This window comes from Pseudomonas sp. F2, assembly GCF_057174385.1.
In genome coordinates this window covers 5,671,089-5,785,812 of the sequence record NZ_CM169904.1, presented here as the reverse complement: position 1 = coordinate 5,785,812, position 114,724 = coordinate 5,671,089, and the positions used below count along the sequence as shown (strand labels likewise).

104 protein-coding genes and 1 pseudogene (2 of these 105 only partly in view) are annotated in these 114,724 nt (G+C 60.1%); 40 read left to right on the top strand and 65 right to left on the bottom strand.

Annotated elements, in window-relative coordinates:
• Positions 1-144 carry the final stretch of a LexA family protein gene (locus tag AC193Q_RS25970; protein WP_483878968.1) on the top strand. 588 nt of this gene lie to the left of the window's left edge, so 144 of the gene's 732 nt are visible here — the last part of the coding sequence; the start codon falls outside the window, past its left edge; the stop codon is at positions 142-144.
• 4 nt (positions 145-148) lie between these two features.
• Here the strand turns inward: AC193Q_RS25970 and AC193Q_RS25965 are convergent, their stop codons facing one another.
• Positions 149-1,078, bottom strand: a complete 930-nt coding sequence (locus tag AC193Q_RS25965) for a DUF2971 domain-containing protein (RefSeq protein ID WP_483878967.1) — start codon at positions 1,076-1,078, stop codon at positions 149-151.
• Positions 1,079-1,390: 312 nt separating this feature from the next.
• On the opposite strand from AC193Q_RS25965, the gene AC193Q_RS25960 reads away from it, so the two are divergent.
• From AC193Q_RS25960 to AC193Q_RS25935, 6 genes are all read left to right on the top strand, one after another.
• On the top strand, positions 1,391-1,981 hold the full coding sequence (locus AC193Q_RS25960) for a hypothetical protein (RefSeq protein WP_483878966.1): 591 nt from the start codon (positions 1,391-1,393) through the stop codon (positions 1,979-1,981).
• Positions 1,982-1,991: 10 nt separating this feature from the next.
• A complete protein-coding gene (locus AC193Q_RS25955; protein ID WP_483878965.1) occupies positions 1,992-2,276 on the top strand; it encodes a phage antirepressor KilAC domain-containing protein in 285 nt (94 codons plus the stop codon).
• A 158-nt stretch (positions 2,277-2,434) separates the two neighbouring features.
• Positions 2,435-2,752 carry a pyocin activator PrtN family protein gene (locus AC193Q_RS25950; protein WP_483878964.1) on the top strand — a complete coding sequence of 106 codons (318 nt, stop codon included), beginning with the start codon at positions 2,435-2,437 and terminating at the stop codon, positions 2,750-2,752.
• Between the two features lie 57 nt (positions 2,753-2,809).
• Positions 2,810-3,277 (top strand): hypothetical protein, encoded by a 468-nt coding sequence (locus AC193Q_RS25945; RefSeq protein WP_483878963.1) that lies wholly within the window; start codon positions 2,810-2,812, stop codon positions 3,275-3,277.
• Positions 3,274-3,888, top strand: a complete 615-nt coding sequence (locus AC193Q_RS25940; protein WP_483878962.1) for a hypothetical protein — start codon at positions 3,274-3,276, stop codon at positions 3,886-3,888. The genes AC193Q_RS25945 and AC193Q_RS25940 overlap by 4 nt, the downstream gene beginning before the upstream one ends.
• 201 nt (positions 3,889-4,089) lie before the next feature.
• Positions 4,090-5,325, top strand: a complete 1,236-nt coding sequence (locus tag AC193Q_RS25935; protein ID WP_483878961.1) for an Arm DNA-binding domain-containing protein — start codon at positions 4,090-4,092, stop codon at positions 5,323-5,325.
• Between the two features lie 9 nt (positions 5,326-5,334).
• Here the strand turns inward: AC193Q_RS25935 and AC193Q_RS25930 are convergent, their stop codons facing one another.
• Positions 5,335-5,988 carry a hypothetical protein gene (locus AC193Q_RS25930; protein WP_483878960.1) on the bottom strand — a complete coding sequence of 218 codons (654 nt, stop codon included), beginning with the start codon at positions 5,986-5,988 and terminating at the stop codon, positions 5,335-5,337.
• A 39-nt stretch (positions 5,989-6,027) separates the two neighbouring features.
• Positions 6,028-6,657, bottom strand: coding sequence for a hypothetical protein (locus AC193Q_RS25925; RefSeq protein ID WP_483878959.1), 630 nt, complete (start codon positions 6,655-6,657; stop codon positions 6,028-6,030).
• Between the two features lie 139 nt (positions 6,658-6,796).
• Here AC193Q_RS25925 and mutS point away from each other — a divergent pair, with 139 nt between their 5' ends.
• Positions 6,797-9,367, top strand: a complete 2,571-nt coding sequence (mutS, locus tag AC193Q_RS25920) for a DNA mismatch repair protein MutS (RefSeq protein ID WP_483879649.1) — start codon at positions 6,797-6,799, stop codon at positions 9,365-9,367.
• Positions 9,368-9,530: 163 nt separating this feature from the next.
• Entirely contained in the window at positions 9,531-9,854 is a 324-nt protein-coding gene (gene fdxA / locus AC193Q_RS25915) for a ferredoxin FdxA (protein ID WP_003222178.1), read from the top strand.
• Positions 9,855-10,432: 578 nt separating this feature from the next.
• Here the strand turns inward: fdxA and rpoS are convergent.
• The 8 genes from rpoS to AC193Q_RS25875 form a co-directional block, all read right to left on the bottom strand.
• Entirely contained in the window at positions 10,433-11,443 is a 1,011-nt protein-coding gene (gene rpoS, locus AC193Q_RS25910; RefSeq protein WP_016985073.1) for an RNA polymerase sigma factor RpoS, read from the bottom strand.
• A gap of 105 nt (positions 11,444-11,548) precedes the next feature.
• The gene (locus AC193Q_RS25905; RefSeq protein ID WP_121184031.1) at positions 11,549-12,430 is read right to left on the bottom strand and encodes a peptidoglycan DD-metalloendopeptidase family protein; all 882 of its coding nucleotides are present in this window, start codon (positions 12,428-12,430) and stop codon (positions 11,549-11,551) included.
• 212 nt (positions 12,431-12,642) lie between these two features.
• Positions 12,643-13,278 carry a protein-L-isoaspartate(D-aspartate) O-methyltransferase gene (locus AC193Q_RS25900; RefSeq protein WP_169841266.1) on the bottom strand — a complete coding sequence of 212 codons (636 nt, stop codon included), beginning with the start codon at positions 13,276-13,278 and terminating at the stop codon, positions 12,643-12,645.
• A 41-nt stretch (positions 13,279-13,319) separates the two neighbouring features.
• Positions 13,320-14,069, bottom strand: coding sequence for a 5'/3'-nucleotidase SurE (gene surE / locus AC193Q_RS25895; protein ID WP_041072306.1), 750 nt, complete (start codon positions 14,067-14,069; stop codon positions 13,320-13,322).
• Complete coding sequence (truD, locus tag AC193Q_RS25890) at positions 14,057-15,115, bottom strand: tRNA pseudouridine(13) synthase TruD (RefSeq protein WP_047291903.1); 1,059 nt, start codon at positions 15,113-15,115, stop codon at positions 14,057-14,059. The genes surE and truD overlap by 13 nt, the downstream gene beginning before the upstream one ends.
• Entirely contained in the window at positions 15,112-15,585 is a 474-nt protein-coding gene (gene ispF / locus AC193Q_RS25885) for a 2-C-methyl-D-erythritol 2,4-cyclodiphosphate synthase (protein WP_027611044.1), read from the bottom strand. Before ispF ends, truD begins: the two co-directional genes overlap by 4 nt.
• 44 nt (positions 15,586-15,629) lie before the next feature.
• A complete protein-coding gene (gene fghA, locus AC193Q_RS25880) occupies positions 15,630-16,475 on the bottom strand; it encodes an S-formylglutathione hydrolase (protein WP_095667386.1) in 846 nt (281 codons plus the stop codon).
• 67 nt (positions 16,476-16,542) lie between these two features.
• Positions 16,543-17,655 (bottom strand): S-(hydroxymethyl)glutathione dehydrogenase/class III alcohol dehydrogenase, encoded by a 1,113-nt coding sequence (locus AC193Q_RS25875; protein ID WP_027611042.1) that lies wholly within the window; start codon positions 17,653-17,655, stop codon positions 16,543-16,545.
• Positions 17,656-17,771: 116 nt separating this feature from the next.
• Between AC193Q_RS25875 and AC193Q_RS25870 the strand changes: the two genes are divergently transcribed.
• On the top strand, positions 17,772-18,668 hold the full coding sequence (locus tag AC193Q_RS25870) for a LysR substrate-binding domain-containing protein (protein ID WP_047291896.1): 897 nt from the start codon (positions 17,772-17,774) through the stop codon (positions 18,666-18,668).
• An 88-nt stretch (positions 18,669-18,756) separates the two neighbouring features.
• Here the strand turns inward: AC193Q_RS25870 and ispD are convergent, their stop codons facing one another.
• From ispD to rpsB, 23 genes are all read right to left on the bottom strand, one after another.
• Positions 18,757-19,464 (bottom strand): 2-C-methyl-D-erythritol 4-phosphate cytidylyltransferase, encoded by a 708-nt coding sequence (ispD, locus tag AC193Q_RS25865; RefSeq protein WP_121184029.1) that lies wholly within the window; start codon positions 19,462-19,464, stop codon positions 18,757-18,759.
• Positions 19,461-19,739 carry a cell division protein FtsB gene (gene ftsB / locus AC193Q_RS25860; protein WP_007964293.1) on the bottom strand — a complete coding sequence of 93 codons (279 nt, stop codon included), beginning with the start codon at positions 19,737-19,739 and terminating at the stop codon, positions 19,461-19,463. Before ftsB ends, ispD begins: the two co-directional genes overlap by 4 nt.
• A gap of 171 nt (positions 19,740-19,910) precedes the next feature.
• Positions 19,911-21,200: a phosphopyruvate hydratase gene (gene eno, locus AC193Q_RS25855; protein WP_041072316.1), complete on the bottom strand. Its 1,290-nt coding sequence runs from the start codon at positions 21,198-21,200 to the stop codon at positions 19,911-19,913.
• Between the two features lie 156 nt (positions 21,201-21,356).
• Entirely contained in the window at positions 21,357-22,202 is an 846-nt protein-coding gene (kdsA, locus tag AC193Q_RS25850) for a 3-deoxy-8-phosphooctulonate synthase (protein WP_007954807.1), read from the bottom strand.
• Positions 22,203-22,206: 4 nt separating this feature from the next.
• Positions 22,207-23,838: a CTP synthase gene (locus AC193Q_RS25845; protein WP_003222153.1), complete on the bottom strand. Its 1,632-nt coding sequence runs from the start codon at positions 23,836-23,838 to the stop codon at positions 22,207-22,209.
• A gap of 274 nt (positions 23,839-24,112) precedes the next feature.
• On the bottom strand, positions 24,113-25,441 hold the full coding sequence (gene tilS, locus AC193Q_RS25840; protein WP_121184026.1) for a tRNA lysidine(34) synthetase TilS: 1,329 nt from the start codon (positions 25,439-25,441) through the stop codon (positions 24,113-24,115).
• A 124-nt stretch (positions 25,442-25,565) separates the two neighbouring features.
• The gene (locus AC193Q_RS25835) at positions 25,566-26,513 is read right to left on the bottom strand and encodes an acetyl-CoA carboxylase carboxyltransferase subunit alpha (protein WP_041072320.1); all 948 of its coding nucleotides are present in this window, start codon (positions 26,511-26,513) and stop codon (positions 25,566-25,568) included.
• 139 nt (positions 26,514-26,652) lie between these two features.
• A complete protein-coding gene (gene dnaE / locus AC193Q_RS25830; RefSeq protein ID WP_095667391.1) occupies positions 26,653-30,174 on the bottom strand; it encodes a DNA polymerase III subunit alpha in 3,522 nt (1,173 codons plus the stop codon).
• Between the two features lie 76 nt (positions 30,175-30,250).
• Positions 30,251-30,877: a ribonuclease HII gene (rnhB, locus tag AC193Q_RS25825; RefSeq protein ID WP_041072324.1), complete on the bottom strand. Its 627-nt coding sequence runs from the start codon at positions 30,875-30,877 to the stop codon at positions 30,251-30,253.
• A gap of 8 nt (positions 30,878-30,885) precedes the next feature.
• Positions 30,886-32,016 (bottom strand): lipid-A-disaccharide synthase, encoded by a 1,131-nt coding sequence (gene lpxB, locus AC193Q_RS25820; protein ID WP_121184024.1) that lies wholly within the window; start codon positions 32,014-32,016, stop codon positions 30,886-30,888.
• 2 nt (positions 32,017-32,018) lie between these two features.
• Positions 32,019-32,795 carry an acyl-ACP--UDP-N-acetylglucosamine O-acyltransferase gene (gene lpxA, locus AC193Q_RS25815; RefSeq protein ID WP_047291883.1) on the bottom strand — a complete coding sequence of 259 codons (777 nt, stop codon included), beginning with the start codon at positions 32,793-32,795 and terminating at the stop codon, positions 32,019-32,021.
• Entirely contained in the window at positions 32,792-33,232 is a 441-nt protein-coding gene (gene fabZ / locus AC193Q_RS25810) for a 3-hydroxyacyl-ACP dehydratase FabZ (protein WP_003222142.1), read from the bottom strand. Before fabZ ends, lpxA begins: the two co-directional genes overlap by 4 nt.
• A 106-nt stretch (positions 33,233-33,338) precedes the next feature.
• Positions 33,339-34,394: a UDP-3-O-(3-hydroxymyristoyl)glucosamine N-acyltransferase gene (gene lpxD, locus AC193Q_RS25805; protein WP_047291880.1), complete on the bottom strand. Its 1,056-nt coding sequence runs from the start codon at positions 34,392-34,394 to the stop codon at positions 33,339-33,341.
• Between the two features lie 3 nt (positions 34,395-34,397).
• Positions 34,398-34,901 (bottom strand): OmpH/Skp family outer membrane protein, encoded by a 504-nt coding sequence (locus tag AC193Q_RS25800; RefSeq protein WP_003222140.1) that lies wholly within the window; start codon positions 34,899-34,901, stop codon positions 34,398-34,400.
• A gap of 45 nt (positions 34,902-34,946) precedes the next feature.
• On the bottom strand, positions 34,947-37,334 hold the full coding sequence (gene bamA, locus AC193Q_RS25795) for an outer membrane protein assembly factor BamA (RefSeq protein WP_047291877.1): 2,388 nt from the start codon (positions 37,332-37,334) through the stop codon (positions 34,947-34,949).
• A gap of 74 nt (positions 37,335-37,408) precedes the next feature.
• On the bottom strand, positions 37,409-38,761 hold the full coding sequence (gene rseP, locus AC193Q_RS25790) for a sigma E protease regulator RseP (protein WP_047291874.1): 1,353 nt from the start codon (positions 38,759-38,761) through the stop codon (positions 37,409-37,411).
• A 54-nt stretch (positions 38,762-38,815) separates the two neighbouring features.
• Positions 38,816-40,006: a 1-deoxy-D-xylulose-5-phosphate reductoisomerase gene (gene ispC / locus AC193Q_RS25785; RefSeq protein WP_121184022.1), complete on the bottom strand. Its 1,191-nt coding sequence runs from the start codon at positions 40,004-40,006 to the stop codon at positions 38,816-38,818.
• A complete protein-coding gene (locus tag AC193Q_RS25780) occupies positions 40,003-40,809 on the bottom strand; it encodes a phosphatidate cytidylyltransferase (RefSeq protein WP_007964272.1) in 807 nt (268 codons plus the stop codon). Before AC193Q_RS25780 ends, ispC begins: the two co-directional genes overlap by 4 nt.
• Entirely contained in the window at positions 40,809-41,564 is a 756-nt protein-coding gene (gene uppS, locus AC193Q_RS25775; RefSeq protein ID WP_041072340.1) for a polyprenyl diphosphate synthase, read from the bottom strand. The genes AC193Q_RS25780 and uppS overlap by 1 nt, the downstream gene beginning before the upstream one ends.
• A 13-nt stretch (positions 41,565-41,577) precedes the next feature.
• Positions 41,578-42,135 carry a ribosome recycling factor gene (gene frr, locus AC193Q_RS25770; protein ID WP_047291868.1) on the bottom strand — a complete coding sequence of 186 codons (558 nt, stop codon included), beginning with the start codon at positions 42,133-42,135 and terminating at the stop codon, positions 41,578-41,580.
• Complete coding sequence (pyrH, locus tag AC193Q_RS25765; RefSeq protein WP_003222124.1) at positions 42,132-42,875, bottom strand: UMP kinase; 744 nt, start codon at positions 42,873-42,875, stop codon at positions 42,132-42,134. Before pyrH ends, frr begins: the two co-directional genes overlap by 4 nt.
• Before the next feature lie 212 nt (positions 42,876-43,087).
• Positions 43,088-43,951, bottom strand: coding sequence for a translation elongation factor Ts (tsf, locus tag AC193Q_RS25760; protein WP_025110889.1), 864 nt, complete (start codon positions 43,949-43,951; stop codon positions 43,088-43,090).
• 203 nt (positions 43,952-44,154) lie between these two features.
• Positions 44,155-44,892: a 30S ribosomal protein S2 gene (rpsB, locus tag AC193Q_RS25755; RefSeq protein WP_003222119.1), complete on the bottom strand. Its 738-nt coding sequence runs from the start codon at positions 44,890-44,892 to the stop codon at positions 44,155-44,157.
• A 373-nt stretch (positions 44,893-45,265) separates the two neighbouring features.
• Between rpsB and map the strand changes: the two genes are divergently transcribed.
• From map to AC193Q_RS25735, 4 genes are all read left to right on the top strand, one after another.
• A complete protein-coding gene (gene map, locus AC193Q_RS25750; RefSeq protein ID WP_047291865.1) occupies positions 45,266-46,048 on the top strand; it encodes a type I methionyl aminopeptidase in 783 nt (260 codons plus the stop codon).
• 41 nt (positions 46,049-46,089) lie between these two features.
• Positions 46,090-48,792 (top strand): [protein-PII] uridylyltransferase, encoded by a 2,703-nt coding sequence (locus AC193Q_RS25745; RefSeq protein WP_047291863.1) that lies wholly within the window; start codon positions 46,090-46,092, stop codon positions 48,790-48,792.
• 208 nt (positions 48,793-49,000) lie between these two features.
• A complete protein-coding gene (gene dapC / locus AC193Q_RS25740; protein ID WP_121184020.1) occupies positions 49,001-50,200 on the top strand; it encodes a succinyldiaminopimelate transaminase in 1,200 nt (399 codons plus the stop codon).
• Positions 50,201-50,461: 261 nt separating this feature from the next.
• Positions 50,462-51,109, top strand: coding sequence for a zinc metalloprotease (locus tag AC193Q_RS25735; protein WP_121184018.1), 648 nt, complete (start codon positions 50,462-50,464; stop codon positions 51,107-51,109).
• 21 nt (positions 51,110-51,130) lie between these two features.
• Here AC193Q_RS25735 and AC193Q_RS25730 read toward each other — a convergent pair whose 3' ends face one another.
• Positions 51,131-52,762 carry a Na+/H+ antiporter gene (locus tag AC193Q_RS25730; protein WP_041072355.1) on the bottom strand — a complete coding sequence of 544 codons (1,632 nt, stop codon included), beginning with the start codon at positions 52,760-52,762 and terminating at the stop codon, positions 51,131-51,133.
• A gap of 293 nt (positions 52,763-53,055) precedes the next feature.
• Between AC193Q_RS25730 and AC193Q_RS25725 the strand changes: the two genes are divergently transcribed.
• The 4 genes from AC193Q_RS25725 (at position 53,056) to AC193Q_RS25710 (ending at position 56,247) form a co-directional block, all read left to right on the top strand.
• The gene (locus tag AC193Q_RS25725) at positions 53,056-53,418 is read left to right on the top strand and encodes an ArsC family reductase (RefSeq protein WP_041072357.1); all 363 of its coding nucleotides are present in this window, start codon (positions 53,056-53,058) and stop codon (positions 53,416-53,418) included.
• A 32-nt stretch (positions 53,419-53,450) separates the two neighbouring features.
• Positions 53,451-54,485 (top strand): 2,3,4,5-tetrahydropyridine-2,6-dicarboxylate N-succinyltransferase, encoded by a 1,035-nt coding sequence (gene dapD / locus AC193Q_RS25720; RefSeq protein ID WP_007954762.1) that lies wholly within the window; start codon positions 53,451-53,453, stop codon positions 54,483-54,485.
• Positions 54,486-54,634: 149 nt separating this feature from the next.
• A complete protein-coding gene (locus AC193Q_RS25715; RefSeq protein WP_121183904.1) occupies positions 54,635-55,840 on the top strand; it encodes a cysteine desulfurase in 1,206 nt (401 codons plus the stop codon).
• Complete coding sequence (locus tag AC193Q_RS25710) at positions 55,837-56,247, top strand: SufE family protein (RefSeq protein WP_121183902.1); 411 nt, start codon at positions 55,837-55,839, stop codon at positions 56,245-56,247. Before AC193Q_RS25715 ends, AC193Q_RS25710 begins: the two co-directional genes overlap by 4 nt.
• A 131-nt stretch (positions 56,248-56,378) precedes the next feature.
• Here AC193Q_RS25710 and tcdA read toward each other — a convergent pair whose 3' ends face one another.
• A complete protein-coding gene (tcdA, locus tag AC193Q_RS25705) occupies positions 56,379-57,197 on the bottom strand; it encodes a tRNA cyclic N6-threonylcarbamoyladenosine(37) synthase TcdA (RefSeq protein ID WP_003222099.1) in 819 nt (272 codons plus the stop codon).
• Between the two features lie 382 nt (positions 57,198-57,579).
• Between tcdA and AC193Q_RS25700 the strand changes: the two genes are divergently transcribed.
• From AC193Q_RS25700 to AC193Q_RS25685, 4 genes are all read left to right on the top strand, one after another.
• On the top strand, positions 57,580-60,171 hold the full coding sequence (locus AC193Q_RS25700; RefSeq protein WP_108181812.1) for a glycosyltransferase: 2,592 nt from the start codon (positions 57,580-57,582) through the stop codon (positions 60,169-60,171).
• Between the two features lie 216 nt (positions 60,172-60,387).
• Positions 60,388-61,539 carry a succinyl-diaminopimelate desuccinylase gene (gene dapE, locus AC193Q_RS25695; RefSeq protein WP_041072365.1) on the top strand — a complete coding sequence of 384 codons (1,152 nt, stop codon included), beginning with the start codon at positions 60,388-60,390 and terminating at the stop codon, positions 61,537-61,539.
• Entirely contained in the window at positions 61,539-62,348 is an 810-nt protein-coding gene (locus AC193Q_RS25690; RefSeq protein ID WP_121183900.1) for a putative RNA methyltransferase, read from the top strand. The genes dapE and AC193Q_RS25690 overlap by 1 nt, the downstream gene beginning before the upstream one ends.
• Positions 62,349-62,423: 75 nt before the next feature.
• Positions 62,424-62,801, top strand: a complete 378-nt coding sequence (locus tag AC193Q_RS25685) for a hypothetical protein (RefSeq protein ID WP_007964251.1) — start codon at positions 62,424-62,426, stop codon at positions 62,799-62,801.
• 93 nt (positions 62,802-62,894) lie between these two features.
• Here AC193Q_RS25685 and AC193Q_RS25680 read toward each other — a convergent pair whose 3' ends face one another.
• Positions 62,895-63,104, bottom strand: coding sequence for a cold shock domain-containing protein (locus AC193Q_RS25680; protein WP_047291846.1), 210 nt, complete (start codon positions 63,102-63,104; stop codon positions 62,895-62,897).
• Positions 63,105-63,341: 237 nt separating this feature from the next.
• On the opposite strand from AC193Q_RS25680, the gene plsB reads away from it, so the two are divergent.
• From plsB to AC193Q_RS25665, 3 genes are all read left to right on the top strand, one after another.
• The gene (plsB, locus tag AC193Q_RS25675) at positions 63,342-65,843 is read left to right on the top strand and encodes a glycerol-3-phosphate 1-O-acyltransferase PlsB (protein WP_121183898.1); all 2,502 of its coding nucleotides are present in this window, start codon (positions 63,342-63,344) and stop codon (positions 65,841-65,843) included.
• Between the two features lie 119 nt (positions 65,844-65,962).
• Positions 65,963-66,361, top strand: coding sequence for a YbaY family lipoprotein (locus AC193Q_RS25670; RefSeq protein WP_047291842.1), 399 nt, complete (start codon positions 65,963-65,965; stop codon positions 66,359-66,361).
• 21 nt (positions 66,362-66,382) lie between these two features.
• Complete coding sequence (locus AC193Q_RS25665; protein WP_047291840.1) at positions 66,383-67,072, top strand: DUF4197 domain-containing protein; 690 nt, start codon at positions 66,383-66,385, stop codon at positions 67,070-67,072.
• 63 nt (positions 67,073-67,135) lie between these two features.
• Here the strand turns inward: AC193Q_RS25665 and AC193Q_RS25660 are convergent.
• From AC193Q_RS25660 to AC193Q_RS25650, 3 genes and pseudogenes are all read right to left on the bottom strand, one after another.
• A pseudogene (locus tag AC193Q_RS25660) lies at positions 67,136-67,306 on the bottom strand (DUF6124 family protein); the annotation flags it as partial.
• Positions 67,307-68,183: 877 nt separating this feature from the next.
• Positions 68,184-71,252 (bottom strand): efflux RND transporter permease subunit, encoded by a 3,069-nt coding sequence (locus tag AC193Q_RS25655; RefSeq protein ID WP_121183896.1) that lies wholly within the window; start codon positions 71,250-71,252, stop codon positions 68,184-68,186.
• Positions 71,253-71,258: 6 nt separating this feature from the next.
• Complete coding sequence (locus AC193Q_RS25650) at positions 71,259-72,359, bottom strand: efflux RND transporter periplasmic adaptor subunit (RefSeq protein ID WP_047292822.1); 1,101 nt, start codon at positions 72,357-72,359, stop codon at positions 71,259-71,261.
• Between the two features lie 94 nt (positions 72,360-72,453).
• Here AC193Q_RS25650 and AC193Q_RS25645 point away from each other — a divergent pair, with 94 nt between their 5' ends.
• Complete coding sequence (locus AC193Q_RS25645) at positions 72,454-73,089, top strand: TetR/AcrR family transcriptional regulator (RefSeq protein WP_041063295.1); 636 nt, start codon at positions 72,454-72,456, stop codon at positions 73,087-73,089.
• A gap of 129 nt (positions 73,090-73,218) precedes the next feature.
• On the opposite strand, the gene AC193Q_RS25640 is transcribed toward AC193Q_RS25645, so the two are convergent.
• Positions 73,219-74,001 carry a class I SAM-dependent methyltransferase gene (locus AC193Q_RS25640; RefSeq protein WP_483878958.1) on the bottom strand — a complete coding sequence of 261 codons (783 nt, stop codon included), beginning with the start codon at positions 73,999-74,001 and terminating at the stop codon, positions 73,219-73,221.
• A 93-nt stretch (positions 74,002-74,094) separates the two neighbouring features.
• Between AC193Q_RS25640 and AC193Q_RS25635 the strand changes: the two genes are divergently transcribed.
• On the top strand, positions 74,095-74,715 hold the full coding sequence (locus tag AC193Q_RS25635; RefSeq protein ID WP_047293047.1) for a hypothetical protein: 621 nt from the start codon (positions 74,095-74,097) through the stop codon (positions 74,713-74,715).
• Positions 74,716-74,719: 4 nt separating this feature from the next.
• On the opposite strand, the gene AC193Q_RS25630 is transcribed toward AC193Q_RS25635, so the two are convergent.
• From AC193Q_RS25630 to ppc, 7 genes are all read right to left on the bottom strand, one after another.
• Positions 74,720-75,412 carry an extensin-like domain-containing protein gene (locus tag AC193Q_RS25630; protein ID WP_483878957.1) on the bottom strand — a complete coding sequence of 231 codons (693 nt, stop codon included), beginning with the start codon at positions 75,410-75,412 and terminating at the stop codon, positions 74,720-74,722.
• A 2-nt stretch (positions 75,413-75,414) separates the two neighbouring features.
• The gene (locus AC193Q_RS25625; RefSeq protein ID WP_483878956.1) at positions 75,415-76,251 is read right to left on the bottom strand and encodes an isocitrate lyase/PEP mutase family protein; all 837 of its coding nucleotides are present in this window, start codon (positions 76,249-76,251) and stop codon (positions 75,415-75,417) included.
• A gap of 33 nt (positions 76,252-76,284) precedes the next feature.
• On the bottom strand, positions 76,285-77,145 hold the full coding sequence (locus tag AC193Q_RS25620) for a DUF72 domain-containing protein (RefSeq protein WP_047292812.1): 861 nt from the start codon (positions 77,143-77,145) through the stop codon (positions 76,285-76,287).
• Positions 77,145-77,453 (bottom strand): hypothetical protein, encoded by a 309-nt coding sequence (locus tag AC193Q_RS25615; protein ID WP_003222071.1) that lies wholly within the window; start codon positions 77,451-77,453, stop codon positions 77,145-77,147. Before AC193Q_RS25615 ends, AC193Q_RS25620 begins: the two co-directional genes overlap by 1 nt.
• A 285-nt stretch (positions 77,454-77,738) precedes the next feature.
• On the bottom strand, positions 77,739-78,413 hold the full coding sequence (gene tsaB, locus AC193Q_RS25610) for a tRNA (adenosine(37)-N6)-threonylcarbamoyltransferase complex dimerization subunit type 1 TsaB (RefSeq protein ID WP_483878955.1): 675 nt from the start codon (positions 78,411-78,413) through the stop codon (positions 77,739-77,741).
• Between the two features lie 93 nt (positions 78,414-78,506).
• Positions 78,507-79,154: an adenylate kinase gene (gene adk / locus AC193Q_RS25605; RefSeq protein ID WP_025112233.1), complete on the bottom strand. Its 648-nt coding sequence runs from the start codon at positions 79,152-79,154 to the stop codon at positions 78,507-78,509.
• A 290-nt stretch (positions 79,155-79,444) separates the two neighbouring features.
• A complete protein-coding gene (gene ppc / locus AC193Q_RS25600) occupies positions 79,445-82,075 on the bottom strand; it encodes a phosphoenolpyruvate carboxylase (RefSeq protein WP_483878954.1) in 2,631 nt (876 codons plus the stop codon).
• A gap of 210 nt (positions 82,076-82,285) precedes the next feature.
• On the opposite strand from ppc, the gene AC193Q_RS25595 reads away from it, so the two are divergent.
• From AC193Q_RS25595 to lptF, 3 genes are all read left to right on the top strand, one after another.
• Positions 82,286-82,630: a hypothetical protein gene (locus AC193Q_RS25595; protein WP_003222064.1), complete on the top strand. Its 345-nt coding sequence runs from the start codon at positions 82,286-82,288 to the stop codon at positions 82,628-82,630.
• 366 nt (positions 82,631-82,996) lie between these two features.
• The gene (locus tag AC193Q_RS25590; protein WP_483878953.1) at positions 82,997-83,401 is read left to right on the top strand and encodes a DUF4398 domain-containing protein; all 405 of its coding nucleotides are present in this window, start codon (positions 82,997-82,999) and stop codon (positions 83,399-83,401) included.
• A 56-nt stretch (positions 83,402-83,457) separates the two neighbouring features.
• Entirely contained in the window at positions 83,458-84,246 is a 789-nt protein-coding gene (gene lptF, locus AC193Q_RS25585) for a lipotoxin F family OmpA-related lipoprotein LptF (RefSeq protein ID WP_047292806.1), read from the top strand.
• A 138-nt stretch (positions 84,247-84,384) separates the two neighbouring features.
• On the opposite strand, the gene AC193Q_RS25580 is transcribed toward lptF, so the two are convergent.
• The 15 genes from AC193Q_RS25580 to AC193Q_RS25510 form a co-directional block, all read right to left on the bottom strand.
• On the bottom strand, positions 84,385-84,714 hold the full coding sequence (locus AC193Q_RS25580) for a PA3694 family proteiin (protein WP_007964217.1): 330 nt from the start codon (positions 84,712-84,714) through the stop codon (positions 84,385-84,387).
• Entirely contained in the window at positions 84,711-85,616 is a 906-nt protein-coding gene (locus AC193Q_RS25575) for an alpha/beta hydrolase (protein ID WP_047292804.1), read from the bottom strand. Before AC193Q_RS25575 ends, AC193Q_RS25580 begins: the two co-directional genes overlap by 4 nt.
• Positions 85,617-85,778: 162 nt before the next feature.
• The gene (locus tag AC193Q_RS25570; protein WP_095667407.1) at positions 85,779-87,056 is read right to left on the bottom strand and encodes a flavohemoglobin expression-modulating QEGLA motif protein; all 1,278 of its coding nucleotides are present in this window, start codon (positions 87,054-87,056) and stop codon (positions 85,779-85,781) included.
• Positions 87,057-87,080: 24 nt separating this feature from the next.
• Positions 87,081-87,638: a hypothetical protein gene (locus AC193Q_RS25565; RefSeq protein ID WP_047292800.1), complete on the bottom strand. Its 558-nt coding sequence runs from the start codon at positions 87,636-87,638 to the stop codon at positions 87,081-87,083.
• Between the two features lie 146 nt (positions 87,639-87,784).
• A complete protein-coding gene (locus AC193Q_RS25560) occupies positions 87,785-88,498 on the bottom strand; it encodes a TetR/AcrR family transcriptional regulator (protein ID WP_007964212.1) in 714 nt (237 codons plus the stop codon).
• 105 nt (positions 88,499-88,603) lie between these two features.
• Positions 88,604-90,106: a lysine--tRNA ligase gene (gene lysS / locus AC193Q_RS25555; protein ID WP_041063265.1), complete on the bottom strand. Its 1,503-nt coding sequence runs from the start codon at positions 90,104-90,106 to the stop codon at positions 88,604-88,606.
• Between the two features lie 112 nt (positions 90,107-90,218).
• Positions 90,219-91,314, bottom strand: a protein-coding gene (prfB, locus tag AC193Q_RS25550; protein WP_096795805.1) for a peptide chain release factor 2 whose coding sequence is annotated in 2 segments (ribosomal slippage) — positions 90,219-91,241 and positions 91,243-91,314 — 1,095 coding nt in all. Because the reading frame shifts where the segments join, the coding sequence is not laid out codon by codon here.
• Between the two features lie 202 nt (positions 91,315-91,516).
• Entirely contained in the window at positions 91,517-92,518 is a 1,002-nt protein-coding gene (locus AC193Q_RS25545; RefSeq protein WP_047292797.1) for a response regulator, read from the bottom strand.
• 48 nt (positions 92,519-92,566) lie between these two features.
• Complete coding sequence (gene cheB / locus AC193Q_RS25540) at positions 92,567-93,577, bottom strand: chemotaxis response regulator protein-glutamate methylesterase (protein WP_121183879.1); 1,011 nt, start codon at positions 93,575-93,577, stop codon at positions 92,567-92,569.
• Positions 93,574-95,871 (bottom strand): response regulator, encoded by a 2,298-nt coding sequence (locus tag AC193Q_RS25535; protein WP_483878952.1) that lies wholly within the window; start codon positions 95,869-95,871, stop codon positions 93,574-93,576. Before AC193Q_RS25535 ends, cheB begins: the two co-directional genes overlap by 4 nt.
• Positions 95,868-96,563 carry a chemotaxis protein CheW gene (locus AC193Q_RS25530; RefSeq protein ID WP_121183875.1) on the bottom strand — a complete coding sequence of 232 codons (696 nt, stop codon included), beginning with the start codon at positions 96,561-96,563 and terminating at the stop codon, positions 95,868-95,870. The genes AC193Q_RS25535 and AC193Q_RS25530 overlap by 4 nt, the downstream gene beginning before the upstream one ends.
• Positions 96,560-97,837, bottom strand: a complete 1,278-nt coding sequence (locus tag AC193Q_RS25525; RefSeq protein ID WP_121183873.1) for a CheR family methyltransferase — start codon at positions 97,835-97,837, stop codon at positions 96,560-96,562. The genes AC193Q_RS25530 and AC193Q_RS25525 overlap by 4 nt, the downstream gene beginning before the upstream one ends.
• A complete protein-coding gene (locus AC193Q_RS25520) occupies positions 97,834-98,352 on the bottom strand; it encodes a chemotaxis protein CheW (protein ID WP_121183871.1) in 519 nt (172 codons plus the stop codon). The genes AC193Q_RS25525 and AC193Q_RS25520 overlap by 4 nt, the downstream gene beginning before the upstream one ends.
• Positions 98,352-99,974, bottom strand: a complete 1,623-nt coding sequence (locus tag AC193Q_RS25515) for a methyl-accepting chemotaxis protein (protein WP_041063242.1) — start codon at positions 99,972-99,974, stop codon at positions 98,352-98,354. The genes AC193Q_RS25520 and AC193Q_RS25515 overlap by 1 nt, the downstream gene beginning before the upstream one ends.
• A 352-nt stretch (positions 99,975-100,326) precedes the next feature.
• Positions 100,327-101,049 (bottom strand): tellurite resistance TerB family protein, encoded by a 723-nt coding sequence (locus tag AC193Q_RS25510; protein WP_047292787.1) that lies wholly within the window; start codon positions 101,047-101,049, stop codon positions 100,327-100,329.
• A gap of 177 nt (positions 101,050-101,226) precedes the next feature.
• On the opposite strand from AC193Q_RS25510, the gene AC193Q_RS25505 reads away from it, so the two are divergent.
• The 8 genes from AC193Q_RS25505 to AC193Q_RS25470 all read left to right on the top strand — a co-directional run bounded on the left by AC193Q_RS25505 (position 101,227) and on the right by AC193Q_RS25470 (position 111,171).
• Complete coding sequence (locus AC193Q_RS25505) at positions 101,227-102,141, top strand: LysR family transcriptional regulator (RefSeq protein WP_007954670.1); 915 nt, start codon at positions 101,227-101,229, stop codon at positions 102,139-102,141.
• 130 nt (positions 102,142-102,271) lie between these two features.
• Positions 102,272-103,729 (top strand): gamma-aminobutyraldehyde dehydrogenase, encoded by a 1,458-nt coding sequence (locus AC193Q_RS25500; protein ID WP_121183869.1) that lies wholly within the window; start codon positions 102,272-102,274, stop codon positions 103,727-103,729.
• An 83-nt stretch (positions 103,730-103,812) separates the two neighbouring features.
• Complete coding sequence (gene ydcS, locus AC193Q_RS25495; RefSeq protein WP_095667415.1) at positions 103,813-104,964, top strand: putative ABC transporter substrate-binding protein YdcS; 1,152 nt, start codon at positions 103,813-103,815, stop codon at positions 104,962-104,964.
• A 146-nt stretch (positions 104,965-105,110) separates the two neighbouring features.
• Positions 105,111-106,148: an ABC transporter ATP-binding protein gene (locus AC193Q_RS25490; RefSeq protein ID WP_121183867.1), complete on the top strand. Its 1,038-nt coding sequence runs from the start codon at positions 105,111-105,113 to the stop codon at positions 106,146-106,148.
• A 1-nt stretch (position 106,149) separates the two neighbouring features.
• Positions 106,150-107,085: an ABC transporter permease gene (locus AC193Q_RS25485; RefSeq protein WP_047292778.1), complete on the top strand. Its 936-nt coding sequence runs from the start codon at positions 106,150-106,152 to the stop codon at positions 107,083-107,085.
• Positions 107,075-107,884 (top strand): ABC transporter permease, encoded by an 810-nt coding sequence (locus AC193Q_RS25480; RefSeq protein ID WP_007967757.1) that lies wholly within the window; start codon positions 107,075-107,077, stop codon positions 107,882-107,884. The genes AC193Q_RS25485 and AC193Q_RS25480 overlap by 11 nt, the downstream gene beginning before the upstream one ends.
• Before the next feature lie 164 nt (positions 107,885-108,048).
• A complete protein-coding gene (locus AC193Q_RS25475) occupies positions 108,049-109,473 on the top strand; it encodes a gamma-aminobutyraldehyde dehydrogenase (RefSeq protein WP_121183865.1) in 1,425 nt (474 codons plus the stop codon).
• 213 nt (positions 109,474-109,686) lie between these two features.
• Positions 109,687-111,171, top strand: coding sequence for an APC family permease (locus tag AC193Q_RS25470; RefSeq protein ID WP_121183863.1), 1,485 nt, complete (start codon positions 109,687-109,689; stop codon positions 111,169-111,171).
• A 58-nt stretch (positions 111,172-111,229) separates the two neighbouring features.
• Here AC193Q_RS25470 and AC193Q_RS25465 read toward each other — a convergent pair whose 3' ends face one another.
• Entirely contained in the window at positions 111,230-111,787 is a 558-nt protein-coding gene (locus AC193Q_RS25465) for a hypothetical protein (RefSeq protein ID WP_007967760.1), read from the bottom strand.
• A 440-nt stretch (positions 111,788-112,227) separates the two neighbouring features.
• Between AC193Q_RS25465 and AC193Q_RS25460 the strand changes: the two genes are divergently transcribed.
• Entirely contained in the window at positions 112,228-112,740 is a 513-nt protein-coding gene (locus AC193Q_RS25460; RefSeq protein ID WP_121183860.1) for a BRO-N domain-containing protein, read from the top strand.
• A gap of 149 nt (positions 112,741-112,889) precedes the next feature.
• Here AC193Q_RS25460 and AC193Q_RS25455 read toward each other — a convergent pair whose 3' ends face one another.
• Positions 112,890-113,075 (bottom strand): hypothetical protein, encoded by a 186-nt coding sequence (locus AC193Q_RS25455; protein ID WP_041063212.1) that lies wholly within the window; start codon positions 113,073-113,075, stop codon positions 112,890-112,892.
• Positions 113,076-113,468: 393 nt separating this feature from the next.
• Here AC193Q_RS25455 and AC193Q_RS25450 point away from each other — a divergent pair, with 393 nt between their 5' ends.
• Positions 113,469-114,724: the 5' portion of a glucan biosynthesis protein D gene (locus AC193Q_RS25450; protein WP_121183858.1), read on the top strand. Its footprint extends 373 nt past the window's final position; 1,256 of the gene's 1,629 nt are visible here — the first part of the coding sequence; the start codon lies at positions 113,469-113,471; its stop codon lies off the right edge, out of view.

Sequence of the window (114,724 nt, the reverse complement as noted above, 5' to 3'; positions counted from 1 at the left end):
ACTAATGAGGCCACATTCAAAGTTCTAGTAGAAGATGCGGGACGACAATTTTTAAAGCCTATCAACCCGCAGTATCCAATAATTGAAATCACAGAGGAGACGCATATTTGCGGAAAAGTTGTCGGCTCCTTTATTCCCGAGTAAAAATTCAAGAAAATCTTAATGGAGTTGATGATGGTGTAATCTCACACTCCACACCCAGTTTATCCAACATTCTTTGCAGGCCAGCTTTTCGCAACTGAAAATCACCAGATGGACCTATGATAATTTCGCGAATACTGTTTCTGTTGAATTTAACAGGCACGTAGGGAAAGATCACCCCGTTACGTTCCCTGAAATTGACGTCACTTTCCTTATAATCATAGTCTTCGTGAAGCTTGAATTTTTTGGATGACAGCACTAGCCGACGCTCTACCTCGTGCTTAAAGCCTTCGAACTTGTAAGCTCCACATAAAAAAACAATCTCATTAAAAATCCTCTCCAGTTGCTTCAATGGGCCAAGCGGATGGGATTCTTCAATGATTTCATCTAAAATCGTTTTATTCGACTTCTCCTTTTCTTGAGCAGATCCATAAGCTCCCGCCCTCATTCCTCTAGTAATTGCCTTGACAATTACATCTTTAGACAGAATTTTTTCCAATCGAGCGTTGAAATCTCCCGACTCATATAATACGCCTTCAAACTTCAAAGCGTACTTCATCGATACTTCAAGCTTCTCGGACGGATCAAAAAAAGAATCTTCGTCAAAGCCGATACAATAACCTTGGTTTTTTTCGCAATAGCTAAACCAATGAGAAATACTGTCCCGATCTGTGGCGAACGAGACAACGTATGTATCTCTACCAAGTATATTAGGCTCAATAAACTCGCGAAGAGTTTTGTAAAAACCTATGAGCACATCCTTATAGGGATCCTCTATTGTTTCAATCTTATTGTCGATAAAGGCTAGTGCCGCAGTATATCCATAGACATGCTCCTTATGATCATTCAGAAATGCAATGTCAGTCGCCCAAAATTGACTGTGGGTCAACATTCCGATCAACGAAGAAGCAGAGGTATAGTGGTAGATTTTTTTCATAGGGCTCCCGTCAGCATCGCCCAATAATAGCAATCTGTGTTCTTGAATTGCAGAAAAACCAAAATCAACCTAAGGTTGACTTTTAGCAACCATTGGTTGATATTTGCCTCACTCTTCCACCACAGAGCGAGGCAACACCATGCACACCACAGCAACCCTGCACGTCCACCCGGCGGCTGCCAACCCCTTCCAAATCTTTGAGATCCGGCGCCTAGCCCGCGAGTGCGGCTGCGCGTTTGCCATCAGCAAACCGAAGCTGACAGCACGCACCACTCCTGCCCCGGTCAATCCGAACGGCGGAGGGCACGCAGCATGATCAAGTACAAAATCGACAACCGTACCCTGCAGTTGCTCAATGCTCAGGTCAATCTGACCGAGACCTTCAACCACGTCCTGCGGACTGCACCTAGGCGCGAGTGCCTGGCGTTTCGCCTCAAGGTTGAGCGTGGCATCTCGGAAAGCACCTTCGTCGTGGAGCTGGGCAGCGAGCGCCACACGCTGACCCTGCCGAACGAAAAGAAGATGCATCTCAAGCTGGCCGACTTCATCGAAGAGATCGCCAACGGCCCGTTCGATGCGAGCAATACCAGCGACCTGCTGCACCGCCCCCACGCCAGCCGCGAATATGGCCGCTTTGAAGTCTCGGACAAGCAGCGAGTGTTTGAGCTGGTGCGCACCGGCGGCGTGCTGAACCTCGATATGGGTTTCGACTACCCGCTAATCGTCGCGCTTCATCGCACTCATTCTCGATCAGGTGTCACCACCATCCTGAGCATCGGTAACAAAAGCCCGCACACCCGTTGCTTCACCGTGTACGGCAGCGATGTCGAGATCTACGGAAAAGTCAGCGAGTCCATCAACCACCTTGCTGCAGCGGCAACACCAGCTGCGCACGCGGCATGAGGGGCACACCATGGAACGCACCCTCGCCCAAGCCGCAACCCACCTCGGCCTGACCCGCCCGAAGCTCATCGCACGCATGCGTGAAAAAGGTCTGCTCAACGATCGGAACCTACCGGCCTACCCCAACCGTGACCGCGACTACCTGCGGATCAAGGATGGCCACTGGTATCACGATCAGCTCGGCATGCAATACAGCCAATCGACCCGGATCAAGCAGCCCGGAATTCGCTGGTTGGCCGACCAGCTGGGGATCGATCTACCCGCCATCCCGGCAGACAACCGTGACGTGGCCTAGGGAATACGCCCGCCAGATCATCGCCATGAGGACACGAGAGGAGCGCAACGCCGCGCTTCTCGAAGTGCCCGAACATCTGCGCGAGCTGACCAGAACGCATTGCCTGAACGCCTGGAACCACCCGGCCAGAAAACAACGCAAGGAGGCCCAACAAAGCCATGAGTAACACAGCACAAAACCCGCTGCGCCTGCACCCGGCGCCGGAATCAGCCACTGTCGAATTGCTTTACCGCATTTTCGGTGACGTCCTGATCCCGCTCGACAAAGTGCGCGAGCAGTATTTCCGCAACCTCAACGAGCAATCGTTCGTAGCCGAGATCAGCAGCGGCCGCATCCAGCTCCCCATCACCACGCTGGACACCAGCCGCAAGGCACCGAAGTACGCACACATCCGGCACATCGCTTCCCTGATCGACATCCGCGCCTACAAGGCCGACGAAGACATGCAGCGGCAGCAGGACGACGCCAACGAGTAACACCCAAAACCGAACGGCTGCCACCACCAGCCGAAGACTTCACCAGGAGCACACCACATGACTGCAGTTCAAATCTACGCGCTGATAGCGATCGTCCTAATGGTCGCCGGCGTTTACTGGCTCGCCTACCGGCACGGCTTCAACAGCGGCCGAGCCGAGGGACATTCAGAGGGCTACAGCGAAGGCTATGACGTTGGCGGCTGTGTTGGGTATCGAGACGGCCAAGCGATCCAGAGCGCTGATAGCGCGGAAGAAATCCGCAACTTGCAGCACAACCTTGATCAGGCGCACGACCAACGCAAGAAACTCTACGCCCACTATGAGCGCGCCTTGGCTGCCTCAAAACTTGGCGAACAGGAACGACTGACCCTATTGGAAATCGCCGAGAAACTCCGGATTGCATCTGAAACGTTCAGCGCCTTTCGCACCGGCAAAAAGCTGGAACGCGATACCAGCGTCCTCCGTGACCAGGCGCTAGCCATGGCTGCTCTGCTGGAACCGGCCGAGCAGGAGAACGCCGCATGAGCGAAATCCGTCCCCAATCCAGCACCCACCGCAACCCGGCTAACGCCCCATCAGCGATTGATGCACCAACGCGCACTCAAATTTCGGAGGAAAGCGGTATGCATATGGACCAGCACGACACCCAAACCACGACCGCTTTGCTTCGCAAAGAAACCAGCGTCGACACAACAGAAACAAACAGTCTCTGCTGCGCAGCAGCAGGCATTATTGCTCCTTCCAGCAGCTCCACCGAGGCACTTATACCCCACGAAAAGCTGCGCGAGGCAGCGACCCCCAATGCCACGCTAAACGCTCAGAATCGCCCGCCCGCGCAGCTTGCACAGGGGTATAAGCACCCCGCTTGCGTGTCCGAACACTCCGCGAAAATTGCAGCCAACAAGGTGCAGATCGATGAGCGTGCCGAGTTTGAGAAAGAGTTCCCAGTGCCCGAAGGACTGCAGTACTGCACACAGCGAGGCACGTACATCACCACACCAGGCGCGAAGACATCCGACTCATTCGCCCGTGAGCATTACGCGTACCGGGCCGGCTTCGCCGCGTGGAGCCGTAGAGCATGGAAGCATGCCGCGCTCGTTACTCAGCAAGAAGGGGCGTGCCCATGCAGCCTCTGACATTCGTCCTGCGCTTGATGCTGCGGGAGACACAATCATGAGCCTCCCTCGCTGGGTAATGATCAACCGAGCCTCTGAACTCACCGGATATAGCGAAGACGCAATTCGCCACAAGGTTAAAAACGGTACGTGGGCTCAAGGCAGGGTCTGGCGCAAGACGCCAGACGGCCGAATCGCAATCAACATGACGGAGTATGACAAGTGGGCCGAGAGCGCACCGCAGCAAGCGGCCTAGAGGCAGAGCTGGCCAAACACAAAGGGATTGAAATACACGGCGGAAGCATTCGCGTCGTGTTCATGTGGCGGCGCATTCGCTGCCGCGAGACCCTTGGCCTGCCTGTAACCAAGGCCAACATCAAGCACGCCGCCCTACTCAGGGCGGCAATTCTTCACGAGATTAAGACGGGACATTTTGAATACGGTCGTCACTTCCCAAACTCAAAGAACGCGACCAATTACACCGCCGTAAAAGATGAGCGGATCGGGGCGTTGATGGAGCGTTACAAACCGCTGAAGGCCGTCGACATAACTCCGATGACCGAAGAAAAATACGGCTACGCATTGGATATCTGCGCAGATCTGCTCGGCTCGGAACGCCTCGCAGGCATTTTGTTACCCGAGGACATCCAGCGACTAAGGACTCAACTGATCGCCACCAGGGCGCCGTCGACGGCGAACCATTACTTGGCTACTTTCGCCGGCTTCCTAGTGTGGTGTGAAGACAACAGATATTGCCGTGAGGGGTTGTCAGCGGCTTGCGTCCGTTTCGCAATGATCGGACGTGAACCAGATCCCCTGACGAAGGCAGAGTTCGACCAGTTGATAAATAAGGGCTGTTTACACGTTCAGGACTCGGCTGCAATCACACTCGCCGTTTACACAGGCCTGCGGCCCGGGGAGCTGTGCGGGCTCGCGGTGGAGGATATTGACCTAGTGTCAGGCCAACTAAACATAACCCGAGCCATCACTGCGGATGGCACATTCAAAGTTCCGAAAACTGGTAAACCACGCACCGTGTTTTTGATGCCACCAGCCTTGGACGCGTGCAAAACTCTTATCGGTCTCGTTGCCAGTCATCAGCCACGTACAATCAAGATCTATATGAATCGGCATGAGAGCCGGCTGGAAACGGTAACGCCACTGCTGTCACCCACCACGCAGGCTAGAAAAAAAATCATCAACGCCTGGTACGTTCCAACGTCATGGAATACCAAATGGGCCGCTATACAGAAACGCTCGGAGATACGTCCGCGTCGCCCCTATCAGACCAGACATACATATGCATGCTGGTGCCTGACTGCGCGTGGCAATTTGGCGTTCATTGCGAAACAGATGGGACACAAAGACTTCACTATGCTCGTGGACGTCTATGCGAAATGGATGGACGATGAGTCGCCTACTGAGCTCCAACATATCTGGAGTAATCTATCAGCATAAAAAAAGCGCTCAATGCGCTTTTTTTATTTCACTACTATCGTGGTGCTTAGCTTTCTTTTTAACTCGATTCTTTCGAGTATCTCCAGCAAGCGCGCCCGTAAATTCAGTCTCATGACCGCCTTTCATGTACGTTGCAAAAAGCGCTTTTGACTTGGCGTTATACAAGGCCATTCGCTCAATGCCCGCCTTAAATTCAGCAGAGACCGTGTCTTTCAATTTCCCGGTGCTAGGTTGGTAAACCATAAATCCCGAACCGTTCTGCGCCATGATGAAAACAGCGTCATTTTGAATAGGGATCACGCTGGACTGAACCTTGCTTTCAGAGACTGACTTCGAAGATCCGGCCTTGATCTTAGGAGTGGTTCTGTTTTTTTTGCGTCTCGCGCCGTCAGTATTTTTTTCAACGATGCGGCCAGAATCCTCACGCTTTGCTGCCGCCGAACCGGTATGACCACCGTTCATTTTGGATGACGTTTTCTCTTTTTTTACGCGAGCAACACCTTCCTTTTTTACAATCTTGCCGGACTCATCTCTTTTGACTCGCCCAGCAAAACGGCGAACAGGCTCCGCCACGCCAAATACAATAGCTTTGTCGTTAGAGACCGCCAATTCCTTGGTCTCTTTCTGCGTCTCACCGCTTGTCATTTTTGATAACTTGGCCAAAGGAACCTCCGTTTGACGCACCAAAGCATGAAATTGAAACTACGCCACTTCGGCTAGCTGGTCAAAGGAAGCCTCTCGTAGGTCCTTGACAAGGAGCGCATGCCTCGGCGCCACCTGACGCTCCTCTCGCTTTCTATCAGACTCAACCAAGCCATAGCCAAGAGCTTTATAGGTGGTGACTAATATGGGATTCGGCTGTGAGACGGTCACTGTCTTGCATTTCGAAAATACCGCGAACAATTCCGCTTGCCGCAGGGCCAGGAATAGGAAGTTACGCTTCAATGGATGATTTTTGTCGGGGCTCGCTTCAACATAACGAATGTTGATGCTAACTCTTCCACGGGAAATAGAAGCAGTCATCAGCCCGCAGAGAATCTCTCTGCAATAGAAAGCCACGTCCAATCGCCTAGGCTTCTTTCTAAATTTGTGAAGGATGGTCCTCCAATCCCAAGCTACTAGCCGAGAAGGATGCGCATGCCATGCTTCGGACTCCTTGAGTTGAGGCTCTAGAATAGTCGTCAGAAAGAGGGGCTCGGGCAAATCCTCATTTATCATCGCCGCTATGATAGGAAAAAGGGCTTCTGCATGATCAATGTATTTTTGACGAAACTGATTTCCGGCCAATGGCGTCGCTCCCTGTGAACGGCCCATTATCACTTGATTGCGCATGCACCTCAAAAAATCTTCATACTGAGGCCAATGACACACTCTCGGGCAGCATGATTGGGTAGGCAACAGCAATTCGAAATGCCCCATTTATGCCCCAGCAATTTTTCACGATAAAGCTAAGCTATTGATGAATAAAGCAATTTCAGACTTGTCCTCCCACACCCCGATGATGCAGCAGTACTGGCGCCTGAAGAATCAGCACCCGGATCAGCTGATGTTCTATCGCATGGGCGACTTCTACGAGATCTTCTATGAAGACGCGAAGAAGGCTGCCAAGTTGCTCGACATCACTCTGACCGCGCGCGGTCAGTCGGCGGGCCAGGCGATTCCGATGTGTGGAATTCCCTATCACGCGGCGGAAGGTTACCTGGCGAAACTGGTCAAGCTCGGCGAGTCGGTGGTGATCTGCGAGCAGGTCGGCGACCCCGCCACCAGCAAGGGCCCGGTGGAACGTCAGGTGGTGCGCATCATCACCCCGGGCACGGTCAGCGATGAGGCGTTGCTGGATGAACGGCGCGACAACCTGATCGCAGCGGTACTGGGCGATGAGCGTCTGTTCGGTCTGGCGGTGCTGGACATCACCAGCGGCAACTTCACCGTGCTGGAGATCAAAGGCTGGGAAAACCTGCTGGCGGAACTGGAGCGGGTCAACCCGGTGGAACTGCTGATTCCGGACGACTGGCCAAAAGACCTGCCGGCGGAAAAACGCCGTGGTGTGCGTCGTCGCGCGCCGTGGGATTTCGAGCGTGATTCGGCGCTGAAAAGTCTCTGCCAGCAGTTCTCCACGCAAGACCTGAAAGGCTTCGGTTGCGAAACCCTGACCCTGGCCATCGGTGCCGCCGGTTGCCTGCTGGCCTACGCCAAGGAAACCCAGCGCACCGCCCTGCCCCATCTGCGCAGCCTGCGTCATGAGCGTCTGGACGACACCGTGGTACTCGACGGCGCGAGCCGCCGCAATCTAGAACTCGATACCAACCTGGCCGGCGGGCGCGACAACACGTTGCAATCGGTGGTCGATCGTTGCCAGACCGCGATGGGCAGCCGCCTGCTGACTCGTTGGCTGAACCGTCCACTGCGCGATTTGACCGTGCTGCTGGCGCGGCAGACCTCGATCACTTGTCTGCTCGATGGCTATCGTTTCGAAAAGCTGCAGCCGCAGCTCAAGGAAATCGGCGACATCGAGCGGATTCTGGCGCGGATCGGCCTGCGCAATGCGCGACCTCGTGACCTCGCGCGCCTGCGCGACGCGCTCGGTGCCCTGCCGCAACTGCAAGTGGCAATGACCGACCTGGAAGCGCCGCACCTGCAACGCCTGGCCACCACCACCAGCACCTACCCGGAACTGGCGGCGCTGCTGGAAAAAGCCATCATCGACAACCCGCCCGCGGTGATCCGCGATGGCGGCGTGCTGAAGACCGGTTACGACAGCGAACTCGACGAATTGCAATCGCTGAGCGAAAACGCCGGGCAGTTCCTGATCGACCTCGAAGCCCGGGAAAAGGCCCGCACCGGCCTGGCTAACCTGAAAGTCGGTTACAACCGCATTCACGGTTACTTCATCGAACTGCCGAGCAAGCAGGCAGAATCCGCGCCGGCCGATTACATCCGTCGCCAGACTCTCAAAGGCGCCGAGCGCTTCATCACGCCGGAACTGAAAGCATTCGAAGACAAGGCGCTGTCGGCCAAGAGCCGTGCCTTGGCCCGCGAGAAAATGCTCTACGAGGCGCTGCTGGAAGATCTGATCAGCCAGTTGCCGCCGTTGCAGGACACCGCTGCTGCACTGGCCGAGCTGGACGTGCTGAGCAACCTTGCCGAGCGTGCGCTGAACCTTGACCTGAACTGCCCGCGTTTCGTCAGCGAGCCGTGCATGCGTATCACCCAGGGGCGTCACCCGGTGGTTGAGCAGGTGCTGACCACGCCGTTTGTGGCCAACGACCTGAGCCTGGATGACAACACCCGGATGCTGGTGATCACCGGGCCGAACATGGGCGGTAAATCCACCTACATGCGCCAAACCGCATTGATCGTGCTGCTGGCGCATATCGGCAGCTTCGTCCCGGCGGCCAGTTGCGAGTTGTCGCTGGTGGACCGGATCTTCACCCGGATCGGCTCCAGCGACGACCTGGCCGGCGGCCGTTCGACCTTCATGGTCGAGATGAGCGAAACCGCCAACATCCTGCACAACGCCACCGAACGCAGTCTGGTGTTGATGGACGAAGTCGGTCGCGGTACCAGCACCTTTGACGGTCTGTCGCTGGCATGGGCCGCTGCCGAACGCTTGGCACATCTGCGCGCCTATACTTTATTTGCCACACACTATTTCGAACTGACCGTGTTGCCGGAAGCCGAGCCGCTGGTGGCCAACGTGCACCTCAACGCGACCGAGCACAACGAGCGCATCGTGTTCCTGCACCACGTCTTGCCGGGACCTGCCAGCCAAAGCTACGGCCTGGCCGTGGCGCAACTGGCCGGCGTACCGAGCGAAGTCATCGTGCGTGCCCGTGAGCATCTGAGCCGACTGGAAGACACCGCATTGCCGCACGAAGCGCCGAAACCTGCCATCAAAGGCAAACCGGCGGCCCCGCAGCAAAGCGACATGTTTGCCAGCCTGCCGCATCCGGTACTGGATGAGTTGGCGAAAGTGGATCTCGATGACCTGACCCCGCGTCGAGCACTCGAATTGTTATATGCACTTAAGAACCGGATCTAAGCAGCAAAGAACCGGATATAACGCAAACGGCTTCAAGCTGTTAGAATCTCGCGCGGTTCGGGATGCTGCCGGTTAATAGCCTGGCTGGCAGACATCGCTCCCGAACCTGGCGACCCCAACCGTGAAGGGGCTACGCTGCCGCCGCCTGAGGAGAAAATTAGAAATGACCTTCGTCGTCACCGACAACTGCATCAAGTGCAAGTACACCGACTGCGTAGAAGTCTGTCCGGTGGACTGCTTTTACGAAGGCCCGAACTTCCTGGTGATTCACCCGGACGAGTGCATCGACTGCGCCCTGTGCGAGCCGGAATGCCCGGCCGTCGCGATTTTCTCTGAGGACGAAGTTCCGGAGGATATGCAGGAGTTCATTCAGCTGAACGTTGAATTGGCCGAAATCTGGCCGAACATCACCGAGAAGAAAGAATCGCTGCCGGACGCCGAAGAGTGGGATGGCGTCAAAGGCAAGATCAAAGACCTCGAACGCTGATCTGTCGCGCGTTACGAAAAGGCCCCTTGCGGGCCTTTTTGCTTTTGCGGGTTTTACTTTTCTACAGGCAAAAAAAGGGGCGGTTTGACCCGCCCACATTTTTTCCCTATTCCCTGTATTCCTTTTCATCGTCCTGATGAATCGCGTCCTGCGATGTCCGTTCCCCTCTTCCTTGAAGGGCGTGTCTGTCCGTCGACACAGTGCTGATATTAGAGAGTTCCCTGCCGAGAGCAATCGGCCTTTAAGGCTGGAAAGTACTGAAATAAGTCCTTCACATTAAAAAATAAGTATATGAATCAGTAGGTTATGTTTATTGTCGGGAAGCAATCGACGTCTGCCGTCCTGCAAAAATAGGGAACGCTTACGAAAGAGTAAGCCAAGGCTTACGCCGCGAGACTACAAATCCCAGCCCTTTCCTCTGTATCTGTAGGAACTGCCGAAGGCCGCGATCTTTTGATCTGGCTTTAAAGATCAAAATCAAAAGATCGCAGCCTTCGGCAGCTCCTACAGGGAGAGATTTCAGGCAATAAAAAAGCCCCGAACCATTCGGGGCTTTTATGGATGGTTCTCAGAGGCGCTTACTGAAACAGCGACTCGCTCGACAGGCCATTCTTCTCAAGGATTTCACGAAGGCGCTTGAGGCCCTCTACCTGGATCTGCCGCACCCGTTCGCGGGTCAGGCCGATTTCCAGGCCGACATCCTCCAGCGTACTGCTCTCATGGCCGCGCAGGCCAAAGCGGCGAACGACCACCTCACGCTGCTTGTCGGTCAGTTCCGAGAGCCATTGATCAATGCTCTGCGACAGGTCGTCATCCTGCAGCAGTTCGCATGGATCGGTCGGACGGTCATCCGTCAGGGTGTCCAGCAGGGTTTTATCCGAATCCGGACCCAGCGAGACATCGACCGAAGAAACCCGCTCGTTCAGGCCGAGCATGCGCTTGACCTCGCCCACCGGTTTTTCCAGCAGGTTGGCGATTTCTTCGGGTGAAGGTTCGTGATCGAGCTTTTGCGTCAGCTCGCGTGCCGCCCGCAGGTACACGTTGAGCTCCTTGACCACATGGATCGGCAGCCGGATGGTCCGGGTCTGATTCATGATCGCACGCTCGATGGTCTGACGAATCCACCAGGTGGCGTAGGTCGAGAAGCGGAAACCGCGCTCGGGATCGAACTTTTCCACCGCGCGGATCAAGCCGAGGTTGCCCTCTTCGATCAGATCCAGCAGCGACAGCCCCCGATTGACATAACGCCGGGCAATCTTCACGACCAGCCGCAGGTTACTTTCAATCATGCGCTTGCGCCCGGCAGGGTCGCCACTTTGCGACAGACGCGCAAAATGAACTTCTTCCTCCGGGGAGAGCAGTGGTGAAAAGCCGATTTCGTTGAGATACAGCTGCGTGGCATCGAGTGCCCGAGTGTAGTCGATGTACTTGTGTTGTTTAAGTGAAGCGGAGTGTTTGGATTTGGAACGAACGGAAGGTGGAGCAGCCCCTTCATCATTCGACATCGAAGATTCCGAATCGATGCCGGCCTCCATAAGGAGAACCTCATCGTCGATGTCAAACTCCGGCACTTCTTTACTGAGAGCCATTGTTATAGTCCTTTGGTGAGTTCGACCCCAAGCTCAAGCGACGCCTTTATCCTTGGCAGCGCTGGAGCCTGTCCCCTCTACGCGACGGAACAGGCTGGCCTCAAATCAACGTCTGGGCAGGAACTGCAGCGGATCTACAGGTTTACCTTGTCGGCGAATCTCAAAATGCAGTTTCACCCGGTCTGTACCCGTTGACCCCATTTCGGCAATTGTCTGTCCGACCTTGACCTGCTGCCCCTCCCGTACCAACAGCCTGCGGTTATGTCCGTAGGCACTGACGTAGGTTTCGCTGTGTTTGATGATGACTAATTCGCCGTAGCCCCTTAAGCCACTCCCGGCGTAAACCACCGTCCCATCAGACGCAGCTAAAACAGGCTGTCCCAAATCTCCGGCGATATCAATTCCTTTATTCAAACTACCGTTTGAAGAGAATTTTCCAATCAGAATGCCATTAGATGGCCATCCCCAGCCGGTCGGGGCTGGCCCCGGTGGAGGCAGCGGAGCCGGGGCCGGTTTGCTCGCGACGGACGGTGCAGCCCCCGCAGAACCGGAGCCGGAACCGGTCACGGTAGTGGTCGTCGTGCCATTCGCCTGACGCCGGATTACCGTGGTTTTACTCGACGAAGACGGCGAAGAGCTGCTGTTGCTGACCACGGCCGTCGGCGTTGAGCCGGTGCGGCCGTCAAAGCGAATTGTCTGACCCGGGTGGATCGTATACGGCGTAGGAATATTGTTCCGGGCCGCGAGGGCTTTGTAGTCCCAGCCGTAGCGAAAAGCGATGGAAAACAGCGTATCACCCGGACGGACTACATACTGCCCGGTCGTTACCACGGGACGTTGAGCCGCCGCACTGTTGCGATCGACCACCCGCACGTTGCTCGATTTGGTGCTGGAGCAACCGACCAGCAAGGTGCTCAATACAAGGCCAGTCACCAGGCGCTGAAAGCTCGTGTTACCCATACGCTGCGCAATGACTGTGAGACTCACCCGCCGCTCCCTTTGTGGTGGCTTAAATATGTGGAATGCCGAATCGCGGCAAGTAGTGTCGCAAGTATAACGGGCCGAATGGGCTTTACCGTTAAAGATGCGAAAACGCTTCACGCACACGTTTGCCTTTGGGCAATTCGTAGCGTTTAAACCTTCGCTGCCGGTGTAAGACACAGGCCAACGCAAGGAATTCAGCGCGCGCAAATAAATGCTCAGGCCAACGGGCCATTGAGCAATGGCACGAAGCGCACCGCCCCCAGCACGTGACGGGAAAAACCGTGTTCTTCACGCACGATCAGCATCAGTTGCTGCACTTCTCCGGAGCCGACCGGAATCACCATCCGCCCGCCCGGTGCCAGCTGATCGAGCAACGCCTGCGGCACGTCGGTCGCAACGGCGGTGACGATGATGCCGTTGTACGGCGCCAACGCCGGCCAGCCTTCCCAGCCATCGCCCCAGCGGAACACCACGTTGCGCAAGTTCAGCTCGACCAGACGTTCCTTGGCCCGGTCCTGCAGGACCTTGATTCGCTCGACCGAGAACACCCGCTCAACCAGTTGCGACAGCACCGCCGTCTGATAGCCCGAACCGGTACCGATTTCCAGCACCTTGTCCAAAGGCCCGGCCTCCAGCAGCAGCTCGCTCATGCGCGCCACCATATAAGGCTGGGAGATTGTCTGGTTGTGGCCAATCGGCAGCGCGGTATCTTCATAGGCACGGTGCGCCAGCGCTTCATCGACAAACAGATGACGCGGCGTACGGCGGATCACTTCCAGCACCTTGGCGTTGGACAGGCCTTCTTCATAGAGGCGCTGGATCAGACGTTCGCGCGTACGCTGCGACGTCATGCCGATGCCGCTGCGCATTCTGTCTTCGTGTTCACGAGCCATTAGCGCAGTCCCTCCAGCCAGCCGTCGAGATGCCTGAAGGCATCATTGAAGGTGCGATCGAGCTGCAGCGGGGTAATGGAAACGTAGCCCTGCATCACTGCATGAAAGTCGGTACCTGGCCCGCCGTCTTCGGCATCGCCGGCAGCGGCAATCCAGTAACCGGCCTTGCCACGCGGGTCGACCACTTTCATGGGGGCTGCGGCGCGGGCGCGATGGCCCAGACGGGTCAGTTGAATGCCACGAATATGGTCGATCGGCAGATTGGGAATGTTCACGTTCAGCACCGTGCGCGGTGGAAGGTCCAGCCCGGCATGGGCCTCGACCAGTTTGCGCGCGAAATGTGCGGCTGTCGCCAGGTTGTCCACCTGGCGCGAACACAGCGAAAACGCAAACGAAGGGCGCTCGAGAAAGCGCCCTTCGAGGGCGGCGGCCACCGTGCCGGAATACAGCACGTCATCGCCCAGATTGGCACCGAGATTGATCCCGGAAACCACCATGTCCGGTTCACGCTCCAGCAGGCCGTTGAGGCCCAGATGCACGCAGTCGGTCGGTGTTCCGTTGAGGCTGATGAAACCATTGGCCAGGTATTGCGGGTGCAGCGGACGGTCGAGCGTCAGCGAACTGCTGGCGCCGCTTTTGTCCTGCTCCGGGGCGATAACCACGCATTCGGTGTAATCCGCCAGCGCAGCATAAAGCGCGGCGAGACCGGGTGCGGTTACCCCATCGTCGTTAGAAATCAGAATACGCATGGGCTGTCCGTCTGCCCCACCGGCACCAGATCAACGAGTTCGCGCACCAATACGGTGGCGAAGCATCCGGCCGGGAGGACGAATTCCAGTTGCAGAATGTCAGGCTGGGGATAATGCCACGACAACCCGCCAATGGGCAGCCGCAGGATGCGACGTTCGTGGCTCATTCCGGCATTGATCAGCCAATCGCGCAGATCCGCCTCGCGAGCAGCAATCCCCTGCTCCAGATCATGGACAGCGCCGGTGGCCGGTGAGTCACCTTCGCCCCACTGCGGGCCGGTCGGGTGCAGGTCGAGAATCGCCAGGCGCGGATCGCTGCATTCGGCCTCACCGGCCGGGAAAAAACTGCGGCTGTCGGTGAACGCCAGCAGATCGCCGACTTGCGCCTGCTGCCAGGTGCCATCGGCCACCCGCGCCGCCAGCACTTGATTGAACAGAAAACTGCGCGCCGTCGACAGCAATCGCGAGCGCACATTGCGTTGCTCCGGCAACGCCTTGCGCGCCGCCCACGCACGCGCATCGACGACGTTGCCGCCATCATGGCCGAAACGCTGGGCACCAAAATAATTGGGAATGCCTTGCCTGGCGATCAGTTGCAGACGCTGCTCGATTGCGTCCTTGTCGCCGGCGAACTGGGTCAGGCGCAAGGTGAAGCCGTTGGCCGAATGCGCGCCGCGCTGCAGCTTGCGTTTGTGGCGCGTGGTCTTGAGGATCTTCAGCGTGTCGTTTTCCGCCGCCGACAGATCCGGATCAGCCTTGCCCGGCAGTTGCACGCTGAACCACTGACGGGTCAGCGCCTGACGATCCTTGAGCCCGGCATAACTGACGGTGCGCAACGGCACACCGGCGGCCTTGGCAATCCGCCGCGCTGCCTCTTCGGTGTTCAAACCGCGTTTTTCCACCCAGATCCACAGGTGTTCGCCATCACCGCTGAAAGGGATGTCGAGCACCTCATCGACCTGAAAATCTTCGGCGATGGCTTTCAGAACCGCAGTGCCGAGGGGTTCGCCATAGGCGCGCGGGCCGAGCAGTTGCAGTTCGTTCATGCGCGCAGCAACAAGGCAACGGAATGCACGGCGATGCCTTCTTCGCGACCGACAAAGCCGAGCTTTTCAGTGGTGGTAGCTTTCACGTTCACTTGATCCAGTTCAACTTGAAGATCGGCGGCGATCAACGCACGCATCGCTTCGATATGCGGGGCCATTTTCGGTGCCTGGGCGACGATGGTGTTGTCGACGTTGCCGACTTTCCAGCCCTTGGCGTGGATCAGCGCGACCACATGACGCAGCAGCACGCGGCTGTCGGCGCCCTTGAATTGCGGGTCGGTGTCCGGAAAGTGTTTGCCGATATCACCCAGCGCGGCCGCGCCGAGCAAGGCATCGCTCAAGGCGTGCAGCAGGACGTCACCGTCGGAGTGAGCGAGCAGCCCGAAGCCGTGTGCAATGCGCACGCCGCCCAGAGTAATGAAATCGCCTTCAGCGAAACGGTGCACATCGTAGCCGTGGCCAATACGCATAAAAAAAACGCCCCGATTTTTGTCAGGGCGTGATTCTACCTGCATTAACCGCGCAGGGCGCGTGCGTGATGCTGCAAGTGGTCATCTATGAAGCTTGAGATGAAGAAATAGCTGTGGTCGTAGCCCGGTTGCAGGCGCAACGTCAGCGGATGACCCGCTTGTTTTGCCGCTTGTTGCAGGGCTTCGGGCTTGAGCTGGTTTTCGAGGAAGTCGTCGCGATCACCCTGATCGACCAGTAACGGCAGTTTTTCGCCGGCCTCGGCAATCAGCGCGCAGGCATCCCATTCTTTCCACTTCGAACGGTCTTCGCCCAGATAGCGCGAGAACGCCTTCTGTCCCCACGGGCAATCCATCGGATTGTTGATCGGCGAAAACGCCGACACCGACTGGTAACGCCCCGGATTGCGCAGCGCACAAACCAAAGCGCCGTGGCCGCCCATTGAATGGCCGCTGATGCTGCGTTTGTCCGACGCCGGGAAATGCGCTTCAACCAATGAAGGCAATTCCTGCACGACATAGTCATGCATCCGATAGTGCCGCGCCCATGGTTCCTGCGTGGCATTCAGGTAGAACCCGGCGCCGAGGCCGAAATCCCAGGCGCCATCCGGATCACCCGGGACATCCGGGCCGCGCGGACTGGTGTCCGGTGCGACGATGATCAGGCCAAGTTCGGCGGCCATGCGCATCGCGCCGGCCTTTTGCATGAAGTTCTCGTCGGTGCAGGTCAGACCGGACAGCCAGTAAAGCACCGGCAACTTACCGCCCTGTTCCGCTTGCGGCGGCAGGTACACGGCAAACACCATGTCGCAACCAAGCACATCGGAACGGTGGCGATAGCGCTTGTGCCAGCCGCCGAAACTTTTCTGACAGGAGATGTTTTCCAGACTCATGTAAAGACTCCTACGCGGCCCCGGCTACAAACCTTTCAAGGTTCTATAGCCGGGACGTCGCGATTGATCAGAAATGAATGACGGTGCGGATGCTCTTGCCTTCGTGCATCAGGTCGAAGGCCTTGTTGATGTCTTCCAGACCCATGGTGTGGGTAATGAAGGTATCCAGCGGGATCTCGCCGCTTTGCGCCATGTCGACATAGCTTGGCAACTCGGTACGGCCACGCACGCCGCCAAACGCCGAACCGCGCCAGACGCGCCCGGTCACCAATTGGAAAGGACGGGTCGAAATTTCCTGACCGGCACCGGCCACGCCGATGATCACCGATTCGCCCCAGCCCTTGTGGCAGCATTCCAACGCTGCGCGCATAAGTTGCACGTTGCCGATGCACTCGAAGGAGAAGTCGACGCCGCCGTCGGTCATGTCGACGATCACTTCCTGGATCGGACGATCGAAATCTTTCGGATTGACGCAATCGGTGGCGCCCAACTGTTTGGCGATTTCGAACTTGGCCGGGTTGATGTCGATGGCGATGATCCGCGCGGCCTTGGCTTTCACCGCACCAATGACGGCCGAAAGACCGATGCCGCCCAGACCGAAAATCGCCACGGTGTCACCCGGCTTGACCTTGGCGGTGTTAATCACCGCACCGATACCGGTGGTCACGCCGCAACCGAGCAGGCAGACCTTTTCCAGTGGCGCATCCTTGGCGATTTTCGCCACGGAGATTTCCGGCAGTACGGTGTATTCCGAGAAGGTCGAAGTACCCATGTAGTGGAAAATCGTTTGGCCCTTGTAGGAAAAGCGCGAAGTGCCGTCCGGCATCAGACCTTTGCCCTGCGTAGCGCGAATCGCCTGACACAGGTTGGTCTTGCCCGACTTACAGAATTTGCACTGGCCGCATTCCGGGGTGTACAGCGGAATCACGTGGTCACCGACGGCGACCGAGGTAACGCCCTCGCCGATCGCTTCAACGATTGCGCCACCTTCGTGGCCGAGGATCGACGGGAAGATACCTTCCGGATCCGCACCGGACAGGGTGTAGGCGTCCGTGTGGCAGACTCCGGAAGCCACCACGCGCAACAACACTTCACCGGCCTTGGGCATGGCCACATCGACTTCTACGATTTCCAGCGGCTTCTTGGCCTCGAAGGCAACGGCGGCGCGCGACTTGATCATGCTGACTCTCCAGTGAATCCATTGAATAAAAAACCAGACCGGAAGTGTAGTACAGCGCGATCTGGTGAATAATCCGAGCCAAAGCAAAACATTATTGCCATACAGGGATAATCCCAATGTCGGAAAACCGCTGGGAAGGCATTGACGAGTTCGTCGCCGTTGCCGAATGCAGCCAATTCACCGCCGCTGCGGAACGTCTGGGCGTTTCTTCCTCGCATATCAGTCGACAGATCGTACGACTGGAAGAGCGCTTGCAGACGCGTCTGCTCTATCGCAGTACCCGCCGCGTGACGCTGACCGAAGCCGGACAAACCTTCCTGCAGCATTGCCAACGCCTGCAGGACGGTCGCGAAGAAGCCCTGCGCGCGGTTGGCGATCTGACCAGCGAGCCCAAAGGCATGTTGCGCATGACCTGCGCCGTGGCCTATGGCGAGCGCTTCATCGTGCCGCTCGTGACACGCTTCATGGGGCAATACCCGCAACTGCGCGTCGACGTCGAGTTAACCAATCGCCAACTCGACCTGGTGCATGAGGGGCTGGATTTGGCGATCCGATTGGGCCGGTTACAGGATTCGCGATTGGTCGCCACTCGCCTGGCGCCGCGTCGGATGTACCTGTGCGCGTCTCCGTCCTACGTGGAACGGTATGGCCGCCCACACAGTTTGTCGGAACTGAGCCGGCACAATTGCCTGATCGGCAGCTCGGATCTGTGGCAACTGGAACAGAACGGGCGGGAATTTTCCCAACGTGTTCAGGGAAACTGGCGCTGCAACAGTGGGCAGGCGGTACTGGATGCGGCGCTGCAAGGGGTCGGTTTATGTCAGTTGCCGGACTATTACGTGCTTGAGCATTTGCACAGCGGGGCACTGATTTCGCTGCTGGAGGCGCATCAGCCGCCGAATACGGCGGTGTGGGCCTTGTATCCGCAGCAGCGGCATTTGTCGCCGAAGGTGCGCAAGTTGGTGGATTTTTTGAAGGAAGGGTTGGCCGAGCGGCCCGAGTATCGAATTTAAAAGCAAAAGATCGCAGCCTGCGGCAGCTCCTACAGGGAAACCGCGAACTCCCTGTAGGAGCTGCCGCAGGCTGCGATCTTTTGATCTTTCAGCGGCGGTTAGCCCAACGCTGACGCAACCACTCCAGATCTTCCGGCCGGGTGACTTTGAGGTTGTCCGCCCGCCCTTCGATCAAACGCGGTGCCAGACCAGCCCACTCCATTGCCGAGGCTTCATCGGTAATCACCGCATCCGCCACCAGACTGTCAGCCAACGCCCGATGCAGCGCACCGAGGCGGAACATCTGTGGTGTATAGGCTTGCCAGATCACGCTGCGATCCACGGTTTCGAGCACACGACCGTGCTTGTCGACCCGCTTCAGCGTATCGCGCGCCGGCACGGCCAACAGACCGCCGACGGCATCATCCGCCAGTTCAATCAGCAGTTTGTCCAGATCGTCACGGCTCAGATTCGGCCGCGCGGCATCGTGCACCAGCACCCAGTCTTCATCGTCGGCACCTTGCGCATGCAAATGCAGCAAGGCATTGAGCACCGACCCGGAACGCTCCGCACCACCCTCGACCCGCTGAATCCGCGGGTCGCTTGCGCAGACCAGACTTGGCCAGTAAGGATCATCAACAGCAAGACTGACCACCAGCCCCTTGAGGCTTGGGTGATCGAGGAAACAGCCGAGGCTGTGTTCAAGAATTGTGCGCCCACCCAGTTGCAGGTATTGCTTGGGACGGTCCGCAGCCATTCGGGCACCGACGCCCGCGGCAGGAATCACGGCCCAGAAGGCCGGCAGGGAATCGATCATTGCGCGAGCTGGTAAAGGGTTTCACCGTCCTTGACCATGCCCAGCTCATGGCGAGCCCGCTCTTCAACGGTCTCCATGCCTTTTTTCAACTCGCTGACTTCAGCATCCATCACCCGATTGCGCTCCAGCAGGCCTTCGTTCTCGGCGTGCTGATCAGCAATCTGCTGCTTCAGCTCGGCGACCTGCGCCAGACTGCCATTGCCCACCCACAGGCGGTACTGCAGACCGGCCAGCAGCAAGAGCAAAACGAGAAACAACCAGTAAGGACTGCGCATCGAATATCAGGTATCCAGTGAAAAAAGACAGCCACGCGAAAACTTTGAAACGTCTGATAGCACGAAGCCTGGAAGATCCAGGCTTGTGCATATAAGGCATCAGATTAGTGGCAAATCCATCGCTGTCACGACTTTTCCGACACAATCCGGTGTCTTTTTACCATCTACAGCTTAACCGCGGAACTCGGCGCGACCGTTGTACTTGGCTTTGCCATTCAACTGCTCTTCGATACGCAGCAGTTGGTTGTACTTGGAAACGCGGTCGGAACGGCACAGCGAACCGGTCTTGATCTGGCCAGCCGAGGTACCAACGGCCAGGTCGGCAATGGTCGAATCTTCGGTTTCGCCCGAACGGTGCGAGATCACGGCGGTGTAACCGGCGGCCTTGGCCATCTGGATGGCTTCCAGGGTTTCGGTCAGGGTGCCGATCTGGTTGAACTTGATCAGGATCGAGTTGGCGATCTTTTTATCGATGCCTTCTTTCAGGATCTTGGTGTTGGTCACGAACAGGTCGTCGCCGACCAGTTGGGTTTTCTCGCCAATCTTGTCGGTGAGGATCTTCCAGCCAGCCCAGTCGGACTCGTCCAGACCGTCTTCGATCGAGATGATCGGATAACGTTCGGTCAGGCCTTTCAGATAATCGGCGAAACCTTCAGCGGTGAACACCTGGCCTTCGCCGGACAGGTTGTACTTGCCGTCTTCGAAGAACTCGCTGGCAGCGCAGTCCAGCGCCAGGGTCACGTCGGTGCCCAGCTTGTAACCGGCGTTGGCCACGGCTTCGGAGATCACTTTCAACGCGTCTTCGTTGGATGCCAGGTTCGGTGCGAAACCGCCTTCGTCGCCAACGGCGGTGCTCAGGCCACGGGCCTTCAGCACGGCTTTGAGGTGATGGAAAATCTCGGTGCCCATGCGCAGACCTTCCGAGAAGGTCTTGGCGCCAACCGGCTGCACCATGAATTCCTGGATGTCGACGTTGTTATCGGCATGCTCGCCACCGTTGATGATGTTCATCATCGGCACCGGCATCGAGTACACACCCGGAGTGCCGTTCAGGTTGGCGATGTGGGCGTACAGTGGCAGATCCTGGTCCTGTGCAGCCGCCTTGGCCGCAGCCAGGGACACGGCGAGGATGGCGTTGGCGCCCAGGGTTGCCTTGTTTTCGGTACCGTCGAGCTTGATCATCGCGTGGTCGAGGGCTTTCTGGTCGCTTGGGTCAGTGCCCAGCAGCAGATCGCGGATCGGACCGTTGATGTTGGCTACCGCCTTGAGCACACCTTTGCCCAGGTAACGGCTCTTGTCGCCATCACGCAGCTCGAGCGCTTCACGCGAGCCAGTGGATGCACCGGACGGCGCGCAGGCGCTGCCGATGATGCCGTTGTCGAGAAGCACGTCCGCTTCCACGGTGGGATTGCCACGGGAGTCGAGAACTTCACGACCTTTGATGTCGACGATTTTTGCCATTGTTGTAAACACTCCAAAGTTGACGAAAACGACGCAGCTAGAGGAAATCTTTTTACCGTCGGCAAGTGGTGTGCAGCGGGCAGCTTGCAGACGACAACGCACATGCCCGAGGGCATGTGCGACAAATCGTGCGGTACTTTACCGGAGAATTGAGGTTTACGCGGTTTCTACCGTCGGAAAACTCTTCACCAGTTCGTCCAGGGCTTTGAGCTGGGCCAGGAATGGCTCCAGTTTGTCCAGACGCAAGGCGCAAGGGCCGTCGCATTTGGCGTTGTCCGGATCCGGATGCGCTTCAAGGAACAGACCGGCCAGCGACTGGCTCATGCCTGCCTTGGCCAGATCGGTGACCTGGGCGCGGCGACCGCCGGCGGAGTCGGAACGACCGCCAGGCATTTGCAGCGAGTGGGTCACGTCGAAGAATACCGGGTATTCAAACTGCTTCATGATGCCGAAGCCGAGCATGTCGACCACGAGGTTGTTGTAGCCGAAGCTCGAACCGCGCTCGCAGAGGATCAATTGATCGTTACCCGCTTCCACGCACTTGTTCAGGATGTGTTTCATTTCCTGAGGCGCGAGGAACTGGGCTTTCTTGATGTTGATCACCGCGTTGGTCTTGGCCATCGCGACGACCAGATCGGTCTGACGCGACAGGAAGGCCGGCAGCTGGATGATGTCGCAGACTTCAGCGACGACCGCGGCCTGATCAGGCTCGTGGACGTCGGTGATGATCGGCACGCCGAAGGCTTGCTTGATGTCCTGGAAGATGCGCATGCCTTCTTCCAGGCCAGGGCCGCGATACGAGGTCACAGAAGAGCGGTTGGCCTTGTCGAAGCTGGCCTTGAACACGTAAGGGATACCGAGCTTCTCGGTGACCTTCACGTACTCCTCGCAAACCTGCATGGCCATGTCGCGGCTTTCCAGCACGTTCATGCCGCCGAACAGCACCATGGGTTTGTCGTTGGCAATCTCGATGTCGCCGACGCGGATGATCTTCTGTGCCATCGGGTTACGCCTTCTTCTGGTGTTGAGCCAACGCTGCTTTTACGAAACCGCTGAACAGCGGGTGACCGTCACGAGGCGTCGAGGTGAACTCCGGGTGGAACTGGCAAGCGACGAACCATGGATGATCCGGTGCTTCAACCACTTCAACCAGCGCGGCGTCAGCGGAGCGACCGGAGATTTTCAGGCCGGCCTCGATGATCTGTGGCAGCAGGTTGTTGTTCACTTCGTAGCGGTGACGGTGACGTTCAACAATCACGTCCTTGCCATAGCAGTCGTGCACTTTGGAGCCGGCTTCGAGCAGGCATTCCTGAGCGCCGAGGCGCATGGTGCCGCCCAGATCGGACGCTTCGGTACGCACTTCAACCGCGCCGGTGGCATCTTCCCACTCGGTGATCAGACCCACGACCGGATGGCCGCTGGCGCGATCGAACTCGGTGGAGTTGGCATCTTTCCAGCCCAGCACGTTACGGGCGAACTCGATGACCGCCACTTGCATGCCCAGGCAGATGCCCAGGTATGGAACCTTGTTCTCACGAGCGTACTGAACGGCCGTGATCTTGCCTTCCACGCCGCGCAGACCGAAGCCGCCCGGGACGAGGATCGCGTCGACACCTTCGAGCAGCGCAGTGCCCTGGTTCTCGATGTCTTCGGAATCGATGTAACGCAGGTTGACCTTGGTACGGTTGGTGATGCCGGCGTGACTCATCGCTTCGATCAGCGACTTGTAGGCGTCCAGCAGCTCCATGTACTTGCCGACCATCGCGATGGTCACTTCGTGCTCAGGATTGAGCTTGGCATCGACAACCTTTTCCCACTCGGACAGGTCGGCGCCATTGCATTGCAGGCCGAAACGCTCGACGACGAAATCGTCCAGACCCTGGGCGTGCAGCACGGCCGGGATCTTGTAGATGGTGTCGACGTCTTCCAGGGAGATCACCGCACGTTCTTCAACGTTGGTGAACAGCGCGATCTTGCGACGCGACGACACATCCACCGGATGGTCGGAGCGGCAGATCAGCACGTCTGGCTGCAAGCCGATCGAGCGCAGCTCTTTAACCGAGTGCTGGGTTGGCTTGGTCTTGGTTTCGCCAGCGGTGGCGATGTACGGAACCAGGGTCAGGTGCATCAGCATCGCGCGCTTGGAACCGACTTCCACGCGCAGTTGACGGATGGCTTCGAGGAACGGTTGCGACTCGATGTCGCCCACGGTACCGCCGATTTCCACCAGGGCCACGTCGGCATCGCCGGCACCCTTGATGATGCGACGCTTGATTTCGTCGGTGATGTGCGGAATCACCTGGATGGTTGCACCCAGGTAGTCACCACGGCGCTCTTTGCGCAGCACGTGCTCGTAGACACGGCCGGTGGTGAAGTTGTTGTTCTGGGTCATGGTCGTGCGGATGAACCGCTCGTAATGGCCCAGGTCCAGGTCGGTCTCGGCGCCGTCGTGGGTGACGAACACTTCACCGTGCTGGAACGGGCTCATGGTGCCCGGGTCGACGTTGATGTACGGATCCAGCTTAAGCATGGTGACCTTAAGCCCCCGCGCCTCCAGGATGGCCGCCAATGAAGCCGAGGCAATGCCTTTCCCCAATGAAGAAACAACACCGCCCGTGACGAATATGTAGCGCGTCATGAAAAACCCTAGAAGTCTGCGTTAAAGCGGTACGAGCCGCCGGGGAAAGCGAAGGAAGGCCGAAGCCCCCGATCACCTGCATTAATCACAGTGCACCTTTCAAAAAAACCGCCGCGTTGGGACAGACCGGCAGATGAAACACCGGTACGTTGCTCGCTACACATTTTTTGGAATCGCCCAGCAAAGACTGCTTGGTAATCGGCAACTCCTGCAATTCAGGCGAATCCACAGAAGTTGTATCAAGAAGGGAGCGTAGTCTACCGGAATGCCCCTTTCATCTCAAACCTTGATCTTCGTCTGTTGGCTGCCAATGCAATTTCCAGCCGTCCGGCCCCTGCCCGTCAAGGCCCGGCAGGTTCGCCACGGCGAGCAATTCTGCGCCGCGAAACAGCAGCGGCAATCTGCCACGGACGAAGCCCGGCAGCGCGCGCTCATTGAGCAGGCGCTTGAGATCGCGGTGCCCGCGATCGGCCAGGTGCATGACTTCGCCGCCCTGTCGATAGCCAATCCGCAACGGCCCGATGGGAGTCTGCCCGCTGAACATGACACGCCCGTTATTCGCCAAGCGTAGCGGCGTCGACGGGTCATGCCAGTCAACGCTGGCCGCTGGCACACACAGCCAGTCGCCGCTCAACCACCATATCCGACCGGCGCTGCGATGGACCTCGCCATCGGCCAGACGCCAGACCGGGGATGCATCGCCGGCAGCGCCGCACAGGTTGTCCCAACCCGACCAATGGTCAGTATCGGGCAGGCGGGTCAGCGGTTCGAGCCAGTGGCTGAGTGCATTGCGCTGACGAGCGGCGGACAACTTCGCCAGCGGCGCCAACTCCAGCGACGGCAGGGCCAGCCATGGCAACCCGCTCGGCGTGGCGGCGTGTGCCAGATCGAGCTGCGCCAGCTCATCGAGCAGGCCTTGCGCCTCACGCAGGTGCGCCGCGCTGCGCGCCATGCTCGCCTGCGCTTGCGGCCAGCGCGCGGTGAGCAGCGGCAGCACCTGATGACGCAGATAGTTGCGCGAGAACTGTCGATCCTGGTTTGACGGGTCTTCGATCCAGTGCAACTGATGCGCACGGGCGTACGCCTCAAGCTCGGCACGCGAGACATCGAGAAGAGGCCGCAACAGCGTGCCCTGCCCCAACGGCCGCTGCGCCGGCATCGCCGAAAGTCCGCGGACGCCGGCACCGCGCATCAGGCGAAACAACAGGGTTTCGGCCTGATCATCACGGTGCTGCCCGGTCAACAGCACGTCATCCGCTTCGGTCAGCGACATGAACGCCGCGTAACGCGCCTCCCGCGCCGCCCGCTCCAGGCTGGCGCCGGGTTGCACAGTCACCCGAACAACCTGTAAGGGAACGCCCAGCGCATCGCAGACCGACTGACAATGCGCCGGCCACGCATCGGCCGCAGCCTGGAGGCCGTGGTGGATATGGATGGCGCTGAGCGCCGGCAGGGAATGGTGTTTAGCGAGATGCGCAAGCAGATGCAGGAGGACGGTGGAGTCCAGACCACCGGAGAAGGCGATGCGCCACTGAGCGGCGTTGCACCAAGGCTCAAGGCTCGACATAAGCCGCGACGGCAAATCACTCTTCGAAGGATTCATAGAGAAGGTCGCTTCTTAAAAAACCTGTAGGAGCTGCCGCAGGCTGCGATCTTTTGATTTTGCTGTATCAAGATCAAAAGATCACAGCCTGCGGCAGCTCCTACAGGGTTACTGCGCCGTCGACTTAGAGACCGTAGCTCATCAGACGATCGTAACGGCGCTTGAGCAGCGCTTCGTTGTCGAACTTCTTCAGCATCGCCAGTTGCGAGCTCAGTTCGGCACGGATCGAGGCAGCAGCAGCGGCCGGATCACGGTGGGCGCCGCCCAGTGGCTCGCCGATCACCTTGTCGACGATACCCAGACCTTTCAGGCGCTCGGCGGTGATGCCCATCGCCTCGGCAGCGTCCGGCGCTTTTTCGGCGGTTTTCCACAGGATCGAAGCGCAACCTTCCGGCGAGATCACCGCGTAGGTCGAGTACTGCAGCATGTTCAATTGATCGCAGACACCGATCGCCAACGCACCGCCGGAACCACCTTCACCGATCACGGTGGCGATGATCGGGGTTTTCAGGCGCGCCATCACGCGCAGGTTCCAGGCGATGGCCTCGCTCTGGTTGCGCTCTTCGGCGTCAATACCCGGGTAGGCGCCCGGGGTATCGATGAAGGTCAGGATCGGCATCTTGAAACGCTCGGCCATTTCCATCAGACGGCAAGCCTTGCGGTAACCTTCCGGACGCGGCATGCCAAAGTTACGGCGTACCTTCTCGCGCACTTCGCGCCCCTTCTGGTGACCGATGACCATCACTGGCTGGTCTTCCAGACGGGCCACGCCACCCACAATGGCGGCGTCGTCGGAGAAGTGACGATCACCGTGCAGTTCGTCGAACTCGGTAAAGATGTGCTCGATGTAATCGAGGGTGTACGGGCGTTTCGGGTGGCGCGCCAGGCGAGCGATCTGCCAGCTGGTCAGCTTGCCGAAGATGTCTTCGGTCAGCGTGCGGCTCTTGTCCTGCAGGCGGGAGATCTCATCGCCGATATTCAGCGAATTGTCATTACCGACCAAGCGCAACTCTTCGATCTTGGCTTGCAGGTCGGCGATCGGCTGTTCGAAATCTAGAAAATTCGGGTTCATAGGCGTCCGTCTTGGGTCGTGTCCCAAATGAGCTTGGGCCGGCCGGTTGTCTATTCGCGCCCTACCTTAAGGGAGAGGCGCGCTGAGGTCGAGATTAAAAATTCAGGTTGTGGGCAAGCGCAATGATGGCACTTGCCGGTCAACGGTATTGGAGGAAGACGTTGTCTCGCCCGAACTGGTCACGCAGGGCTTGAATCAACGCATCTGCCGGATCGATTCGCCAGGTCTCGCCGAACTGCAGCAAGGTCTTCGCATCGGGACTGGTGTACTCCATGGTGATCGGGCACGCCCCGCGGTGACGCTTGAGCAGCTCACCCAACCAGCGTAGCTGATCGCCTTTCAAATCCTGAGTGTGCAGCTTCAGGCGCAGGCTTTCGGCCAGATTGGTCCGTGCATCCTCCATGCTCATCACCCGCTTGACCCGCAGGCGCAGGCCGCCGGAGAAGTCGTCGTTGCTGACTTCGCCTTCGACCACCACCATCGCGTCGGTCTGCAACAGCGACTGCGCAGAATGGAACGCATCGGCAAACAGCGAGGCCTCGATCCGTCCCGAGCGGTCATCAAGGGTGATGAAGCCCATCTTGTCGCCCTTTTTGTTCTTCATCACGCGCAGGGCAATGATCATCCCGGCCACGGTTTGCGTGTCGCGAGCCGGTTTCAGGTCGATGATGCGCTGACGGGCGAAGCGACGAATCTCGCCTTCATATTCGTCGATCGGGTGACCGGTCAGGTACAGACCCAGGGTGTCTTTCTCACCCTTGAGGCGTTCCTTGAGGGTCAGCTCCTTGGCCTTGCGGTGCGTTGCATAGACGTCGGCATCTTCCTCGACGAACAGCCCGCCGAACAGGTCGGCATGGCCGCTGTCGCGGGTGCGCGCTGTCTGCTCGGCCGACTTGATTGCCTCTTCCATCGCCGCCAGCAGCACGGCGCGGTTGCGGTCGATGTTGGCCTGATAAGCCTTTTGTTCATCGTGGAAGTACGGGCCGAGGCGATCCAGCGCGCCGCTGCGGATCAGACCGTCCAGCGTGCGTTTGTTGATGCGCTTGAGGTCAACCCGGGCGCAGAAGTCGAACAGATCCTTGAACGGACCGGCCTGACGGGCTTCGGTAATCGCTTCCACCGGGCCTTCACCGACGCCTTTAATCGCGCCCAGACCGTATACGATGCGGCCTTCGTCGTTCACCGTGAACTTGAACTCCGAAGTGTTCACGTCCGGCGCGTCGAGGCGCAGCTTCATCGTGCGCACTTCCTCGATCAAGGTCACGACCTTGTCGGTGTTGTGCATATCCGCCGAAAGCACCGCCGCCATGAACGGCGCCGGGTAATGGGCTTTCAGCCAAGCAGTCTGGTACGACACCAGGCCGTAAGCGGCGGAGTGAGACTTGTTGAAGCCGTAACCGGCGAATTTCTCCACCAGGTCAAAAATGTTACCGGCAAGATCCGCATCGATATTGTTCGACGCACAACCTTCAATGAAACCGCCGCGCTGCTTGGCCATTTCCTCGGGTTTCTTCTTACCCATCGCCCGACGCAGCATGTCCGCACCACCGAGGGTGTAACCGGCCATGACCTGGGCGATCTGCATCACCTGTTCCTGATACAGGATGATGCCGTACGTCGGCGCCAGCACCGGTTGCAGGCCTTCATACTGGTAATCCGGGTGCGGATAAGCCAATTCGGCGCGACCGTGCTTACGGTTGATGAAGTCATCCACCATGCCCGATTGCAGTGGGCCCGGACGGAACAGGGCCACCAGTGCGATCAAGTCTTCGAGGCAGTCAGGCTTGAGCTTTTTGATCAGCTCTTTCATGCCCCGGGATTCGAGCTGGAACACCGCGGTGGTTTCAGCTTTTTGCAGCAGCTGATAGGTCGGTTTGTCATCCAGCGGGATGAACGCGATGTCCAGCGGCGGCTCGTTGACCTTGGCGCGGTCGCGGTTGATGGTTTTCAGCGCCCAGTCGATGATCGTCAGGGTCCGCAAGCCGAGGAAGTCGAACTTCACCAGACCGGCCGCCTCGACGTCGTCCTTGTCGAACTGGGTCACCAGACCATCGCCGGCCTCGTCGCAATAGATCGGCGAGAAATCGGTCAGTTTGGTCGGGGCGATTACCACACCACCGGCGTGCTTGCCGACGTTACGCACCACGCCCTCGAGCTTGCGCGCCATCTCCCAGATTTCCGCCGCTTCCTCATCGACCTTGATGAAGTCGCGCAGGATCTCCTCCTGCTCGTAGGCTTTTTCCAGGGTCATGCCGACTTCGAACGGAATCATCTTCGACAGACGATCCGCCAAGCCGAATGACTTGCCCTGGGCCCGCGCCACGTCGCGCACCACTGCCTTGGCGGCCATGGAGCCGAAGGTGATGATCTGGCTTACCGCGTTGCGACCGTATTTCTCGGCCACGTAGTCGATCACCCGGTCACGACCGTCCATGCAGAAGTCGACGTCGAAGTCGGGCATCGAGACCCGTTCCGGGTTGAGGAAACGTTCGAACAGCAGGTCGTATTCCAGCGGGTCGAGGTCGGTGATCTTCTGCACATAGGCCACCAGCGATCCGGCACCCGACCCACGGCCCGGGCCTACCGGCACGCCGTTGTTCTTGGCCCACTGGATAAAGTCCATCACGATCAGGAAGTAACCGGGGAAGCCCATCTGGATGATGATATCCAGCTCGAAATTCAGCCGGTCGACGTAGACCTGACGCTTGGCCTCATAGTCTTCGGTGGTGTCCTTGGGCAGCAATACGCTGAGGCGGTCTTCCAGACCGTCGAACGACACCTTGCGAAAGTATTCATCGATGGTCATGCCATCGGGAATCGGGTAGTCCGGCAGGAAGTGCTTGCCCAACTTCACGTCGATGTTGCAACGCTTGGCAATCTCGACGGTGTTTTCGATCGCGTCGGGAATGTCACTGAACAGCTCGGCCATTTCCTCGGCGCTTTTCAGGTATTGCTGATCACTGTAATTCTTCGAGCGCCGCGGATCGTCGAGGGCGCGGCCCTCACCGATGCACACGCGGGTTTCGTGGGCAGCAAAGTCTTCCTGCTTGATGAAGCGCACATCGTTGGTCGCCACCAGCGGCGCACCGAGCTTGTCGGCCAGGGCCACGGCGCCGTGCAATTGCTCTTCGTCGTTGGGGCGATTGGTGCGCTGGATTTCCAGATAGAAACGATCAGGGAACACCGCCATCCACTCGCGCGCCAACGTCTCGGCTTCGGCCGGGTTACCGCCAATCATGGCCATGCCGATTTCGCCTTCCTTCGCGGCGGACAGCATGATCAGACCTTCGTTGGCCTCGGCGACCCATTCGCGCTCGATGATGATCATGCCATTGCGCTGACCCTCGATGAAGCCGCGCGAGATCAGCTCGGTGAGATTGCGATAGCCCTTGGCGTTCATTACCAACAGGCTGATCCGGCTCAATGGCCCGTCCGGATCCTTGTTCGACAGCCACAGGTCGGCGCCGCAGATCGGCTTGATGCCGGCGCCCATGGCGTTTTTATAGAATTTGACCAGGGAACACATGTTGTTCTGATCGGTGACCGCCACGGCCGGCATGTTCATGCCGGTCAGCGCCTTGACCAGTGGCTTGATCCGCACCAGCCCGTCGACCAGGGAGTATTCAGTGTGCAGGCGTAGATGAACGAATGAAGCCGGCATAGTGATCCTGTCCAGTTACATAGAGACAACAAGGCCCGGATTGTACCGGGCCTCGAACAAAACATCAGCCTTGCGACTAAACCTGTGTCAGGCCTTCGCGCGCCTCGTAAGCCTGTCGCACCGGGGCGAACGAGCGCCGGTGAATCGGTGTCGGGCCCAGCCGTGCCAACGCTTCCAGATGAACGGGCGTCGGATAGCCTTTATGGCCGCCGATGCCGTACCCCGGGTAGATCAATTCGAATGCCGCCATTTCCCGGTCGCGGCTGACCTTGGCCAGAATCGACGCGGCAGCGATGGCCGGCACCTTGCCGTCGCCCTGCACCACCGCTTCGGCGCGCATCGGCAGTTTCGGACAACGATTACCGTCGATCATCGCCAGTTTCGGCTGCACATGCAGCCCGGCCACCGCGCGCTGCATGGCGAGCATGGTCGCGTGCAGAATGTTCAGCTCGTCGATTTCCTCGACTTCGGCGCGGGCGATGCACCAGCTCAGGGATTTTTCGATGATCTCGTCGTAGAGCTTCTCGCGCCGGGCTTCGGTGAGTTTCTTCGAGTCGTTGAGACCAAGGATCGGCCGGTTAGGATCGAGGATCACCGCCGCCGTCACCACCGCGCCGCACAACGGACCACGACCGACTTCGTCGACACCGGCCACCAGCTCTTCGACTTCGGCGACCAATGTGAAATCCAGGCCCATTTGCATCGTCTTGCTCATTGTTTCCGACCGATCAGGTTAAGGACGGCATCCGCCGCCTGATTGGAAGCGTCCCGCCGCAACGTGCGGTGGATCTCGTCGAAGCCACGGGTCTGCTCTTCGCCGCCGTCGATCAACGGCGACAGGGTCTGCGCCAACGCCTCGACCGTCGCATCATCCTGCAACAACTCTGGCACCAACAGACGCTGGGCCAACAGGTTGGGCAAGGACACGTACGGGCTCTTGACCATGCGTTTGAGGATCCAGAACGTCAGCGGTGCCAGGCGATACGCAACGACCATCGGCCGCTTGTACAGCAACGCTTCAAGCGTCGCCGTGCCGGAGGCGATCAGCACCGCGTTGCACGCCGCGAGGGCCAGATGGGATTTGCCATCGAGCAGGGTCACCGGCAAGTCGCGGCCAACCAGCAACGCTTCGAGCTGTGCACGACGCTCGGCATTGGCGCACGGGATGACGAAGCGCAGCCCCGGGCGCATGGCCCGCAGACGCTCGGCCGTATCAAGGAACAGCGCCCCGAGACGGCCGACTTCACCACCGCGACTGCCGGGCATCAACGCCACCAGCGGACCGTCGGGCAAACCGAGTTCGGCACGCGCTGCGGCGCGGTCGGCCTGCAGCGCAATGGTATCGGCCAGCGTATGACCGACGAACCGCACCGGCACGCCTTTCTCTTCGTAGAATTTTGCTTCAAATGGCAACAGGGTGAGCATCAGATCGCAGCCTTCGCGAATCTTCAGCACACGCTTCTGACGCCATGCCCACACCGACGGGCTGACGTAGTGCACGGTCTTGATCCCGGCCTGACGCAGCTTGAGTTCGATATTGAGGTTGAAATCCGGGGCATCGATGCCGATGAACACGTCCGGTTTCTCGGCGATCAGCGTAGCGATCAGCTCCTTGCGGCGCTTGAGCAACTCGCGCAGCCGCCCGAGCACCTCCACGAGCCCCATGACCGACAGGCGCTCCATGGGGAAATACGACGTCAGGCCTTCGGCCTGCATCAACGGACCGCCGACACCGATGAACTCGACTGCCGGATGTTGCGCCTTGAGGGCGCGCATCAGACCGGCGCCCAAAATATCCCCGGAAGCTTCGCCCGCCACCAGCGCAATACGCAGATTGGCCATGATCAGCGGGTGATGCCGCGAGTCGAGGACTGGATCGAATCACGGAACAGCGCGACTTCCGGGAATTGCGCAGCAGGTTCGACCAGTTCGGCCAGCGCTTGCTCCACGGTCAGCCCCTGGCGATACACCGTTTTATAGGCGCGGCGCAGCGCATGAATCGCGTCTTCACTGAAACCGCGGCGGCGCATGCCTTCGAAATTCATGCTGCGCGCTTCGGCGGGGTTGCCGAAGACGGTGACGAACGCTGGAACGTCCTTGCCGATGGCAGTGCCCATGCCGGAAAAGCTGTGCGCGCCAATATGGCAATACTGATGAACCAGGGTGAACCCGGACAGGATCGCCCAGTCGTCAACGTGCACATGCCCGGCCAACGCGGTGTTGTTGACCAGAATGCAGTGGTTGCCGATGACGCTGTCATGCCCGATGTGGGCGTAGGCCATGATCAGGTTGTGATCGCCCAGCGTGGTTTCCGAACGGTCCTGCACGGTGCCACGGTGAATGGTCACGCCTTCGCGGATGACGTTGTGGTCACCGATCACCAGACGGGTTTCTTCACCTTTGTACTTCAGATCGGGCGTGTCTTCGCCTACCGAGGAAAACTGGTAGATGCGGTTGTGCTTGCCGATGCGGGTCGGGCCTTTGAGGACCACGTGCGGCCCGATCACAGTACCCTCGCCGATTTCCACACCTGCGCCGACGATCGACCACGGGCCGACTTCGACGCCGTCAGCCAGAACGGCCGACGGATCGATGATTGCACGAGGGTCAATCAAACTCATAGCTTGCGTTCCGCACAGATGATTTCCGCCGAGCAGACCGGCTTGCCGTCGACCGAGGCCTGGCATTCGAATTTCCAGATCTGACGCTTGCAGCTGATGAACTTGGCTTCAAGGATCAACTGGTCGCCCGGCAGCACTGGCTGGCGGAAACGCAGTTTGTCGGAACCGACGAAGTAGTACAGGGTGCCGTCGGCCGGTTTTACGTCAAGCATTTTGAAACCGAGGATCCCGGCAGCCTGGGCCATCGCTTCGATGATCAGTACGCCCGGCATGATCGGGTGCGCCGGGAAGTGGCCGTTGAAGAATGGCTCATTGATGCTGACATTCTTGTAGGCGCGAATGCGCTTGCCTTCAGTGTCCAGTTCCACCACCCGGTCCACCAGCAGGAACGGGTAACGGTGAGGCAGGTATTCGCGAATCTCGTTGATGTCCATCATTTCGGGGGGAAGCCTATGTAAAGATTGGGAGCGCGACTGACGCGCACTCCTCTAGCAAATCAAGGAGGCAGTCTAGAGGCTGTGCACACTTGATATGGAAATGGTATCAGCCATCAGATGAAGCATTGCTGCCGGGGGTCACTTCCCCGACGCGCTTTTCCAGCTGCTTCAAACGTCGCGCGAGGTCATCGAGCTGACGGATGCGGGCCGCGCTTTTGCGCCATTCGGCCGCCGGTTGCATGGCTGTGCCGGACGAATAGGCACCCGGCTCGGTAATCGAGTGGGTCACCATGGTCATCCCGGTCAGGAAAACGTTGTCGCAAATATCGATGTGCCCAACCAGGCCGACACCACCGGCGAGCATGCAATGCTTGCCGATTTTGGTGCTGCCGGAGATACCGACACACGCCGCCATGGCGGTGTGATCACCGACCTGGACGTTGTGCGCGATCTGGATCTGGTTGTCGAGCTTCACGCCGTTGCCGATCACGGTGTCCGCCAACGCGCCACGGTCGATGGCGGTGTTCACGCCGATCTCGACATCGTCGCCGATGGTCACGCCACCGATCTGGGCGATCTTCTGCCAGATACCTTTCTCGTTGGCAAAACCGAAACCTTCACCACCGAGCACGGCACCGGACTGGATCACTACGCGCTTGCCGATGCGCACGTCGTGGTACAGCGTCACCCGCGGAGCGAGCCAGCCGCCCTCACCGATTTCACTGCGGGCACCGATGACGCAATGGGCACCCAACGTGACCTGCGCACCGATGCGAGCACCCGCCTCGATCACCACGAACGGGCCAATGCTGGCGCTTGGATCAACCACCGCATCCGGCGCAATCACCGCTGTGGGATGAACACCCGCAGCGGCTTTCGGCTTCGGATCGAACAGATGCGAGATGCGTGCATAAGCCAGGTAAGGATCCGGCACCACCAGCGCGTTGCCGGTAAAACCGTCGGCATCGGCCTCCTTGAGCAATAGCGCAGCCGCCTGGGAACTTGCCAGGTATTTGCGATATTGAGGATTTGCCAGAAAGCTCAACTGAGCTGGGCCAGCCTCCTGCAAGGTGGCTAGCCCAGTAATTTGCGTCTCGGGGTCGCCACGCAGGGTGGCGCCGAGGAACTCGGCCAACTGGCCGAGCTTGATAGTCACGGTCATGGGTTACTTCAGCTGATTCATGCGCTCGATAACCTGGCGCGTGATGTCGTACTGAGGTTTGACATCGATCACTGCGCCACGCTCGAACACCAGGTCAAAACCACCTTTCTTGATGACTTCTTCCACTGCGCTATCCAGTTTCGGCTTCAGTTGCTTGAGCATTTCGCGGTCGGCAACTGCCTTGGCTTCGTTCAGTTCCTTGGACTGGAACTGGAAGTCACGGGCCTTTTGCTTGAACTCAAGCTCCAGACGCTCACGCTCGCCCTGCTGCATCTTGTCGCCACCGGCCATCAGACGGTCCTGAATACCCTTGGCGCTGCTTTCCAGCGTCTTGAGCTTGGTCAGTTGCGGACCGAACTTCTTCTCGGCATCCACCGCGTATTTCTTGGCCGCATCGGATTCCAGCAATGCCATCTGATAGTTCAGAACGGCGATTTTCATGTCGGCGAACGCCGGGCCTGCCACCAGTACGGAGGCCAGGAGAACCAATTGAGTCAACTTACGCACGATGCACTCCTACAAAATCCATTGTCGTTATCTTGGGTCAGACGCTTAGAACGTCTGGCCGAGGGAGAATTGGAACACTTGAGTTTCAGCGTTATCCGGTTTCTTGATCGGTGTAGCCAACGCGAAGCTCAAAGGCCCCAGTGCGGTTACCCAGGTCACGCCAACACCGACGGAACTGGCCATGTTGCTCAGGCTGATGTCGTTGCACTGTGTGTTGGCTTTTGTACCGTCAGCATTGGTGGTCGACTTGCAAGTCGAGTCGAACACGTTACCGACGTCCCAGAATACCGAGGTACGCAGGGATCGCTGATCTTTCACGAACGGCAGCGGGAACAGAACCTCTACACCACCCTGGATCAATACGTTGCCACCGAACGGCAGCGGATCCTGATCCGGGTCGGCAATGGTACCGGCGTTACCGGTGACCGCCTGACCACGACTCGGGGTACTGCGAGGACCCAGCGTACTGTCCTTGAAGCCACGTACCGAGTTGAAACCACCAGCATAGTAGTTTTCATAGAACGGCAAGCCGTCGGTCGAACCATAACCGTCGCCATAACCCAGTTCGGTGTGCAGACGCAGGGTGTAGTTTTCGGTAATCGGCTGGAACAACTGACCACGGTAGTCGAGTTTGTAGAACGACAGGTCGCTGCCCGGAATCGTGGTTTCCAGGGTCAGGCTCTGGGAACGACCACGGGTCGGCAGTACGCCCTTGTTCAGGGTCGACTCGGACCAGCCGGCCGAAGCCTTGAAGTTCAGATAGTTGTCGCCTTCCTTGTTAACGAAGTCGAAGATTTCGTCAACGGTGTACTGACCGGTCTTGATCTTGTCCTGCTGAGCGGACAGACCGAAGGTCAGACGCGACGTCTCGCTGATCGGGTAGCCAACGTTGACGCCGGCACCCAGGCTGTCTACCGCATAGCTCGCTACGTCGACGTCGAGGTCTTTGTAGTCGGTGGTGCGATAGAACGCGTTGTAACCCAGGCTCACGCCATCGGCGGTCCAGTACGGGTCAACGTAGCCGAAGTTGTAGCGGCTCTGGTATTCGCTGCGGGTCAGGCCCACGCTCACACGGTTACCGGTACCCAGGAAGTTGTTCTGGGTGATCGAACCACCGAGGATCAGACCGGCGCTCTGGGCGAAACCGACGCTGGCGGTGATCGAACCGGAAGCTTGTTCTTCAACGGCGTAGTTCACGTCCACCTGGTCGTCGACACCCGGTACAGCCGGAGTCTCGACGTTCACTTCCTTGAAGAAGCCCAGACGTTCAAGACGGGTCTTGGACTGGTCGATCAGGTAGGTCGAAGCCCAGCCGCCTTCCATCTGACGCATTTCGCGACGCAGCACTTCGTCTTCGGACTTGGTGTTGCCACGGAAATTGATACGGTTGACGTAGGCACGCTTGCCCGGGTCGACGGCGAACAGGATGTCCACGGTGTGATCGTCGTCATGCGGCTGAGGAACGCCGTTCACGTTGGCGAAGGTGTAACCCTCGTTACCCAGGCGACGAGTGATCAGTTCGGAAGTGGTGGTCATCAGCTTGCGCGAGAACACCTGGCCTTTCTGCACCAGCAACAGCGACTTGACCTGGTCTTCAGGGACTTTCAGGTCACCGCTGAGCTTGACGTCACGTACGGTGTACTTCTCGCCTTCGGTGATGTTGACGGTGATGTAGACGTGCTTCTTGTCCGGGGTGATGGATACCTGGGTCGAAGCGATATCCATGTTGATGTAACCACGGTCCAGGTAGTAGGAACGCAGACGCTCCAGGTCGCCGGACAGTTTTTCACGGGCGTACTTGTCATCGTTCTTGAAGAACGACAGCCAGTTGGTGGTTTTCAGCTCGAACAGGTCGATCAGGTCGTCATCAGGGAAGACCGTGTTACCCACCACGTTGATGTGCTGGATCGCGGCCACGGTGCCTTCGTTGATCTTCACTTTCAGCGCCACGCGGTTACGCGGCTGCGAGACCACCTCGGTATCGACGGTCGCCGAGTAACGGCCCTGGGCAACGTACTGACGCTGCAGCTCGTTACGGACACCTTCGAGGGTGGCGCGCTGGAAGATTTCACCTTCGGACAGACCGGACTGCTTCAGGCCTTTCATCAGGTCTTCGGTAGAGATCGCCTTGTTACCCTCGATCTCGATACTGGCGACCGACGGACGTTCGACGACCGTGATCACGAGAACGTTGCCTTCGCGGCCCAGCTGGATATCTTGAAAGAAACCGGTTTTGAACAACGCACGAGTGGATTCCACCAGGCGACGATCATCCGCCTGCTCGCCGACGTTCAACGGCAAGGCACCAAAGACGCTACCCGCGGAGACCCGCTGGAGGCCGTTGACGCGAATATCAGAGATAGTGAAGGACTCGGCGTGAACTTCGGCGATCATCAATACGGTGAGAACCGCAGTTAGCAGCAGACGTTTCATGAAGTCCTTTCTTATTCCAACTGGCAATAAACAAACTGCCGCAAAATGCGGCAGATTCGCAATTCAGCGAAGCTTTACAGTCGACCCAGATCATTGACCAGAGCAAGCAACATCACTCCGACCACCAAACTGATACCGATCTGCACCCCCCAACCTTGCACCCGATCCGACAAGGGGCGACCACGCACCCACTCAATCAGATAAAACAACAAATGCCCCCCATCCAGTACAGGAATGGGCAGCAAATTCAGAACCCCCAGGCTAATACTCAGATAAGCAAGGAAATTCAGGAAATCAGCAACGCCCGACTGGGCAGAAGCGCCCGCCACTTTAGCAATGGTTATCGGCCCACTCAAGTTTTTTACCGAGAGCTCGCCAAACAGCATTTTCTTCAACGAGTCCAGCGTCAGCACGCTCATGGTCCAGGTACGACGGGCACCCTCGCCAATCGCGGCCAACGGACCATAACTGACCTCGCGAATCATTTCCGGCGGCCAGTCCACGGCTTTTACGCCCGCCCCGAGATAACCGCTTGGCGACTTGCTTTCGCCGCGCGCCGCCAGGGTCACCGGGACGTCGATTTGAGCACCATCACGCTCGACTTTCAGCATGATTTTGGTATCAGGACGCGTACGAACGCTGTCGACCACTTGCTGCCAGTCATTCAGCGCCAGGCCGTCGAGCGCCAGCAGGCGATCACCGGTTTTCAGACCGGCGGCTTGTGCCGGGCCTTTTGGATCGAGTTCAGCCAGTACTGGCGGCAAAGCCGGGCGCCATGGGCGAATACCCAGCGAGCGAATGGGATCGGGCTCGTCAGCGCCTTTGAGCCAATGGTCCAGCGCCAGCTCACGCGGCGCGTCGACGGTCGAACCCTGCTCGCGCACGAGCAATTGCAGGGAACCACTTTCCCCCAGACGACGCACCAGTTGCAAATTGACGGCAGCCCAACCGGAGGTAGGCTCACCATCGATGGCGACGATCTCCTGGCCCGCGCTCAAACCGGCCCTGGCCGCAATGCTGCCGGACTCGACGGCACCGATCACCGGACGGATCTGCTCGCTGCCGAGCATGGCCAGCACCCAGAAAAACACCAGGGCCAGCAGGAAGTTGGCAATCGGCCCCGCCGCGACAATGGCGATGCGCTGGCGCACCGATTTACGATTGAAGGATTGATGAAGCTGATCGGCCGGGACTTCGCCTTCACGCTCATCGAGCATCTTGACGTAGCCGCCCAGCGGAATCGCGGCGACGACAAATTCAGTGCCCTGCTTGTCGTGCCAGCGCAACAGGGGCATGCCGAAGCCGACGGAAAAACGCAGAACCTTGACGCCACAGCGACGCGCGACCCAGAAGTGGCCGAATTCGTGAAAGGTGACCAGCACACCCAAAGCGATCAGGGTGCCGGCAATCATATAGAGCGCGCTCATCTACTTTCTCCGCAATCCTGTTCAGTGCCGCGTGACGCCATGGTACTGCAACGGCTATCGCCCGTGACGATTCAGCCACTGCCCGGCCAGAGTCCGCGCTTTCGCGTCTGCGGTAAACACCGCGTCCAGATCCTCCAGCGCAACCACTGGCTCGAGGCTCAGCACGTCCTCGATGATACTCGCGATTTCCAGATAACCCACACGTCCGTCGAGAAACGCGGCGACCGCCACTTCGTTGGCCGCATTGAGCATCGCCGGCGCACTGTTACCCGCCTCGGCCGCTTGTCGCGCCAGGCGCAGGCAAGGAAAACGCTCTTCGTCCGGCGCCTCGAAATCCAGGCGCGCGATGGCAAACAGATCCAAGGGCGCTACACCGGAGTCGATACGCTCAGGCCAGGCCAGTGCATTGGCAATCGGCGTGCGCATGTCGGGATTGCCCAACTGCGCCAGCACCGAGCCATCGACATAATCGACCAGCGAGTGAATCACACTCTGCGGATGGATCACCACCTCGACCTGCGACGGCTTGGCGTCGAACAGCCAGCAGGCCTCGATCAATTCCAGACCCTTGTTCATCATGCTGGCCGAGTCCACGGAAATCTTGCGCCCCATGGACCAGTTCGGGTGCGCACACGCCTGATCAGGCGAAACGTGCGCCAGCTCGCTCAACGGCGTCTGGCGGAAAGGCCCGCCCGAAGCCGTGAGCAAAATCCGTCGCACACCGACTGTACTCAGCCCACGGGAAAAATCCTGCGGCATGCACTGGAAGATCGCGTTGTGCTCGCTGTCGATCGGCAGCAGCACCGAGCCGCTCTTGTGCACGGCCTGCATGAACAGCGCGCCGGACATCACCAGCGCCTCTTTATTGGCCAGCAGGATCTTCTTGCCAGCCTCCACCGCCGCCAGGGTCGGTCGCAGGCCTGCGGCACCGACGATGGCGGCCATCACGGCATCGACTTCAGGTGCAGAGGCAACCTGACACAGGCCCTCCTCCCCCACCAATACGCGAGTGGACAGACCGGCAGCCCGCAGGTCGTCCTGCAAACCACGCGCCGCCGCCACTTCCGGCACGACTGCGAATTGCGGCACATGACGCACGCACAAGGCCAGCAATTCGCTCAGACGCGTGAAACCGCTCAGGGCGAACACCTGATAGCGCTCGGGATGACGCGCGATGACGTCGAGGGTGCTCAGACCAATCGAACCGGTGGCCCCCAGAACAGTGATCTGTTGAGGACGGCTCACGGTGCAGCCATCCACAGCAATACAGCGAAAATCGGGATCGCCGCGGTCAGGCTGTCGATGCGATCAAGCACACCGCCATGACCGGGCAGCAGGTTGCTGCTGTCCTTGATGCCGGACTGGCGCTTGAACATGCTTTCGGTGAGGTCGCCCACCACCGAAATGAAGACGATCAGCGCAGCACCGATGAGCCCCTTGAGCAGTTCAGCCACCGTCCAGTCGCGAACCAGGCCGACGATCGCGGTGATCACCAGACTCAGCGCCAGGCCACCGTAAACGCCTTCCCAGCTTTTGCCCGGACTGACTTGCGGCGCCAGTTTGCGCTTGCCGAAAGCACGACCGGAGAAGTAAGCACCGATGTCGGCACCCCAGACCAACACCATCACCGCCATGATCAGCCAGTTACCCAGCGGGTATTGCTTGATCTGCACCAGTCCCTGCCAGGCCGGCAGCAGGATCAGCAAGCCGATCACCAGTTTGGTGGCTGCTGTGGACCAATGCTCGCTTGAGCGTGGATACGTCAGCACCAGGTAAGTCGCCACCGCCCACCACAACACCGAAGCGCCCAACACCCAAGGGGCCAGGCCCGGCAGGACGTACATGACGAACAGCATCAGCGCGACGACGGCGGCAAAGCCGACACGGAACGACTGCGCGGTAAAGCCCGCCAGACGCGCCCATTCCCAGGCACCCAGGCTCACGACCAGACCGATGAACAGCGCAAAACCGGATCCCTCGAGCAGGAAGAAACCGCACAGAGCGATCGGCAGCAGGATCAGCGCAGTGATGATTCGTTGTTTAAGCATTAAACCCGGGCTCCAGCTTCGACCTGTTCGCTCGTTTTACCGAAGCGACGCTGGCGCGAAGCGAAATCGGCCAGCGCAGTGCGCATGGCTTCGTGTTTGAAGTCCGGCCAGAACAGGTCGGAGAAGTACAACTCGGCATACGCCAGTTGCCACAGCAGGAAATTGCTGATGCGGTGCTCGCCACCAGTGCGGATGCACAAGTCTGGCAGCGGCAGGTCGCCGGTCGCCAGACAGGTTTGCAACAGCTCCGGAGTGATGTCTTCCGGACGCAGATGCCCGGCCTGAACCTCACGCGCCAGACGTTGCGCCGCCTGGGCAATATCCCACTGACCGCCGTAGTTGGCGGCGATCTGCAGAATAAAGCGGTTGGCACCGGCGGTCATAGCCTCGGCTTCGCGCATCGCCGCCTGAAGCTCAGGGTGGAAGCGCGAGCGATCACCGATGATGCGCAAGCTGATGTTGTTGTCGTTGAGGCGCTTGGCCTCACGACGCAGGGCCTTGAAGAACAGGTCCATCAAGGCACTGACCTCATCGGCCGGGCGCTGCCAGTTTTCACTGGAAAAGGCGAACAGGGTGAGCACTTCGACCTTGGCCTCGGCGCACACCTCGATTACCGCCCGCACAGCATCCACGCCGGCTTTATGCCCGGCGACACCCGGCATAAAGCGTTTTTTCGCCCAGCGATTATTGCCATCCATGATGATCGCGACATGGCGCGGCACCGCGGACGGCGCAGACTGCTTGGTCTTTTCCATTGAAACGCGACCCTTATACGGCCATCAGGTCTTTTTCTTTCTCGTCCGTGGCCTTGGTGATCTGGGCCTCGGATTCTTTGGTCAGCTTATCGATATCAGCGATGGCACGACGTTCTTCGTCTTCACTGATTTCCTTGTCCTTGACCAGTTTTTTAAGCTCACCCAATGCGTCACGACGAATGTTGCGCACGGCAACGCGCGCGTCTTCCGCTGCGCTACGAGCCTGCTTGGTGAAGCCCTTGCGCGTTTCCTCGGTGAGGGCAGGCATCGGGATCAAAAGCAACTCACCCAGGTTGGTCGGATTGAGGTTCAGACCGGCGCTCTGGATCGCCTTGTCGACGGCAGCGAGCATGTTGCGCTCGAAAGCCACGACTTGCAGGGTACGCGAATCTTTCACGGTGACGTTGGCGACGCTGCTCAGCGGGGTGTCAGTGCCGTAGTAAGGCACCATGACACTACCGAGAATGCTCGGGTGAGCCTTGCCGGTACGAATCTGGCCGAACGCGTGATTCAGAGATTCCAGGGATTTCTGCATACGCGCTTGGGCGTCTTTCTTGATTTCGTTGATCATTGTTGACCTTCCTCGATCAGAGTGCCTTCAGCGCCGCCATGCACGATGTTCAGCAGGGCGCCGGGCTTGTTCATGTTGAATACGCGCAGCGGCATCTTGTGATCGCGGCACAGGCAGATAGCAGTCAGATCCATCACGCCCAGCTTGCGATCCAGCACTTCATCATAAGTCAGATGATCGAACTTCTCGGCATGCGGGTCTTTGAACGGGTCTGCGGTGTAGACGCCATCTACCTTGGTCGCTTTCAGCACGACGTCGGCATCGATTTCGATGGCACGCAGGCAGGCTGCCGAATCCGTGGTAAAGAACGGATTGCCGGTACCGGCGGCGAAAATCACCACGTCCTTGGAGTTCAGGTGGCGCATGGCTTTGCGGCGATCATAGTGATCGGTCACGCCAACCATGGAAATGGCCGACATCACGATGGCCGAGATATTGGCACGTTCCAGCGCGTCGCGCATGGCCAGGGCGTTCATCACAGTGGCCAGCATGCCCATGTGGTCGCCTGTCACCCGATCCATGCCGGCCTTGCTCAAGGCCTCGCCACGGAACAGGTTGCCACCGCCGATCACCAGACCGACCTGTACGCCGATGCCGACCAGCTGGCCGACTTCCAGCGCCATCCGATCCAGCACTTTTGGATCGATCCCGAACTCTTCCGAGCCCATCAGGGCCTCGCCGCTAAGCTTGAGTAGAATGCGTTTATAGCGAGCCTGATAACCACTGCCCTGCTGAGCCATTGCGAATCTCTCCTGCGGCGTATTTAAAAAATTCTGTGCAAGCTGTTTTACAGCTGCCGTTCACTCTAGCTTGGCGCTGCTTCAGCGCCATCGGAACCTGGCTTTGTAAGTCAGTTCCCAGTGGAAACCAATTAAAAACTGGTAACCCCATCTGAAAAGAGGCTGCGCGCGTGAGCGGGCAGCCTCTTTCGGGCGACAGTTGAAAAACCGTCTTATTGCTTGGCGGCAGCCAGCTGGGCAGCAACTTCTTCAGCGAAGTTGTCGACCGGCTTCTCGATGCCTTCGCCTACTTTGAAGTAGGTGAAGGAAACGATTTCTGCGCCGCCTTTCTTGGCCAGCTCGCCAACCTTGATTTCAGGGTTCTTGACGAACGCCTGCTCAACCAGGCTCGCTTCTGCCAGGAACTTGCTGATACGGCCTTTGACCATGTTCTCAACAATGTTTTCTGGCTTGCCTTTGATCTTCTCTTCGTTCAGCTGCAGGAACACAGCCTTTTCACGCTCGATCGCTTCAGCCGAAACCTGCGAAGGCAGCAGGAACTCAGGGTTGCTTGCAGCTACGTGCATCGCGATGTCTTTGGCCAGCTCGACGTCGCCGCCTTTCAGAGCCACAACAACACCGATCTTGTTGCCGTGCAGGTAGGAACCTACAACGTCACCTTCGATACGGGTCAGACGACGGATGTTGACGTTTTCGCCTACTTTGGCAACCAGTGCTTCGCGAGCGGCTTCTTGAGCAGCGATCAGCGGAGCAGCGTCGGTCAGCTTGTCAGCGAAGGCTTTTTCTACGCTGGCAGCAACAAAGTTTTTGAAGTCGTCTTGCAGAGCCAGGAAGTCGGTCTGCGAGTTCACTTCCAGGATAACGGCAGCTTTACCGTCGTCCTTGATTGCGATTGCGCCTTCAGCGGCAACGTTGCCAGCCTTTTTCGCAGCCTTGATCGCGCCCGAAGCACGCATGTCATCAATGGCTTTTTCGATGTCGCCGTCAGCCTTTTCCAGGGCTTTCTTGCAGTCCATCATGCCTTCGCCGGTACGCTCGCGCAGTTCTTTAACCAACGCTGCAGTAATTGCTGCCATTTTCAAATTCCTCTTGGATAGGTTTTCAACCATTCCACCCGATCGAACGGGCGTTCAATTCTTCCCGAAACACCTTGTAGCTGCTGCACGTTACAAATGCAGGAGGTGCGCTGCCACACGTGGGCGCCAACAAACGGTTTTCGAGGTGGCAAAAAGGGGGCCAAGCCCCCTTTTTGCTTACTGAGTCAACGCCAGGGCGTCGATTACTCAGCTGCAGCCTGAGTTTCTTCAGCTGCGAATTCAACAGTGCCGCCAGCAACATTGTTGCGACCACGGATCACTGCGTCAGCCATCGAACCCATGTACAGCTGGATAGCGCGGATTGCGTCATCGTTGCCTGGGATGATGTAGTCAACGCCTTCCGGGCTGCTGTTGGTATCGACAACGCCGATGACCGGGATGCCCAGCTTGTTGGCTTCGGTGATCGCGATGCGCTCGTGGTCAACGTCGATCACGAACAGTGCGTCTGGCAGACCGCCCATGTCCTTGATGCCGCCCAGGGAGCGATCCAGCTTTTCCAGGTCACGGGAGCGCATCAGCGCTTCTTTCTTGGTCAGCTTGGCGAAAGTACCGTCTTCGGCTTGAACTTCAAGGTCACGCAGACGCTTGATGGAAGCACGAATGGTTTTGAAGTTGGTCAGCATGCCGCCCAACCAGCGGTGGTCGACGTACGGCGAACCGCAACGTGCTGCTTCTTCAGCAACGATCTTGCCAGCGGAACGCTTGGTGCCGACGAACAGAATCTTGTTTTTGCCCTGGGCCAGACGCTCTACGAAAGTCAGAGCTTCGTTGAACATTGGCAGGGTTTTTTCAAGGTTGATGATGTGAATCTTGTTACGCGCGCCGAAAATGTACTTACCCATTTTCGGATTCCAGTAACGGGTTTGGTGACCGAAGTGCACACCGGCCTTCAGCATATCGCGCATGTTGACTTGGGACATGATAGTTCCTTAATAAGTCGGGTTTGGCCTCCACGTATCCCAATGACCAACCAGTGGCATAAAGCCAAAGGCACCCAGGTCATCGTGTCGACACGTGTGTGGATTTAAGCTTCTCGGGGCATCCCCGGAAAGCGGCGCATTTTATACCACAGGGCGCGCAGAAACGGAACCCGGAATCTGTATTCGCACCAGGGACATGGGCGCAGCCCCCTTGGAATCGCCGTCAGGCACACCATTGTATAGAGAGAGACGATGTACGCAGGCGCGGATTTGCGCCTTTCGTCTGTTAGAATCGGGTTTTTCAGGGTCGCAAAACGTACACCTGCCACCCTATCCGTATCAGCAAGCGCCGCCGAGCGCAGAGAGAGCCTGTATGACCGTCAACCTCAAAACCCCCGAGGACATCGCTGGCATGCGTGTCGCCGGCAAACTGGCCGCCGATGTGCTGGAAATGATTGCCGAACACGTCAAACCGGGCGTGACCACCGATCAACTGAACCAGATCTGCCACGACTACATCGTCAACGTGCAGCAGGCCATTCCGGCCCCGCTCAACTACAAGGGTTTTCCGAAGTCGATCTGCACCTCGATCAACCATGTGGTCTGCCACGGCATCCCGAACGACAAGCCACTGAAAAACGGTGACACCCTGAATATCGACGTCACCGTGATCAAGGACGGCTACCACGGCGACACCAGCCGCATGTTCCACGTTGGCGAAGTGCCCGTCTGGGCCGAGCGCCTGTCGCAGGTCACTCAGGAATGCATGTACAAGGCAATCGAGATCGTCAAACCTGGCTGCCGCCTCGGCGACATCGGTGAAGTCATCCAGAAGCACGCGGAAAAGAACGGTTTCTCGGTGGTTCGCGAGTTCTGCGGCCACGGCATCGGCAAGGTGTTCCACGAAGAACCGCAGATCCTGCACTACGGCCGCGCCGGCACCGGCATGGAACTGAAGGCCGGCATGACCTTCACCATCGAGCCGATGATCAACCAGGGCAAGGCCGACACCAAGGTGCTGGGCGACGGCTGGACCGCGATCACCAAGGACCGCAAGCTCTCGGCGCAGTGGGAACACACCCTGCTGGTGACCGACACCGGCTACGAGATCTTCACCCTGCGCGCCGACGACACGATCCCGCGCGTCTCGGCCTGACCCCTAGAACGCTCCCACCTTTATAGAAGGAAAGCCAATCGATGCCGCAGGTGGATCCCGAACTCTTCGACCGCGGCCAGTTCCAGGCTGAACTGGCCCTGAAAGCGAGTCCTATCGCGGCGTTCAAAAAGGCGATCCGCCAGGCGCGCGAGGTCCTCGACACGCGTTTTCGCAATGGCCGCGACATCCGCCGCCTGATCGAAGACCGCGCATGGTTCGTCGACAACATCCTGCAAAAGGCCTGGGAGCAGTTCAACTGGAGCGAAGACGCCGACATCGCGCTGGTCGCGGTCGGTGGCTACGGCCGGGGCGAGCTGCATCCCTATTCCGACATCGACTTGCTGATCCTGCTGGACAGCGCCGATCACGAAGTTTTCCGCGACTCCATCGAGCGTTTTCTGACGCTGCTGTGGGACATCGGCCTGGAAGTCGGCCAGAGCGTACGCTCGGTCGATGAATGCGCCGAGGAAGCCCGCGCCGACCTGACCGTGGTCACCAACCTGATGGAAAGCCGCACCATCTGCGGCCCCGAACGCCTGCGTCAGCGCATGCTTGATGTCACCAGCACGGCCCACATGTGGCCGGCCAAGGAGTTTTTCCTGGCCAAGCGCGCCGAACAGAAGGCCCGTCACCACAAGTACAACGACACCGAATACAACCTGGAACCCAACGTCAAAGGCTCGCCCGGCGGCCTGCGGGATATCCAGACGATTCTGTGGGTGGCCCGGCGTCAGTACGGCACCCTGAACCTGCGCGCCCTCGCCGGCGAAGGTTTTCTGGTCGAGAGCGAAAACGCCCTGCTGGCGTCGTCCCAGGAATTTCTGTGGAAAGTGCGCTACGCCCTGCACATGCTCGCCGGTCGCTCCGAAGATCGTCTGCTGTTCGATCATCAACGGACCATTGCCGGCCTGCTCGGCTTTGAAGGCGACGACGCCAAACAGGCGGTCGAAAACTTCATGCAGCAGTATTTCCGCGTGGTGATGAGCATCGCCCAGCTCAGCGACCTGATCATCCAGCATTTCGAGGAAGTCATCCTCGCCCCGGAAGACGAAGCGCCGCCGCAGCCGATCAACTCGCGCTTCCAGTTGCACGACGGCTACATCGAAGCGCGCAACGACAACGTGTTCCGCCGCACGCCGTTCGCCATGCTCGAGATCTTCGTGCTGATGGCCCAGCAGCCGGAAATCAAAGGTGTGCGCGCCGACACCATTCGTCTGCTGCGCGAGAACCGGCACCTGATCGACGACAATTTCCGCAACGATATCCGCAATACCAGCCTGTTCATCGAGCTCTTCAAGTGCAAGATCGGCGTGCACCGCAACCTGCGCCGGATGAACCGCTACGGCATCCTCGGGCGTTATCTGCCGGAGTTCGGCTTTATCGTCGGGCAAATGCAGCATGACCTGTTCCACATCTATACGGTCGATGCGCACACGCTGAATCTGATCAAACACCTGCGTAAATTGCAGTACACCCAGGTGTCGGAAAAATTCCCGCTGGCCGCCAAGCTCATGGCCAAACTGCCCAAGCCTGAGCTCATTTACATGGCCGGCCTGTACCACGACATCGGCAAGGGCCGGCATGGCGATCACTCGGACATCGGCGCGGTCGATGCCGAAGCGTTCTGCCAGCGCCATCAGTTGCCGCTGTGGGACAGCCGCCTGATCGTCTGGCTGGTGCAGAATCACCTGGTGATGTCGACCACCGCGCAGCGCAAGGATCTGTCCGATCCGCAGGTGATCCATGATTTCGCGCAGATCGTCGGCGACGAAACCCGTCTGGACTACCTGTACGTGCTGACGGTTGCCGATATCAACGCGACCAACCCGACGCTATGGAACTCCTGGCGCGCCAGCCTGTTGCGCCAGCTCTATACCGAGACCAAACGCGCTCTGCGTCGTGGCCTGGAAAACCCGGTGGATCGCGAAGAGCAGATCCGCCAGACCCAGAGCGCCGCACTGGACATTCTCGTGCGTGGCGGCACCGATCCGGACGACGTCGAGCAGTTGTGGGCGCAACTGGGCGATGACTATTTCCTGCGTCATACCGCCGGCGACGTGGCCTGGCACAGTGACGCGATCCTGCAGCAACCGGCCGATGGCGGCCCGCTGGTGCTGATCAAGGAAACCACCCAGCGCGAGTTCGAGGGCGGCACGCAGATCTTCATCTATGCGCCGGATCAGCACGATTTCTTCGCCGTGACCGTGGCCGCGATGGATCAGCTCAACCTGAACATTCATGACGCCAGGGTCATCACCTCAAGCAGCCAGTTCACCCTCGACACCTATATCGTGCTCGACAACGACGGTGAATCCATCGGCGACAACCCGACACGGATCAAACAGATTCGCGACGGTTTGACCGAAGCGCTGCGCAACCCGGACGACTACCCGACGATCATCCAGCGCCGGGTGCCGCGCCAGCTCAAGCACTTCGCCTTCGCGCCGCAGGTAACGATCCACAACGACGCTCAGCGTCCGGTGACGGTGCTGGAACTCACCGCCCCTGATCGCCCGGGCCTGCTGGCGCGGGTCGGCGGGATCTTCCTCGAGTTCGACCTGTCGCTGCAGAACGCCAAGATTGCGACCTTGGGCGAACGCGTGGAAGACGTGTTCTTCATCACCGACGCCCACAACCAGCCGCTCTCCGACCCGCTGCTGTGCAGCCGCCTGCAGGACGCAATCGTCGAGCAACTGAGCGTCAATCAGGAACCGGATATCAAGCTTTCGCGCATCAGTATTTGAATCAGCAAACTACCCCTGTGGAGGCAGATAATAGCTGCCGGGGCTTTTGTGGTGAGGGGATTCATCCCCGATGGGTTGCGAAGCAGCCCCGAACCGGCAATCGCGGAGTATCCGTTACACCGCAAGCGATGGTTTTGCGGCAGCTGCGCAGCCGATCGGGGATAAATCCCCTCGCCACAGAGTTCTCTCCACATTGAACGAGGCCCCCATGAACAACGCTCTGAACCAGCTCCAGCCCTACCCGTTCGAAAAGCTCCGCGCCTTGCTCGGCAGCGTGACGCCGAACCCGGACAAACGCCCGATCGCCCTGTCGATCGGCGAGCCGAAACACCGTTCGCCAAGCTTTGTCGCCGAAGCGCTGGCGAACAATCTGGATCAGATGGCGGTGTACCCGACCACCCTCGGCATCCCGGCCCTGCGCGAAGCCATCGCCGGCTGGTGCGAACGTCGCTTCGGCGTACCAAGCGGCTGGATTGATCCGGCGCGCAACGTACTGCCGGTCAACGGCACCCGTGAAGCGCTGTTCGCCTTCACCCAGACCGTGGTCAATCGCGGTGACGATGCACTGGTGGTCAGCCCGAACCCGTTCTATCAGATCTACGAAGGGGCAGCGTTCCTCGCCGGCGCCAAGCCGCACTACCTGCCGTGCCTGGACGAAAACGGCTTCAACCCGGATTTCGACGCGGTCTCGCCAGACATCTGGAAACGCTGCCAGATCCTGTTCCTGTGTTCGCCGGGCAATCCGACGGGCGCGCTGATCCCGGTCGATGTGCTGAAAAAACTCATCGCCCTGGCAGACGAACACGACTTCGTGATCGCCGCCGACGAGTGCTACAGCGAACTGTATTTCGACGAACAGACCCCACCGCCGGGCCTGCTCAGCGCGTGTGTCGAACTGGGTCGCAAGGGCTTCAAGCGTTGCGTGGTGTTCCACAGCCTGTCCAAGCGCTCCAACCTGCCGGGGCTGCGTTCCGGTTTCGTCGCGGGCGACGCCGATGTCCTCAAAGGCTTCCTGCTCTACCGCACCTACCACGGCTGCGCGATGCCGGTGCAAACCCAACTGGCCAGCGTTGCGGCGTGGAATGACGAAGTGCACGTGCGTGCCAACCGTGCGCTGTACCGCGAGAAATTCGACGCTGTCTTGGCGATCCTCAGCCCGGTGATGGACGTGCAGCGTCCGGACGGCAGTTTCTACCTGTGGCCGAACGTACAAGGTGACGACGCGGCGTTCTGTCGCGACCTGTTCGAGCAGGAACACGTGACCGTAGTGCCGGGCTCGTATCTGTCCCGCGAGGTAGACGGTGTGAATCCGGGCGCCGGTCGTGTGCGCATGGCCCTGGTTGCGCCACTGGCTGAATGCGTCGAGGCCGCAGAGCGGATTCGCGCGTTTGTCTCTCGCCAGTCGTAAGTGTCTTTACCGTGCCAGTTTTGCTGGCACGGTAACCGGTCATAAAACCGTACATATATTCAATTTACCGATTCAACCTTAGCCCCTAGCATCCGTCATTCAAAGCAACTTGTCGGGAACAACAAGCAACCCGAGAAGTTAAACCTGAAGAATGAAAACATGGATGTTCCGTAATGCAATCAACCTGGCTTCAGCCAAACAAACAATTCGAACACACACGCATCTCCCGCAACATTAAATGTACTTGGGAGATTCAAAAACATGTGGGCTAAAAATAATCCGGCGAAATTCTGGACTCCCGGCAGCACACTTCGCATCGCGTTCCTCAACGGTACGCAGGCATTCAAGGACGAAACGATCGCCGCCGCCAGCAACTGGTTGCCGCACATCAACTTGAAGTTCGATTTCGTCGAAGGTGAAGAAGGCGATATCCGCATACTCAGTCAACCGGGAACGTTTTCCTCTCTGATCGGTACCGATGCTCTGTTACATCCCGGTGAGCCGACCATGCGACTCTGGCCCCACCCGCCCAGTCAGGCACGATACTTTGCGGCCAATGTCATGCATGAATTCGGTCACATGCTCGGCGCAGAACATGAACAGACCAACCCCACGGCAAACATTCCCTGGGATAAACCAGCCATTTATAAACAACACGGAATAACCGCCGACCCGGAAGAGGACAACTACCAGGCCAGCGTGACGCGCAAACGACTGCACGACTGGTATTTTGACCTCGGCAATCCCGACGAAAGCATTTACTCAGAGTACGACCAGAAGTCGATCATGCACTATCCCGTCAGCCAGTCGTGGACGCTCGGTGACTTCCAGATCTTCATTAATCTGGACCTCAGCGAACAGGATAAAACCTTCATGTCGAACGCTTACCCCTACCCCGCGAGTCAGTGAGCGCGCCAGGTCCGTATCGGACTATTTGACCTGCCCCAGATTTGCCTCGCTCAAATCAAGCTCGCTCAATACTTCTCTGAGCACGTCATCACCAATCTGGTGATGACGGCTCAGGCTATACAACTCAAGGCGTTGCGCCCGCAACGCCTTGAGTCGCAAACGGCGCTCCAGCAGATCCATCTGGAACGCCAGCGCCTGGGCTTCCGCCGAATCGTTGAACACCTCAAGCTGATGCCGGTACTCGGACATGATCCGCGCCTTGAGTTCGGCCGAGAGTGCTGCCTGCGCAGCGTCCTGCGGCGCGACCTCTTCGGTTTCCAGCGCATGGATCGCCGCCTCGGCGGTCTTGCGCCAGGCGTCGCGCACTTCCTGACGGCGCTTGTCGTCCGGACTTTTCTCGATGCCGCGCAGTAGCAATGGCAAAGCGATACAGGCGCAAATCAGCGACAACAGAATCACCCCGGCGGCGATGAAGATCAGCAGATCGCGCTCGGGGAACGCCTCGGCCCCCATCAGCATCGGCACCGACATCACACCGGCCAGCGTCACCGCACCGCGCACACCGCCGACGGTCAGCAGCCAGCAGGATCGCGCGGTCGGCACTTGCGTCAGGTCGCCCTTGCCGCGCAAACGGCGCAGCAGCACCGACAGGCGCCAGATGCTCTGCACCCAGATAAAGCGCAACAGCACCAGCGCGAGGAAAATCGCCACCACGTCGAGACCTCGGTACAGCAGCGTCGGCCACAACGTCGGCTCGTGGCTGACCACCGCTTTGATGATGTCCGGCAATTGCAGACCCAGCAGCAGGAAGATCAGACCGTTGAAGGCAAATTCGAGCAGCGACCAGACGCTACGGTTGAGCAAGCGAGTGCTGGTCTGTCGTGGCAACAGATCGAGCCAGCTCTGCATCATTCCCGCCGCCACCGCCGACAGGATGCCCGAAGCGCCCAACCGCTCGGCCAACACATAAGCCGCGAACGGCAGCAGCAACATGAACACCACGTGGGTGGCCGGATCGTCCCAGCCCCGGGCGATCATCCACGCGCGCAAACGCCCGACCAGCCAGCTCAGCACCACGCCGACGGCCAAGCCTCCGACCGCCACCAGCACGAAGGTCAGGCTGGCATTGGCCAGTGAGAACACTCCGGTGACCGCCGCAACCAGGGCAAACTTGAACGTCACCAGACCCGAAGCATCGTTCATCAAGGCTTCGCCCTGCAGTATGTGCATCAGCGGTGTCGGCAAACGGTTCTGCGAGATCGCCGACACCGCCACGGCGTCGGTCGGCGACAGCACCGCGGCCAGCGCGAAGGCCACCGGCAGTGGAATTGTCGGCAACAGCCAGTGAATGAAGTACCCGGCACCGACCACGGTGAACAGCACCAGGCCGACCGCCAGCGTCAGGATCGGCCCACGCAAATGCCAGAACTCGCGTTTGGGCATTCGCCAGCCATCGGAGAACAGCAGCGGCGGCAGGAACAGAAACAGGAACAGCTCCGGATCCAGCGCCACGTGCAGGCCCAATGTCGGCCAGGCCAGCAAGGCACCGGCGGCGATTTGCACCAGGGGCAGCGGCAGCGGGATGACCCGTCCGACCAGCCGCGAGACGCTGACCAGCATCAACAGGATAAGGACGGTGTAAGCGGTTTGCATAAAGCGGAAATCTCAGACAATCGACAGCGTTGAACGGTCATATTAGCCGCTCAGGATACGTCTGACCGTTGCACCTATGTCGCACTGCTGGAACGCAGTCCCCTTGTGGGAGCGAGCCTGCTCGCGAATGCGGTGTCTGATTCAACAGAGATATTGCCTGACACGGCCCCTTCGCGAGCGGGCTCGCTCCCACAGGTTTTGCAGCGTTACGACAACCGTGGCCGCCCGAAACGCGTTGGTCATGGCATAATCCGACACCATTTTTTTCCAGCACCTGTAAAGGGGGCGATTCCTTGACCGTTTCAAGTAAAACGTTGCACCTTTTCGGCATCAAAGCCTGCGACACCATGAAGAAGGCGCGCACCTGGCTCGATGAACACGCTGTCAGCTACGACTTTCACGACTACAAAACCGCCGGTATCGACCGTGAGCACCTGACCCAATGGTGCAACGAGCACGGCTGGCAAACGGTGTTGAACCGTGCCGGCACGACCTTTCGCAAACTCGACGACGAACGTAAAGCCGATCTCGACCAGTCGAAAGCCATCGAACTGATGCTCGCTCAACCCTCGATGATCAAGCGCCCGGTGCTCGATCTCGGTGACCGAACCCTGATTGGCTTCAAGCCAGACATCTACGCGGCCGCACTCAAGTAAGCAGCCCGTCACTTATTGCTAGAGGTATTCACATGTCCAACTCTCTGTTCAGCATCGCCTTTGGTGTCGGCACGCAAAACCGTCAAGGTGCCTGGCTGGAAGTGTTCTACGCCCAGCCACTGCTCAACCCGTCGGCAGAACTGGTCGCTGCCGTTGCGCCGATCCTCGGCTACACCGAAGGCAACCAGGCCATCACCTTCACCACCGCCCAGGCTGCGCAACTGGCTGAAGCGGTCAAAGGCATCGACGCCGTTCAAGGCAAACTGCTGACCCGTCTGGCCGAAAGCCACAAGCCACTGGTCGCCACTCTGCTGGCCGAAGACGCACAGCTGACCTCGACGCCAGAGGCGTACCTGAAGCTGCACCTGCTGTCCCATCGTCTGGTCAAGCCGCACGGCGTGAGCCTGGCCGGGATCTTCCCGCTGCTGCCGAACGTGGCCTGGACCAGCCAGGGCGCGATCGACCTGAGCGAACTGGCCGAGCTGCAACTCGAAGCCCGCCTGCGCGGCGAGCTGCTGGAAGTGTTCTCGGTGGACAAGTTCCCGAAAATGACCGACTACGTGGTGCCGGCCGGCGTGCGTATCGCTGACGCCGCGCGCCTGCGTCTGGGTGCGTACGTGGGCGAAGGCACCACCGTGATGCACGAAGGCTTCATCAACTTCAACGCCGGCACCGAAGGCCCGGGCATGATCGAAGGCCGCGTTTCCGCTGGCGTATTCGTTGGCAAGGGCTCGGACCTGGGCGGCGGTTGCTCGACCATGGGCACTCTGTCAGGCGGCGGAAACATCGTAATCAAGGTTGGCGAAGGCTGCCTGATCGGCGCCAACGCCGGTATCGGTATTCCATTGGGCGACCGCAACACTGTCGAGTCGGGCCTGTACGTGACCGCCGGCACCAAAGTCGCGCTGCTGGACGAGCACAACAACCTGGTCAAGGTTGTAAAAGCCCGTGAGCTGGCCGGCCAGACCGACCTGCTGTTCCGTCGCAATTCGGAAACCGGTGCCGTGGAGTGCAAAACCCACAAATCGGCGATCGAGCTGAACGAAGCGCTGCACGCGCACAACTAAGCAGCCGTACGATCCCCCTGTGGGAGCGAGCTTGCTCGCGAAGGCGTCCGGTCAGTCAACAACAGAGCTGAATGACACGACGCTTTCGCGAGCAAGCTCGCTCCCACAAGGTTCGATGTACCCCCGCCCAAGTTCACAGGGCTGAACCTATGATGATTCCCTCCCCCTGGCGCGCCGACTTTCCGGCCATCGCCGCCCTGCAACGGCAAGACCAGACCTATCTGGACAACGCCGCCACCACGCAAAAACCCCAGGCCCTGCTTGACGCACTGACGCATTACTACGCCAACGGCGCGGCCAATGTGCATCGTGCGCAGCATCTGCCCGGCGCCCACGCCACGCAGGCGTTCGAAGACAGTCGGCTCAAGGTAGCCCAGTGGCTAAATGCCGGTGACAGCGGGCAGATCATCTTCACCCACGGCGCCACCAGCGCGCTGAATCTCCTGGCCTATGGCCTGGAACCTCTTTTCCACCCGGGCGATGAAATTGTCATCAGCGCCCTGGAGCATCACGCCAACCTGCTGCCGTGGCAGCAACTGGCGCAGCGTCGCGAGCTGAAACTGGTGATCCTGCCACTGGACGAAGACGGCGTGATCGACCTCGGCGCCGCTGTGCGCCTGATCAATCCGCGTACCCGCTTGCTGGCGGTCAGTCAGCTGTCCAACGTGCTTGGTGCCTGGCAACCCTTGCCGGCGCTGCTGGCGATGGCCAAGGCGCACAACGCGCTGACCGTAGTCGATGGCGCCCAGGGTGTGGTGCACGGTCGGCACGACGTGCAGGCGCTCGGTTGCGACTTCTATGTGTTTTCCAGCCACAAGCTGTACGGCCCTGATGGCCTCGGCGTGCTGTTCGGACGCAACAAGGCGCTTGAGCAACTGCAGCCGTGGCAGTTCGGCGGCGAAATGGTCCTGGAAGCCAATTATCACGATGCACGCTTCCGCCCTGCCCCGCTGGGTTTCGAAGCGGGCACACCGCCGATCGCCAGTGTGATTGGCCTCGGTGCCACGCTCGATTATCTGGCCGGGCTGGATCAGGACGCGGTGTCGGCCCATGAAGCGGCGCTGCACGCCTACCTGCTGCAAGGTCTGGCCGCGCGTAACGGCATTCGTCTGCTGGGCAAGCCGCAACTGGCGCTGGCCAGTTTTATCGTCGAGGGTGTGCACAACGCCGATCTGGCACACCTGCTCACCGAGCAAGGCATTGCCGTGCGCGCCGGGCATCACTGCGCCATGCCGTTGCTGAAAAGCTTCGAACTGGCCGGGGCGATCCGCGTGTCGCTGGCGCTGTACAACGATTCCGAGGATCTGGAGCGTTTCTTTGACGCGCTGGATCAGGCCTTGGAGTTGCTGCGATGAACCTGCCGCTCGCCGCCGCCGAAGCGCTGCAGACCTTTCAGAATGCCGCTGGTTGGGAACAACGCGCACGGTTGCTGATGCAGTTTGGCGATCGTCTGCCGCCGCTGAATGACGCGGACAAATGCGAAGCCAACCGGGTGCATGGCTGTGAGAGTCAAGTGTGGCTGGTGGGTGAGCTGCAGGACGGCCACTGGCAGTTCAGCGCTGCCAGCGATGCGCGGATGATTCGCGGGCTGGTGGCGTTGTTGCTGTTGCGGGTCAACGGTTTGAGCGCTGTCGAGTTGCAGCAAGTGGACCTGTCGGACTGGTTCAATCAGCTGGGACTGTCGCGGCAGTTGTCGCCGTCGCGCAGTAATGGCTTGAATGCCGTGCTCAAACGCATGAATGAATTGGCCACCACCCCGTAGGAGCTGCCGCAGGCTGCGATCTTTTGATCTTGTTTTTTAAAATCAGGATCAAAAGATCGCAGCCTGCGGCAGCTCCTACAAGGGAAGTGTGGGGGCTGGCTTGCCAGCGATGAGGTCATCAGCCTCACAGATCAAACCTGAGGTTTTACTCGGTCAGCCGGCCGCCGCACACCCGCCACAATCTTGTCCACCGCCTTGGTCGCCGCGACCATGCCGAACGTTGCCGTGACCATCATCACCGCGCCAAACCCGCCGGCGCAGTCGAGCTTCACCCCGTCGCCGACAAAACTCTTCTGCAAGCAGATGCTGCCGTCCGGTTTCGGATAGCGCAGTTGCTCGGTGGAAAACACGCACGGCACGCTGTAATGACGGGTCACCGTGCGCGAGAAGCCGTAGTCGCGACGCAACGTCGAACGTACCTTCGAGGCCAGTGGATCGTTGAACGTGCGGTTGAGGTCGCAGACCTGAATCAGCGTCGGATCGATCTGTCCGCCGGCACCGCCGGTGGTGATGATCTGGATCTTGCGCCGCTTGCACCAGGCGATCAGCGCAGCCTTGGCGTTGACCGCGTCGATGCAGTCGATCACGCAGTCGATGTTCGGTGTGATGTATTCGGCCATGGTGTCGCGGGTGACGAAATCCGCCACCGCGTGCACGGTGCAATCCGGGTTGATCCCGCGCAGACGCTCGGCCATCACCTCGACCTTGGGTTTGCCGACGGTGCTGTCCAGTGCGTGCAACTGGCGGTTGGCGTTGCTGACGCAGACGTCGTCGAGGTCGAACAGCGAAATCTCACCCACGCCACAGCGGGCCATGGCTTCCGCCGCCCAGGAACCAACGCCACCGACGCCGACAATCGCCACATGGGCCGCACGCAGGCGCTCGAGGCCCTCGATGCCATACAAACGGGCGATGCCTGCAAACCGCGGATCTTCTGTACTCATGACCATTACCCCAAAAACCGGCGCGCATTATAGGGCCGTCGACGGCCAAGAGCATCTTTGACGCTATGAACGGTGAACGCAGGCGTTTTCACACAACCTTTGTGGCGAGGGAGCTTGCTCCCGCCGGGTCGCGAAGCGGCCCTCAAAAAGCGGACTGCTTCGCAGTCCAGCGGGAGCAAGCTCCCTCGCCACCGGGAATTGCTATAACTGAATAACAAAGTTTTCTCTTACAAGCTGTTACTAAAGAACTTAAATCAGGTTGGACTGCCCAATGTCGGGCATTTCCCTGTCCGGTGTACGAGCAGTGAACTGCCGGTGTAGGATTCGCGCCCTTTTGGCGCTTGCCAACCGTTCCTTCGTTCCACAGCCTTTGGAACCCGAAATAGCTATGTCATCGCGTAAATTTGGTCTCAACCTGGTGGTGGTTCTGGCAATCGCCGCCCTGTTCACCGGTTTCTGGGCGCTGATCAACCGCCCGGTCTCCGCGCCCAACTGGCCGGAGCAGATCTCCGGTTTCTCTTATTCGCCATTCCAGCAGGGCCAATTCCCGCAGAAGGATCAGTATCCGACTGACGATGAAATGCGCCGCGACCTGGAGATCATGAGCAAGCTGACGGACAACATCCGCATCTATTCGGTTGACGGTTCGCTGCAGGACATCCCGAAACTGGCGGAAGAGTTTGGTCTGCGCGTGACCCTCGGGATCTGGATCAGCCCCGATCAGGAACGCAACGAGCGCGAGATCCAGCGCGCCATCGAACTGGCCAACACCTCGCGCAGCGTGGTGCGGGTGGTGGTCGGTAACGAGGCGATTTTCCGCAAGGAAATCACCGCCGAACAACTGAGCGTGCTGCTGGATCGCGTGCGCGCTGCGGTGAAAGTGCCGGTGACCACCTCCGAGCAATGGCACGTCTGGGAAGAACACCCGGAACTGGCCAAACACGTCGACCTGATCGCCGCGCACGTGCTGCCTTACTGGGAATTCATTCCGGTGGACAAGGCCGGGCAGTTTGTCTTCGACCGCGCCCGCGACCTGAAAAAGCTGTTCCCGAAAAAACCGTTGCTGCTGTCCGAAGTCGGCTGGCCGAGCAACGGTCGCATGCGCGGTGGCGCCGATGCGTCGCCAGCGGATCAGGCGATCTACCTGCGCACGCTGGTCAACAAACTCAACCGTCAAGGTTTCAACTACTTCGTGATTGAAGCGTTCGACCAGCCGTGGAAGGCCAGTGACGAAGGTTCGGTGGGCGCCTACTGGGGCGTGTTCAACGCCGCGCGCCAGCAGAAATTCAACTTCGAAGGCCCGGTCGTCGCCATCCCGCAATGGCGCGTGCTGGCCATCGGTTCGGTGGTGCTGGCGCTGTTGTCGCTGACCCTGCTGATGATCGACGGCTCGGCCCTGCGTCAGCGCGGCCGGACCTTCCTGACCTTTATCGCGTTCCTTTGCGGTTCGGTGCTGGTGTGGATCGGCTACGACTACAGCCAGCAATACAGCACGTGGTTCAGCCTGACGGTGGGTTTCCTCCTGGCGCTGGGTGCGCTCGGGGTGTTCATCGTGTTGCTGACCGAAGCGCATGAACTGGCCGAAGCCGTGTGGATTCACAAGCGTCGGCGGGAATTCCTGCCGGTGATCGGTGATTCGGACTACCGGCCGAAAGTCTCGATCCACGTGCCCTGCTACAACGAGCCGCCGGACATGGTCAAACAGACCCTCGACGCCCTCGCGGCCCTCGATTACCCGGACTATGAAGTCCTGATCATCGACAACAACACCAAGGACCCGGCAGTCTGGGAACCGGTGCGCGACTACTGCGCGACCCTCGGCCCGCGCTTCAAGTTCTTCCATGTCTCGCCCCTGGCCGGGTTCAAGGGCGGCGCGCTGAACTACCTGATTCCGCACACCGCCAAGGACGCCGAAGTGATCGCGGTGATCGACTCCGACTACTGCGTACACCCGAACTGGCTCAAGCACATGGTGCCGCACTTCGCCGACCCGAAAATCGCCGTGGTGCAGTCGCCGCAGGATTACCGCGACCAGAACGAAAGCACCTTCAAGAAGCTCTGCTACGCCGAATACAAAGGCTTCTTCCACATCGGCATGGTCACCCGTAACGACCGCGACGCGATCATCCAGCACGGCACCATGACCATGACCCGCCGTTCGGTTCTGGAAGAGCTGGGCTGGGCCGACTGGTGCATCTGTGAAGACGCCGAACTCGGCCTGCGCGTGTTCGAGAAAGGCCTGTCGGCGGCGTATTACCACGACAGCTACGGCAAGGGTCTGATGCCGGACACCTTCATCGACTTCAAGAAGCAGCGTTTCCGCTGGGCCTACGGCGCGATCCAGATCATCAAGCGCCACACCCGCAGCCTGCTGCGCGGCAAGGACACCGAGCTGACCCGTGGCCAGCGTTACCACTTCCTTGCCGGCTGGCTGCCGTGGGTGGCGGACGGCATGAACATTTTCTTCACCGTCGGCGCGTTGTTGTGGTCAGCGGCGATGATCATCGTGCCGCAACGGGTCGATCCGCCGCTGCTGATTTTCGCCATCCCGCCGCTGGCGCTGTTCGTGTTCAAGGTCGGCAAGATCATCTTCCTCTACCGTCGCGCCGTCGGCGTGAACCTCAAGGATGCGTTCTGCGCGGCATTGGCCGGACTGGCGTTGTCGCACACCATCGCCAAAGCGGTGCTGTATGGCTTCTTCACCAGCAGCATTCCGTTCTTCCGCACTCCGAAAAATGCCGACAACCACGGCTTCTGGGTGGCGATTTCCGAAGCGCGGGAAGAGCTGTTCATCATGCTGCTGTTGTGGGGCGCGGCGCTGGGGATTTACCTGGTGCAAGGCATTCCGAGCAACGACATGCGCTTCTGGGTGGCGATGCTGCTGGTGCAGTCGCTGCCGTACGTCGCGGCGCTGATCATGGCGTTCCTCTCGTCGCTGCCAAAACCGGCGGCGGAGCCTGAACCGGCGCCTGTCGTCTAATTCCTCCTTGATCCACTAAACGGCGGCCAATGGTCGCCGTTTTGCTTTAAGATAACCGCCATTTTGCGGGGCACTCCTCTAATCCCTGTGGGAGCGAGCCTGCTCGCGAAGGCTTTGTAACATTCACCGATTATGTTGACTGACACACCGCATTCGCGAGCAGGCTCGCTCCCACATTGTTAGTCCGCGCCCACATTCATGACTCCGGAGTTTTCCATGACGGCCCACGCCGACCTTTCGCCGACCCTCCAACTCGCCATCGACCTGATCCGCCGTCCGTCCGTGACGCCGGTCGACGCCGATTGCCAGAAGCAGATGATGCAGCGCCTGGGCGATGCCGGTTTCACCCTCGAACCGATGCGCATCGAAGATGTGGATAACTTCTGGGCCACCCACGGCAACGACGACGGCCCGGTGCTGTGCTTCGCCGGCCACACCGACGTGGTGCCGACCGGTCCGGTGACCGCTTGGCAGATCGACCCGTTCAACGCCGTCATCGATGAACACGGCATGCTCTGTGGCCGTGGCGCAGCGGACATGAAAGGCAGTCTGGCGTCGATGACCGTCGCCGCCGAGCGTTTCGTTGCCGACTACCCGAATCACAAGGGCAAGGTCGCGTTCCTCATCACCAGCGACGAAGAAGGCCCGGCGCACCACGGCACCAAAGCGGTGGTTGAACGTCTGGTGGCGCGCAAGGAACGTCTGGACTGGTGCATCGTCGGCGAACCGTCGAGCACCACGCTGGTCGGTGACGTGGTGAAAAACGGGCGTCGCGGCTCGCTGGGCGCCAAGCTCACCGTGCGCGGCGTGCAGGGGCACGTGGCCTATCCGCATCTGGCAAAGAACCCGATCCACCTCGCGGCTCCGGCGCTGGCCGAGCTGGCCGCCGAGCATTGGGATCACGGTAACGATTTCTTCCCGCCGACCAGTTTCCAGATTTCCAACCTCAACTCCGGCACCGGCGCGACCAACGTGATTCCGGGTGATCTGGTGGCGGTGTTCAACTTCCGCTTCTCCACCGAATCCACCGTCGAAGGCCTGCAAAAACGCGTGGCCGACATCCTCGACAAACACAACCTGGACTGGCACATCGACTGGGCGCTGTCCGGTCTGCCGTTCCTCACCGAGCCGGGCGCGCTGCTCGACGCGGTGTCGTCGAGCATCAAGGACATCACCGGCCGCGAAACCCACGCGTCGACCAGCGGCGGGACTTCCGACGGTCGTTTCATCGCGACCATGGGTACGCAAGTGGTTGAGCTGGGGCCGGTCAACGCGACCATTCACCAGGTCAACGAGCGTGTGCTGGCGGCCGATCTCGACGTGCTGACCGAGATCTACTACCAGACCCTGATCAAGTTGCTCGCCTGATGCTCGCGTGCCCGATCTGCAGTGAACCGCTGAACAGCGTCGATAACGGTGTGGTCTGCCCCGCCGGCCACCGCTTCGACCGCGCGCGGCAGGGTTATCTGAACCTGCTGCCGGTGCAGCACAAGAACAGCCGCGATCCTGGCGACAACCAGGCGATGGTCGAGGCGCGTCGCGACTTCCTGAATGCCGGGCATTACGCGCCAGTGGCCAAACGTCTGGCCGAGCTGGCGGCGGGTTATGCGCCGGCACGCTGGGTCGATATCGGTTGCGGTGAGGGTTACTACACCGCGCAGATTGCCGATGCCTTGCCGGATGCCGATGGCTACGCGCTGGACATCTCCCGCGAGGCGGTGAAACGCGCCTGCAAGCGCAACCCGGCGCTCACCTGGTTGATCGCCAGCATGGCCCGCGTGCCATTGGCGTCGGGCAGTTGCCAGTTTCTCGCCAGCGTTTTCAGTCCGCTGGACTGGGCAGAAGCCAAGCGTCTGCTCAGCGTCGGCGGCGGCCTGATGAAGGTCGGCCCGACCAGCGGCCATCTGATGGAACTGCGCGAACGCCTGTACGACGAAGTGCGCGAATACACCGACGACAAGCATCTGGCATTAGTGCCCGAAGGCATGGCGCTGGCGCACAGCGAAACCCTGGAATTCAAACTGACGCTGGACAAGCCCGAGGATCGCGCCAACCTGTTGGCGATGACACCCCACGGCTGGCGCGCCAGTGCCGAACGCCGCGCCGCAGTGATCGAGCAGGCCGAGCCGTTCGTGACCACTGTGTCGATGCGCTACGATTATTTCGTTCTTCAATAACTTTTGGTCTTGGGCGAGTGCCCGGGGCCGGCTAAATCCGCGAATGGATTTTTCAGACCCGCAGTGAGGACATCCATGCGCCAACCGGATATCGAGATTTACCTGAAAGACGCCGACGTCGACCACAAGGCGATTTCCGCCTGGCTCGGTGAGGCTCTAGGCCCGTGCAGCGATTGGGTACAGAAAGGCCAGACCTACAAGTGCAAGGCCGGCAACATCCCGGTGACGTGGCTGCCGAAGGCCGTGGGCAAATGGAACAGCCTGTACCTGGAAAGCGACGCGACGCCGTGGGACGACGACATCGCCTGCGCCCGTGCAGCCTTTGCCGCGCTGAACGTGGAAGTACGTTGCGCACCGGGCACGTGGGTCGAGGAAGAAGGTGAGGAAACGGCGGATCGCTGGATTCGCATCAGCGCCGACGGTGAAGAAGAAATCACCTGGAAGACTGCCTGAAAGCAAAAGATCGCAGCCTTCGGCAGCTCCTACAGGGGAATGCATTCCAAACTGTAGGAGCTGCCGCAGGCTGCGATCTTTTGATCTTGAAAGTTACAGGCCTACAACATCCTCAGCCTGCAACCCCTTCTGCCCTTCCACCACCGCGTATTCAACCTGCTGACCCTCGGTCAGCGAGCGATGCCCTTCACCGCGGATCGCGCGGTAGTGCACGAACACGTCCACCCCGTCGTTGCGCTGAATGAAGCCGTAGCCCTTGGCGTCGTTGAACCACTTCACATTGCCGGTTTCACGTGTTGCCATCTGTTCATACTCCTTTTTTATTATTGAACAGGCTTTTCGCAGGAAAGCCTTTGCGGAACGTCAGCCTGCGCCCGACGTCCATAAAGGGCCCCGGCGACAGATTGCCGAGTATATGACAGGCGCAAAAACTCTCAACAGGAGATTACTTCGCCGCTTTTTTGCCGATTTTCGGTGAATACGGCAAACTGTCGACCGCCCGAGCATCTGCTCGGTTTTATCAACTCACGCAGAAGCCGTATGACCCGCTCCCCGTTCCGCCGTCTAGTGTTTGGCACCTTGCGCCGACTGTTGTACCTCTGGGTTCGCTCGGAGACGATCAACCAGTCGTCGCTCACCCTCAACCTCGACCGCAGTCGCCCGGTGTTCTACGTCCTGCAAAACCCCTCGCTGACTGATCTGGCGGTGGTCGACACCGAGTGCACCAAGGCCGGTCTGCCGCGTCCGGTGCTGCCAGTGTCGGTGGGGCCGTTGATCGAACCGGCGGCGTTTTTCTACCTGACGCCGGACCCGGACTGGCTTGGCCGTCAGGACAAGCGCGGTGCACCGCCGACCCTGACCCGTCTGGTCAGCGCCCTGACCCAGAACGCCGCCGAAGACGCGCAGATCATTCCGGTAAGCGTGTTCTGGGGCCAGTCGCCGGACAGCGAAAACAGTCCGTGGAAGCTGCTGTTCGCCGACAGCTGGGCCGTCACCGGGCGCCTGCGTCGGCTGCTGAGCATCATCGTTCTGGGGCGCAAGACCCGTGTGCAGTTCTCCGCGCCGATCCACCTGCGCGAACTGATCGAACACAACAAGGGCCACGAACGCACCGTGCGCATGGCCCAGCGCATCCTGCGCGTGCACTTCCGCAACCTGAAGGCGGCAGTGATCGGCCCGGACATCTCGCACCGGCGCAATCTGGTCAAGGGGCTGCTCAATCAACCACTGGTCAAGCAAGCGATCGTCGAAGAAGCCGAACGCGAGAACATTTCCCTGGAAAAAGCCAAGGCCCAGGCCCTGCGCTACGGCAACGAGATCGCTTCGGACTACACCTACACCGCGATCCGTTTCCTCGAAGTGGTACTGAGCTGGTTCTGGAACAAGATCTACGACGGGATCAAGGTCAACCACATCGAAGGCGTGCAGAAGGTCGCTCAGGGTCACGAAGTGATCTACGTGCCGTGCCACCGCAGCCACATCGACTACTTGCTGCTCTCGTATCTGCTGTTTCGCAACGGCCTGACCCCGCCGCACATTGCCGCCGGGATCAACCTGAACATGCCGGTGATCGGCAGCCTGCTGCGCCGAGGCGGCGCGTTCTTCATGCGCCGCACGTTCAAGGGCAATCCGCTGTATACCTCGGTGTTCAACGAATACCTGCACACCCTGTTTACCAAAGGTTTCCCGGTCGAATACTTCGTCGAGGGCGGCCGCTCGCGCACCGGGCGCATGCTGCAACCGAAGACCGGCATGCTCGCGATCACAATGCGCAGCTTCCTGCGTTCGTCGCGGATGCCGATCGTCTTCGTACCGGTGTACATCGGTTACGAGCGCGTGCTGGAAGGTCGTACCTACCTTGGCGAATTGCGTGGCGCGAGCAAGAAGAAAGAGTCGATCTTCGACATCTTCAAAGTCATCGGCGCGCTCAAGCAGCGCTTCGGTCAAGTCGCGGTGAACTTCGGCGAACCGATCAAACTTGCAGAGTTCCTCGACAGCGAACAGCCAGACTGGCGCCAGCAGGCACTCGGCCCGCAGTACAAACCGGCCTGGCTTAACGAAACCACCAACCGCCTCGGCGAGAAAGTCGCGCAGCACCTGAACGAAGCGGCGGCAATCAACCCGGTCAATCTGGTGGCGCTGGCGCTGCTGTCCACCACCCGCCTGGCACTGGACGATCGGGCCATGGCGCGGGTGCTGGATCTGTATCTGGCGCTGCTGCGCAAAGTCCCGTACTCGCCGCACACGACCCTGCCGGAAGGCGACGGCCGCGCGCTGATCGAGCATGTGAAGGACATGGATTTGCTGTCCGAGCAAAACGATGCGCTGGGCAAGATTCTGTATCTGGACGAGCAGAACGCCGTCCTGATGACCTACTACCGCAACAACGTGCTGCACATCTTCGCCTTGCCGGCGCTGCTGGCGAGCTTCTTCCAGAGCACTTCGCGCATGAGCCGCGAGCAGATCCTGCGCTACACCCGCGCGCTGTATCCGTACTTGCAGTCGGAGCTGTTCATCCGCTGGAGCCTGGAGGAACTGGACGCAGTAATCGATCAATGGCTGGAAGCGTTCGTCGAGCAAGGCCTGCTGCGTTTCGAAAAGGACGTGTACCTGCGCCCCGCTCCAAGTTCGCGGCACTTTGTGCTGCTGACCCTGCTGTCGAAAAGCATCGCGCAGACCCTGCAGCGCTTCTACATGACCGTCTCGCTGCTGCTCAACGCCGGGCAGAACAGCATCAGCGCCGAAGAGCTGGAAGACCTGTGCACGGTCATGGCCCAGCGTCTGTCGATCCTGCACGGCCTGAATGCCCCGGAGTTCTTCGACAAGAGTCTGTTCCGTCATTTCATCCAGACGATGCTCGACCTCGACGTCCTGCGCCGCGACGAAGCCGGCAAGTTGAGCTACCACGAACTGCTCGGCGAACTGGCGGAGGGCGCGGCCAAACGCGTATTGCCGGCGGAGATTCGCCTGTCGATTCGTCAGGTGGCGCTGCATCGCAGTGAAGATGCGGCGGATCAGATCACGCCACTGCCTGAGGCTTGATGCATTACCCCGGTGGGAGCGAGCCGGCTCGCGAAGACGGTTGATCAGTCACTGGAAATATTGACTGAATCACCGCATTCGCGAGCAGGCTCGCTCCCACATTGAAAGGAGCTCTACCCATGAAAAAACTGTTGACCCTCGCCGCCGCCACCCTTCTCAGCGCCTGCCAATCAACCACACCCGCCGGCAAGGTCGGTCTCGACGGTGAAGTGTTCTACCTGCAACGCATCGCCCTGCCACCGAGCGCGACACTGAGCGTGAGCTTGCAGGACGTATCGCTGGCCGACGCCCCGGCGGTGGTCCTCGACGAGCAGAAAGGCCCGGTCAAAGGCCAGGTGCCGCTGCCGTTCCACTTGAGTTACGATCCGGCCCAGGTCAAACCCGGTCACCGCTACTCGGTCAGCGCGCGCATCGAGGTCAACGGTGAGCTGATGTTCATCACCACCGAGAACCACGCCGTGCAACTGGACGGTAATGATCCGCAGCCGCTGAAAATCCGCGTCGACGCCATTCGCTAACTGTCTTTCAAGGAAGCTGCCATGCTCCGCCCTACCCTTCGCTTCGCCAGCCTGTGCGCGGGCCTGATGATCTCTGCCAGCGCCCTGGCGCTGTCGCTCAGCGACCTCTCGCAACAAGACGCCACCGGCGGCCTCAAGGACGCCCTGACCCAAGGCGCGCAAATCGCCGTCAAACAACTCGGCACCCCGGGCGGTTTCAGCAACAACCCGGAGGTGAAAATCGAACTGCCGGGCAAACTCGGCAAAGTCGCCGGCAAGATGAAAGCCTTCGGCATGGGCGCCCAGGTCGACGAACTCGAAACCGCGATGAACAAGGCCGCAGAAAGCGCCGTGACCCAGGCCCAGCCGATCCTCGTCGACGCCGTGAAGAAAATGACCGTGGCCGACGCCAAGGGCATCCTCAGCGGCGGCACCGACTCGGCCACCCAATACCTGGACAAAACCAGCCGCGAACAGATCCGCGCCAGGTTCCTGCCGATCGTCAAACAAGCCACCGACAAAGTCGGCGTAGCGCAGAAATACAACGCCTTCGCCGGCCAGGCCGCGACCCTCGGCGTGGTGGATGCGAAAAGCGCCAACGTCGAAAGCTACGTCACCGAGCAGGCACTGAACGGCCTGTTCGAAATGATCGGCAAACAGGAAGAAACCATCCGCAAGAACCCGGCGGCTGCGGCGACCGGTCTGGCGAAGAAGGTGTTCGGTACATTGTAATTTTTGCCGCTGCACGCAAAAGCCCGCTGAACCTGTGAAGGTCAGCGGGCTTTTTGTTGCGTGTCAGCCTTGCGGATCGACTTGATCAAGGACGCGGTTTACCGACAGCTCAGCGAGCGAAATCATCTGCTGGATACCGAGAAGCTGACTGCACGTCTGGCCGCTCAGGGTAAACGCCAACTCACTGGCCATGACATTGGCCGAGGCCGGCGTTTCACCGGCATGGGCCAGCATTAAATACAACCTGACTCAATGTAGGAGCTGCCGAAGGCTGCGATCTTTTGATCATGTTTTTGATTTTGAAATGCCAAAGTCAACAGATCGCAGCCTTCGGCAGCTCCTACAGGAGATTGGGTGTGGTCTGTTGAAGATTGGTCGGCTGTCAGGCCGCCTTCGCTGGCAAGCCAGCTCCCACAGTGGGGTTGGAGGTGGTCAGTTGGAAACCGGTCGGCCCGTAGGCCGCCATCGCTGGCAGGCCAGCTTCCACAAGATCAAGATCAAAAGATCGCAGCCTTCGGCAGCTCCTACAGGAGATTGGGTGCGGGCAGTTGGAGATTGGTCGGCTGTCAGGCCGCCTTCGCTGGCAAGCCAGCTCCCACAAGATCAAGATCAAAAGATCGCAGCCTTCGGCAGCTCCTACAGGAGATTGGGTGCGGGCAGTTGGAGATTGGTCGGCTGTCAGGCCGCCTTCGCTGGCAAGCCAGCTCCCACAAAAATCAACAGCAGACCGCATCCGCTTCTCACCACTCAACAGGATGAGCGTTAGCTCGGCTGCAGCTCTTGATCTTGCCGTGCCGGCCCCATCGGCAGGCTGAGTGGAGGGGTTTATCCGGGGGTGGGAGCGCAGCGACCGTTCGACGCAGTCGAACACATCGAGAGGAGGTGCAGCGAAGCAAACCGGAGGCGATGCCCCCGGATGAACCCCGCAACGAAGGAACCCGAGCCTAAGCGAGGGCCGTACGCCGGGGCCAAGACCTTTGCTTCCTTTGGGGCGTTTGCCAAAGGGAGTCGCCGTAAGGGCGAAACCGCCAGCCGCAACACCCGAAGCAACGGATAAACACCCAAAACCCCAGGAGCATGGTCGGCCCAAAGGCCGCCAAGTCCAAAAGCCTCACCCCTCCCGACGCACTCGGAACCAGGCCGCATACAAAGCAGGCAAAAACAAAAGCGTCAACGCCGTAGCCACAATCAACCCCCCCATAATCGCCACCGCCATCGGCCCGAAAAACACACTGCGCGACAACGGAATCATCGCCAACACAGCCGCCAAAGCCGTCAACACAATCGGCCGAAAGCGCCGCACCGTCGCCTCGATAATCGCCTCCCAAGGCGTCAGCCCCGAAGCAATATCCTGCTCGATCTGATCCACCAGAATCACCGAGTTGCGCATGATCATCCCCGACAGCGCGATCGTCCCCAGCATCGCCACAAACCCGAACGGCTGACGGAACACCATCAGAAACAACACCACCCCGATCAACCCCAACGGCGCCGTCAGAAACACCATCGCCGTGCGCGAGAAGCTACGCAATTGCACCATCAGCAACGTCAGCACCACCACGATAAACATCGGCACCCCGGCATTCACCGACTTCTGCCCACGCTCCGAATCCTCCACCGTGCCGCCGACATCCAGCAGATACCCGTCAGGCAATTCGGCACGGATCGGATCCAGCGTCGGAGCGATCTGCTTCACCAGCGTCGCCGGCTGCTCTTTACCGTAAATGTCCGCCCGCACCGTCACGGTGGGCAGACGATTACGGTGCCAGATAATCCCTTCCTCAAACCCGTACTCCAGCGTGGCAATCTGCGACAACGCCACACTGCGACCGTTATCGGTCGGTACCGCCAGACTCGGCAGCAACGACAACTCGGTGCGCTCATGCACCGTGCCGCGCAACAGGATCTCGATCAGCTCGTTGTCCTCGCGGTACTGACTGACACTCGAACCAGTCAGCGAGCTCTGGAGGAATTTCGCCAGATTGGCCGTGCTCACACCGAGCGCCCGGGCGCGGTCCTGATCGATGTTCAGGTACACCACTTTGCTCGGCTCTTCCCAGTCCAGGTGCACGTTGACCACATGCGGGTTCTCGCGCACCTTGGCTGCTACTTTGCGCGCCAACGCGCGGACCTCTTCGATGTGCTCACCGGTGACGCGGAACTGCACCGGGTAGCCCACCGGCGGACCGTTTTCCAGACGCGTGACCCGCGAGCGCAGGGCCGGGAATTGCTCGTTGAGGGTTTCGATCAACCAGGTGCGCAGGGTCTCGCGCTCCTCGATGTTTTTCGCCAATACCACAAACTGGGCGAAGCTCGCCGCCGGCAGTTGCTGATCCAGCGGCAGGTAGAAACGCGGCGAACCGGTGCCGACATACGCCACATAGTTATCGATGCCGGCGTGATCCTTGAGCATTGCTTCCAGGCGTTTGACCTCGGCCGTGGTGTTGGCCAGCGACGCCCCTTCGGCCAACTTCAGATCGACCATCAACTCCAGTCGATTGGAGGCCGGGAAGAACTGCTGCGGCACGAAACGGAACAGCATCACCGACGCGATGAACAGCCCCACCGTCAGCACGATCACGGTTTTGCGATGCGCCACGCACCACTCCACCAGACGCCGCACCCGTTGATAGAACGGCGTGCCATACGGGTCGGCTTGCCCGTCAGCTGTGCCGTGTTTGGCCGCATGAATTTTCGCCAGATCCGGCAGGAGTTTTTCCCCCAGATACGGCACGAACATCACCGCTGCCACCCATGAGGCGAGCAAGGCGATGGTCACCACCTGGAAGATCGAACGGGTGTATTCACCGGTGCCGGACTGCGCGGTGGCAATCGGCAGAAACCCGGCGGCGGTGATCAGCGTACCGGTGAGCATCGGGAACGCGGTGCTGGTCCAGGCATAGCTCGCGGCCTTGATCCGGTCGAAACCCTGCTCCATTTTGATCGCCATCATTTCCACGGCGATGATCGCGTCGTCCACCAGCAAGCCCAGCGCCAGCACCAGCGCGCCGAGCGAGATTTTGTGCAGACCGATACCCAGGTAATACATGCAGGCGAAGGTCATCGCCAGCACCAGCGGAATGGTCAGCGCGACCACCATGCCGGTGCGCACGCCGAGGGAGAAGAAGCTCACCAGCAACACGATCGCCAACGCCTCGACCAGCACCTGGACGAACTCGCCGACACCGGTCTTTACCGCCGCCGGTTGGTCGGAGACTTTGCGCAGTTGCATGCCGGCCGGGAGGTTTTTCTGCAGGCGCGAGAACTCGCCTTCCAGCGCTTTGCCCAACACCAGAATGTCGCCGCCGTCCTTCATCGCGACAGCGAGGCCAATGGCGTCTTCGCCCATAAAGCGCATGCGTGGCGCCGGTGGATCGTTGAAACCGCGATGCACATCGGCGACATCGGAGATACGGAACGTCCGGTCACCGACGCGGATCGGGAAGTTCTTGATCTCCTCGACCGTTTGAAAATTCCCCGAGACCCGCAGCTGTACACGTTCGCTGCCGGTTTCAAAGAACCCCGCAGTGGACACCGCGTTCTGCTCTTCCAGCGCTTGCTGCACCGCCGCCAGTGGCAAACCGAGGGTGGCGAGTTTGACGTTGGACAGCTCGACCCAGATTTTCTCGTCCTGCAAACCGAGCAGATCAACCTTGCCGACATCCTTGACCCGCTGCAGCTGGATCTGGATGCGGTCGGCGTAATCCTTGAGCACTGCGTAATCGAAACCGTCGCCGGTCAGCGCGTAAATATTGCCGAACGTGGTGCCGAATTCATCGTTGAAAAACGGTCCCTGAATCCCCGGCGGCAAGGTCTGGCGAATGTCGCTGACCTTCTTGCGCACCTGATACCAGAGGTCCGGAATTTCCTTGGAGTGCATCGAGTCGCGGGCAATGAAGGTGACCTGCGACTCGCCGGGGCGAGAGAACGACACGATGCGTTCGTACTCGCCGGTTTCCATCAATTTCTTTTCGATACGTTCGGTGACCTGCCGTGAGACTTCCTGTGCGGTCGCCCCCGGCCAGCGGGTCTGGATGACCATGGCCTTGAAGGTGAACGGCGGGTCTTCGCTCTGGCCGAGTTTGGTGTAGGACAAGGCCCCGACGATGGCCAGCAAAAGCATCAGGAACAGGACGATCTGGCGATTACGCAACGCCCATTCGGAAAGGTTGAAGCGCATCGGGACTTACTCCTTGTCCGCCAGATTGACCACACGGTTGGAGCGATCCACAGGCCGCACCTGCTGACCGTCGAGCAATACGTGAACCCCGGCGGCGACTACCCAGTCGCTGGCATTCAAGCCTTCGAGCACCGGTACACTTTTCTCGCCGAACGGGCCGATGCGCACCGGGGTCTTTTTCAGGGTGTTGTTGGCGCTGACGACCCAGACATAGGTCGCACCGTTCTCGGCAGTCAGGGCCGAAAGCGGTACTGACAGCGGCACACTGTCTGCCGATTGCACGAACACCCGGGCGCTCTGCCCGAGTTCAGCCGGGACTTTGCCGCTGGTGAACGAGATGCGCGCGGCGAAGGTACGGGATTTCGGATCGGCCGCCGGCGACAGCTCACGAATCTGCCCGGCGAAGCGCTGGTTTTGCTGGGTCCACAGTTCAACGGTCACTGGCTGGCCGACCTTGAACCGCCCGAAGCTCTGCTCCGGGAGGCTGATCGACACTTCGCGCTCGCCGTCGGTGGCGAGGGTAAACACGGTTTGCCCGGCGGCGACCACCTGCCCGACTTCCACCGAACGCTTGGCCACCACGCCGTCCTGCGGCGCGCGCAGCACGGCGTAACTGGCCTGGTTGGTCGAGACGTTGAATTCGGCTTTGATTTGCTTGAGGCGGGCTTCGCCGGAGCGGTAGAGGTTTTCCGCGTTGTCGTAGGCCGAACGGCTGACCATCTGCCGCTCCATCAGCGTCTTGTAGCGGTCACGCTCGGCGCGCACCAGATTCAGATTGGCTTCAGCGGCAGCGACCTGGGCGCGAGTGGCTTCCAGTTGCAGGCGCACGTCCTGCGGATCGAGTTCGGCCAATGGTTGATCCGCCTTCACGCGCTGGCCTTCCTCGACCAGTCGTCGGCTGACTTTGCCGCCAATGCGGAACGCCAGATCGGGTTCGTAGCGGGCGCGAACCTCACCCGGATAACTTTCCATCGCCTGCGCCGAAGGCTCTGGCTGCACCACCATGGCCGGTCGAACGCTGACTGACGTCGCCTCTTCCTGACCGCATGCGGACAATAAAACAGCCAGACTGACTGGCACGGCAAAGGACAACGCATAGCGGAACATGGTGACGGACCTTTCGCTTATGGTGCTTGGAATATTTATACTGGCCGGTATGGTATTAATAGCAAACTCACCAGTCCAGTATTAAAAGCGAAGAATGTCGAACAATCTTTCAGCTCCAAACGGCCCGGGCCGTCCGAAGGATCCGGCCAAGCGCCGGGCAATCCTCGATGCGGCGAAAACCCTGTTCCTGAGTCACGGCTATGCCAACACCAGCATGGACGCGGTCGCCGCCGAGGCGGGCGTGTCGAAACTGACGGTTTACAGCCACTTCAACGACAAGGAGACGCTGTTCTCCTCCGCGGTAATGGCCAAATGCGAGGAGCAGTTACCGCCGCTGTTCTTCGAATTGCCCGCCGGCATCCCCGTGGAAAATGTGTTGCTGAACATTGCCCGGGGCTTTCATCAGCTGATCAACAGCGACGAGTCGGTGAATTTGCATCGCTTGATGATGGCGCTGGGCACCCAGGATCCGAAGCTGTCGCAGATCTTCTTCGACGCTGGCCCCGAACGCATGGTGCAAGGCATGGAGCGGCTGCTCAAACGCATCGACGAGACCGGCGTGCTGAGCATCGACCTGCCGCGCAATGCCGCCGAGCATTTCTTCTGCCTGCTCAAGGGTGCGGGGAATTTTCGTTTGCTGTATTGCTGTGGTGAGCCGCTGAGCGAAGAAGCGGCAGAAAGTCATGTGCAGGAAGTGGTGGGGTTGTTCATGCGGGCGTATCGGCCCTGATTTTTTAGCGCCTGATCTGACGTCATCGCTGGCAAGCCAGCTCCCACATTGATCGTGCTGAACACAAATTGTGCGAACGACACAAAAACTTGTGGGAGCTGGCTTGCCAGCGATTGAGGCGACTCGGTATCAAGCCTTGAGTGCTTTCTTCGGGTAGATGTCATACCGACTGGATTTGCCATCCAGCGCATGGCTCGGCTTCGGCCCCTCAATACACGGCGCCTTGCGCGGGCGCTTGACCACCACCCGGTGTGTCGCCAGGGCCAGCGCCGCTTCGAGCAACGCCGGCGCATCCGGGTCATCCCCGACCAGCGGCCGGAACAGACGCATCTCTTTCTTCACCAGCGCCGTCTTCTCGCGGTGCGGGAACATCGGGTCGAGGTAGATCACCTGCGGTGGCTCGCCTTGCCAATTGCGCATTACCTCGATGGAGTTGCCCTTGAGCAGCTTCATCCGCGCGACAATCGGCGCCACGTCGAAATCTTCCGCCGCCCGCGCCAGACCATCCTCCAGCAACGCCCCGATCAGCGGCTGGCGCTCGATCAGGCTCATCTCGCAGCCCAGACTGGCCAGCACGAACGCGTCCTTGCCCAGCCCCGCCGTGGCGTCCAGCACCCGTGGGCGCACGCCTTGAGCGATGCCGACCGCCTTGGCGATCATCTGCCCGCTGCCGCCGCCGTACAGACGCCGGTGCGCCGCGCCCCCCTCGACAAAGTCCACCCGCACCGGTCCCGGCGCATCCGGGCCGAGCTGCTGCAGCTGCAAGCCCTGCTCGCCGACCTGCAAGGCGAACTCGCCGTCGTCCTCCTTCAGCGGCAGGCCCAGGCGCTCGGCCCATTGCTCGGCTTGCGCTTCAAACGTCGGGCCGAGGGCCTGGACATGGATGCGGCAGGCCGCGGGTTGCTCAATCATGAAAACACGCTCAAAAAAGTTAAGGATCGGCAAAAAGTGGCCGATAAACCAATCAACGCGCATTTTGCCAGAGCTGAGCGTCAACCGAAAAAAATGTCAGGCATTCTTCCCACATCGATTGGCTACATTTCGCCCAAGGGCGACTTCAGCCGTCATAACACTCAAGCATTGGGCGGCGTCAGTCACCTGTGGCAGGATTTCTTTGCCCAGGCCCTGGCCGAACAGACGAGTGATGTGGTGCCAGCCTGCGGCACATTCCCGCCGGTTGACCTGAACAGCCCGGAAGAACCGACGCTTGGCAGCGAGCTGCACGCGCACATCGTCGAGCAGCGTCAGTGCGATGTGGTCGAGACCGAAGTGCGTCCGCCGGAGCCGCTGTTCCTGCCGATCGCCGAGTTCGAAACCGATCTGCTGGACAAGCCGTTCCCACCGTTCCCGCCAGAAGAACTCAAGGCTCAGCAGGAGCAGCAAGACTTCGACAGCAGCTGGGTTCGCCCGATCGTGATCAACAACGGTCAGCCTGTGCCAGAGCCGGGTCCGGCGCCGCAGAAGAAGCCGCTGTACCTGCCGATTGCCGAGTTCGATCTCGACCTGCTGCAAAAACCTTATCCGCCGTTCCCGCCGGAAGAAATCGTCGAGCAGCAGAAGGCTTTGGACTTCGATAACGGTTGGGCGCGCCCGATCGTGTTGCAGAACCTGCGCCTCGCCGCCTGATCCCTCAGCGACACACGCTCCAGCGCCCGACATCGACATGAAAGTGACTGCGGTGGGCGGCGTTGTAATCCGGACTCAACACCACACTGAACGCCTCGCAGGCACCATCGCGCACCTGCCGCAGAAACTGCGCGTCCTGATTTTGCTTCGGCCAGTCTTTGAGCACGCTGACGCTGCGCCCGTCCGCCAGCCGAAAACCGCTGATGTCCAGCGCATCGGCACTGGCGTGGCGACTGAGCGCCCCGCTCTCGCGGTTGTAGACATTGCGGCAGGCAAAGCTGCCGAGGTGATCGATACGCGCCACAGACTGGCCGTAAAGCGCTTGCGCGGCAGGTTGCAGGGTATGTCGTTCAAACATCGCGTAAGCCACCGCCAATGGACAACTGGCGAGGAAGCTGCTGCTCAGCGCCACCTCGCCGCTCTGCACGCGCACGGCGCCGATCAGCGGGCACTTGGCGTCGGGGCTGTCGGCTTGCGCTGTGATGCGCAGACCCGAGTTGCTGAGCACTTGTGCGCATAACTCGGGATTGCCACGCAGGCGCATCAGCTTGAAACCGGTCAGCCAGTTCGGCGCGGCCTTCACGTCCAGCGGCGCCCACGGGTTCCACTCGGCCGGCACGTCGACCCAGCCGCGCCAGACGCTGACCACGGCGCCAGCAATCATCAACAGTACCGACAGCGCGATCCAGCGGCCCATGCTCAGCCTTTGAAGAACTGATTGGCCTGAGCGTACGGCATCGATTGCGCAGTGAAGCCGAAGGTGCCGTGCTGCTGGATCTCTTCAGCCGCGCGGTAAAACTCGCCGAACGCTGCCAAAGCCAGCGCCGAACCGGTGCTGATCCTGCGCACACCCATTTCTTCCAGCGCCTGCACGGTCAGTTTCAAACCGCCGGACATCAGCACGTTGACCGGTTTTGGTGCCACCGCGCGCACCACCGCCAGCACTTCTTCGGCGCTGCGCAAACCCGGCGCGTACAGCACGTCGGCGCCCGCTGCGGCAAAGGCCTGCAGGCGGCGGATGGTATCGTCGAGATCGGGATTGCCGTGCAAGTAGTTTTCCGCACGGGCGGTCAGGGTGAAGGGAAATGGCAGCGTGCGCACTGCGGCGACGGCGGCTTCGATGCGCGCCACAGCGTGTTCGAAGCAGTAGATCGGCGCGTCGGCACGGCCCGTGGCGTCCTCGATCGAACCGCCCACCGCGCCCGCCTCGGCGGCACGCAGCAAGCTTTTCGCACACTCGGCCGGGTCATCGGCGAAACCGTTTTCCAGGTCCACCGCCACTGGCAGATCGGTGGCCGCGACAATTGCCCGGACATTGGCCAAGGTCTCATCGAGACTCAGGGCGCCATCGGCCTTGCCTTGGGAAAACGCATAACCGGCACTGGTGGTCGCCAACGCCTGATAGCCCAGACTGGCGAGCATTTTCGCCGAGCCGGCATCCCACGGGTTGGGGATGACGAAAATCCCCGCACCTTCATGCAGGGCCTTGAAGGCCTGGGCTTTGCGGGCTTGTTCTTGAAGGGCGTGGGCGTTCATCGGCAGGCTCCTGGGCAGGGGAAAAATCCGCCTTCAGAGCAAGCCGAGTTGCTCGGCGGCGGGTTCTCTGTATAGCTCAGGCAGGGACGGCAGGCCAGGCAAACGTTGCATCAATTGTGCGTGAAAACGTTGCGCCAGCTTCGCCGCCATCACGTTGTCGGCGGTGTGCAGGAAGATGTACGGCGTGCGGCCCTCTTCAATCCACTCGGCGATTTTCGCCACCCACGGCACGAGAAACGGATCGTTGGCTTCCAGCTCCGGATGGCCAATGAAACGTACCTGCGGAGATTGGGTAAACGCCGCCGGACGGGTCGGCACCCGAGGCTTTTTCGATTGCGCGTGGATCACCGAAGACTCGGTCGACAGGCAACTGAACAGCGCCCGCGGATCGAGGCAGATGCGCTCCACGCCACGCTCAAGCAGCAGACGATTGAGCAGGCGCTCGCTCTCGCCCTTGGCGAAAAACTGTTCGTGACGGACTTCCACTGCCAGTGGCCGGTCCAGCGCGTCGATGAACGCCGTCAGCTCGGGCAATCGATGCGGGGTGAAGCTTTTCGACAGTTGCAGCCACAGCGGCGAAACCCGTTCGCCGAGCGGGCTGAGAAGATTCACGAAGGTTTCGGCGGCGGTCAGCTGATCACGCAGGTCACCGCTGTGGCTGATGTCGCCGGGAAACTTGGCGGTGAAGCGAAAGTGTTCGGGCATGGTCTCGGCCCAACGCTGCACGGTGGCCGGCGACGGGCTGGCGTAGAAGGTCGTGTTGCCTTCGACGGCATTGAACACTTGAGCATAGAGACTGAGGAAGTCGGAAGTCTTGGCGTCTTCGGGGTACAGATACTCGCGCCAGGCGTTTTCGCTCCAGGACGGACAACCGAGGTAGTAAGGCAGATCCATCAGATGTACAGGTCGAGGCCCAGCACATCCGCATCCCAATCGACAAAACCGGCGGTGCTCAGGTAGCTGGCCAGGGCCATCGCTACGCTTTTGCTCATGGCGCGGTGATAAATCATGTCTTGCTGACGGGCAGGCAGATTGGCCAGACGTTGTGCGGAGGCTTTGGCAGCGCGGGCGGCCAGTTGCTCTTCAGTCGGGAATTCCAGCTCGCCATCGATATCGTCGACGGACTCATCCAGCGCCACATTGCCTTTGCGAGGCTTGCGCTTGATGGGGTAGGACTGAGAGGAAAGGCCGTCTATACGCATAATTTCATGCTCGGTATCGATGATGGCAATTTAGCGGCACTTGACCGACTTAGCAAACCGCCGAGTGATAACTAGAACACATAAAGCGTAAAAGGTTTAAAGCGCGGGGTTGGAAACTGACGATTGGCAGAATTTGGAATAAGCAGTGGGATTGTGGAGAGCCTTATGTGGTGAGGGGATTCATCCCCGATGGGTCGCGAAGCGGCCCCAAAATCGGCGACTGCTTCGCAGCCCATCGGGGATAAATCCCCTCACCACAGAAGCTACCCCGCTAGAAGTCAGGACTCAGCGAGCCTTTGGAGTAGCGACTTTGTCGCGCAGGTAAACCGGTTGCGCATCATCGGCAGGGATCGACTCACCGCGTTCCCAGGCAAACCGCGCCAGGGTCAGCAGGTCTTCGGCGTGAGGCAGCATGCCGGCATTCGAGCCGCTCAGGCTGACCGCGATCCGCTCGCCATAGCCCCAACCAGTGCCCGCACCGAACCAATCGCCGCTGGCATCGGCCGGCAGCGCCGCGGCTTCCGGTGGCAGCACCGCTTCGGCACCGACCAGACGCATCTCGCCGGCGGTCTCGCGGTAGCAGCCCCAATACACTTCATCCATCCGCGCATCGATGGCCGCCGCGACCTGGCTCACACCGTGTTCGCGATACGCGCGCTGTGCCAGCACCGCCAGGTTCGACACCGGCAGCACCGGGCGATCCAGCGCAAAGGCCAGACCTTGCACCACACCAATGGCGATCCGCACACCGGTAAACGCCCCCGGCCCACGACCGAAGGCAATGGCGTCCACCGCTTGCAACGTGGTGCCGGCGTCGGCCAGCAGTTGCTGGATCATCGGCAGCAGCTTCTGCGCGTGCAGACGCGGGATCACCTCGTAATGGCTCGTGACCTTGCCGTCATGCAGCAAGGCAACGGAGCAAGCTTCGGTCGCGGTGTCCAGGGCCAGCAAGGTGCTCATCGATGTTTCCAAAACAGGTGGGAGAAAAAGGGCGTCAGTATAAACAACTACGGCCCGCAAGCGGGCCGTGGATGATGCAGCGGATCGGCTTTTTCAGCTCAGCGCTTCGAGCACCTTGGCGGTGATCGCTTCAACCGAGCCAACGCCCGGGATGTGGCTGTACTTCGGCTTGCCGTTTGCAGCGGAGAGCTTCTGGTAGAAATCCACCAGCGGCTTGGTCTGCGAATGGTAGACCGACAGGCGATGACGCACGGTTTCTTCGGTGTCGTCCTTGCGCTGCACCAGATCGTCGCCGGTAACGTCGTCTTTGCCAGCCACTTTCGGCGGGTTGTAGACGATGTGGTAAACGCGGCCGCTGGCCTCGTGAACGCGACGACCGGCGATACGCTGAACGATTTCTTCGTCTTCAACAGCGATTTCAACCACGGCGTCCAGTTCGACACCGGCAGTCACCAGGGCTTCGGCTTGCGGAATGGTGCGCGGGAAGCCGTCGAACAGGAAGCCATTGACGCAGTCGGGTTGAGCGATGCGATCCTGCACCAGCGCGATGATCAGGTCATCCGACACCAGGCCGCCGGCATCCATGATGCTCTTGGCTTGAACGCCCAGCGGAGTGCCGGCCTTGACCGCAGCACGCAGCATGTCGCCGGTGGAGATTTGCGGAATGCCGAATTTCTCGGTGATGAACTTAGCCTGAGTACCTTTACCGGCCCCGGGAGCTCCCAGCAGAATGACGCGCATCGATGTGCTCCTCAATTTTTTATATAGAAAACAACGGGATTCGCCTCTTTGGGCCAATCTCAAAAAAACGGGTCGTGGCCGCACAAACGGCCAAAGGCTGATCAAGATACACAGCAGGCTGCGCCCACACAAGACGCCAAAAGTCGGAGAAACCGGCGCCCGCCGCGACCTTGCGACGCGGTAACCCAAGTCGCAACCCCATCATTAACTGTCGCCTGCCCGCACTTTCTGCCTGTGTACAAAGCGGCACCCGGCCTGTGCACCGGGTGCCTGATAGCACCGCAGAAACCTTAGCCGGTATTGCGCAAACCGGCGGCAATCCCCGCCACAGACACCAGCAGCGCCTGCTCCACCGGGCTGCCCTGCTCGACATTCTGCTGCCGCGAACGGGCCAGCAGCTCGGCCTGCAATAGATGAAGCGGGTCGAGGTAAGTGTTGCGCAGACGGATGAATTCCAAGGTGTCTGGGCTATGTGCCAGCAGTTGCGACTGACCGGTCAGGCCGAGCACCACCGTGCACGCCTGCGACAATAGGTCGCGTAACTGTGCGCCCAACGGCAGCAAGTCCGGCTCGACCAGACGCTGGTCGTACGACAGCGCGATGTCGGCGTCGGCCTTGGCCAGGACCATTTCCAGCATGTCGATACGGGTGCGGAAGAACGGCCACTGTTCACGCATCTGCCCGAGCAGTTCGCCCTCGCCGCGCTCCAGCGCCTTGCTCAATGCAGTTTCCCAGCCGAGCCAGGCCGGCAGCATCAGACGAGTCTGGGTCCAGCCGAAGATCCACGGAATCGCCCGCAGGCTCTCGATCCCACCCGCACGGCGCTTGGCCGGACGGCTGCCGAGGGGCAAGCGTCCCAGCTCCTGCTCCGGTGTCGACTGGCGGAAATACTCGACGAACTGCGGATTCTCCCGCACCACGGCGCGGTACGCGGCGACGCCGTCGGCGGCCAGTTCATCCATCAGGTGCCGCCATTCCGGCGTCGGCGGTGGTGGTGGCAACAGCGTCGCTTCGAGCACCGCGGCCAGATACAGATTGAGGTTCTGCTCGGCGATGTCCGGCAAGCCGAATTTGAATCGAATCATTTCGCCCTGCTCGGTGGTGCGGAAGCGCCCCGCCACCGACCCCGGCGGCTGCGACAAAATCGCCGCGTGCGCCGGTCCGCCGCCGCGGCCCACGGTGCCACCGCGACCGTGGAACAACAGCAGTTCGACTTGCTGCTCGCGGCAGATCTCCACCAGCCGCTCCTGCGCGCGGTATTGCGCCCAGGCGGCGGCGGTGGTGCCCGCATCCTTGGCCGAGTCGGAGTAACCGATCATCACTTCCTGCGGGCCTTGCAGCCTTGCGCGGTAGCCCGGCAACAGCAACAGACGCTCCATCACCGGCCCGGCGTTGTCGAGGTCGGCGAGGGTTTCGAACAGCGGCACCACACGCATCGGCCGCAACACGCCGGACTCTTTGAGCAGCAACTGCACTGCCAGCACGTCGGAGGCGGCGCCCGCCATCGAGATCACGTAGGAACCCAAGGACGCGGCCGGTGCGGCGGCGATTTCCTTGCAAGTGGCGAGCACTTCCGCCGTGTCGGCGGACGGTTTGAAATGCGCCGGCAGCAGTGGCCGGCGATTGCTCAATTCGCGGGTAAGGAAGCTGATGCGCTGTTCTTCGTCCCAGTCTTCGTAGCGACCGAGGCCCAGGTAATCGGTGATTTCGGTCATTGCCGAACTGTGCCGCGTCGAATCCTGACGTACATCGAGGCGCACCAGAAACAGGCCGAAGGTCACCGCCCGGCGCAGGCAATCGAGCAACGGCCCGTCGGCAATCACGCCCATGCCGCATTCGTGCAGGGAGTTGAAACACAGTTCCAGCGGATCGAGCAGATCGCGGTTGTTGTGCAACACGTCGGCCGGCGCCGGTGTACTGGCGCTGAGCGAGGCATGCGCCCAATTGCGCGTGGCACGCAGGCGTTCGCGCAATTGCTTGAGCACCGCCCGGTAAGGTTCGGCACTGTCACCGGCCTTGGCCTTGAGTGCATCGCTGGCCTGCTGCATCGACAGCTCGGCGGCCAGATGATCGACGTCGCGCAGGTACAGGTCGGCCGCCATCCAGCGCGCCAGTAACAGCACTTCGCGGGTCACCGCTGCCGTGACATTCGGGTTGCCGTCACGGTCGCCGCCCATCCACGAGGCAAAGCGGATCGGCGCCGCTTCCAGCGGCAAGTGCAGGTCCGTCGCTTCATAAAGCGCCTTGTCGGCCTTGCGCATATGGTTGGGAATCGCCTGCCACAGCGAGTGTTCGATGACCGCAAAACCCCACTTGGCTTCATCGACCGGGGTCGGCCGGGTACGGCGGATTTCTTCGGTGTGCCAGGCTTCGGCGATCAACCGTTGCAGGGTGTTCTGGATCTGTTCGCGTTCGGCGCTGGTCAGGTCGCGGTGATCTTGGGCGGCCAATTGCGCGGCGATCGCGTCGTACTTCTGGATCAGCGTGCGCCGCGCCACTTCGGTCGGGTGCGCAGTCAGCACCAGTTCGATTTCCAGGCGCGCCAGTTGCCGGGCCAGAGATTCGGCGCTGTGGCCTTCGTTGCGCAGGCGGGCGAGCAGTTCCGGCAGTACGCGGGATTCGAACGGCGCGGGCTGCGACTCTTCGCGGCGATGAATCAATTGATACTGCTCGGCGATGTTCGCCAGGTTGAGAAACTGGTTGAACGCCCGCGCCACCGGCAGCAGTTCGTCTTCGCTCAACTGATTGAGGCTGGCGCTGAGTTCTGCGTCCATCGAGCCACGGCGGTCGGCCTTGGCGCCCTTGCGGATCTGCTCGATCTTGTCGAGAAATTCCTCGCCGTACTGGTCGCGGATGGTATTGCCCAACAGTTCACCCAACAGGTGAACGTCCTCGCGCAAGCGTGCATCAATATCGGTCATCAGCAGTTCTCCAGCGGTAATCGGGACGGCGCAGAAACGAATGCTTTGCCCAGAGAGTGCCGCTCTACGGCGCTTCTTACAAGCAGACGACGAAGGGACTTTAAACCTTGCGGCTTGAAGCTAGTCTCAACAGTAAGCCGCACAACGGCTTGCCGGCCGCGCCGGACACTCACCCGATCCTGCCATGAGCAGGTACGACATGAGGTCATCATGAAAATCCGTGAACTCGCCCAGCATTGGGAAGAAAACGCCAAGGGTCGCCTGACCGACACTGGCTACACGATTCATCTGGACGTCGAGGCCGCTGCGCGACTGGCGGCGATTGCCGAGATGTACCCCAAACGTCATCCGGAAGAACTGCTCGGCGAACTGATCGGCGCCGCGCTCGAAGAGTTCGAGGCGAGCCTGCCGTATGTGAAAGGTTCGACGGTGGTGGCGACGGATGAAGAAGGTGATCCGCTGTATGAGGACGTCGGGCCGACGCCACGGTTTCTGGCGCTTTCACGCCGGCATTTGCAGGATTTGTCCGCCGCTGCCGGCAAGCAAAAACACTGATCAGACAACACAAAAACCTGTGGGAGCGGGCTTGCCCGCGATGGCGTCAGTTCAGTCACATCAGTGTTGAATTTGATGGCCTCATCGCTGGCAAGCCAGCTCCCACAGGGATCGTATCCTTCTCCGCTTCTGCACGCTTTTTACCTCGCGCGTACCTCTCCACGCCTCCAAAGTTCCCGGTTTAGAGCCTTGTCGACTTGGTCAAAAAAACTTTTGGCGATAGGCCATCTTTTCTGAACTTTTGAAAAACGCCTTCGGTCGGAAGCTGTAACCACGCCTGGAACGAGCGTTTCAAAAACGCGCTTTTACACGACGCTTGCGGCTCCTCGACCAGGATGGATTTTCGGTTTTATCAGGAGTTAAACAATGGAGTTGAAGACCATGAAGACCCAAACCTCGTTCTCCCACCTGCGCGGTCTGAAACTGGCTGCTCTGGCCATCGGTACCAGCTTCGTACTGGCCGGTTGCGCCGGTAACCCGCCAACCGAGCAGTACGCCGTGACCCAATCGGCGGTCAACAGTGCGGTCAGCGCCGGTGGTACCGAGTTCGCTTCTGTGGAAATGAAGCAGGCGCAGGACAAGCTCAAGCAAGCCGAAATCGCCATGCACGACAAGAAGTATGAACAAGCTCGCACCCTCGCCGAGCAAGCCGAATGGGACGCTCGCGTAGCAGAACGCAAGGCTCAGGCTGCCAAGGCCGAACAGGCTGTGAAGGATTCCCAGAAAGGTGTTCAGGAACTGCGTCAGGAAAGTCAGCGCACCGTGCAGTAAGCGCGCATCCCGAATCGCAAAGCTGAAACTTTTATCGATAGAAAGGACGACAAATTATGCGTAAGCAACTGATGATCCCCGCTCTTCTGGCCGCAAGCGTTGCCCTGGCTGCCTGCTCCACCCCGCCTAACCCGAACCTGGAGCAGGCACGTACCAACTACGCCGGCCTGCAGGCCAACCCACAGGCAAGCAAAGTCGCGGCCCTGGAAACCAAAGACGCCAGCGATTACCTGGACAAGGCCGACAAGGCTTACCTGGACAAGGAAGACGCGGCCAAGGTTGACCAACTGGCCTACCTGACCAACCAGCGCGTGGAAGTGGCCAAGCAGACCATTGCCCTGCGCACCGCTGAAAACAACCTGAAGAACGCTGCCGCGCAACGTGCCCAGGCCCGGCTGGACGCTCGCGATCAGCAGATCAAACAACTGCAGCAGAGCCTGAACGCCAAGCAGACCGATCGCGGTACCCTGGTGACTTTCGGTGACGTGCTGTTCGCCACCAACAAGGCTGATCTGAAGTCCAGCGGTCTGGTGAACATCAACAAACTGGCGCAGTTCCTCCAGGAAAATCCGGATCGTAAAGTGATCGTCGAGGGTTACACCGACAGCACCGGCTCGGCTTCGTACAACCAGTCGCTGTCCGAGCGTCGCGCGACTTCGGTTCAAGTCGCGCTGATCAAGATGGGCGTAGATCCTTCGCGCATCGTGGTTCAGGGTTACGGCAAGGAATACCCGGTTGCCGACAACGGCAGCGTTTCCGGTCGTGCGATGAACCGTCGTGTGGAAGTGACCATTTCCAACGACAACCAGCCAGTGATGCCACGTTCGGCGGTCAGCTCGAACTAAGCAACACGCGCTAACGCAAAAGCCCCGCCTGAGTGATCAGGCGGGGCTTTTTCAAGATCAAAAGATCGCAGCCTTCGGCAGTTCCTACAGGGATCGTGTTCCAATGCAGGAGCTGCCGAAGGCTGCGATCTTTTGCGTTTAAGGCTCGAGTTTCTGCGGGGTTTCCTGGCCCATGCAGCGCACGGCTTTTTTCTGCGCATTGATCAGCACCCCGGTCAGGCCTTTCTGCTCGGTGTCGAACAGCACCAGCACGCCGTCGATGCACTGCGCCACCTGCGGCGCCGGGTCCAGCGAGACTTTGTAGTCTTCGCCCGGCACGGTCTTGAGCATGGTGAATTCGTTGAGCAGCAGCGCATCCTCGGGTTTGGCGAAGTGCAGGTAGCCGTAATACCACAGCGCCCCAACGGTGCCGAGGATGCTGCAGATACCGGTGATGATCAGCGGGATGGCGTTACGTTCTTCAGTCATTGCGGACTCTCATCTTCAGAATTCGGGGGTTGCGGATAATTGGGGATCTCGCCGAGGCGCCGCAGGCCGTTGAAGTGCTCGGGATCTTCCAGATAACGCAGCATCACTTGGCGCCAGACCGGGTCGCCGAAGGTCTGTACGTGGCCGCCGCGGGTCAACTGCAACACCCGTGGTGGTGGCGCTGCCTGATACAGGCGGATGGCGTTGGACATTGGCACCAGTGGGTCGTCGATGCTGTGAAAGATCAGTTTCGGCACGCCGTTAAGCTGCGGCATCGAGTTGATCGCACTGTCGCCGTCCGGCACCAGCCACGACAACGGCACTTGAAACGGCCAGGTCAGCCACGACGTGCTGAGGGCGTACTGACCGACGCTGCGGTAACTGGCGGGTACACCGTCGAGCACGAAGGCTTTCAGCTGTTTCTGCCGCTCGGGGTGCTGCACGAGCCAATGCACGGCCATTGAGCCGCCGAGGCTCTGGCCGAGGAGGATCAGCGGCTTGCCTTTGACCTCTGGCGCCTGATCCAGCCAGGCAAACGCGGCGTCGATGTCCTGATAGATCGCCGGCAGACTCGGCTTGCCCTCGGACAAGCCATACCCGCGATAGTCCACCAGCAGCACCTGATAGCCGTTCTTCGGCAACCACCAACTGCCACCCAAGTGCATCGGCAGATTGCCGCCGTTGCCGTGCAGGTGCAGGACTGTGCCTTTGACCTCGACACCAGGCTTGGCCGGCAGCCACCAGGCGTTGAGCTTGAGGCCGTCGGCCGTGGTCAGGGTGACGGTGCGGTATTCGAGCCTGGCTTTTTCCGGGGTGAAGATCTGGCCCGGTTCGGGGTAAAACAACAGCGAACTGCAACCGCCGAGGGTCAGGAGCAGGCAAAGGATGCCGAGGATTCTCATCCGGTGAAACCTCGCAGGATTCGGGTTGAAAACAATAATTGTGTCAACAAATAACCCTGTGGGAGCTGGCTTGCCAGCGATAGCGGTGGGTCAGCCAACATCAATATTGACTGTCAGACTGCAATCGCTGGCAAGCCAGCTCCCACAGGGTTTGTATGTGGTTCAGAGGATATTGGAGTAATCCGCCTCGATCCGGTCCAGGCTCAAGTGATTGAGGAAGTTGGAGAAGCACATCCACGCCGACAGCGCGTTCATGTCGCGGAACTGTTCCGGCAGGTATTTCGGCGGCACCACCAGACCTTCATCGACCAGTTGACGCAGGGTACGCATGTCCTCCAGGGTGGTCTTGCCGCAGAACAGCAGCGGTACCTGTTCAAGCTTGCCCTTACGCACGGCCAACTGAATGTAGTTGTAAACCATGATAAAGCCCTTGAGGTAGGACAAGTCTTTGGTGAATGGCAGACCGGTTGGCGTCGAGCCTCGGAACACCCGGCTGGCGTTGCCGTAGCTTTCGGCCATTTCGAAACCCTGTTCGCGGAAGAACTCGAACACCTGCAAAAAGTCCGCGCCCTCCTCGACCATGTGAATGGCGCGGGTGCGGTTGGTCAGTTTGCGCAAGCGACTCGGGTAGGAGGCAAAGGTGATGATTTCCATCAGGATCGCCAGGCCTTCCTGGGTCACTGTCGACGACGGTGGGCCCTTGGACAGGAAGGTGCAGATCGGCTGGTTCAGGCCGTTAAGCGTGGTGCCGACATGCACCAGGCCTTCGTGGACTTCCAGTGCACGCACGTCGCGGTCGTTGAACAGCGCGTCGGTGCGGATCTTGATGTAGTCGGCGCCTGCTGCCGCGTCGGCGACGATGCCGTCGGACTCGAACACGCGGATGGTTTCCTCGGCCTCGCCGAACACCTTGTTCAAACGGGTTTGCAACAGGTGTACGGCATCCTTGGCGGTGAGGACCTTCGGTTCGTCTTTCAGGTCGCCGCGGCCGTCGATGTTGTTCAGGTAGTCAGACATCATCAGGCCGAGGTCGGCCAGGGTCGGGTCGCCGGCGTGGAACGCATCGGACGCGGCGCCGTACAGCTCTTGCGAGATCAGGCCGAAATCTTCGGTGCCGCGCGCTTCGAGCATGCGCACCACCATGCGGTATTCCTTGCACATGCGCCGCATGATCTGCCCGACCGGGTTGAACTGGCCGAGCTGGCGGGTGATGTCGCGTTCGATGTTCTGGAACTCGAGTTTGACCTTGCTCGAATCGAAACTCAGCGGCCGATTGAGGTAGTAGTCGCGATCCACCGCCGGCATTTCCTTGCCCTTGGCCTTAAGAAAGCCCTTGCGGATGTTCTCGTCCCACTTCACCGCATCGAGCACGCGGATCGGCGTCTGCGCCAGCACAATGCGATCGGACAACGTGCGTATCGTCTGCTGGTAATCGTCCACCCGAAACTCCTGTAGAAAACTGAATTATTTGGCGCGGGCCTGGCGCTGATAGCGCGCGGCCTCGACGAAGACATCGGAATTGGCCGGATCGTCGAGGTAAGCAAAGACCTTGTCGAGGCTACTGTCGACTTGCACGCCGTCGCCGTCGTCCTCGGTCTGGAAAGCCTTGCCGTCGAAGACTTGCTGCTTGATCGCCTGATTGATCTGTTCGAGGTCGAGGTTGTACACCACCAGCTCGTGTTTGTCGGTGAGTTCGAAACCGGCGATGGCGTACTGGCCACCGTAACGCGCCGGCACTTTCGCCGACAGGTACCAGCGGCTGCCGTGGCGCGACACCGTGAACGGGTACGCCTCACGCTCGTGAGGCCGGGCCTTGAACCAGGTGATCGCCTGATAGCGATCATGGCCGACGCGGGTCAGCTCAAGGTTCATCGGCTCGCCCCAGGCATTGGTGCTCGACCACGTGCCCAGCAGGCCCTTGGGCGCCGACTCACTGGCGGGCAGCGGATCCTTGAAAGTCACCAGACAACCGCTGAGCAGCAGGAACGACAAGGCGATCAGCACGCCACGCCAGGCTTTCATTCAATACTCCCATGAACTCGCAATACCTCCCTGTAGGAGCTGCCGCAGGCTGCGATCTTTTGATCCTGATCTCTTAAAGCAAGATCAAAAGATCGCAGCCTGCGGCAGCTCCTACATTGGGATCGGTGTCAGACGGACAACAGGGCTTACACCGAGGCCAGGACCAGATGCATGTACCGCGTCAGAATCCCGAGCATGTCCTGTTCGGCCAAAGGCTCGGCATCGTTGAGCAGGCCCTGATATTCCATCCGTCCGATAATCGCCGTCAACACTTTGGCATCCTGTTGCGGTTCACGTGAGCCCAGGACCTGGAACAACTGGCAGGTGCCCTGCAGGAGGATCTGCTGGTGGGAGCGCACCAGATCCGCCAGGCGCGGGTTGAGCAGTGCTTCCTGGCGGAACGCCTGCTCGGCCATCAGGTGCTCGCGACGGTTGACCAGTTGCCGGTGCACATAGTCGGCCATCAGCCGCGCGATGTCGTCGGCCAGTTGCGAGCGCGACTCGGGGCTGCCGTCGCCACTGACGACCATCTCGCGCAGCAGGCCTTCGTTGTTGATCCACAGCTTGGCCATGTAGGCCGCGCTGCGTTCGACGTATTGGGCGAAGGTATCGGTGAGCAGGTCATCGATGTCCTTGAAGTAATAGGTGGTGGCCGACAGCGGCACACCGGCCTCGGCCGCCACGGCCCGGTGGCGCACGGCGCGCACGCCGTCGCGCACGACAATGCGCATCGCCGCGTCGAGAATGTCCTGTCGACGCTGCTCACTGCCCTGTCGGCTGGCCTTGCGGCCCTGGTACTGAACACTTTCAGCGACCGCAGTGGCGATACCCGCTGCACCTTCTTGAGCGATTGCAACCATCACGACTGGACTTCCTCTGCTATTGCAAAATTAACCAATTGATACATTTGTACCAGACAGGCAATAAAAAGCCGCCTGTTTTAGGCGGCTTTTTAACTGAAACGTTTACGCTTGCGGTCGCATGTGCGGGAACAGGATCACATCGCGGATCGATGGCGAGTTGGTCAGCAACATCACCAGACGGTCGATGCCGATACCTTCACCGGCCGTTGGCGGCATGCCGTACTCCAGCGCGCGCACGAAGTCGGCGTCGTAATGCATGGCTTCGTCGTCGCCGGCGTCCTTGTCGGCCACCTGCGCCATGAAGCGCTCGGCCTGGTCTTCCGCGTCGTTCAACTCGGAGTAGGCGTTGGCGATTTCACGGCCGCCGATGAACAGCTCGAAACGGTCGGTAACGTTCGGGTTCTCGTCGTTACGACGAGCCAGCGGCGACACTTCGAACGGGTACTGAGTGATGAAGTGCGGCTGCTCCAGCTTGTGCTCGACCAGTTCTTCGAAAATCATCACCTGCAATTTGCCCAGACCTTCGAAGCCCAGCACCTTGGCGCCGGCCTTCTTGGCGATGGCGCGCGCCTTGTCGATGTCGTTCAGGTCATCGGCAGTCAGCTCAGGGTTGTACTTGAGGATCGAGTCGAACACCGACAGACGGGCAAACGGCTCACCGAAGTGGAACACCTTGTCGCCGTATGGCACGTCGGTGCTGCCCAGCACCAGTTGCGCCAGTTCACGGAACAGCTCTTCGGTCAGGTCCATGTTGTCTTCGTAGTCGGCGTAAGCCTGGTAGAACTCCAACATGGTGAATTCAGGGTTGTGACGGGTCGAAACACCTTCGTTACGGAAGTTGCGGTTGATCTCGAACACCTTCTCGAAACCGCCAACCACCAGACGCTTGAGGTACAGCTCAGGCGCGATACGCAGGAACATTTCCATGTCCAGCGCGTTGTGGTGGGTTTCGAACGGCTTGGCCGCTGCGCCGCCAGGAATGGTCTGCAGCATCGGCGTTTCGACTTCGAGGAAGTCGCGCTTCATCAGGAAGCTGCGGATGTGCGCGATCACTTGCGAACGCACGCGGAAGGTCTGGCGTACTTCTTCGTTGACGATCAGGTCAACGTAACGCTGACGGTAGCGCTGCTCGGTGTCGGTCAGGCCGTGGTGCTTGTCCGGCAGCGGGCGCAGCGACTTGGTCAGCAGGCGCACGTTGGTCATTTCGACGTACAGGTCGCCCTTGCCGGAACGCGCCAGGGTGCCTTCGGCGGCAATGATGTCGCCCATGTCCCAGGTCTTGACGGCGGCCAGGGTATCTTCGGACAGGGTTTTACGGTTGACGTAGACCTGGATGCGCCCGGTCATGTCCTGGATCACCATGAACGAGCCACGGTTGAGCATGATGCGACCGGCAACCTTGACCGGGATTGCAGCCTCGGCCAGCTCTTCCTTGGTCTTGTCCGCGTATTTCTTCTGCAGATCTTCGCAGTAGTTTTCGCGGCGGAAGTCGTTCGGGAAGGCGTTGCCCTTGGCGCGCTCGGCAGCCAGCTTTTCCTTGCGCAGGGCGATCAGGGAGTTTTCTTCCTGTTGCAGGGCTTGCGGGTCGAGTTGTTGGTCGCTCATGTCTTCAGATATTCCATCAGGTTCGTTGCCCCCGGGCCTGGCGGCCCGGGAATCGCCAGCAGGGCTGGCTCCTACAGGGATCGCGTTGCATCAGCGATCCTGTGTGCGTCTGTTACAGCCCCGATTTCAGGCTGGCTTCCAGGTATTCGTCGATATCGCCGTCGAGTACCTTGTCGCAGTCGCTGCGTTCGATGTTGGTGCGCAAGTCCTTGATCCGCGACGCGTCGAGCACGTACGAACGGATCTGGTGACCCCAGCCGATGTCCGACTTGGTGTCTTCCAGCGCCTGGGAAGCGGCGTTGCGCTTCTGCATTTCCTGCTCGTACAACTTGGCCCGCAGCATTTTCATCGCGGTGTCCTTGTTGGCGTGCTGGGAACGTTCGTTCTGGCAGCTGACCACGGTGTTGGTCGGTACGTGGGTGATACGTACGGCCGAGTCGGTGGTGTTTACGTGCTGACCACCGGCACCGGATGAACGATAGGTGTCAATCCGCAAGTCTGCCGGGTTGATTTCGATTTCGACCTTGTCGTCGATCTCTGGCGAGACGAAAACCGCAGAAAACGAAGTGTGGCGACGGTTGCCGGAGTCGAACGGGCTCTTGCGCACCAGACGGTGCACGCCGATCTCGGTGCGCAGCCAGCCAAAGGCATATTCGCCCTTGATGTGCACGGTCGCACCTTTGATACCGGCGACTTCACCGGCCGACAGCTCCATGATGGTCGCGTCGAACCCGCGTTTGTCCGCCCAGCGCAGGTACATGCGCAGCAGGATGTTGGCCCAGTCCTGGGCCTCGGTGCCGCCGGAACCGGCCTGGATGTCCAGGTAGGCGTTGTTCGGGTCCATCTCGTGGCTGAACATGCGGCGGAATTCAAGCTTGGCCAGTGACTCTTCAAGCCCTTGAAGCAGTTCAACGACGTCGTTTACCGCGCCTTCGTCGTTTTCTTCAACGGCCATGTCGAGCAGCTCGCGGGAATCGGCCAGACCGCTGGACAGCTCATCCAGGGTGTCGACGATCTGCGCCAGCGATGCTCGCTCGCGGCCCAGTTCCTGGGCGTATTCAGGTTTGTTCCAGACTGCAGGATCTTCAAGCTCGCGATTGACTTCGATCAGACGCTCATGCTTTTGATCGTAGTCAAAGATACCCCCGAATAGTTTCGGAGCGCTCGGACAGGTCCTTGATGGTGTTCAGGATCGGGTTGATTTCCATGACGGGCAGCACTCGTTGGCGAACTTTTGAAAGCCGGCGAGTATAACGTAATCACGCGGTCACGGCAGCCCGTCTGGCGGCTGTCGGGGTGAATCACTTGACACATTGCCCTGTAGGAGCTGCCGCAGGCTGCGATCTTTTGATTTTGCATTTTAAGATCAAAAGATCGCAGCCTGCGGCAGCTCCTACAGCAATTGATGGGTTACTCGATACCCACCTGGTTACGGCCATTGTTTTTCGCCTGATACAACCCGCGATCCGCCGCCGAGATCAGCAATCGGCAGTCGCTGCCCGCCTGCGGCACCATGGTCGCCAGGCCGATACTGATGGTCAGGCTCGCCCCTTCGCTCGGGGTATTGTGCGGAATCTTCAGCGCCGCCACGGTCTGGCGCAGCTTCTCTGCCACCAGCCGGGCACCGCCCGGCGAGGTATTCGGCAGTACCAGCGCGAACTCTTCACCGCCGTAGCGTGCCGGCAGATCCGACGGTCGCGCGCTGGCGTCGCGGATCGCCGTGGCGACTTTGCGCAGCGCCTCATCGCCTTCGACATGGCCAAAGCTGTCGTTGTACGACTTGAAGTAATCGACGTCGATCATCAGCAACGACAACTGGCTCTGATCGCGCAACGAGCGGCGCCACTCCAGCTCCAGGTACTCGTCGAAGTGCCGGCGGTTGGACAGCCCGGTCAGGCCGTCGGAGTTCATCAGCCGTTGCAGGACCAGGTTGGTGTCGAGCAACTGCTGCTGGCTGACGCGCAACGCACGGTACGCCGCATCCCGCTGCAGCAGGGTCATGTAGGAGCGCGAGTGATAGCGAATGCGCGCCACCAGCTCGATGGTATCCGGCAGCTTCACCAGATAATCGTTGGCCCCGGCGGAGAACGCCGCGCTCTTGATCAGCGGATCTTCCTTGGTCGACAGCACAATGATCGGGATGTCCTTGGTCGCCGGGTGATTGCGGTATTCGCGCACCAGGCTCAGGCCGTCGAGGCCGGGCATCACCAGGTCCTGCAAAATCACCGTCGGCTTGATCCGGACCGCCTGGGCGATGGCCTGGTGCGGATCGGAACAGAAGTGGAAGTCGATGTTCTCTTCATTCGACAGCCCACGGCGCACGGCTTCGCCGATCATCGCCTGATCGTCCACCAACAACACCATGGCGGCGTTTTCGTCGGTTTTAATGTCGTCGATCTGTAAATCATTCATGGGCGGTCACCTGAGTACTGCGGGGGCCAGGATTGCGGAAAACGCTGTTCATTTGGGGAAAACCTCCAGCAATCGTGGCGCTATCTTTTCCAGTGGACGGATTTCGACGGCTGCATCGATCGCCGCTGCGGCCTTGGGCATGCCGTACACCGCACTGCTTTGCTGATCCTGCGCGATGGTCAGGTATCCCTGCTGGCGCATGAGCTTAAGCCCTTGCGCCCCGTCGCGTCCCATTCCGGTCAATAAAACCCCGATGGCATCACCGTTCCAATAGTTGGCGACACTTTCGAAGAAGACGTCGATCGAGGGTCGGTAGATCTCGTTGACCGGCTCGGCGGTGTAGGCCAGCGTGCCGTTTTTCAATAAGCGAATATGGTGATTGGTGCCAGCCAGCAGCACCGCGCCGGCCTGTGGCGGCTCGCCTTCGCGGGCCAGGCGCACGTCCAGGCCACTGGCGCTGGCCAGCCATTCGGCCATGCCCGCCGCAAACACCTGATCGACGTGCTGCACCAGCACAATGGCCGCCGAAAAATCGCGTGGCAGGCCCTTGAGCAATACTTCCAGCGCTGCCGGCCCGCCGGCAGACGAGCCGATCGCCACCAGCCGCTTGCACGACGCCGAACTGCGGTGCGGTGTCGCCACCGGACGCGAGCGCGGGGTTTTCTCGCCGATCAGCCAGCCGATATTGAGGATCTTGCGCAGCAACGGCGCCGCCGCTTCCTGCGCGTTACCGGCCCCCAGAGCCGGGGTATCGACCACATCCAGCGCACCGTGGCCCATGGCTTCGAAGACCCGGTGCACGTTCTGCTGGCGGTCAACCGTAACGATGACGATCGCGCACGGGGTTTCAGCCATGATCCGTCGCGTGGCCTCGACGCCGTCCATGACCGGCATGATCAGATCCATCAGGATCAGATCCGGGGTGTTTTCGGCGCACAGACGCACGGCCTCGGCGCCGTTGCCGGCCACCCAGACCACTTGATGCGCCGGTTCGAAGGCCAGCGCACGGCGCAAAGCCTCCACCGCCAGTGGCATGTCGTTGACGATTGCGATTTTCATGCCCGCGCTCCTCCAATGAGCTCAACCACTGCATCGAGCAGGGCGTCGTCATGAAAACTGGCCTTGGCTAAATAATAGTCGGCGCCCGCATCCAGTCCACGACGGCGGTCCTCTTCACGGTCCTTGTACGAGACCACCATCACCGGCAGCGATTGCAGACGGGTATCACGGCGCAGCAACGTAACCAGCTCGATGCCGTCCATGCGCGGCATGTCGATGTCGGTGATCAGCAAATCGAAGTCCTCCGAACGCAGCGCGTTCCAGCCGTCCATGCCATCCACCGCGACCGCCACGTCGTAGCCGCGATTGAGTAGCAGCTTGCGCTGCAGCTCGCGCACCGTGAGCGAATCGTCGACCACCAGAATCCGTTTGCGCGCCACCTCGGCGGCCTGATTGCCGTGACGCGCGATGCGCTCCAGACGCCCGGTGTTGAGCAGCTTGTCCACCGAGCGCAACATGTCTTCGACATCGACGATCAGCACCACCGAGCCATCGTCAAGCAGCGCCCCGGCGGAGATGTCCTGCACTTTGCCCAGACGTTCATCCAGCGGCAGCACCACCAGAGTGCGCTCGCCGACAAACCGTTCGACCGCCACGCCATAGACCGCATCGCGCTCGCGGATCACCACGACCTTGAGGGTTTCGCCGCTGCTCTGACTGGCCGGACGATTCAGCAACTGGCTGGCGGCGACCAACCCGACATGTCGGCCTTCGTGCCAGAAATGCTGGCGACCTTCGATCTGCACGATGTCCTGTGGCTCCAGATCGCACATGCGCTCGATGTGCGCCAGCGGAAACGCATAGGCTTCCTCGCCGACCTCCACCACCAGACTGCGCACCACGGACAGGGTCAGCGGCACTTCCAGATGAAAGCGGCTGCCCTCGCCCGCCGTCTGCTCCAGCACCACTGCGCCGCGCAGCTGCCGGACCATGTGCTGCACCGCGTCGAGGCCGACGCCACGCCCCGACACTTCGGTGACCGTGTCGCGCAGGCTGAAACCCGGCAGAAACAGGAACGTCAGCAACTCTTCCTCGCTCAATTGTGCGGCGGTTTCGGCCGGTGACAATTGGCGTTCGACGATGCTGCGGCGGACCTTTTCCAGGTCGACGCCATTGCCGTCGTCACTCAGTTCGAGCACCAGCAAACCGGCCTGATGCGAAGCACGCAGGCGGATCAGGCCCTCTTCGGACTTGCCCTTGAGCAGGCGTTTTTCCGGGGTTTCGATGCCGTGGTCGACCGCGTTGCGCAGCAGATGGGTCAGCGGCGCTTCGAGTTTTTCCAGTACATCGCGGTCGACCTGCGTCTTCTCGCCTTCGATTTCCAGCCGCACCTGTTTGCCAAGGCTGCGCCCCAGATCCCGCACCATGCGCACTTGCCCGGTGAGCACATCGGCGAACGGACGCATGCGGCAGGCCAGCGCGGTGTCGTAGAGCACTTGTGCGCGCTGGCTGGCCTGCCAGGCAAATTCGTCGAGCTCGGCGTTCTTTTCCGCGAGCAATTGCTGGGACTCGGCCAACAGGCGCCGCGCCTCTTCAAGGGCTTCTTGGGCTTCGAGGCTCAGCGCGTGTTCCTTGAGGTGTACGTTGAGGCTTTCCAGCGCCCGCAGACCATTGTTCTGCATGCGCCTGAGGCGCTGCATGGTCGCCAGATGCGGCTTGAGGCGCTGGGTTTCGACCAGTGATTTACTCGACAGGTCGAGCAGGCTGTTCAGACGCTCGGCAGTGACCCGCAGCACGCGCTCGCCGCCCTCGGTGGTGCGCTTGTTCTTGCGCGGTGCCGGGTCGGAGGTTTCCGGCGCTGTATCAACCGCCGGCGTGGGCGCTGGCGGTGGCGTTTCAATCGGCGCAGACGGTGCCTGCATCTGCAATTCGGCCATGGGCGGCGACGCCACGGCGGGCGGTGTCGAAGGGTCGAGCAGGCGGCCCATCAACGCCACATACGCCTCAATGTCCGGCGCTTGCGGGGCATTTGCCGGCGTAGCGATGCGCATCAACAGATCGGTGCCCTGCAACAACGCATCGATGTGTTCGGGGCGCAGCAACAGCCGTTTTTCCTGAGCGCTGACCAGACAATCTTCCATCACGTGGGCAACGCTGACGCCGTTGTCGATGCCGACGATCCGCGCCGCGCCCTTGAGCGAGTGCGCCGCACGCATGCACGATTCCAGATAGTCAGCCTGGGTCGGATTACGCTCCAGCGCCAGCAGCCCGCTGCTCAGCACCTGGGTCTGGGCCTCGGCTTCGAGGCTGAACAGTTCCAGCAGCGAGGCGTCGCGCATTTGCTCGGGGGTCATGTGAGGCTCCGGGTCACGGCGGACAGCAACTGTTCTTCATCCAGCCAACGCAGGCTGCGCCCGCGGAATTGCAGGACGCCCCGAGTGTATTTGGCGCTGACCGTGCTGCTGTGTTCAGCACCGGCACGCGACGCAGCGTCGAGAATGCGTTCGTCGATGGCGTGGATGCCGTCGACCTCATCCACTGGCACCACCACCGGCCCGCCGTGGGCGGCGATGATCAACATGCGCGGCATGATCCGTGCGCCCGTGGCCGGTGCGGCGTTGCCATCCAGATCGAGCAACTCGACCAGCGACAGGCACGCCACCAGCGCCCCGCGAACGTTCGCCACACCGAGCAAGGCCCGCGAGCGTTGGTGTGGCAACGAGTGGATCGCCTGCAGCGGAGCGACTTCCACCAGACTGCGAGTGGCCAGCCCCAGCCACTCTTCGCCGAGGCGGAACATCAGCAGCGAACGGGTTTTCACATCGCTTTCGACCGCCACGGCGACCGGGTCGCGCTCATCCTGCTGCAACGCATAGCGGTCGAGCAGACGCGTGGCGGCAGCGGAATACACCGCGCAGTTTCGGCAGTGAATGTGCTCGGCCAGCAACGGGCAGGACTTGTCGCCGTGAATGCCGATGCGGTTCCAGCAGTCATCGATGGCCCGCGCGTCTTCGTGGGTGACGTTCAAGGTGTCGGACGGGATCATCGTTTACGCTCACTGTCGGCGGTACGACCGCTGCGCGCGGCGCGTTCCTGCAATCGTCTGGCTCCGGCGCTGTCGCCCTGAGCCTGCAGCAACGCAGCCAGGTGCATCAGTGCTTCGGGATGCTGCGGCTCAAGGTACAAGGCCTTGCGGTAATGACTCTGGGCTTCGAGGGTGGCGCCGGCCACGTCACTGAGCAGGCCGAGCCAGTAAAACACCTGCGCCACCGGTTCGTGACTGCGCAGGTACTGCTCGCACGCCGCACGGGCCTCGGCGCTTTTGCCTTCGTTGGCCAGCGCGGCGATGTTGGCGAGCAAGGTCGCCGCGTCCGGGTTGGCGCTTTTGCTGTTGACGGGCAACGATGCAACGCTGGCAAACGGCCGCGGACGCACCGGCGGCGATACTGGCGGCGGACTGCGCAGCGGTTGGCGCACCGGCAAAGGGGTCGGAGTCGGCAATGCCACAGGTTCGGGCATGGGTTCAGCGTGTCGACTGAAGGCAAACGACTGCGGGATGCCGATCGAGCGCATGCCCAGACGCCCGAGCAGACTGCCCTCGGCCGGGCCGATGAACAGCACGCCATCCACGTGAGTCAGACGCTTGAGCACTTCAAACACCTGCTTCTGGGTCGGCTGGTCGAAATAGATCAGCAGGTTGCGGCAGAACACAAAATCGAACGGCGGCTCACCCGCCAGTAGCGTCGGATCCAACACATTGCCGGCCTGCAGGCGCACCTGCTCACGCACCGCTTCGCTGACCCGATGGCCGTCCTGTTCGGCGGTGAAATGACGCTCGCGAAAGCCCAGATCCTGACCCCGAAACGAGTTCTTGCCGTACAGCCCGCGCCGCGCCTTGTCCACCGACAGCGGGCTGACATCCATGCCATCGACCTTGAACTGATGGGGCTTGAGCCCGGCATCGAGCAAGGCCATGGCAATCGAGTAGGGTTCTTCACCGGTCGAACACGGCAGGCTGAGGATGCGCAGCGCACGCATGTTGTTCAATTGGTCCAGACGCTTGCGCGCCAGCTTGCCGAGCGTGGCGAAGGATTCCGGGTAACGGAAAAACCAGGTTTCAGGGACGATCACCGCTTCGATCAACACCTGCTGTTCATCCCGCGAACCTTGCAGCAGTTGCCAGTATTCATCGCTGTGCGCCGCCTGCGAGAGCGTGGTGCGTTGGCGCACCGCGCGCTCGATGATCGCCGGTCCCACCGACGTGACATCCAGACCGATGCGTTCCTTGAGGAAATCGAAAAAACGCTGATCGCTGCTCATGACGGCGTCTCATGCGGCGCGGGAAAGAGCAGGCTGCGCACGGCGTCATCCAGCAAGTCGTTGACCCGCACCCACTGCACCAGCCCCTGGGCATCTTCGCGCACCGGGCCGAGGTACGGCGCCTGACGATTGTCCAGACCATACGGCTGAAAATCCTCGGGATTACAGCGCAGGGTATCGGTCGCCTGTTCGAGTATCAGTCCGAGCCAGCGTGGCGGCTGCCGTTGATCCGGGCGGTAATGCACCAGCACCAACCGGGTGCTGGTGCGCGCCTCGGCCGGTTGACCGAAGGTCAGCGCACTGAGGTCGATAGCCGGCACCACCGCACCGCGATAGGCGAACACCCCGGCCACCCACTTCGGCGCCTGGGCAATTGGCTTCAACGGTACGCGCGGCAGAACCTCCGCCACTTCAGTGGCGCGCAATGCATAGCGTTCGTTGCCGATGCGAAACAGCAGAAACAGCGCCTGTCTGGCCACTGGCGCAGCGCTGCGTTTGGCAGTGATTTCGCTCATCAGACTTTGAATCGCGAAACGCCACTGCGCAGCCCGACGGCCACCTGGCTCAGTTCGTCGATGGCGAAACTGGCCTGACGCAACGACTCGACGGTCTGGCTGCTGGCGTCGCCCAACTGCACCAGCGCATGGTTGATCTGTTCGGCACCGGTGGCCTGGGCCTGCATGCCTTCGTTGACCATCAACACCCGCGGCGCCAGCGCCTGCACCTGATGGATGATCTGCGACAGTTGCTCGCCGACCTGCTGCACTTCGGCCATGCCCCGGCGCACTTCTTCGGAGAACTTGTCCATGCCCATCACACCGGCAGACACCGCCGACTGGATCTCGCGGACCATCTGTTCAATGTCATACGTGGCGACGGCGGTCTGATCCGCCAGACGCCGCACTTCGGTGGCGACCACGGCAAAACCACGGCCGTACTCACCGGCCTTCTCGGCCTCGATGGCGGCGTTGAGCGACAGCAGGTTGGTCTGGTCGGCAACCTTGACGATGGTCACCACCACCTGATTGATGTTGCCGGCCTTCTCGTTGAGGATCGCCAGTTTGGCGTTGACCAGGTCAGCCGCGCCCATCACCGAGTGCATGGTGTCTTCCATGCGCGCCAGGCCTTGCTGGCCGGACCCGGCGAGCACCGAGGCCTGATCGGCGGCGGTGGACACTTCGGTCATGGTGCGCACCAGATCCCGCGAGGTGGCGGCGATTTCCCGCGAGGTCGCGCCGATTTCGGTGGTGGTGGCGGCGGTTTCGGTGGCGGTGGCCTGTTGCTGCTTCGATGTGGCGGCGATCTCGGTCACCGAGGTGGTCACCTGCACCGACGAACGCTGGGCCTGAGACACCAGCGAGGTCAGCTCGGTCATCATGTCGTTGAAGCCGGTTTCCACCGCGCCGAACTCGTCCTTGCGATCCAGATTCAGACGGCTGCTCAAGTCACCGGTGCGCATGATTTCGAGGATCTTCACGATGCGGTTCATCGGCGCCATGATTGCGCGCATCAGCAGCAGGCCACAGGCACCTGCCGCCAGCACGGCCACCAGCAGCGAGACAAACATGCTGACCTTGGCCGCCGCTACCGCCTCGTCGATGTTGGCCATGGCCTGATCGGCGACCCGCTTGTTCTCACCGATGATGTCGTTGAGTTTCATGCGGCCGGTGTACCAGGCCGGGGTCAGCTTCTCGGTAAACAGCTTGACCGCCTCGGCTTCGAGATTGCGCTTGTGCAGATCGAGTACCTGATCCTGAATCTGCATGTAGGTGTCGTGATCCTTCTCGAACGCAGCGAACTCGACCCGGTCTTCGTCGGTGGTGACGGTGCTGCGATAGTTGGCCATCTGCTCTTGCAGGCGCGTCTCGAACGCCTTGTAGTCCGCCGCATCTTCACTGCTGATGCCCTGCCCCTCCTTGAGCCCCAGCAACTCCTGGGTCTGCAGGTAACTGTCGACCCACGCACCGCGAATCATCGAGCTGTAATAGACGCCGGGAACGGCGTCATCACGCACGCTGCTTTCACTGGCTTCGATTTTCAGCAGGCGGGAATACGAAACAACGACCATCAGCAACATGATGGCGATAATCACCGCAAAGCTCGCCAAAATGCGTTGGCGCAACGTCCAGTTCTTCACAGTGATTCCTCGTGCCTAAGTCGAAATGCGGGGAGTATAGCCGAGGGCGGTGTTTCATTTATAAGACGCTTTTTAACCCTCGGGCCTGCCAGGCATGGATGGCCGGGAGGCTCTGGGGTGGGACTGTCCGACAATCCGGGGCTGGCGTGCCAGTGCCGGAACGGCAAAAAGGGGCGCTGGATCGGCCATTGCTGTGGATGCGCGGCTGAAAACGCAATCGTGAGCAGGCTTCGGCGTCTGGCCCAAAACCTTGTAGGAGCTGCGGCACGCTGCGATCTTTTGCTGTTGGCTTAAAAAATCAAAAGATCGCAGCGTACCGCAGCTCCTACATGAATACCGTGTTCAGGCAGTTCTATTGCGATGCCAGGCGCACCTGCTTCTCCAGTTCTACCTTCAACCCCGGCTCCAGCTTCAGTTGCTTGGCCAGTTCCTCCAGATACGCCTTTTCCATAAAGCTCTCCTCATCCACCAGCATCACGCTGGCGATGTACATTTCCGCCGCCATCTCCGGTGTACTCGCGGCGCGGGCTACGTCGCTTGGGTCGAGGGGTTTGTTGAGTTCGGCGTGCAGCCAGTGTTGCAGTTCCTGATCGTTGTCGAGTTTGATGAATTCGCCTTCGATCAATTGGCGCTCGCGATCATCGATATGGCCATCAGCCTTTGCAGCGGCGACCAGTGCTTTGAGAATGGCCTGGCTGTGTTGCTCGGCTTGCGCCGGTGGCAAGCGGTCGAGGGTTTGCGGTTCGGTTTGTGGGGCGGTGCCTTTTTGCGCGTTCCAGTTGCCGTAGGCCTTGTAGGCCAGCACACCCAGTGCTGCGAGGCCGCCGTAGATCGCGACTTTGCCGCCGACCTTGCGTACTTTCTTGTTGCCGAGAAGCAGCCCCATCGCTCCGGCCGCCAGCGCACCACCGCCGGCTCCCGACAGCAGACCTCCCAGCGCCCCTGAGCCTGAAGACCCACCAAGCAAACCGCCCAGGCCGCCAGCCGTCGGTTTGTTCTGCGCGCCGCCGGCCTTGTTCTGCAACAGATCCTGGCCGGATTTGAGTAGTTGGTCGAGCAATCCACGGGTGTTCATGTTCCGCCTCCAAAGCAGGGGTTATCCGGATCTATCAGGCCCTCAGCCTAGTTCGAAAGTGCCCTGGCCCGGCCTGCGAGTGTGCTTCCAGATGTTGCTCCGCCTGCAGCAGCCCTTCGTGAAAATAGATATACACTCAGGCCAATCTATAAAAACTGCCCACCGGGTACCCTCCTCATGATGACCCTGCGTCAGATCCGTCACTTCATCGCGGTGGCCGAGACCGGCTCGATTTCCGCCGCCGCGCAAACCGCGTTTATTTCCCAATCGACCCTGACCCTCGCCATTCAGCAACTGGAAGAGGAAATCGGCGTCAGCCTGTTCAACCGTCACGCCAAGGGCATGACCTTGACTCATCAGGGTCATCAATTCCTGCGCCAGGCGCATCTGATTCTGGCAACGGTGGATAACGCCAAGCGCAGCCTGCAACAAAGCACCGACCAGGTGGCCGGGCAGTTGATTGTCGGCGTGACCAGTCTGGTGGCCGGTTATTACCTCGCCGATTTGCTCACCCGTTTTCAGCGCGCCTATCCCAATGTCGAGATCCGGGTGATGGAGGACGAGCGGCCGTACATCGAACATTTGCTGGTCAGCGGCGAGATCGATGTCGGCGTGCTGATCCTGTCCAACCTCGAAGACCGCCACGCCTTGCAAACCGAAGTGCTGACGCACTCGCCGCACCGTCTGTGGCTGCCGGCCCAGCATCCGCTGCTGGAGCACGACAGCATCAATCTCGCCGATGTTGCCCGCGAACCGCTGATTCAACTGAACGTCGACGAGATGGATCGCAATGCCCAACGCCTGTGGCGCGGTGCCGGGCTGCAACCGAAGATCACCCTGCGCACTGCATCCACCGAAGCCGTGCGAAGCCTTGTCGCAGCCGGTCTGGGCGTGTCGATCCAGCCGGACATGACGTACCGCCCGTGGTCACTGGAGGGCGACATCATCGAAGCACGGCCGATCGCCGACCTCAACCAGACCCTCGACGTCGGTCTGGCCTGGCGCCGTGGGACAGCGCGCCCCGCTCTGGTCGATCCATTCCTGACCGTGGCCCGCGAGCAACCGCACGGCGGACGCAAGCCATCTATTTAATCGAATGCCACCTTCAGTATTTAGAATTTGTCGACCTCGGAGCCGCGCACTAGTCTTGCTGCATCTATAAGACGGTCGGCTCCCGGGCATGGGAGCCACAATGACCACACAAGAAAAGAGATCGCGGAAAATGGCTGGCGTGCAGACCCCGATGTGTACCGCGTTGCTGATCGACGGCGAACTGGTCGCCGGGCAGGGTTTTGTCGAACCGATCCTCAATCCGGCCACCGGTGAAATCCTCACCCACATCGCCGAGGCCAGCACCGAGCAGGTCGAAACCGCGATTCTCGCCGCCCACCGCGCGTTTGCCGAATGGTCGCGCACCACACCGCAACAACGCTCGAATCTGTTGCTGGACATCGCCAACGCGGTGGAAAAACACGCCGATCACCTCGCCCGCCTCGAAGCGCTGAATTGCGGCAAGCCGCTGCACCTGGCGCGGCAGGACGACCTGACTGCGACCGTCGATGTGTTCCGCTTCTTTGCCGGTGCCGTACGCTGCCAGACCGGTCAGCTCAGCGGCGAATACCTGCCGGGCTACACCAGCATGGTGCGCCGCGATCCGATTGGGGTCGTCGCCTCGATTGCGCCGTGGAACTACCCGATCATGATGGCCGCGTGGAAAATCGCCCCGGCCCTCGCCGCTGGCAATACGCTGGTGTTCAAACCCTCGGAACACACACCGCTGTCGATCCTCGCGCTGGCGCCAGCGCTGGCCGAGATCCTGCCGCGCGGGGTGATCAACATCCTCTGCGGTGGCGGTGAAGGCGTCGGCAGCCATCTGGTCGGGCATGCCAAAGTGCGCATGGTCTCGCTGACCGGCGATATCGTCACCGGGCAGAAAATCCTGCAAGCCGCTGCAAAAACCCTCAAACGCACGCATCTGGAACTCGGCGGCAAAGCCCCGGTGATCGTCTGCAACGACGCCGACCTGCAAGCGGTGGTCGACGGCGTGCGCACCTACGGTTACTACAACGCCGGTCAGGACTGCACCGCCGCGTGCCGCATCTACGCGCAAGCCGGGATTCACGACAAACTGGTTGCCGAACTGGGTGCGGCAGTCAGCAGCCTGCGCTTCGCCGGCAAGCGCGATGCCGACAACGAGATCGGCCCGCTGATCAGTACCCGCCAGCGCGACCGCGTCGCCAGTTTCGTCGAACGCGCCCTCGGCCAGCCGCACATCGAGCGGGTGACCGGCGCGGCGGTGCATTCCGGCGCCGGGTTCTTTTACCAGCCGACGCTGCTGGCCGGTTGCAAGCAAACGGATGAAATCGTCCAGCGCGAAGTGTTCGGCCCGGTGGTGACCGTGACCCGTTTCGACGAACTCGCACAAGCGGTGGAGTGGGCCAACGACTCCGAATACGGCCTCGCCTCGTCGGTGTGGACACAGAATCTGGACAAGGCAATGCAGGTCGCCGCCCGCTTGCAGTACGGCTGCACCTGGATCAACAGCCATTTCATGCTGGTCAGCGAAATGCCCCACGGCGGGCTGAAACGCTCCGGATACGGCAAAGACTTATCCAGTGATTCGCTGCAGGACTACAGCGTGGTGCGGCACATCATGGCCCGCCACGGCCAGCATCTCTGACTACGCTAATAACAAGCCGCCAACGGCATGCTGCACCGCGTTCACAACTGCCCCGACCATAATTTAAAGAAGAGGGTTCAACCATGTTCGTGCACAAGACCGCACTGCTCAGTGCAATCACCACGGCCCTGCTGGCCAGCGCCAGCCTGCAAGCCGCCGAGCCGCTGAAGGCCGTCGGCGCCGGCGAGGGTCAGCTGGATATCGTGGCCTGGCCCGGTTACATCGAACGTGGCGAGAGCGACAAGGCTTACGACTGGGTCACCGGTTTCGAAAAAGAAACCGGCTGCAAGGTCAATGTGAAGACTGCTGCCACCTCCGACGAAATGGTCAGCCTGATGGCCAAGGGCGGTTACGACCTGGTCACTGCATCCGGTGATGCGTCGTTGCGCTTGATCGTCGGCAAACGCGTGCAACCGATCAACACCGCGTTGATCCCGAACTGGAACACTCTCGATCCACGCCTGAAAGATGCGCCATGGTACGTGGTCAACAAGCAGACCTACGGCACCCCGTATCAGTGGGGCCCGAACGTGCTGATGTACAACACCAACGTGTTCAAGACGCCGCCGACCAGCTGGAATGTGCTGTTCGACGCGCAGAACTTCCCCGACGGCAAGCCGAACAAGGGCCGCGTGCAGGCCTATGACGGGCCGATCTACATCGCTGATGCGGCGCTGTACCTGAAAACCGCCAAGCCTGAGCTGGGGATCAAGGATCCGTATCAATTGACCGAAGCACAGTACAAAGCGGTGCTCGATCTGTTGCGTGCGCAGCAGCCATTGATCCACCGCTACTGGCATGACACCACGGTGCAGATGAGCGACTTCAAGAACGAAGGTGTGGTGGCGTCGAGTGCCTGGCCGTATCAGGTCAACGGCCTGATCAATGAGAAACAGCCGATTGCCTCGACCATTCCGAAAGAAGGCGCCACCGGTTGGGCCGACACCACCATGCTGCACGCCGAGGCCAAACACCCGAACTGCGCGTACAAGTGGATGGATTGGTCACTGCAGCCGAAAGTCCAGGGTGACGTGGCGGCGTGGTTTGGTTCGCTGCCAGCCGTGCCGGCAGCGTGCAAGGAAAGCGAACTGCTCGGCGCCGAGGGTTGCAAGACCAATGGCTTCGACCAGTTCGACAAGATCGCCTTCTGGAAAACCCCGCAGGCTGAAGGCGGCAAATTCGTGCCGTACAGCCGCTGGACCCAGGACTACATCGCGATCATGGGCGGCAGGTAAGCCCTTTCAAGATCAAAAGATCGCAGCCTGCGGCAGCTCCTACATCAATGGACACCGCTCTCCTGTAGGAGCTGCCGCAGGCTGCGATCTTTTCGACGCAACACCTGATCATTCTTTGAAAGCCTGCTTTACCGGAGCACCGCACCATGACGCTTGCAGTCCAGTTCACCAACGTTTCCCGGCAGTTCGGCGAGGTGAAGGCCGTTGACCGGGTTTCCATCGATATCCAGGACGGCGAGTTCTTTTCCATGCTCGGCCCATCCGGCTCGGGCAAAACCACCTGCCTGCGCCTGATCGCCGGGTTCGAACAACCGAGCGCCGGCTCAATCCGCATTCACGGCGCCGAAGCGGCCGGTCTGCCGCCGTATCAACGTGATGTAAACACCGTCTTCCAGGATTACGCACTGTTCCCGCACATGAACGTGCTGGACAACGTCGCCTACGGCTTGAAGGTCAAAGGCGTGAGTAAAACCGAGCGCCACAAGCGCGCCGAAGAGGCGTTGGACATGGTCGCGCTCGGTGGTTATGGCGCACGCAAACCGGTGCAGTTGTCCGGCGGTCAGCGCCAGCGTGTCGCCCTCGCCCGCGCCTTGGTCAATCGCCCGCGCGTGCTGCTGCTCGACGAGCCGCTCGGCGCCCTCGACCTGAAACTGCGCGAGCAGATGCAGAGCGAACTGAAGAAGCTGCAACGCCAGCTCGGCATCACTTTCATCTTCGTCACTCACGACCAGACCGAGGCGCTGTCGATGTCCGATCGCGTGGCGGTGTTCAACAAGGGCCGCATCGAACAGGTCGACACCCCGCGCAATTTGTACATGAAACCGACCACCACCTTCGTCGCCGAATTCGTCGGCACTTCCAATGTGATTCGCGGCGACCTGGCGCGCCAGCTCAGCGGTCATCCGCAGCCGTTTTCGATTCGCCCCGAGCACGTGCGCTTCGCCGACGGCCCGCTGGCCAGCCACGAAATCGAAGTCAGTGGCGTGCTGCATGACATCCAGTATCAGGGCAGCGCGACGCGCTATGAACTGACCCTGGAAAACGGCCAGACCCTGAGCATCAGCCACGCCAACAATCAGTGGATCGACAGCAGCGCGCAGCACCAGACCGGCCAGCGTCTGCGTGCACGCTGGGCGCGGGAAGCCATGATTGCGCTGCACGACACTGTCTCGAGCGGGGTGTGAGATGAGCACGCTCGCAATGACTCAAGCACCGCCGTTGCGGCGGTTTTCCAACCTGCTCTACCGCAAGCCGAATCTGTATCTGTCGCTGCTGCTGGTACCACCGTTGCTGTGGTTTGGCGCGATCTACCTCGGCTCGCTGCTGGTGCTGTTGTGGCAGGGTTTCTACACTTTCGACGACTTCACCATGGCGGTCACCCCTGACCTGACCCTGGCCAATTTTGCCGCGCTGTTCCAGCCGTCGAACTTCGACATCATCCTGCGCACGCTGAGCATGGCCATCGTGGTGTCGATCGCCAGCGCCATCGTCGCGTTCCCGATTGCCTATTACATGGCGCGCTACACCACGGGCAAGACCAAGGCGTTTTTCTACATCGCGGTGATGCTGCCGATGTGGGCCAGTTACATCGTCAAGGCCTATGCGTGGACGTTGCTGCTGGCCAAGGGCGGTGTGGCGCAGTGGTTCGTGCAGCATCTGGGGCTGGAGCCGGTGTTGCAGTTCATCCTCGGCATTCCCGGGGTCGGCGGCAGCACCTTGTCGACCTCGCATCTGGGACGCTTCATGGTCTTTGTCTATATCTGGTTGCCGTTCATGATCCTGCCGATTCAGGCCTCGCTGGAACGTCTGCCGCCGTCGCTGCTGCAGGCCTCCGCCGACCTCGGGGCCAAGCCGCGCCAGACCTTCATGCAGGTGATTCTGCCGCTGTCGGTGCCGGGTATTGCTGCCGGCTCGATCTTCACTTTTTCCCTGACTCTGGGCGACTTCATCGTGCCGCAACTGGTCGGCCCGCCGGGCTACTTCGTCGGCAGCATGGTCTACGCCCAGCAAGGCGCGATCGGCAACATGCCGATGGCGGCGGCGTTCACGCTGGTGCCGATTGTGTTGATCGCCATTTACCTGTCCATCGTCAAACGACTGGGGGCCTTCGATGCACTCTGAAAAAGCCTCTCTCGGTCTGCGCATCGCAGCCTGGGGCGGGTTGGTGTTTCTGCACTTCCCGATCCTGATCATCTTCCTTTACGCCTTCAACACCGAGGAAGCGGCGTTCAGCTTTCCGCCAAAGGGCTTCACCCTGCACTGGTTCAGCGTCGCGTTTTCGCGCCCGGATGTGCTGGAGGCGATCAAGCTCTCGTTGCAGATTGCCGCCATTGCCACGTTGATCGCGATGGTGCTCGGCACATTGGCTTCAGCCGCGCTGTATCGCCGGGACTTCTTCGGCAAGCAGGGTATTTCGCTGATGCTGATCTTGCCGATTGCGTTGCCGGGGATCATCACCGGGATCGCGCTGCTGGCGACGTTCAAGACGCTGGGGATCGAGCCGGGGATGTTCACCATCATTGTTGGTCACGCGACGTTCTGCGTGGTGATCGTCTACAACAACGTCATCGCCCGCCTGCGGCGTACTTCGCACAGCTTGATCGAGGCCTCGATGGATCTGGGTGCCGATGGCTGGCAGACCTTCCGCTACATCATCCTGCCGAACCTCGGCTCGGCGCTGTTGGCCGGCGGCATGCTCGCCTTTGCGCTGTCGTTCGACGAAATCATCGTCACCACGTTTACCGCCGGGCATGAGCGCACATTGCCGCTGTGGTTGCTCAATCAACTCAGCCGTCCTCGAGACGTGCCGGTGACCAATGTCGTCGCGATGCTGGTGATGATGGTGACCATGCTGCCGATTCTTGGCGCGTATTACCTGACCCGGGGTGGCGAGAGTGTCGCCGGTAGCGGTGGCAAATAATTCATGACAGACACCACTTTCCCCCTGTGGGAGCGAGCTTGCTCGCGAAGAGGCCATGACATCCAACATTGATGTCGACTGGCGCACCGCTTTCGCGAGCAAGCTCGCTCCCACAGGGATCTCGATTCGGACAGAACAATAAAAGTGTTAGCGAGGACAATGAAATGCAAACCAGACTCTTGATCAACGGCCACCTGGTCAACGGCGAAGGCCCGGCGCAACCGGTGCTCAACCCGGCGCTCGGCAGCGTACTGGTGGAAATCAATGAAGCCTCCGAGGCCCAGGTCGATGCCGCCGTGCGCGCCGCCGACAGTGCCTTCGCCGAATGGTCGCAGACCACGCCGAAAGACCGTTCGCTGCTGCTGCTCAAACTCGCTGATGCCATCGAAGCCCACGGCGAAGAACTGGCCAAACTGGAATCGGACAACTGCGGCAAACCCTACAGCGCTGCGCTGAACGACGAGATTCCGGCGATTGCCGACGTGTTCCGTTTCTTCGCCGGCGCCAGCCGTTGCATGAGCGGTTCGGCCGGTGGCGAATACCTGCCCGGCCACACCTCAATGATTCGCCGCGACCCGGTGGGCGTGATCGCGTCCATTGCGCCGTGGAACTACCCGCTGATGATGGTCGCCTGGAAAATCGCCCCGGCCCTCGCTGCCGGTAATACCGTGGTACTCAAGCCGTCGGAGCAAACCCCGCTGACCGCGTTGCGTCTGGCCGAACTGGCGTCGGACATCTTCCCGGCCGGTGTGCTCAATCTGGTGTTCGGTCGCGGCCCTGCCGTCGGCAGCCCGTTGGTCACGCATCCCAAAGTGCGCATGGTTTCGCTGACCGGCTCGATTGCCACAGGCTCGAACATCATTTCCAGCACCGCCGACAGCGTCAAACGCATGCACATGGAACTGGGCGGCAAGGCGCCGGTGATCATCTTCGACGACGCCGATATCGATGCTGCGGTGGAAGGTATCCGCACCTTCGGTTTCTACAACGCCGGGCAGGACTGCACCGCCGCGTGCCGGATCTACGCCCAGCAAGGCATCTATGACAAGTTCGTCGAGAAACTCGGCGCAGCGGTCAGCAGCATCAAGTATGGCTTGCAGGAAGATCCGTCGACTGAGCTTGGGCCGTTGATCACCGCGCAACATCGCGACCGCGTCGCTGGTTTTGTCGAACGTGCCGTGGCGCAGCCGCACATTCGCTTGATCACCGGCGGCAAGGCTGTGGAAGGCAACGGCTTCTTCTTCGAACCGACCGTTCTGGCCGACGCCCAGCAGGACGATGAAATCGTCCGGCGCGAAGTCTTCGGCCCGGTGGTGTCGGTGACCAAGTTCACCGATGAAGCCCAGGCGCTGGAGTGGGCCAACGATTCCGACTACGGCCTGGCCTCCTCGGTGTGGACGGCGGATGTCGGACGCGCGCATCGCCTGTCCGCGCGATTGCAGTACGGCTGCACCTGGGTCAACACGCACTTCATGCTCGTCAGCGAAATGCCTCACGGCGGTCAGAAATTGTCCGGTTATGGCAAGGACATGTCCATGTATGGGCTGGAGGACTACACCACGGTTCGGCATGTGATGTTCAAGCACTAAAAGCATCGCTGGCAAGCCAGCTCCCACAAGGTTCAATGCAGCTCTTGTGGGAGCTGGCTTGCCAGCGAAGGCGTCACCCCGGTTTCAGGAAGGAAACCGGCATTACGCACCACCAGGACACCAAAACAATAACTACCGAACCGGGCGGCGCCCGCAAAGCACCGCCACGGCCTCGGCCATCCGAAATCTGCCGATTTCACGGAGCAAACACACATGAGTGCCTCACCCGAATTCGCGGCCGCCGTTGCCGACAGCGATGCCGAACAACTGCGCAAACTGGGCTACACCTCCAACTTCAACCGCAGCATGAGCCTGTGGGAAAACTTCGCGCTGGGCTTCACTTATCTGTCACCGGTCGTAGGGGTTTATACCCTGTTCGGCCTGTGCCTCGCCGCCGGCGGACCACCGATGTTCTGGGCTTACCTGCTGGTCGGTTGCGGCCAGTTGCTGGTGTGCCTGATCTTCGGCGAAGTGGTGTCGCAGTTCCCGATTTCCGGCGGCGTCTATCCATGGGCACGGCGTCTGGTTGGCAAGAAATGGGCATGGATGGTCGGCTGGATCTACTCCATCGCCCTGTGCGTGACTATTGCGGCAGTGGCTGTCGGTGCCGGCCCGTATCTGGCGGCGATGCTCGGGTTTGAGCCGAGCAACAACACCAATATCGTTATCGCGCTGGTGCTGACACTGTTCGCCACGCTGGTCAATCTGAGCGGCACCCAAGTGCTGGCGCGGATCGCCATGTTCGGCTTCCTCTGCGAACTGGTCGGCGCGGTGATCGTCGGCGTCTACCTGCTGGTTTTCGAACGTCATCAGCCGCTGAGCGTGCTGTTCAACACCTTCGACATCAGCGTTGACGGCTCGTACCTGCCGGCGTTCCTCACCGCTTCGCTGGCAGGGATGTTCCTCTACTACGGTTTCGAAGCCTGCGGCGACGTCGCCGAGGAAACCCCGAACCCCAGCGCAAAAATCCCGGTGGCCATGCGCATGACCATCTACATCGGCGGCATCGCGGCGATGTTCGCCTGCCTGGCGCTGATCCTCGCCGTGCCGGACATGCAAGCGGTGATCAACGGCACCGACAAGGACCCGGTCACCACCATCCTCAACAACGCCTTCGGCCCGATCGGCTCGAAAGTGGTGATGGGCGTGGTGATGATTTCCTTCATCTCCTGCGTCATCAGCCTGCAGGCAGCAGCCAGTCGTCTGCTGTACTCCTACGCTCGCGATGAAATGGTGATCGGCAGCCGACTGCTGAAAAAGATTTCTCCTACCACTCAGGTGCCGGTTGCCGCGCTGTTCGTGTCCGGCGTCCTGCCCGCCCTGATCATCGCCCTCGGCTTCTTCCTGCAGGACGCCGTGGCCACCATCGTCAGCTTCGCCGCCATCGGCATCTACCTCGCGTTCCAGATGATCGTGCTGGCCGCTTTGTATGCGCGAATGAAAGGCTGGAAACCGAGCGGCAAATTCACCCTCGGCGCGTGGGGCTGGCCAGTGAACATCGGCGCGCTGGTGTACGGCGTCGGCGCAATCATCAACATGGCCTGGCCACGCACGCCGGATGCGGCGTGGTACATCAACTACGCGATGGTGCTGAGCACGGCGATCGTGATTGGACTGGGGTTGATTTACATGTGGATTGGCAAGCCGTATGACCATGGGAAGGCGCCGGCTGGGGATGCTTGGAAGGTGAGTCGCTAAGAACCTGCCATCCCGGCACCGACAAGGTGCCGGGGTTCAGGAAGGCCGAGAAAAAACATCAAAAAGAAAGCTCTGCCTGATCGTGCTTCAGCAAGGAAATACGATCGAACAACCTGATTTTTTCATTGGCTTTTTGCCTGGCGTGATCGGACATGAATGCAATCAACTCTTCGAGCTGACTGACGTCTCCGACCACTTTGAATTCCTTTTCCTTGTTGACGAAGACAAGCGACTTCTTCTTTCTCGACAACAGTTCAATGACGTTGCTGAGCGTGCCGGTGCTCTTTGCATCCCAGATCATCAGACCGTAATCAGCCGCTTCAGCCATCACCACGTCTTTTTCGGTGAAGAAGGCTCTCGACCCTTTGGAGTGTTTGGAGTCGACTGTTCTGGCGGGCCATTTCCCAAGGTTATTCCTCGGTGCCGAACCGCTGCAGAACACCGTGGTTCTGGATCGCTCAAGACTCAGCAGATACTCCTGAATGGAAGTGTCGGCCCCCCCCGCATCACCCACCACCACCTCAAAATCGGACGCAACGATATTATTGATACGCTCTTTAACCTTCGGATCAAGGTTCTTGATGTTGATAGAGCCGGCAATAAATACAGTGGTCATTGAGTTCAAATTTTCCGCGGCAATGCACGTGAATCAAATGAATAACGGAAAAAGTACCGGTTAGGGATGGACTCACCATCCTCAGTGCAAAAACAGGCATTTCCTACAGATACAGCCTTCCCGAGAAAGCTCCATTTCCTACGCTGTGCATCGAAAGAGTAGACTTGGCGCCGCTAGCGCCTGACCGATAGGCTTTATCCCGTCGCTGCCAAATCAGCGGCCCGGGGTCGAAGCCGGAACATCATCAACATGGCGCAACTGCGTCCTCCATAGAAACCAAGGCTTCTTGCCTTTCAGTTTCGCGTTATGGCGGATCGTGTGGTGCGGGCCTCTCGGCTTACATGTTGATCGAGAATTCCGACTTCGAACGCCACACGGTTCGCCACCCAAAAATCTGTCGAAGGATTCGTGGCGACTCTCATTTCAACATGGAGTCAGAAATGCCTAAGCACACGCCAAATCCACCTTTAATCCATCCGCACTTCACCCCCACCGTCTTCACCCGCCACAACCGCTTCCTCCATGCGTTCATGCAAAACCATGAAGCCTGGTTTTGTGTTCAGGGTCTCGGTCGCTTGATGGGCTATCCGCTAAACGAACGCCTTACGCTGAAACTCGATCCCGACCAGCGTCGCAATGTTCTCCTGCGCAAGGACGGCGAAATCGTCGATTGCGCGATAGTCAGCGAGTCCGGCCTATACGCCCTGCTTGTCCACCACTTCGTCCCGGAAAACCGCAACCTGCGCCAATGGCTAAGTCATGAAGTGATCCCGATGCTGCGCGAAGCCCAATCAAGCCCTGTGGAAAACCAACCGAGCCTGAGTTCGATGCATTGGGCGGGCGTTACCGTGCCGCTGTTGCACTGGCAACAGCAGGCGTGGGTCAAATGGCGGGATGTGCCTGAATTGATGCACGGCCAGCGGCCGTATCCGGTTTTGGGAACGTGTAGCTGAAGTCCATTCAATAAAAAAACCTGTGGCGAGGGAGCTTGTCGAATCTTCGCACCGTCCCACTGGGTCGCGCAGCGGTTCCTCTACAAAAAGCAGGGGACTGCTGCGCAGTCCAGCGGGAGCAAGCTCCCTCGCCACAGTCTTACGCGCCGTTAAAACCGCGAAACACTGCGCATCGCATCCACCAGATAGCGCATCGCAATCCGGTCACTCTCCGACAACTCGCGATAACGCTCCACCAGCTTCAGCTCTTCAGAACTCAATCGACGCCTTCTGCGTCCGCTGCTCAGGCAGGGAAAGATGCCGAGCATTTCGGCGATGCCTTGTATTTTTGCCATGGACGATGTCCTTCTCTGATACGTCGAAGAATTGCTTGATCACCACATCGCCCTGCCCCTTACAGCAGCGCCTGTGCCCTGCCGGTCGCACCGGCCATGCCCATAGAATAGAAATTTAATCGGCGCTGAAAAGCGGTTTTTAGAGTAATTAGTCGAAAAAAGCAGATATGCCCTGTAAATCAGTAAGTGCCGTAGGACGTTTAACCGACATGTCTTGTTTCATTGACACGCTGTCATCGTGTATCAACGAATTTTGCTCGGCGAGCGAACCGTTTAAGCTAGCCGGCATCTGTTTATAGTCCGTTGCGTTTGGCCGAAGGCTTGTCCGAACCGTAATTTCTGATCCAGCACGTGCCAGGAACGGCGCGGGATTGCTCACGACAGGTTGTATTTATGCACCGCAGGAATTTGCTCAAAGCGTCGATGGCCATTGCGGCTTACACCGGTCTCTCGGCTTCCGGCCTGCTGGCCGCCCGTGCCTGGGCCGCCAATGGTGGCGCCGCTGATGGCGAAGCGCAGGCCTTCGATTTCGAAGCGCTCAAGCGTCAGGCCAAGCAACTGGCCGGTTCGGCCTATCAGGACACTAAACAGGTGCTGCCGCCGACCCTGGCGACCATGACCCCGCAGAATTTCAACGCGATCCGCTACGACGGCGATCATTCGCTGTGGAAAGAGAACAAGGGTCAGCTGGACGTGCAGTTCTTCCACGTCGGCATGGGTTTCCGCCAGCCAGTGCGCATGTACAGCGTCGATCCAAAAAACCGTACCGCCCGCGAAGTGCATTTCCGCCCGACGTTGTTCAACTACGAGAACACCTCGGTCGATACCCAGCAGCTCAAGGGCGACCTGGGCTTTGCCGGCTTCAAATTGTTCAAGGCGCCGGAGCTGGATCGTCACGACGTAGTGTCGTTCCTCGGCGCCAGTTATTTCCGCGCGGTGGACGCCACTGGCCAATATGGCCTCTCCGCCCGGGGTCTGGCCATCGACACCTACGCCAAGAAGCGCGAAGAGTTTCCTGACTTCACCAAGTTCTGGTTCGAGACACCGGAGCAGAACGCCACGCGTTTTGTGGTCTATGCGTTGCTCGACTCGCCGAGTGCGACTGGCGCCTATCGCTTCGACATCGATTGCCAGGCCGAGCGCGTGGTGATGGAGATCGACGCCCACATCAACGCGCGGACTGCCATCGAACAGCTGGGCATTGCGCCAATGACCAGCATGTTCAGCTGCGGCACCCACGAACGCCGCATGTGCGACACCATTCACCCGCAGATCCACGACTCCGATCGCCTGGCGATGTGGCGTGGCAATGGCGAGTGGATTTGCCGTCCGCTGAACAACCCGGCGACCCTGCAGTTCAACGCGTTTGCCGACACCGATCCGAAAGGCTTCGGTCTGGTACAGACCGACCACGAATTCGCCAACTATCAGGACACTGTCGACTGGTACAGCAAGCGCCCGAGCCTGTGGGTCGAGCCTACAACCGCGTGGGGCGAAGGCTCGATCGATCTGCTGGAAATTCCGACCACCGGCGAAACCCTCGATAACATCGTCGCGTTCTGGACCCCGAAGAAACCAGTGGCTGCCGGCGACTCGCTGAATTACGGCTACAAGCTCTACTGGAGCGCTCTGCCGCCGGTCGGCACACC

What these genes read in the sequence shown, in the direction of transcription:
- AC193Q_RS25965 (WP_483878967.1), bottom strand. Translation starts at nt 1,078, where the DNA reads ATGAAAAAAATCTACCACTATACCTCTGCTTCTTCGTTGATCGGAATG.
- AC193Q_RS25960 (WP_483878966.1), top strand. Translation starts at nt 1,391, where the DNA reads ATGATCAAGTACAAAATCGACAACCGTACCCTGCAGTTGCTCAATGCT.
- AC193Q_RS25955 (WP_483878965.1), top strand. Translation starts at nt 1,992, where the DNA reads ATGGAACGCACCCTCGCCCAAGCCGCAACCCACCTCGGCCTGACCCGC.
- AC193Q_RS25950 (WP_483878964.1), top strand. Translation starts at nt 2,435, where the DNA reads ATGAGTAACACAGCACAAAACCCGCTGCGCCTGCACCCGGCGCCGGAA.
- AC193Q_RS25945 (WP_483878963.1), top strand. Translation starts at nt 2,810, where the DNA reads ATGACTGCAGTTCAAATCTACGCGCTGATAGCGATCGTCCTAATGGTC.
- AC193Q_RS25940 (WP_483878962.1), top strand. Translation starts at nt 3,274, where the DNA reads ATGAGCGAAATCCGTCCCCAATCCAGCACCCACCGCAACCCGGCTAAC.
- AC193Q_RS25925 (WP_483878959.1), bottom strand. Translation starts at nt 6,657, where the DNA reads ATGCGCAATCAAGTGATAATGGGCCGTTCACAGGGAGCGACGCCATTG.
- fdxA (WP_003222178.1), top strand. Translation starts at nt 9,531, where the DNA reads ATGACCTTCGTCGTCACCGACAACTGCATCAAGTGCAAGTACACCGAC.
- rpoS (WP_016985073.1), bottom strand. Translation starts at nt 11,443, where the DNA reads ATGGCTCTCAGTAAAGAAGTGCCGGAGTTTGACATCGACGATGAGGTT.
- AC193Q_RS25900 (WP_169841266.1), bottom strand. Translation starts at nt 13,278, where the DNA reads ATGACGTCGCAGCGTACGCGCGAACGTCTGATCCAGCGCCTCTATGAA.
- surE (WP_041072306.1), bottom strand. Translation starts at nt 14,069, where the DNA reads ATGCGTATTCTGATTTCTAACGACGATGGGGTAACCGCACCCGGTCTC.
- truD (WP_047291903.1), bottom strand. Translation starts at nt 15,115, where the DNA reads ATGAACGAACTGCAACTGCTCGGCCCGCGCGCCTATGGCGAACCCCTC.
- ispF (WP_027611044.1), bottom strand. Translation starts at nt 15,585, where the DNA reads ATGCGTATTGGCCACGGCTACGATGTGCACCGTTTCGCTGAAGGCGAT.
- fghA (WP_095667386.1), bottom strand. Translation starts at nt 16,475, where the DNA reads ATGAGTCTGGAAAACATCTCCTGTCAGAAAAGTTTCGGCGGCTGGCAC.
- AC193Q_RS25875 (WP_027611042.1), bottom strand. Translation starts at nt 17,655, where the DNA reads ATGATCAAGTCGCGCGCCGCCGTTGCCTTCGAGGCCAAGAAGCCGCTG.
- AC193Q_RS25870 (WP_047291896.1), top strand. Translation starts at nt 17,772, where the DNA reads ATGTCGGAAAACCGCTGGGAAGGCATTGACGAGTTCGTCGCCGTTGCC.
- ispD (WP_121184029.1), bottom strand. Translation starts at nt 19,464, where the DNA reads ATGATCGATTCCCTGCCGGCCTTCTGGGCCGTGATTCCTGCCGCGGGC.
- ftsB (WP_007964293.1), bottom strand. Translation starts at nt 19,739, where the DNA reads ATGCGCAGTCCTTACTGGTTGTTTCTCGTTTTGCTCTTGCTGCTGGCC.
- eno (WP_041072316.1), bottom strand. Translation starts at nt 21,200, where the DNA reads ATGGCAAAAATCGTCGACATCAAAGGTCGTGAAGTTCTCGACTCCCGT.
- kdsA (WP_007954807.1), bottom strand. Translation starts at nt 22,202, where the DNA reads ATGGCACAGAAGATCATCCGCGTCGGCGACATCGAGATTGCCAACGAC.
- AC193Q_RS25845 (WP_003222153.1), bottom strand. Translation starts at nt 23,838, where the DNA reads ATGACGCGCTACATATTCGTCACGGGCGGTGTTGTTTCTTCATTGGGG.
- tilS (WP_121184026.1), bottom strand. Translation starts at nt 25,441, where the DNA reads ATGAATCCTTCGAAGAGTGATTTGCCGTCGCGGCTTATGTCGAGCCTT.
- AC193Q_RS25835 (WP_041072320.1), bottom strand. Translation starts at nt 26,513, where the DNA reads ATGAACCCGAATTTTCTAGATTTCGAACAGCCGATCGCCGACCTGCAA.
- dnaE (WP_095667391.1), bottom strand. Translation starts at nt 30,174, where the DNA reads ATGCCGGCTTCATTCGTTCATCTACGCCTGCACACTGAATACTCCCTG.
- rnhB (WP_041072324.1), bottom strand. Translation starts at nt 30,877, where the DNA reads ATGCAAATGGGCCTGGATTTCACATTGGTCGCCGAAGTCGAAGAGCTG.
- lpxB (WP_121184024.1), bottom strand. Translation starts at nt 32,016, where the DNA reads ATGGCCAATCTGCGTATTGCGCTGGTGGCGGGCGAAGCTTCCGGGGAT.
- lpxA (WP_047291883.1), bottom strand. Translation starts at nt 32,795, where the DNA reads ATGAGTTTGATTGACCCTCGTGCAATCATCGATCCGTCGGCCGTTCTG.
- fabZ (WP_003222142.1), bottom strand. Translation starts at nt 33,232, where the DNA reads ATGATGGACATCAACGAGATTCGCGAATACCTGCCTCACCGTTACCCG.
- lpxD (WP_047291880.1), bottom strand. Translation starts at nt 34,394, where the DNA reads ATGACCGTGACTATCAAGCTCGGCCAGTTGGCCGAGTTCCTCGGCGCC.
- bamA (WP_047291877.1), bottom strand. Translation starts at nt 37,334, where the DNA reads ATGAAACGTCTGCTGCTAACTGCGGTTCTCACCGTATTGATGATCGCC.
- rseP (WP_047291874.1), bottom strand. Translation starts at nt 38,761, where the DNA reads ATGAGCGCGCTCTATATGATTGCCGGCACCCTGATCGCTTTGGGTGTG.
- AC193Q_RS25780 (WP_007964272.1), bottom strand. Translation starts at nt 40,809, where the DNA reads ATGCTTAAACAACGAATCATCACTGCGCTGATCCTGCTGCCGATCGCT.
- uppS (WP_041072340.1), bottom strand. Translation starts at nt 41,564, where the DNA reads ATGGAAAAGACCAAGCAGTCTGCGCCGTCCGCGGTGCCGCGCCATGTC.
- frr (WP_047291868.1), bottom strand. Translation starts at nt 42,135, where the DNA reads ATGATCAACGAAATCAAGAAAGACGCCCAAGCGCGTATGCAGAAATCC.
- pyrH (WP_003222124.1), bottom strand. Translation starts at nt 42,875, where the DNA reads ATGGCTCAGCAGGGCAGTGGTTATCAGGCTCGCTATAAACGCATTCTA.
- tsf (WP_025110889.1), bottom strand. Translation starts at nt 43,951, where the DNA reads ATGGCAGCAATTACTGCAGCGTTGGTTAAAGAACTGCGCGAGCGTACC.
- rpsB (WP_003222119.1), bottom strand. Translation starts at nt 44,892, where the DNA reads ATGTCCCAAGTCAACATGCGCGATATGCTGAAGGCCGGTGTGCACTTC.
- map (WP_047291865.1), top strand. Translation starts at nt 45,266, where the DNA reads ATGACCGTCAACCTCAAAACCCCCGAGGACATCGCTGGCATGCGTGTC.
- AC193Q_RS25745 (WP_047291863.1), top strand. Translation starts at nt 46,090, where the DNA reads ATGCCGCAGGTGGATCCCGAACTCTTCGACCGCGGCCAGTTCCAGGCT.
- dapC (WP_121184020.1), top strand. Translation starts at nt 49,001, where the DNA reads ATGAACAACGCTCTGAACCAGCTCCAGCCCTACCCGTTCGAAAAGCTC.
- AC193Q_RS25735 (WP_121184018.1), top strand. Translation starts at nt 50,462, where the DNA reads ATGTGGGCTAAAAATAATCCGGCGAAATTCTGGACTCCCGGCAGCACA.
- AC193Q_RS25730 (WP_041072355.1), bottom strand. Translation starts at nt 52,762, where the DNA reads ATGCAAACCGCTTACACCGTCCTTATCCTGTTGATGCTGGTCAGCGTC.
- dapD (WP_007954762.1), top strand. Translation starts at nt 53,451, where the DNA reads ATGTCCAACTCTCTGTTCAGCATCGCCTTTGGTGTCGGCACGCAAAAC.
- AC193Q_RS25715 (WP_121183904.1), top strand. Translation starts at nt 54,635, where the DNA reads ATGATGATTCCCTCCCCCTGGCGCGCCGACTTTCCGGCCATCGCCGCC.
- AC193Q_RS25710 (WP_121183902.1), top strand. Translation starts at nt 55,837, where the DNA reads ATGAACCTGCCGCTCGCCGCCGCCGAAGCGCTGCAGACCTTTCAGAAT.
- tcdA (WP_003222099.1), bottom strand. Translation starts at nt 57,197, where the DNA reads ATGGTCATGAGTACAGAAGATCCGCGGTTTGCAGGCATCGCCCGTTTG.
- AC193Q_RS25700 (WP_108181812.1), top strand. Translation starts at nt 57,580, where the DNA reads ATGTCATCGCGTAAATTTGGTCTCAACCTGGTGGTGGTTCTGGCAATC.
- dapE (WP_041072365.1), top strand. Translation starts at nt 60,388, where the DNA reads ATGACGGCCCACGCCGACCTTTCGCCGACCCTCCAACTCGCCATCGAC.
- AC193Q_RS25690 (WP_121183900.1), top strand. Translation starts at nt 61,539, where the DNA reads ATGCTCGCGTGCCCGATCTGCAGTGAACCGCTGAACAGCGTCGATAAC.
- AC193Q_RS25685 (WP_007964251.1), top strand. Translation starts at nt 62,424, where the DNA reads ATGCGCCAACCGGATATCGAGATTTACCTGAAAGACGCCGACGTCGAC.
- AC193Q_RS25680 (WP_047291846.1), bottom strand. Translation starts at nt 63,104, where the DNA reads ATGGCAACACGTGAAACCGGCAATGTGAAGTGGTTCAACGACGCCAAG.
- plsB (WP_121183898.1), top strand. Translation starts at nt 63,342, where the DNA reads ATGACCCGCTCCCCGTTCCGCCGTCTAGTGTTTGGCACCTTGCGCCGA.
- AC193Q_RS25670 (WP_047291842.1), top strand. Translation starts at nt 65,963, where the DNA reads ATGAAAAAACTGTTGACCCTCGCCGCCGCCACCCTTCTCAGCGCCTGC.
- AC193Q_RS25665 (WP_047291840.1), top strand. Translation starts at nt 66,383, where the DNA reads ATGCTCCGCCCTACCCTTCGCTTCGCCAGCCTGTGCGCGGGCCTGATG.
- AC193Q_RS25655 (WP_121183896.1), bottom strand. Translation starts at nt 71,252, where the DNA reads ATGCGCTTCAACCTTTCCGAATGGGCGTTGCGTAATCGCCAGATCGTC.
- AC193Q_RS25650 (WP_047292822.1), bottom strand. Translation starts at nt 72,359, where the DNA reads ATGTTCCGCTATGCGTTGTCCTTTGCCGTGCCAGTCAGTCTGGCTGTT.
- AC193Q_RS25645 (WP_041063295.1), top strand. Translation starts at nt 72,454, where the DNA reads ATGTCGAACAATCTTTCAGCTCCAAACGGCCCGGGCCGTCCGAAGGAT.
- AC193Q_RS25640 (WP_483878958.1), bottom strand. Translation starts at nt 74,001, where the DNA reads ATGATTGAGCAACCCGCGGCCTGCCGCATCCATGTCCAGGCCCTCGGC.
- AC193Q_RS25635 (WP_047293047.1), top strand. Translation starts at nt 74,095, where the DNA reads ATGTCAGGCATTCTTCCCACATCGATTGGCTACATTTCGCCCAAGGGC.
- AC193Q_RS25630 (WP_483878957.1), bottom strand. Translation starts at nt 75,412, where the DNA reads ATGGGCCGCTGGATCGCGCTGTCGGTACTGTTGATGATTGCTGGCGCC.
- AC193Q_RS25625 (WP_483878956.1), bottom strand. Translation starts at nt 76,251, where the DNA reads ATGAACGCCCACGCCCTTCAAGAACAAGCCCGCAAAGCCCAGGCCTTC.
- AC193Q_RS25620 (WP_047292812.1), bottom strand. Translation starts at nt 77,145, where the DNA reads ATGGATCTGCCTTACTACCTCGGTTGTCCGTCCTGGAGCGAAAACGCC.
- AC193Q_RS25615 (WP_003222071.1), bottom strand. Translation starts at nt 77,453, where the DNA reads ATGCGTATAGACGGCCTTTCCTCTCAGTCCTACCCCATCAAGCGCAAG.
- tsaB (WP_483878955.1), bottom strand. Translation starts at nt 78,413, where the DNA reads ATGAGCACCTTGCTGGCCCTGGACACCGCGACCGAAGCTTGCTCCGTT.
- adk (WP_025112233.1), bottom strand. Translation starts at nt 79,154, where the DNA reads ATGCGCGTCATTCTGCTGGGAGCTCCCGGGGCCGGTAAAGGTACTCAG.
- ppc (WP_483878954.1), bottom strand. Translation starts at nt 82,075, where the DNA reads ATGACCGATATTGATGCACGCTTGCGCGAGGACGTTCACCTGTTGGGT.
- AC193Q_RS25595 (WP_003222064.1), top strand. Translation starts at nt 82,286, where the DNA reads ATGAAAATCCGTGAACTCGCCCAGCATTGGGAAGAAAACGCCAAGGGT.
- AC193Q_RS25590 (WP_483878953.1), top strand. Translation starts at nt 82,997, where the DNA reads ATGGAGTTGAAGACCATGAAGACCCAAACCTCGTTCTCCCACCTGCGC.
- lptF (WP_047292806.1), top strand. Translation starts at nt 83,458, where the DNA reads ATGCGTAAGCAACTGATGATCCCCGCTCTTCTGGCCGCAAGCGTTGCC.
- AC193Q_RS25580 (WP_007964217.1), bottom strand. Translation starts at nt 84,714, where the DNA reads ATGACTGAAGAACGTAACGCCATCCCGCTGATCATCACCGGTATCTGC.
- AC193Q_RS25575 (WP_047292804.1), bottom strand. Translation starts at nt 85,616, where the DNA reads ATGAGAATCCTCGGCATCCTTTGCCTGCTCCTGACCCTCGGCGGTTGC.
- AC193Q_RS25565 (WP_047292800.1), bottom strand. Translation starts at nt 87,638, where the DNA reads ATGAAAGCCTGGCGTGGCGTGCTGATCGCCTTGTCGTTCCTGCTGCTC.
- AC193Q_RS25560 (WP_007964212.1), bottom strand. Translation starts at nt 88,498, where the DNA reads ATGGTTGCAATCGCTCAAGAAGGTGCAGCGGGTATCGCCACTGCGGTC.
- lysS (WP_041063265.1), bottom strand. Translation starts at nt 90,106, where the DNA reads ATGAGCGACCAACAACTCGACCCGCAAGCCCTGCAACAGGAAGAAAAC.
- AC193Q_RS25545 (WP_047292797.1), bottom strand. Translation starts at nt 92,518, where the DNA reads ATGAATGATTTACAGATCGACGACATTAAAACCGACGAAAACGCCGCC.
- cheB (WP_121183879.1), bottom strand. Translation starts at nt 93,577, where the DNA reads ATGAAAATCGCAATCGTCAACGACATGCCACTGGCGGTGGAGGCTTTG.
- AC193Q_RS25535 (WP_483878952.1), bottom strand. Translation starts at nt 95,871, where the DNA reads ATGACCCCCGAGCAAATGCGCGACGCCTCGCTGCTGGAACTGTTCAGC.
- AC193Q_RS25530 (WP_121183875.1), bottom strand. Translation starts at nt 96,563, where the DNA reads ATGATCCCGTCCGACACCTTGAACGTCACCCACGAAGACGCGCGGGCC.
- AC193Q_RS25525 (WP_121183873.1), bottom strand. Translation starts at nt 97,837, where the DNA reads ATGAGCAGCGATCAGCGTTTTTTCGATTTCCTCAAGGAACGCATCGGT.
- AC193Q_RS25520 (WP_121183871.1), bottom strand. Translation starts at nt 98,352, where the DNA reads ATGAGCGAAATCACTGCCAAACGCAGCGCTGCGCCAGTGGCCAGACAG.
- AC193Q_RS25510 (WP_047292787.1), bottom strand. Translation starts at nt 101,049, where the DNA reads ATGAACACCCGTGGATTGCTCGACCAACTACTCAAATCCGGCCAGGAT.
- AC193Q_RS25505 (WP_007954670.1), top strand. Translation starts at nt 101,227, where the DNA reads ATGATGACCCTGCGTCAGATCCGTCACTTCATCGCGGTGGCCGAGACC.
- AC193Q_RS25500 (WP_121183869.1), top strand. Translation starts at nt 102,272, where the DNA reads ATGGCTGGCGTGCAGACCCCGATGTGTACCGCGTTGCTGATCGACGGC.
- ydcS (WP_095667415.1), top strand. Translation starts at nt 103,813, where the DNA reads ATGTTCGTGCACAAGACCGCACTGCTCAGTGCAATCACCACGGCCCTG.
- AC193Q_RS25490 (WP_121183867.1), top strand. Translation starts at nt 105,111, where the DNA reads ATGACGCTTGCAGTCCAGTTCACCAACGTTTCCCGGCAGTTCGGCGAG.
- AC193Q_RS25485 (WP_047292778.1), top strand. Translation starts at nt 106,150, where the DNA reads ATGAGCACGCTCGCAATGACTCAAGCACCGCCGTTGCGGCGGTTTTCC.
- AC193Q_RS25480 (WP_007967757.1), top strand. Translation starts at nt 107,075, where the DNA reads ATGCACTCTGAAAAAGCCTCTCTCGGTCTGCGCATCGCAGCCTGGGGC.
- AC193Q_RS25475 (WP_121183865.1), top strand. Translation starts at nt 108,049, where the DNA reads ATGCAAACCAGACTCTTGATCAACGGCCACCTGGTCAACGGCGAAGGC.
- AC193Q_RS25470 (WP_121183863.1), top strand. Translation starts at nt 109,687, where the DNA reads ATGAGTGCCTCACCCGAATTCGCGGCCGCCGTTGCCGACAGCGATGCC.
- AC193Q_RS25465 (WP_007967760.1), bottom strand. Translation starts at nt 111,787, where the DNA reads ATGACCACTGTATTTATTGCCGGCTCTATCAACATCAAGAACCTTGAT.
- AC193Q_RS25460 (WP_121183860.1), top strand. Translation starts at nt 112,228, where the DNA reads ATGCCTAAGCACACGCCAAATCCACCTTTAATCCATCCGCACTTCACC.
- AC193Q_RS25455 (WP_041063212.1), bottom strand. Translation starts at nt 113,075, where the DNA reads ATGGCAAAAATACAAGGCATCGCCGAAATGCTCGGCATCTTTCCCTGC.